The organism is uncultured Collinsella sp., from assembly GCF_959026545.1.
Classification (GTDB): domain Bacteria; phylum Actinomycetota; class Coriobacteriia; order Coriobacteriales; family Coriobacteriaceae; genus Collinsella.
This window is the reverse complement of sequence record NZ_CAUFLV010000001.1, coordinates 1-115,343: the sequence shown is the minus strand read 5'-3', so window position 1 is coordinate 115,343 and position 115,343 is coordinate 1. Positions and strand designations below refer to the sequence as shown.

Annotated in this window: 101 protein-coding genes (1 of these 101 running past the window's edge); 75 read left to right on the top strand and 26 right to left on the bottom strand. The window is 62.5% G+C overall.

Annotation, left to right across the window (positions count from 1 at the left end):
* Both hisD and hisG read right to left on the bottom strand, forming a co-directional pair.
* Positions 1-552, bottom strand: partial view of a histidinol dehydrogenase gene (hisD, locus tag Q5Q88_RS00500; protein WP_302741127.1) — the 5' end (the start) only. The gene continues 864 nt to the left of window position 1, outside the view; the window shows 552 of its 1,416 coding nt (coding positions 1-552); the start codon lies at positions 550-552; its stop codon lies off the left edge, out of view.
* Between the two features lie 108 nt (positions 553-660).
* Positions 661-2,430: an ATP phosphoribosyltransferase gene (gene hisG, locus Q5Q88_RS00495; RefSeq protein ID WP_302741125.1), complete on the bottom strand. Its 1,770-nt coding sequence runs from the start codon at positions 2,428-2,430 to the stop codon at positions 661-663.
* 320 nt (positions 2,431-2,750) lie between these two features.
* Here hisG and Q5Q88_RS00490 point away from each other — a divergent pair, with 320 nt between their 5' ends.
* A complete protein-coding gene (locus Q5Q88_RS00490) occupies positions 2,751-4,364 on the top strand; it encodes a peptide chain release factor 3 (protein ID WP_302741124.1) in 1,614 nt (537 codons plus the stop codon).
* 181 nt (positions 4,365-4,545) lie between these two features.
* Here the strand turns inward: Q5Q88_RS00490 and Q5Q88_RS00485 are convergent, their stop codons facing one another.
* Complete coding sequence (locus tag Q5Q88_RS00485; protein WP_302741123.1) at positions 4,546-5,040, bottom strand: low molecular weight protein-tyrosine-phosphatase; 495 nt, start codon at positions 5,038-5,040, stop codon at positions 4,546-4,548.
* A gap of 213 nt (positions 5,041-5,253) precedes the next feature.
* Between Q5Q88_RS00485 and Q5Q88_RS00480 the strand changes: the two genes are divergently transcribed.
* Positions 5,254-7,695: a Tex family protein gene (locus Q5Q88_RS00480; protein WP_302741121.1), complete on the top strand. Its 2,442-nt coding sequence runs from the start codon at positions 5,254-5,256 to the stop codon at positions 7,693-7,695.
* A 361-nt stretch (positions 7,696-8,056) separates the two neighbouring features.
* Here the strand turns inward: Q5Q88_RS00480 and Q5Q88_RS00475 are convergent, their stop codons facing one another.
* Positions 8,057-9,670 carry an alpha-amylase family glycosyl hydrolase gene (locus Q5Q88_RS00475; RefSeq protein ID WP_302741119.1) on the bottom strand — a complete coding sequence of 538 codons (1,614 nt, stop codon included), beginning with the start codon at positions 9,668-9,670 and terminating at the stop codon, positions 8,057-8,059.
* Between the two features lie 570 nt (positions 9,671-10,240).
* Positions 10,241-11,950: an OPT/YSL family transporter gene (locus tag Q5Q88_RS00470; RefSeq protein WP_118654235.1), complete on the bottom strand. Its 1,710-nt coding sequence runs from the start codon at positions 11,948-11,950 to the stop codon at positions 10,241-10,243.
* A 90-nt stretch (positions 11,951-12,040) separates the two neighbouring features.
* On the opposite strand from Q5Q88_RS00470, the gene Q5Q88_RS00465 reads away from it, so the two are divergent.
* Entirely contained in the window at positions 12,041-12,889 is an 849-nt protein-coding gene (locus tag Q5Q88_RS00465; protein WP_233546232.1) for a type III pantothenate kinase, read from the top strand.
* A gap of 6 nt (positions 12,890-12,895) precedes the next feature.
* Here Q5Q88_RS00465 and Q5Q88_RS00460 read toward each other — a convergent pair whose 3' ends face one another.
* A complete protein-coding gene (locus Q5Q88_RS00460) occupies positions 12,896-13,294 on the bottom strand; it encodes a hypothetical protein (protein ID WP_302741114.1) in 399 nt (132 codons plus the stop codon).
* A gap of 395 nt (positions 13,295-13,689) precedes the next feature.
* Here Q5Q88_RS00460 and Q5Q88_RS00455 point away from each other — a divergent pair, with 395 nt between their 5' ends.
* The 10 genes from Q5Q88_RS00455 to rlmH all read left to right on the top strand — a co-directional run bounded on the left by Q5Q88_RS00455 (position 13,690) and on the right by rlmH (position 23,491).
* The gene (locus Q5Q88_RS00455; protein WP_294123251.1) at positions 13,690-14,721 is read left to right on the top strand and encodes a 3-deoxy-7-phosphoheptulonate synthase; all 1,032 of its coding nucleotides are present in this window, start codon (positions 13,690-13,692) and stop codon (positions 14,719-14,721) included.
* A gap of 260 nt (positions 14,722-14,981) precedes the next feature.
* Positions 14,982-16,028 (top strand): hypothetical protein, encoded by a 1,047-nt coding sequence (locus Q5Q88_RS00450; RefSeq protein ID WP_302741112.1) that lies wholly within the window; start codon positions 14,982-14,984, stop codon positions 16,026-16,028.
* Entirely contained in the window at positions 16,025-16,900 is an 876-nt protein-coding gene (locus Q5Q88_RS00445; protein WP_302741110.1) for a class I SAM-dependent methyltransferase, read from the top strand. Before Q5Q88_RS00450 ends, Q5Q88_RS00445 begins: the two co-directional genes overlap by 4 nt.
* Positions 16,901-16,987: 87 nt before the next feature.
* On the top strand, positions 16,988-17,752 hold the full coding sequence (locus Q5Q88_RS00440) for a ChbG/HpnK family deacetylase (protein ID WP_294123247.1): 765 nt from the start codon (positions 16,988-16,990) through the stop codon (positions 17,750-17,752).
* A 129-nt stretch (positions 17,753-17,881) separates the two neighbouring features.
* Positions 17,882-18,727: a patatin family protein gene (locus Q5Q88_RS00435; protein ID WP_294123244.1), complete on the top strand. Its 846-nt coding sequence runs from the start codon at positions 17,882-17,884 to the stop codon at positions 18,725-18,727.
* Between the two features lie 471 nt (positions 18,728-19,198).
* Positions 19,199-20,140, top strand: coding sequence for a hypothetical protein (locus tag Q5Q88_RS00430; protein WP_118654242.1), 942 nt, complete (start codon positions 19,199-19,201; stop codon positions 20,138-20,140).
* Positions 20,141-20,188: 48 nt separating this feature from the next.
* Positions 20,189-20,686 carry an ABC transporter transmembrane domain-containing protein gene (locus Q5Q88_RS00425; protein WP_368076124.1) on the top strand — a complete coding sequence of 166 codons (498 nt, stop codon included), beginning with the start codon at positions 20,189-20,191 and terminating at the stop codon, positions 20,684-20,686.
* Between the two features lie 44 nt (positions 20,687-20,730).
* A complete protein-coding gene (locus Q5Q88_RS00420) occupies positions 20,731-21,105 on the top strand; it encodes a YbaN family protein (protein WP_294123242.1) in 375 nt (124 codons plus the stop codon).
* 201 nt (positions 21,106-21,306) lie between these two features.
* Positions 21,307-22,938 carry an aminotransferase class I/II-fold pyridoxal phosphate-dependent enzyme gene (locus Q5Q88_RS00415; RefSeq protein WP_302741105.1) on the top strand — a complete coding sequence of 544 codons (1,632 nt, stop codon included), beginning with the start codon at positions 21,307-21,309 and terminating at the stop codon, positions 22,936-22,938.
* A gap of 82 nt (positions 22,939-23,020) precedes the next feature.
* Positions 23,021-23,491: a 23S rRNA (pseudouridine(1915)-N(3))-methyltransferase RlmH gene (rlmH, locus tag Q5Q88_RS00410; RefSeq protein ID WP_118654245.1), complete on the top strand. Its 471-nt coding sequence runs from the start codon at positions 23,021-23,023 to the stop codon at positions 23,489-23,491.
* Between the two features lie 246 nt (positions 23,492-23,737).
* Here rlmH and Q5Q88_RS00405 read toward each other — a convergent pair whose 3' ends face one another.
* The gene (locus Q5Q88_RS00405; RefSeq protein WP_040360524.1) at positions 23,738-24,298 is read right to left on the bottom strand and encodes a ferritin family protein; all 561 of its coding nucleotides are present in this window, start codon (positions 24,296-24,298) and stop codon (positions 23,738-23,740) included.
* 628 nt (positions 24,299-24,926) lie between these two features.
* Here Q5Q88_RS00405 and Q5Q88_RS00400 point away from each other — a divergent pair.
* Complete coding sequence (locus Q5Q88_RS00400) at positions 24,927-25,904, top strand: hypothetical protein (RefSeq protein WP_302741099.1); 978 nt, start codon at positions 24,927-24,929, stop codon at positions 25,902-25,904.
* Between the two features lie 137 nt (positions 25,905-26,041).
* Here Q5Q88_RS00400 and Q5Q88_RS00395 read toward each other — a convergent pair whose 3' ends face one another.
* Complete coding sequence (locus tag Q5Q88_RS00395; protein ID WP_118654247.1) at positions 26,042-26,572, bottom strand: cysteine hydrolase family protein; 531 nt, start codon at positions 26,570-26,572, stop codon at positions 26,042-26,044.
* Positions 26,573-26,744: 172 nt separating this feature from the next.
* Between Q5Q88_RS00395 and Q5Q88_RS00390 the strand changes: the two genes are divergently transcribed.
* Both Q5Q88_RS00390 and Q5Q88_RS09245 read left to right on the top strand, forming a co-directional pair.
* The gene (locus Q5Q88_RS00390; protein WP_302741096.1) at positions 26,745-29,318 is read left to right on the top strand and encodes a Sau3AI family type II restriction endonuclease; all 2,574 of its coding nucleotides are present in this window, start codon (positions 26,745-26,747) and stop codon (positions 29,316-29,318) included.
* The gene (locus Q5Q88_RS09245; RefSeq protein WP_366921401.1) at positions 29,255-29,413 is read left to right on the top strand and encodes a hypothetical protein; all 159 of its coding nucleotides are present in this window, start codon (positions 29,255-29,257) and stop codon (positions 29,411-29,413) included. The genes Q5Q88_RS00390 and Q5Q88_RS09245 overlap by 64 nt, the downstream gene beginning before the upstream one ends.
* Before the next feature lie 27 nt (positions 29,414-29,440).
* On the opposite strand, the gene Q5Q88_RS00385 is transcribed toward Q5Q88_RS09245, so the two are convergent.
* Entirely contained in the window at positions 29,441-31,156 is a 1,716-nt protein-coding gene (locus Q5Q88_RS00385; RefSeq protein WP_158574852.1) for a DUF262 domain-containing protein, read from the bottom strand.
* A gap of 154 nt (positions 31,157-31,310) precedes the next feature.
* Between Q5Q88_RS00385 and Q5Q88_RS00380 the strand changes: the two genes are divergently transcribed.
* The 6 genes from Q5Q88_RS00380 (at position 31,311) to Q5Q88_RS00355 (ending at position 36,418) form a co-directional block, all read left to right on the top strand.
* Positions 31,311-31,637 (top strand): HIRAN domain-containing protein, encoded by a 327-nt coding sequence (locus tag Q5Q88_RS00380; protein ID WP_118654294.1) that lies wholly within the window; start codon positions 31,311-31,313, stop codon positions 31,635-31,637.
* Positions 31,638-31,997: 360 nt separating this feature from the next.
* Positions 31,998-32,603 carry an N-acetyltransferase gene (locus Q5Q88_RS00375; protein WP_233546240.1) on the top strand — a complete coding sequence of 202 codons (606 nt, stop codon included), beginning with the start codon at positions 31,998-32,000 and terminating at the stop codon, positions 32,601-32,603.
* Positions 32,604-32,853: 250 nt separating this feature from the next.
* A complete protein-coding gene (locus Q5Q88_RS00370; protein ID WP_302741090.1) occupies positions 32,854-33,960 on the top strand; it encodes a Fic family protein in 1,107 nt (368 codons plus the stop codon).
* 141 nt (positions 33,961-34,101) lie between these two features.
* Positions 34,102-35,805, top strand: coding sequence for a DUF2130 domain-containing protein (locus Q5Q88_RS00365; protein WP_118654292.1), 1,704 nt, complete (start codon positions 34,102-34,104; stop codon positions 35,803-35,805).
* A gap of 6 nt (positions 35,806-35,811) precedes the next feature.
* Positions 35,812-36,267 (top strand): nitrous oxide-stimulated promoter family protein, encoded by a 456-nt coding sequence (locus Q5Q88_RS00360; protein WP_118654291.1) that lies wholly within the window; start codon positions 35,812-35,814, stop codon positions 36,265-36,267.
* The gene (locus Q5Q88_RS00355; protein ID WP_199588935.1) at positions 36,224-36,418 is read left to right on the top strand and encodes a hypothetical protein; all 195 of its coding nucleotides are present in this window, start codon (positions 36,224-36,226) and stop codon (positions 36,416-36,418) included. The genes Q5Q88_RS00360 and Q5Q88_RS00355 overlap by 44 nt, the downstream gene beginning before the upstream one ends.
* Here the strand turns inward: Q5Q88_RS00355 and Q5Q88_RS00350 are convergent.
* Together Q5Q88_RS00350 and modD are read right to left on the bottom strand one after the other, a co-directional pair.
* Positions 36,415-37,911 (bottom strand): APC family permease, encoded by a 1,497-nt coding sequence (locus Q5Q88_RS00350; RefSeq protein ID WP_302741085.1) that lies wholly within the window; start codon positions 37,909-37,911, stop codon positions 36,415-36,417. The two genes, Q5Q88_RS00355 and Q5Q88_RS00350, sit on opposite strands and share 4 nt — an antisense overlap.
* A gap of 6 nt (positions 37,912-37,917) precedes the next feature.
* Positions 37,918-38,817, bottom strand: a complete 900-nt coding sequence (gene modD / locus Q5Q88_RS00345) for a ModD protein (RefSeq protein ID WP_302741083.1) — start codon at positions 38,815-38,817, stop codon at positions 37,918-37,920.
* Positions 38,818-38,977: 160 nt separating this feature from the next.
* On the opposite strand from modD, the gene guaA reads away from it, so the two are divergent.
* On the top strand, positions 38,978-39,961 hold the full coding sequence (guaA, locus tag Q5Q88_RS00340) for a glutamine-hydrolyzing GMP synthase (protein WP_302741081.1): 984 nt from the start codon (positions 38,978-38,980) through the stop codon (positions 39,959-39,961).
* Positions 39,962-40,168: 207 nt separating this feature from the next.
* On the opposite strand, the gene Q5Q88_RS00335 is transcribed toward guaA, so the two are convergent.
* The 3 genes from Q5Q88_RS00335 to Q5Q88_RS00325 form a co-directional block, all read right to left on the bottom strand.
* On the bottom strand, positions 40,169-41,692 hold the full coding sequence (locus tag Q5Q88_RS00335; protein ID WP_302741079.1) for an ATP-binding cassette domain-containing protein: 1,524 nt from the start codon (positions 41,690-41,692) through the stop codon (positions 40,169-40,171).
* Between the two features lie 177 nt (positions 41,693-41,869).
* Positions 41,870-42,178, bottom strand: coding sequence for a hypothetical protein (locus Q5Q88_RS00330; RefSeq protein ID WP_302741077.1), 309 nt, complete (start codon positions 42,176-42,178; stop codon positions 41,870-41,872).
* Between the two features lie 127 nt (positions 42,179-42,305).
* Positions 42,306-42,668 (bottom strand): NifB/NifX family molybdenum-iron cluster-binding protein, encoded by a 363-nt coding sequence (locus Q5Q88_RS00325; protein ID WP_302741075.1) that lies wholly within the window; start codon positions 42,666-42,668, stop codon positions 42,306-42,308.
* A gap of 192 nt (positions 42,669-42,860) precedes the next feature.
* Between Q5Q88_RS00325 and Q5Q88_RS00320 the strand changes: the two genes are divergently transcribed.
* The 3 genes from Q5Q88_RS00320 (at position 42,861) to Q5Q88_RS00310 (ending at position 45,522) form a co-directional block, all read left to right on the top strand.
* Positions 42,861-43,595 (top strand): DUF4190 domain-containing protein, encoded by a 735-nt coding sequence (locus tag Q5Q88_RS00320; protein WP_302741073.1) that lies wholly within the window; start codon positions 42,861-42,863, stop codon positions 43,593-43,595.
* A 196-nt stretch (positions 43,596-43,791) separates the two neighbouring features.
* On the top strand, positions 43,792-44,211 hold the full coding sequence (locus Q5Q88_RS00315; RefSeq protein ID WP_294123209.1) for an XRE family transcriptional regulator: 420 nt from the start codon (positions 43,792-43,794) through the stop codon (positions 44,209-44,211).
* Positions 44,212-45,522, top strand: a complete 1,311-nt coding sequence (locus tag Q5Q88_RS00310) for a protein kinase (RefSeq protein WP_294123207.1) — start codon at positions 44,212-44,214, stop codon at positions 45,520-45,522.
* 125 nt (positions 45,523-45,647) lie between these two features.
* Here Q5Q88_RS00310 and Q5Q88_RS00305 read toward each other — a convergent pair whose 3' ends face one another.
* The 4 genes from Q5Q88_RS00305 to Q5Q88_RS00290 form a co-directional block, all read right to left on the bottom strand.
* Positions 45,648-46,505, bottom strand: a complete 858-nt coding sequence (locus Q5Q88_RS00305) for a C39 family peptidase (protein WP_118654281.1) — start codon at positions 46,503-46,505, stop codon at positions 45,648-45,650.
* 241 nt (positions 46,506-46,746) lie between these two features.
* Positions 46,747-49,623 (bottom strand): RNA helicase, encoded by a 2,877-nt coding sequence (locus Q5Q88_RS00300; RefSeq protein WP_302741067.1) that lies wholly within the window; start codon positions 49,621-49,623, stop codon positions 46,747-46,749.
* Positions 49,624-49,934: 311 nt separating this feature from the next.
* On the bottom strand, positions 49,935-50,786 hold the full coding sequence (trmB, locus tag Q5Q88_RS00295) for a tRNA (guanosine(46)-N7)-methyltransferase TrmB (protein WP_302741065.1): 852 nt from the start codon (positions 50,784-50,786) through the stop codon (positions 49,935-49,937).
* Positions 50,787-50,943: 157 nt separating this feature from the next.
* Positions 50,944-51,720, bottom strand: coding sequence for a hypothetical protein (locus Q5Q88_RS00290; protein ID WP_302741063.1), 777 nt, complete (start codon positions 51,718-51,720; stop codon positions 50,944-50,946).
* Positions 51,721-51,861: 141 nt separating this feature from the next.
* Here Q5Q88_RS00290 and Q5Q88_RS00285 point away from each other — a divergent pair, with 141 nt between their 5' ends.
* Together Q5Q88_RS00285 and Q5Q88_RS00280 are read left to right on the top strand one after the other, a co-directional pair.
* On the top strand, positions 51,862-53,697 hold the full coding sequence (locus Q5Q88_RS00285) for an elongator complex protein 3 (RefSeq protein ID WP_302741061.1): 1,836 nt from the start codon (positions 51,862-51,864) through the stop codon (positions 53,695-53,697).
* Positions 53,697-54,578 (top strand): spermidine synthase, encoded by an 882-nt coding sequence (locus Q5Q88_RS00280; RefSeq protein ID WP_294123856.1) that lies wholly within the window; start codon positions 53,697-53,699, stop codon positions 54,576-54,578. The genes Q5Q88_RS00285 and Q5Q88_RS00280 overlap by 1 nt, the downstream gene beginning before the upstream one ends.
* On the opposite strand, the gene Q5Q88_RS00275 is transcribed toward Q5Q88_RS00280, so the two are convergent.
* Genes Q5Q88_RS00275 through Q5Q88_RS00265 form a run of 3 tightly spaced genes read right to left on the bottom strand, consistent with a single transcriptional unit; the run spans position 54,575 to position 60,012 of the window.
* On the bottom strand, positions 54,575-56,917 hold the full coding sequence (locus Q5Q88_RS00275; RefSeq protein WP_302741058.1) for a DEAD/DEAH box helicase: 2,343 nt from the start codon (positions 56,915-56,917) through the stop codon (positions 54,575-54,577). The two genes, Q5Q88_RS00280 and Q5Q88_RS00275, sit on opposite strands and share 4 nt — an antisense overlap.
* Before the next feature lie 13 nt (positions 56,918-56,930).
* On the bottom strand, positions 56,931-58,280 hold the full coding sequence (locus Q5Q88_RS00270; RefSeq protein ID WP_294158789.1) for an ATP-binding protein: 1,350 nt from the start codon (positions 58,278-58,280) through the stop codon (positions 56,931-56,933).
* Positions 58,273-60,012, bottom strand: a complete 1,740-nt coding sequence (locus Q5Q88_RS00265) for a TerB N-terminal domain-containing protein (protein WP_302741056.1) — start codon at positions 60,010-60,012, stop codon at positions 58,273-58,275. The genes Q5Q88_RS00270 and Q5Q88_RS00265 overlap by 8 nt, the downstream gene beginning before the upstream one ends.
* A gap of 306 nt (positions 60,013-60,318) precedes the next feature.
* On the opposite strand from Q5Q88_RS00265, the gene Q5Q88_RS00260 reads away from it, so the two are divergent.
* From Q5Q88_RS00260 to Q5Q88_RS00205, 12 genes are all read left to right on the top strand, one after another.
* Positions 60,319-60,492 (top strand): hypothetical protein, encoded by a 174-nt coding sequence (locus tag Q5Q88_RS00260; protein ID WP_158574850.1) that lies wholly within the window; start codon positions 60,319-60,321, stop codon positions 60,490-60,492.
* Positions 60,493-60,645: 153 nt separating this feature from the next.
* On the top strand, positions 60,646-61,890 hold the full coding sequence (locus tag Q5Q88_RS00255; protein WP_233546238.1) for an MFS transporter: 1,245 nt from the start codon (positions 60,646-60,648) through the stop codon (positions 61,888-61,890).
* Positions 61,891-62,188: 298 nt separating this feature from the next.
* Complete coding sequence (locus Q5Q88_RS00250; RefSeq protein WP_302741050.1) at positions 62,189-64,510, top strand: hydratase; 2,322 nt, start codon at positions 62,189-62,191, stop codon at positions 64,508-64,510.
* 422 nt (positions 64,511-64,932) lie between these two features.
* The gene (locus Q5Q88_RS00245; RefSeq protein ID WP_294158782.1) at positions 64,933-65,466 is read left to right on the top strand and encodes a DUF308 domain-containing protein; all 534 of its coding nucleotides are present in this window, start codon (positions 64,933-64,935) and stop codon (positions 65,464-65,466) included.
* A 190-nt stretch (positions 65,467-65,656) separates the two neighbouring features.
* On the top strand, positions 65,657-66,562 hold the full coding sequence (locus Q5Q88_RS00240) for a UTP--glucose-1-phosphate uridylyltransferase (RefSeq protein ID WP_118654270.1): 906 nt from the start codon (positions 65,657-65,659) through the stop codon (positions 66,560-66,562).
* Between the two features lie 333 nt (positions 66,563-66,895).
* Entirely contained in the window at positions 66,896-70,396 is a 3,501-nt protein-coding gene (locus Q5Q88_RS00235; RefSeq protein WP_118654269.1) for a DNA-directed RNA polymerase subunit beta, read from the top strand.
* Positions 70,397-70,402: 6 nt separating this feature from the next.
* Complete coding sequence (locus Q5Q88_RS00230; protein ID WP_294123794.1) at positions 70,403-74,869, top strand: DNA-directed RNA polymerase subunit beta'; 4,467 nt, start codon at positions 70,403-70,405, stop codon at positions 74,867-74,869.
* A gap of 345 nt (positions 74,870-75,214) precedes the next feature.
* Positions 75,215-75,586 (top strand): 30S ribosomal protein S12, encoded by a 372-nt coding sequence (gene rpsL, locus Q5Q88_RS00225; RefSeq protein WP_118654266.1) that lies wholly within the window; start codon positions 75,215-75,217, stop codon positions 75,584-75,586.
* A gap of 47 nt (positions 75,587-75,633) precedes the next feature.
* Positions 75,634-76,107, top strand: coding sequence for a 30S ribosomal protein S7 (gene rpsG / locus Q5Q88_RS00220; protein WP_118654265.1), 474 nt, complete (start codon positions 75,634-75,636; stop codon positions 76,105-76,107).
* A 21-nt stretch (positions 76,108-76,128) separates the two neighbouring features.
* Positions 76,129-78,234: an elongation factor G gene (gene fusA / locus Q5Q88_RS00215; protein WP_118654264.1), complete on the top strand. Its 2,106-nt coding sequence runs from the start codon at positions 76,129-76,131 to the stop codon at positions 78,232-78,234.
* Between the two features lie 64 nt (positions 78,235-78,298).
* A complete protein-coding gene (gene rpsJ / locus Q5Q88_RS00210) occupies positions 78,299-78,607 on the top strand; it encodes a 30S ribosomal protein S10 (protein ID WP_118654263.1) in 309 nt (102 codons plus the stop codon).
* Between the two features lie 190 nt (positions 78,608-78,797).
* The gene (locus Q5Q88_RS00205) at positions 78,798-79,934 is read left to right on the top strand and encodes a cation diffusion facilitator family transporter (protein ID WP_233546236.1); all 1,137 of its coding nucleotides are present in this window, start codon (positions 78,798-78,800) and stop codon (positions 79,932-79,934) included.
* A gap of 144 nt (positions 79,935-80,078) precedes the next feature.
* Here the strand turns inward: Q5Q88_RS00205 and Q5Q88_RS00200 are convergent, their stop codons facing one another.
* Positions 80,079-80,321 carry a glutaredoxin gene (locus tag Q5Q88_RS00200; protein WP_118654261.1) on the bottom strand — a complete coding sequence of 81 codons (243 nt, stop codon included), beginning with the start codon at positions 80,319-80,321 and terminating at the stop codon, positions 80,079-80,081.
* Here Q5Q88_RS00200 and Q5Q88_RS00195 point away from each other — a divergent pair.
* Positions 80,320-80,904 carry a DNA-deoxyinosine glycosylase gene (locus tag Q5Q88_RS00195; protein ID WP_368076125.1) on the top strand — a complete coding sequence of 195 codons (585 nt, stop codon included), beginning with the start codon at positions 80,320-80,322 and terminating at the stop codon, positions 80,902-80,904. The two genes, Q5Q88_RS00200 and Q5Q88_RS00195, sit on opposite strands and share 2 nt — an antisense overlap.
* 45 nt (positions 80,905-80,949) lie before the next feature.
* Here Q5Q88_RS00195 and Q5Q88_RS00190 read toward each other — a convergent pair whose 3' ends face one another.
* From Q5Q88_RS00190 to Q5Q88_RS00180, 3 genes are all read right to left on the bottom strand, one after another.
* The gene (locus Q5Q88_RS00190; RefSeq protein WP_118654259.1) at positions 80,950-81,504 is read right to left on the bottom strand and encodes a GNAT family N-acetyltransferase; all 555 of its coding nucleotides are present in this window, start codon (positions 81,502-81,504) and stop codon (positions 80,950-80,952) included.
* A gap of 142 nt (positions 81,505-81,646) precedes the next feature.
* Positions 81,647-82,186, bottom strand: coding sequence for a pyridoxamine 5'-phosphate oxidase family protein (locus Q5Q88_RS00185; protein WP_118654258.1), 540 nt, complete (start codon positions 82,184-82,186; stop codon positions 81,647-81,649).
* A 443-nt stretch (positions 82,187-82,629) separates the two neighbouring features.
* On the bottom strand, positions 82,630-86,475 hold the full coding sequence (locus Q5Q88_RS00180) for a phosphoribosylformylglycinamidine synthase (RefSeq protein WP_302741036.1): 3,846 nt from the start codon (positions 86,473-86,475) through the stop codon (positions 82,630-82,632).
* A gap of 402 nt (positions 86,476-86,877) precedes the next feature.
* Between Q5Q88_RS00180 and dltA the strand changes: the two genes are divergently transcribed.
* The 22 genes from dltA to Q5Q88_RS00070 all read left to right on the top strand — a co-directional run bounded on the left by dltA (position 86,878) and on the right by Q5Q88_RS00070 (position 105,547).
* Positions 86,878-88,434, top strand: a complete 1,557-nt coding sequence (gene dltA / locus Q5Q88_RS00175; RefSeq protein WP_302741034.1) for a D-alanine--poly(phosphoribitol) ligase subunit DltA — start codon at positions 86,878-86,880, stop codon at positions 88,432-88,434.
* Between the two features lie 8 nt (positions 88,435-88,442).
* Complete coding sequence (gene dltB / locus Q5Q88_RS00170) at positions 88,443-89,648, top strand: D-alanyl-lipoteichoic acid biosynthesis protein DltB (RefSeq protein ID WP_302741032.1); 1,206 nt, start codon at positions 88,443-88,445, stop codon at positions 89,646-89,648.
* 62 nt (positions 89,649-89,710) lie between these two features.
* On the top strand, positions 89,711-89,962 hold the full coding sequence (gene dltC / locus Q5Q88_RS00165; protein WP_118653623.1) for a D-alanine--poly(phosphoribitol) ligase subunit DltC: 252 nt from the start codon (positions 89,711-89,713) through the stop codon (positions 89,960-89,962).
* 47 nt (positions 89,963-90,009) lie between these two features.
* Complete coding sequence (locus Q5Q88_RS00160; protein ID WP_233546140.1) at positions 90,010-90,183, top strand: hypothetical protein; 174 nt, start codon at positions 90,010-90,012, stop codon at positions 90,181-90,183.
* Between the two features lie 33 nt (positions 90,184-90,216).
* Entirely contained in the window at positions 90,217-91,482 is a 1,266-nt protein-coding gene (locus Q5Q88_RS00155) for a D-alanyl-lipoteichoic acid biosynthesis protein DltD (protein WP_302741027.1), read from the top strand.
* 80 nt (positions 91,483-91,562) lie between these two features.
* A complete protein-coding gene (locus Q5Q88_RS00150) occupies positions 91,563-92,726 on the top strand; it encodes an AI-2E family transporter (RefSeq protein ID WP_302741025.1) in 1,164 nt (387 codons plus the stop codon).
* Positions 92,723-96,055 (top strand): ABC transporter ATP-binding protein/permease, encoded by a 3,333-nt coding sequence (locus Q5Q88_RS00145; protein ID WP_302741023.1) that lies wholly within the window; start codon positions 92,723-92,725, stop codon positions 96,053-96,055. Before Q5Q88_RS00150 ends, Q5Q88_RS00145 begins: the two co-directional genes overlap by 4 nt.
* Positions 96,056-96,233: 178 nt before the next feature.
* Positions 96,234-97,280, top strand: a complete 1,047-nt coding sequence (locus tag Q5Q88_RS00140) for a helix-turn-helix domain-containing protein (protein ID WP_302741021.1) — start codon at positions 96,234-96,236, stop codon at positions 97,278-97,280.
* Between the two features lie 425 nt (positions 97,281-97,705).
* Positions 97,706-98,326, top strand: coding sequence for a 50S ribosomal protein L3 (rplC, locus tag Q5Q88_RS00135; protein WP_118653618.1), 621 nt, complete (start codon positions 97,706-97,708; stop codon positions 98,324-98,326).
* A 15-nt stretch (positions 98,327-98,341) separates the two neighbouring features.
* Entirely contained in the window at positions 98,342-98,968 is a 627-nt protein-coding gene (rplD, locus tag Q5Q88_RS00130) for a 50S ribosomal protein L4 (protein ID WP_118653617.1), read from the top strand.
* The gene (gene rplW / locus Q5Q88_RS00125) at positions 98,969-99,256 is read left to right on the top strand and encodes a 50S ribosomal protein L23 (RefSeq protein WP_118653616.1); all 288 of its coding nucleotides are present in this window, start codon (positions 98,969-98,971) and stop codon (positions 99,254-99,256) included.
* Between the two features lie 165 nt (positions 99,257-99,421).
* Positions 99,422-100,252, top strand: coding sequence for a 50S ribosomal protein L2 (rplB, locus tag Q5Q88_RS00120; RefSeq protein WP_118653615.1), 831 nt, complete (start codon positions 99,422-99,424; stop codon positions 100,250-100,252).
* Between the two features lie 26 nt (positions 100,253-100,278).
* Positions 100,279-100,539 (top strand): 30S ribosomal protein S19, encoded by a 261-nt coding sequence (gene rpsS / locus Q5Q88_RS00115; protein WP_006720289.1) that lies wholly within the window; start codon positions 100,279-100,281, stop codon positions 100,537-100,539.
* Positions 100,540-100,552: 13 nt separating this feature from the next.
* Entirely contained in the window at positions 100,553-100,918 is a 366-nt protein-coding gene (gene rplV / locus Q5Q88_RS00110) for a 50S ribosomal protein L22 (protein ID WP_102338403.1), read from the top strand.
* Positions 100,919-100,924: 6 nt separating this feature from the next.
* Entirely contained in the window at positions 100,925-101,635 is a 711-nt protein-coding gene (gene rpsC, locus Q5Q88_RS00105; protein WP_006720291.1) for a 30S ribosomal protein S3, read from the top strand.
* Positions 101,635-102,060: a 50S ribosomal protein L16 gene (rplP, locus tag Q5Q88_RS00100; protein ID WP_006720292.1), complete on the top strand. Its 426-nt coding sequence runs from the start codon at positions 101,635-101,637 to the stop codon at positions 102,058-102,060. Before rpsC ends, rplP begins: the two co-directional genes overlap by 1 nt.
* A complete protein-coding gene (rpmC, locus tag Q5Q88_RS00095; protein ID WP_118653614.1) occupies positions 102,060-102,275 on the top strand; it encodes a 50S ribosomal protein L29 in 216 nt (71 codons plus the stop codon). Before rplP ends, rpmC begins: the two co-directional genes overlap by 1 nt.
* 14 nt (positions 102,276-102,289) lie before the next feature.
* Positions 102,290-102,556, top strand: a complete 267-nt coding sequence (gene rpsQ, locus Q5Q88_RS00090; protein ID WP_006723044.1) for a 30S ribosomal protein S17 — start codon at positions 102,290-102,292, stop codon at positions 102,554-102,556.
* 109 nt (positions 102,557-102,665) lie between these two features.
* A complete protein-coding gene (rplN, locus tag Q5Q88_RS00085) occupies positions 102,666-103,034 on the top strand; it encodes a 50S ribosomal protein L14 (RefSeq protein WP_006720295.1) in 369 nt (122 codons plus the stop codon).
* Positions 103,035-103,052: 18 nt separating this feature from the next.
* Entirely contained in the window at positions 103,053-103,376 is a 324-nt protein-coding gene (rplX, locus tag Q5Q88_RS00080; RefSeq protein WP_118653613.1) for a 50S ribosomal protein L24, read from the top strand.
* Between the two features lie 326 nt (positions 103,377-103,702).
* On the top strand, positions 103,703-104,794 hold the full coding sequence (locus Q5Q88_RS00075; protein WP_294122484.1) for a Gfo/Idh/MocA family protein: 1,092 nt from the start codon (positions 103,703-103,705) through the stop codon (positions 104,792-104,794).
* A gap of 6 nt (positions 104,795-104,800) precedes the next feature.
* Positions 104,801-105,547, top strand: a complete 747-nt coding sequence (locus Q5Q88_RS00070; RefSeq protein ID WP_302741004.1) for a DeoR/GlpR family DNA-binding transcription regulator — start codon at positions 104,801-104,803, stop codon at positions 105,545-105,547.
* Positions 105,548-105,567: 20 nt separating this feature from the next.
* Here the strand turns inward: Q5Q88_RS00070 and Q5Q88_RS00065 are convergent, their stop codons facing one another.
* The gene (locus Q5Q88_RS00065; RefSeq protein ID WP_302741002.1) at positions 105,568-108,126 is read right to left on the bottom strand and encodes a U32 family peptidase; all 2,559 of its coding nucleotides are present in this window, start codon (positions 108,124-108,126) and stop codon (positions 105,568-105,570) included.
* 243 nt (positions 108,127-108,369) lie between these two features.
* Here Q5Q88_RS00065 and rplE point away from each other — a divergent pair, with 243 nt between their 5' ends.
* The 12 genes from rplE (at position 108,370) to infA (ending at position 115,208) form a co-directional block, all read left to right on the top strand.
* The gene (rplE, locus tag Q5Q88_RS00060) at positions 108,370-108,927 is read left to right on the top strand and encodes a 50S ribosomal protein L5 (RefSeq protein ID WP_294122490.1); all 558 of its coding nucleotides are present in this window, start codon (positions 108,370-108,372) and stop codon (positions 108,925-108,927) included.
* Positions 108,928-109,017: 90 nt separating this feature from the next.
* Positions 109,018-109,203: a type Z 30S ribosomal protein S14 gene (locus Q5Q88_RS00055; RefSeq protein WP_039910329.1), complete on the top strand. Its 186-nt coding sequence runs from the start codon at positions 109,018-109,020 to the stop codon at positions 109,201-109,203.
* Positions 109,204-109,332: 129 nt separating this feature from the next.
* Positions 109,333-109,731 (top strand): 30S ribosomal protein S8, encoded by a 399-nt coding sequence (gene rpsH, locus Q5Q88_RS00050; RefSeq protein WP_276674202.1) that lies wholly within the window; start codon positions 109,333-109,335, stop codon positions 109,729-109,731.
* Positions 109,732-109,765: 34 nt separating this feature from the next.
* Positions 109,766-110,302, top strand: coding sequence for a 50S ribosomal protein L6 (rplF, locus tag Q5Q88_RS00045; protein WP_118653607.1), 537 nt, complete (start codon positions 109,766-109,768; stop codon positions 110,300-110,302).
* A gap of 68 nt (positions 110,303-110,370) precedes the next feature.
* Positions 110,371-110,733 carry a 50S ribosomal protein L18 gene (gene rplR / locus Q5Q88_RS00040; protein ID WP_118653606.1) on the top strand — a complete coding sequence of 121 codons (363 nt, stop codon included), beginning with the start codon at positions 110,371-110,373 and terminating at the stop codon, positions 110,731-110,733.
* Between the two features lie 11 nt (positions 110,734-110,744).
* Entirely contained in the window at positions 110,745-111,275 is a 531-nt protein-coding gene (rpsE, locus tag Q5Q88_RS00035) for a 30S ribosomal protein S5 (protein ID WP_006720328.1), read from the top strand.
* A gap of 2 nt (positions 111,276-111,277) precedes the next feature.
* Complete coding sequence (gene rpmD / locus Q5Q88_RS00030; RefSeq protein ID WP_006720329.1) at positions 111,278-111,457, top strand: 50S ribosomal protein L30; 180 nt, start codon at positions 111,278-111,280, stop codon at positions 111,455-111,457.
* Positions 111,458-111,459: 2 nt separating this feature from the next.
* Positions 111,460-111,909 (top strand): 50S ribosomal protein L15, encoded by a 450-nt coding sequence (gene rplO / locus Q5Q88_RS00025; RefSeq protein WP_118653605.1) that lies wholly within the window; start codon positions 111,460-111,462, stop codon positions 111,907-111,909.
* Positions 111,903-113,189: a preprotein translocase subunit SecY gene (secY, locus tag Q5Q88_RS00020; protein WP_302740987.1), complete on the top strand. Its 1,287-nt coding sequence runs from the start codon at positions 111,903-111,905 to the stop codon at positions 113,187-113,189. Before rplO ends, secY begins: the two co-directional genes overlap by 7 nt.
* Before the next feature lie 18 nt (positions 113,190-113,207).
* Entirely contained in the window at positions 113,208-113,834 is a 627-nt protein-coding gene (locus Q5Q88_RS00015) for an adenylate kinase (protein WP_294122494.1), read from the top strand.
* Complete coding sequence (gene map / locus Q5Q88_RS00010; protein WP_118653602.1) at positions 113,831-114,619, top strand: type I methionyl aminopeptidase; 789 nt, start codon at positions 113,831-113,833, stop codon at positions 114,617-114,619. Before Q5Q88_RS00015 ends, map begins: the two co-directional genes overlap by 4 nt.
* A gap of 370 nt (positions 114,620-114,989) precedes the next feature.
* The gene (gene infA, locus Q5Q88_RS00005) at positions 114,990-115,208 is read left to right on the top strand and encodes a translation initiation factor IF-1 (protein ID WP_009141477.1); all 219 of its coding nucleotides are present in this window, start codon (positions 114,990-114,992) and stop codon (positions 115,206-115,208) included.
* The last annotated feature ends 135 nt before the right edge of the window (positions 115,209-115,343 follow it).

Sequence of the window (115,343 nt, the reverse complement as noted above, 5' to 3'; positions counted from 1 at the left end):
GCCCACCAGGTAAATCTCGTCGACGCCGGCGACTTTGGCCGCGGCGAGCGTGGCGGGCGAGATCCCTCCGTCGCGCTGGGGAGGCGTGACCATCACGACGCGTTCCACGCCGGCGACCTTGGCGGGAATGGCATTCATCAGCACGGTCGAGGGGTACTGGGCGCGTCCGCCGGGGACGTAGATGCCGGCGGCGCGCACGGGCGTCACCTGCACGCCGAGCAGCGTGCCGTCCGCGCGCGTGGTGAACCATGACTGGCGGACCTGGCGCTGGTGGAAGTCGCGGATCTGCGCGGCGGCCTTCTCGAGGGCGGCGATGAGGGACGCATCCACCTGCTCGAGGGCGGCGTCGATGCGTTCCTGCGGCACGCGGAAGTCGGTGAGGTCGACACCATCGAACTCGGCGGCGTACCGACGCAGGGCGGCGTCGCCCTCCGCACGCACAGTGTCGATGATGTTCGCGGCAGCTTGGGTGATCTTTGCCGAGACGGCGCCCTCGCGCCCAAGGTTGGATACGGTGAGACGCTCGCCGGGGAGCAGGATGACGGTGTTCATATGCGGGCCTTTCTGGGGCTGGAGCGCGGAGGGGCCCGATGGGCCGATGCTCCGAGTCGATGGGGGAGGGGTGGGAACTCAGCGTGCGTATCGAGCGTGTTGACGGCCTTAATGCGCGTCGTCGCAGGCGCTCTCGTCGCGCCAGGCAGCGAGACGCCGGGCGAGCTCACGCACACGCGGGTCGAGTCGTGCGCGGCCGGGATTCGCGAAGAAGCGTGCGGTGCAGGTCATGAGTTCGCCGGTGATCACGAGGTCGTTCTCGCGCAGGGTCGTACCGGTGGCGGTGATGTCGACGATGCGATCGGCGAGCCCCACGATGGGACCGAGCTCGATATTACCGTGCAAGGCCACCACCTCGGCATTCACGCCGCGCTCCTCGTACCAGGCGCTCGCGATGCGCGGGTACTTGGTTGCCACGCGTAGGCATCCGCGCCGGGCATAGGAGCGCTTGGTCGCTTCGGCGCGTCCCGCTGGTTCGGCTTCGATGAATCGGCAGGCTCCATACGCCAAATCGACGAGTTGCAGCAGGTCGAGGTCCGCCTCGATGAGCGAGTCGCGTCCGCAGATGCCGCAGTCGGTCCCTCCGAGCGCGACGAAGGCGGGGGCGTCCGTGGCACGCACGATGACGAGCTCGACCGGGCCGATCGCGCCCTCGCCCTCGCGCGTATCGCGCGTGCGTATGATCAGGTGACGTCCGGGGTTGCGCAGCCCGCTCGCGTCGATGCCGACGGCTTCGAGTGCGGCGATGGTGTCGTCCTTCAACGAGCCCTTGGGCACGGCGATGCGCAGGGGCGCCTGCTCGTCGTCCGTCTCGGATGCGTTGGGACCCGTGGTGGCGGCAGAGTCGGGGCGCGCGGCGTCTGCCGATCCACCCACGCGGATATCGCTGCACGGCGCCTGCTCGGCTTGTGCCTCCAACACCTCGGTGAGGCGTTCGAGTGAGAACGCGAAACCCGCGGCTGCCGCACCCTGCTCAAGGGCGGCGTCGAGCACCGCGTCGTAACGGCCACCCGACCCCACGGGATCGGCGAGGTCGCCTGCGTAGGCTTTGAGCACCAGCCCGGTGTAGTAGCCAAACGAGCTCATGAGGGAGAAATCGAAGGAGAGGTGGCTCGCCAGCTCGGCGTTGCGCGAGGTCAGGCGCTGGACGAGCGATCGCAGCTCCGTCGTCGTGGAGGTGGTGGAGCCGGCGGCGCGCAATAGGGCGTCAACACGGTCGAGCGCCTCGGGGCCACCCGTGATGCGGGGCAGCTCGCGCATGGCGCACTGGAGCGCGACGGGTAGGTCGCTCGTGGCGGCGAGCTCGTCAAGGTCGATGTAGTTGTTGGCGTGGACGAGCGCGAGCGCCTCGTTGGCGAGTGCCTCATCGACGCCGAGCTCGAGGAGGGCCTGATAGGGAACGACGCTGCCGCAGACGAGCTGCCAAGAATTGAGCCCCAGGTCATCGAGTGCTTCGGCGGCGATGAGGGTCATCTCGGCGTCCGCGGCGTCCCCGCCCTCGCCTACGAGTTCATACCCGAGTTGGGTGAATTGGCGCGCCCGTGCGGTGCCGCGGGGCTGCTGACGCACGACGGGGGCCTCGTAGCGCAGGCGCAGCGGCAGGTCACGCTCGCTCATGCGCGCGGCGATGGCGCGGACCACCGAGGTCGTGTTGTCCGGTCGCACGGCGAGTAGGGCGCCGTTGTCGTCGAAGAGATTGAACGGTGCATCGGAACTCCAGGCGTTGGCTTCGCCGACGCTCGCCGATTCGATGAGGGGCGTTTCGATGGGGCGGTAGCCATGGTGCACGAGGCGGGCCTTCACCGTCGCGACGATATGCTCGCGCATCTCCGCCTCGTCGGGCAGGATATCTCTGAATCCGCGCGGTGTCGTTGCCATACCGTCCCTCTCTCATCATATGGGTGTCTGTTGTCTTCGTGCGGACACTTTAGCATGATGGAGTGCGCGAGAGAGCGCTGCACCCAACTCTTAACATGCAAATTGGTGCAATTGGGGACGGGTGCAAAATCCACCATAAAATGTACCATGGGGGCCTAGGCGAACGCCTCGCAGTGGAAATCCGCTGCATAATGCTCCATGACGCCCACGACGACCCGGATCGCCCTCGTATGCCGCTACAATACGAGCGGTTCAAATCACGTCATATCGAACGGCGCGTCTCAAACGCGTCGCCACGTCAGAAAAGGACGCACGCGCCCATGGCATCTTACGCCCCGCAGATTTCCTCCCGTCGCACGTTCGCGATCATCTCGCACCCCGACGCCGGCAAGACCACCCTCACCGAGAAGCTCCTGCTCTACACCGGCCAGGTTCAGAGTGCCGGCTCGGTCAAGGGCAAGCAGAATTCCCGTCATGCCGTCTCCGACTGGATGGACATCGAGAAGCAGCGCGGCATCTCCGTTACCTCCTCGGTGCTGCAGTTCACCTATGGCGGCTGCTGCGTGAACATCCTCGACACTCCCGGCCACCAGGACTTCTCCGAGGACACGTATCGTACGCTCATGGCCGCCGACGCCGCGGTCATGGTCATCGACGGCGCCAAGGGCGTCGAGGCCCAGACCAAGAAGCTCTTCCGCGTCTGCGCCATGCGCGGCATCCCGATCTTCACGTTCGTGAACAAGATGGACCGCGAGACGCGCGACCCGTTCGACCTCATGGAGGAGGTCGAGAACGTGCTCGGCATCCGCACGTACCCCATGAACTGGCCCATCGGCAACGGCCGCGATTTCCGCGGCGTGTTCGACCGCGCGAGCCGCCATGTCCTTGCCTTCGAGGGCGACGGTCGCGCCAACGGCACTAAGAAGGTGGACGAGGTCGAGGCCACGCTCGGCGACGCCGCGCTGACCGAGCTCATCGGCGAGCACAACCACAACAACCTGATGGACGATATCGAGCTACTCGACGGCGCCGACTCCGAGTTCGATCTCGATGCGGTGCTCACCGGCAAGCTCTCGCCCGTGTTCTTCGGCTCGGCACTCACCAACTTCGGCGTGGAGCCCTTCCTCAAGGACTTCCTGCGCCTGGCTCCCGGCCCCGGTGCGCACACCGACGCGCTCACCGGCGAGCCCGTGGAGCCCACGCGGGAGGACTTCTCCGGCTTCGTCTTCAAGATTCAGGCGAACATGGACAAGAACCATCGCGACCGCATTGCCTTCGTGCGCATCTGCTCCGGCAAGTTCGAGCGCGGCATGGACGCCACGCACGTGCAGGGCGGCCGCAAGATCAAGCTGGCCACGGGCACGACCATGATGGCCGACGACCGCGCCATCGTGGACGAGGCCTACGCCGGCGACATCGTGGGCCTGTTCGACCCGGGCATCTTCTCCATCGGCGACACCATCTGCACGGGCAAGAAGCCGGTGCAGTTCACGGGCATCCCCACGTTCGCGCCCGAGCTGTTCGCGCGCGTCACGCAGGTCGATACGCTCAAGCGCAAGCAGTTCGTGAAGGGCATGGAGCAGCTCGCCCAGGAGGGCGCCATCCAGATCTTCCGCGAGCTCGGTGCCGGTATGGAGTCGGTCATTGTGGGAGTGGTGGGCACCCTGCAGTTCGAGGTGCTCGAGCAGCGCCTCAAGAGCGAGTACCACGTCGAGGTGCGCCGCCAGCCGCTGCCCTACACCGACATCCGCTGGATCGTGAACGAGCCCGGCACCATCGACATCCCGGCGCTCTCCCTCACGCGTGACACGCTGCGCGTCGAGGACATGCGCGGCGGCAAGCTGCTACTGTTCACGAGCCCGTGGAACATCGATTGGGCCACGGATCACAACAAGGAGCTCAAGCTGTCCGAGTTCGGCAACGTGGAGTTCTAGGCAAGACGGGCTGCCGGGGGAGATCGGCGGCCCGTCGTTTTTTGGCAATGGGCACGTTGAGGGCGACGTGGCCCTATACGAAGAAGGCACCGGCCATGGCTGCAAGTACCGCCGGCAGCATGTTCGCCACGCGGAACGTCTTTCCCCAGATGAGGGTGCCGAGTCCGATCATGGGGCGCCCCTAGCGCGCGCCCGCGTCCGGCAGCTCCGGCGCGCGGATCCCGGTCAGGCGTTCGAAGAGGGCCGTGCAGCCCTCGATGACGTCGCGGTACGTGGCGTCGAAGTCGCCGGTGTACCAGGGATCGGCGACATCGCCGGGGCGACCGGTCCAATCGAGCAGGCGCGTGATCTTGCCGTCGGGGTCTTCGCCAAAGATGCGGCGCAGTCCGCGCGCATTCTCGGCGTCCATATAGATGATGTGGTCCCAGTCGGCATACTCCGCGCGACGCACCTGGCGGGCGCGATGGGCGACGACGGGAATCCCGACTTCGCGTAGCTTGGCAACCGTGCCATGATGCGGCGGATTGCCAATCTCCTCGGTCGAGGTGGCGGCGGAGTCGACGGTGAAGTCATCCTGGAGCCCCGCGCGCCGCACGAGCTCCTCGAACGCGAATTGTGCCATGGTGGAACGGCAGATGCTCCCGTGGCAGACAACAGGATGCGATGCATTCCGCACAGACCTTTCGAGCGAGTGATATCCCGGCACAGCATAGCAGAGTGGGGTTGGGGAGCATGGCACGCGTTGACATGCAATCTGCCATCCTGCGATGTGCGGGAGGGGAGAGCACCGACCTCGCCGTTGTCTGGGCGATGCGTAGTGATTGCATGTGGCGTCCGGCCGGTCGGGTAGGATGTAATGCCTAACCGATTTTGATGGGAGAGTGCCTGCATGGCTGAAACGAACAACGTCGACGTCGCCGCCATCATGAATATGGTCGCTGCGCTGAGCCCGGAGGGCAGCGGCGTGCGCAAGGACGTGCCCGCCGAGTCCGGGGTCTCGGCAGAGCTGGAAAGGGCCAAGGCCGAGTATGCGGCCGCGACCTCCTCGGCGGTGCGCCCCGTCCCCTCGACGCCGTTGGGCTCCGCGGGCTCGCTCACGGCGGACGACGTGGCGGACGCCCCCGCGGCCTCGCGTCGCGTCGAGCCCTCCGCCGAGGAGCTCGCCGCGCGCCACAAGCGCATCGTGGCTGCTCTCGCCGCCGAGTTGGGCCAGCCCGCCGCGCGCGTCGAGTCCGTCATCGCCCTCATCGACGAGGGCGCCACGATTCCGTTCATCGCCCGCTACCGCAAGGAGGCCACGGGCGGCATGGACGACGTCGCGCTCCGCGCGCTCGACGACCGCCTGTCCTACCTGCGCAACCTCGAGCAGCGCAAGTCCGACGTCATCGCGGTGATCGACGGCCAGGGCAAGCTCACCGAGGAGCTTCGCGAGAGCATCGAAGAGGCGCCCACCCTCCAGCGCGTTGAGGATCTCTACAAACCCTTCCGCAAGAAGCGTGCCACCCGCGCGTCCAAGGCGCGCGACGCAGGCCTCGAGCCGCTTGCGAACCTCATCCTCATGCAGCCCGCGCAAGGGGCCGAGCCGCTCGCGGCGGCCGCGGGCTACGTCAACGCCGAGGGAGGCTTCGCCACGGCGGAGGCCGCGCTCGCCGGTGCGCGCGACATCGTGGCGGAGCTCGTGGCGGAGGACCCCGAGAACACGGCGGACCTGCGCGAGTACACGCACAAGACGGCCGCCATCGAGTCGGAGGCCGTCGATGCGGACGAGAAGACTCCGTACGAGCCCTATTACGAGTTCTCCGAGGCGGCCCGGTCCATCCCCAACCACCGCATCCTCGCCATCAACCGCGGTGAACGCGAGGGCAAGCTGCGCGTACGCGTGCGCGTGGACGGCGAGGCGGCCGCCGAGCGCCTGCAGCGCCGGTATCCGCGTCGTCGCGGGCCGTTCGCGGGGGAGCTCAACGCCGCCATCGCCGACGGATACAAGCGTCTCATGGCCCCCTCACTCGATCGCGAGCTACGCGTTGACCTCACCATGCGCGCGCAGGAGGACGCCATCAAGGTCTTTGCCAAGAACACCGAGGGCTTGCTGCAGCAGCGTCCCGTCCGCGGTGCCCGCGTGATCGCGCTCGACCCCGGTTACCGGGCGGGCTGCAAGGTCGCCGTGCTGGACGAGTACGGCAAGCTCCTCGACCACACGATCTTGTACCCCACGCCGCCGCGACGCGATGTCGCGGGCACCAAGCGCGAGCTGCTGCGCCTCACGCGCAAGCACCGCGTCAACACCATCGTGGTGGGCAACGGCACGGCGAGCCGCGAGACCGAGGAGGTCGTGGCGGCGTTCATCGCCGAGTCCGCGCCCGAGCTGCGCTACACCATCGTGAACGAGGCGGGCGCGTCGGTGTACTCGGCCTCCAAGCTGGCGAGCGAGGAGTGCCCCGACCTCGACGTGACCACGCGCGGCGCGATGAGCCTGGGCCGCCGCCTGCAGGACCCGTTGGCGGAACTGGTCAAGATCCCGCCGCAGTCCATCGGCGTTGGCCAGTACCAGCACGACCTCGACCAGGGTGAGCTCGGACGCGCTTTGGGCAACGTGGTCGAGAATGTGGTCAACCGCGTGGGCGTCGACGTGAACACTGCGAGCGCGAGCCTACTGGGGTACGTCTCGGGCATCACGCCGGCGGTCGCCAAGAACATCGTCGCCTATCGCGAGGAGAACGGCGCGTTCACCGATCGTCGCCAGCTCAAGAAGGTCCCCAAGCTCGGACCCAAGGCGTATCTCAACGCGGCGGGCTTCATGCGCATCACCGGCGGTAAGAACCCGCTCGACGCCACGAGCGTGCATCCCGAGAGCTACGAGGTCGCGGGCGAGCTGCTGCGCCGTGCGGGGGTGGCGCCGAGTGCGCTCGCCGCTGGCGGCGTGCCCGGCATCGGGGTCAAGATCGGCAACCTGGGTGCGGTCGCGGCCGAGCTCGGCTGCGGCGTGCCCACCCTGCGCGACATCGTGGCTGAGCTCGAGAAGCCCGGCCGCGACCCGCGCGACGACGCCCCGGAGGTCGTGTTCTCCCAGGCGGCGCGCAGCATCGAGGATCTCGAGGTGGGCATGGAGCTCAAGGGCACCGTGCGCAACGTGGTGGACTTCGGCGCCTTCGTGGACATCGGTGTGCACCAGGACGGTCTGGTGCACATCTCCAAGTTGGCGAGCCGCTTCGTGAAGCACCCGAGCGAGGTCGTCGCCGTGGGCGACACCGTGACCGTGTGGGTCACCGGCGTGGACCGCGCTCGCAAGAAGATCTCCCTCACCATGGTCGAGGGGCGTATGGATCGGTAGGGTTTAGCGACATGTGGCATTTGGGGGGCACGCGCATTTTTGCACATTGGAAACGCGTGGCGCGTTGGGGGCGGGCGCATTTTGCGTGCCTGACGCGGGTGCGCCCTCCCTGGCTGCGCGTTGCGTGCGTTGCCGCACGCTAGATGCTCGCGTTCCGCCGCAATTCCGGGCCTCGCAGATGGGTTCTCGAGCTTTTTCGTATCGGAAATCGGAATTCGCGAGTACAAGGCATTTTCGATCGACTTTGACCTGCGCTTTTATGAGTCAAAGGGAACGGTATACTTCGCCTTCTCTTGAATCGATACGAAAAAGCTCAACTTCGTTTTTCCAAGGGTCGCTTCGTTGCTCGACGCGCCGCTCTTTACGCTTGACGGAGGTACAAAATGCCGAAGGGCGGGATTTCCAGCGTCCCGTGAAGGTCGAGCCTGGCGTTAGCGCTAGGCTCGGGGTGCGCATCGTCCTCGGCCGCGGCTGCGTGTTGCCCGGTATCGGGCTCGGGGCGCACGTCTGCCCCGGTTGCGGGTTGTTCGCCATCGTGCTCAGGACGTGTGTCGGGTGAGGTCGCGGACGGTGCGGCGCTCGCAGTTGGGGAGCTCGCCTCGCACGAGACGAGGACATCGAATGATCCTTGTAGGCAGCCATCGTTGAAAGTGAACGGCGCGTCATCCGCATTCACGGCCACGAGCACATGCTCGGCCGCCGCCCCGTCCGCCGCACCGACGCAACGCTCGAACAGCAGCTGCTTGTTGGTGATGATCACGTTGCGGTAGTCTCCGTGGCAGAGCGCCCGCGACTCGCGGCGCACGTGGTTGAGACGGTTGATGAACGCGGTGAGCTCGTTGGGGCCCGTGCCGCCGTCCCATCCGGCGACCGGGGCGTCGAGCGCCTCGGCCGCGGGCGCGCCGATGGCGGGCCTCAGCTCCACGTCTGCTAGGTACCCGATGCCCTTGGTTCCCAGCTGCCCCCACTCGCTACCGTAATACAGGCACGGGATACCCGGCATGCCGAACAAGACACCGTATGCCGGAGCGAGGTGGCGCTTCTCGGTGAGGATGCTCGCAAGGCGCGAGACGTCGTGGTTGTCGGCGAAATTCACCAGGTGCTTGCCGCGGTAGATGCACCACGGGTCGCCGCCGAACTGGCGGTGCAGAGAGTGGGCGATCTCGAACATGTTCATGGAGTTGAAGCTCGAATACAGCCCCTTGTAGCACTCGTAGTTCGTGCAGGAGTTGAGCATCTCATCGTTCACGATGAGGTTGTAGTCACCGTGCAGTACCTCGCCGATGAGCGGAAACCCGTCGCCCGGGGCGCCGTCAAAGCGCGGTTCGGCGCCCAGTTCGTCCGCGAGCCCGCGTAGTTGCTTCACGAAATCGTGGTCGAGGCTATAGGCCACGTCCAGTCGCAGTCCGTCCACGCCCAGCTCGCGCTTCCACATGCGCACCGCATCGAGGAGGTAGTCGACGACCTCGGGGTTGCGTAGGTTGAGCTTGACGAGGTCCTGGTTGCCCTCCCAGCCCTCATACCAAAATCCGTCACCGAAGTGCGTGTCGCCGTCGAAGCTGATGTTGAACCAGTCCTTGTACGGCGAGTCCCAGCGGCGCTCGCGCACATCCCGGAACGCCCAGAAGTTGCGCCCTACGTGGTTGAACACGGCGTCGAGTATCACGCGGACGCCGCATGCGTGTAGAGCGTCGACCACGCGGGCGAAGTCCTCGTTCGTGCCCAGCCGGTAGTCGATTTCGCGCAGGTCACGCGTGTTATAGCCGTGCGAGTCGCTGGCAAAGACGGGGTTGAGCAGAATGGCGCCCACGCCGAGCTTTCCCAGGTACGGGGCCCATTCGATGAGCGAGCGCACGCGGTGCAGGGAGCGTTCGCGCTCTTGGCCCTCGGCGTCGTCGACGGCGGGCGCGTCGAATGGGCAGTCAAGCATGCCCAGCGGATACATCTGGTAGAGCGTTGTGTCGAAAACCCACATGACAAGGCCCCTCGGAAAGCGTGGTCGAGTGTTGCGCCGACGGAGGTGCCAAGAGGGCGCAGGTCTCAGCATACCGCGTGGCGGGCATTTGCAGGCGAGTGGCTCGGTAGGCGGTTCAGCTGCTGCGGAAGTGGGCACCTCGCAGACGGGGGCTCGCAGCCGATTGCGACAGGATGCGTGTATCCGCTGTTGAATCCGAGCGGCTGGTTGAAAAATGTGAGAAACCATGGGATTGTAACTGGCTTAACGTTTCAAACCCATGATTTCTCACATAAATGGGGTTGGTAATGTGATTTATCATGGGTTTGAAATCCGGTGCGGTTTTTCAAACCTATGGTTTCTCACATTGCAGAAGAGACTCACATTGCAGAAGAGAGATGCCGCCGCGTTTTCTTTACCGCGTTCTCTTTGTCCAATACCTAGAGTCGTCCCATGATGGCATGACCTATGAAGAGAATGACGCCCAGTGCGAAGAGCGGAGCGACTGTGCGCTTGGGGACTTGGTACGGATGCGTGCACATAAAGCCCGCGCCCGCAATCCGCGCCGCCCCTGCATCTTCGTTCGCGGATTTACCCGAAGAGTCCCCCCGCGACGGACATGAGTGCAATGATCACGCCCACAATCGACTCGCCGCCAAGCACACCGGAGGCGACGATGATGCCAGATTCGTCGTGTGTGGTTTCCTTCGCGTTATCGACCGTACCAGTGCCTGTCTTACCGGCGCTCCGCGCGGAGAGGCGGTCGTATGCCCACTTGACGCATGCGCCGAGTGCGGCGGATATGGTCATATAGAACGGCAGGTACACACCGAGGCCGAGCATCATGGCGGGGATGCCCAGGCAGTGCAGGGCCACGCCGCCTACAAGTCCGATGACGAACGCGCCCACGCTGGGGATGCCCGAAACCATGGTGGCGACCACGCTTGCCTGAGCGGAAACGAACAGCTTGCCCGGCCCGAAGGACTCAGGGCCGTATGCGGACAGCAGCGCCACCATCACCGCTACGGCTATCACCGTGCCGAGCAGGGCCCCGATGGCCTGGCCGATCCACATGGCGCGCGGACTGGTGCCCAGGATGTGCCCGGTCTTGAAGTCGCTCATGACGTCGCCCGCAAGGCCGCACGCAACGGCTACCACGCCGGCGACGAAGAGCAGCTTGACCTGGTTGGTCTCGCCCAGGGCGGCGACGGCGAGTAGCACGATGAGGCCGAAGATCTCCATGGGGTCGATTCCGGTCTGTCCGACCGACTGGGCACTCATGATGGTGGTCACGAATGCGAGCGCCACGACCGCGATGCAGACGATTGGGGAGAGGCCGAGGCCAAAGCAGATAAGAAGCGCCGCCGCCGCGACGAACAGGGCGAGGACACCGCGGTCGCGCGGCGTGACGCCGCCTGCCCCGGACGTCGCACCGGCATCCGTCTCGGCCGCACCCCGATGCCCACGCGTTCCTCTCCAGGCACGCGCGGCCTTGGGCAGGATGTCGTGCACGACGACGCCGAGGCCCGAACCCATCATGAGACCCATGCCAAGGCTCGACACGATGCCCTGCGCGCTTGCCACGTCCCAGAGCCCCGCGGTGCTGCCGCCCACGATGATGCCGAAGTTCGCGATAAGTCCACCGGCGAACCAGAACGCCACGGCGGCACCTCCCACCAGAAAGCCCACGGAGAGCAGCATGGGGGAGTTGTAGATGCCGAACGACACGCCGGGAATGGGCAGGGCGAGCAGCATGGAGGGAATCACGCCCGCCAGGTCGCGCAGCGCGCACCACAGTCCCGCTGCCGCCATGGATCCGAACAGTTTCCTGCCCGTGGCACCGCCTGCACGGCTCGCCATGAGGGTCTCGGCGGCGGCGGTGCCGATGGGGTACTCGAGGTCGGATTCCTCGACGAACCTCTGCCTAATCAGTGCCGTGCACACCAGGCCGAGCAGTGTGCCCGCCAGAGCCACGGCGAGCATCTCGACCCAGCCGGCCTTATCGCCCATGCCGAGCATCCAGATGCCGGGGATGGTGAAGGCCAGGCCACCAGCGACCATGGAGCCTGCCGACATGATGATTTGGGTGACGTTCGCCTCGCTGAGGCTCGTGCGGCCGAGGGCTCGCAGGAGCACCAGGGCGGTAATGGAGGTGAAGATGGTGGGCCACGGCAGCGCTCCCATCTTCAGTGCGGTGTAGACCGACGAAGCCGTGATGATGACGCAGCCGATGCAGCCGATGATGACACCGGCAACGCTGATTTGCCCGCGCCGAGGCGCGCGCTCGTTCGTTCGATTCAATTTGATCTCCCTCGTATATCCGCTCTCCCTCATTGGAGAGTCGGGTTACGGCATTAGGACCGCTATAGTGTAAGCTCGAAAGAGGAAAAAATGCTCGAGAACTTGGAGGGCGTCATGGGTGCCAGCGAGGGTTTTATCGAGGAGTCGACGTCTGTTCGCCCCGCGTTTGCCGAGGGTTGTCTGCTCGCGGTCGACGTGGGCAACACCGTGACCAAGTTCGGCGTATTCGTCGAGGACCGGCTGATGGGCACGTGGGAGATCACCACGCCCGCATCGTGCACGGCGGACGAGGCGTGGGCCCATGCTGCCCGTGCGATCGACATGCTCGACGCGCCCGAGCCCGGCTTTGCGATTCTGTCGTGCGTGGTGCCCAGTTTGAGCGACGTGTGGGACATCGCGTTGGGCAAATTGTGCGGCACGCGTCCCTATGTCGTCGGTCCGGGTATTAAAACCGGTATCCGCATGCGTTATGACGATCCAGCTGAGGTGGGCTCCGATCGCGTGGCGGACGCCGTGGCGGCACGCGAGGCCTATGGGGCGCCCGTTGTGGTGGTCGATCTAGGCACGACGACCAACATCGAGGTCGTGGACGAGTCGGGCGCGTTCGCGGGCGGCATCATCGCGCCCGGCGTGGCCCTGGGCGCCCGGTCGCTCACGTCTGCCGCCGCGCGTCTGCCGATGATCGAGTTGCGTGCGCCCGAGCGGGTTATCGGCCGCAGCACGCGTGCGGCCATGCAGTCAGGTGTGGTGCTGGGCGAGGCGGCGCGCATCGACGGCCTCCTTGACGCCGTGATGGGCGAGCTCGGCTGTGATGCCCCCGTGGTGATTACGGGCGACGGCGCGGCGCGCGTCGCTGCCCTCATCGCCCACGAGGCCACCGTCGACGAGGCCCTCACCCTGCGCGGTCTGCACCTCATCTGGCGTGCGAATCGACGCTAGCTTCAATTAGGTGACAGACGCAGAATTGAGATCCGTGGCTATTTCCATGGCAACGCATTCAAGCGGTTCTTTGGGCGGGCTTGTGTAGAAAAAGGTCACATCGACGGGGTCTCCGACCTCAAAACCTTCTTGTCCAAGATGGCCTTCCGGCACCTCGAATAAAACGGGTTCATCGCGGAACGGAAACTCGGCAGGATCATGGTCGGTCAATTCTATTGAAGCGCGGGATCTTTCGATGTCGATAGAACGAATTATGCCCGTTGCGCTCGACAGATGAGATGAGCTGCTGTTTACGGGAATCCTGAGGAAAACAAGGGGGATTAAAACGACGCATGCTGCAAACAGGGCGGCTCCAATGCCAAGCGGTCCGATTGTGCGGCGCTGAGTGTCTTCTCGGTCTCCCATGCTCGGATCCCATCTCTAGCTTGGGTTGCGTGCTGTATCTCGGTATCATAGACGGTAATTCGATGTCGAACGCGCCGATGCTCGAGATCGAATGAAGATGTGGAAAACAATCCTCTACACCACATCATAGATGAACGCGCATGAGCTTCACGGGCATTTGTGCCTTGAGATGCGCGTATGGCGCATATGACGCGCAGGTTAAATCGTTTGACCAACGCCCTGGGCGCTGTGCGTCGTGAGCGATAATCTCCCCTACGAAAAAATGCGTCGCGTCCGTGGCCTGTCGGTCTTGTCGAGCTTGCGTTGCCCCGGATCGCCAAGCATCGCGCAGCATCCGACCTGCCATGCGCCCGCTCGACGCACCCCGACCGCCGCTCAACCCGTAAGGAGCTCTTATGGCCATGCACTTCAAGCGCCTACTGCCCATACCCAAGGACATCCGCGAGGAGATGCCCCTGCGCGCCGACCTCGTCGAGGCCAAGCGTGCATTCGACGCCGAAGTTGCCGCCATCTTTCGCGGCGAGGACAGCCGCCGCGTACTCATCATCGGCCCCTGTTCTGCCGATCGCGAGGACTCCGTGCTCGACTACATGACCCGCTTGGCCGAGTTGCAGGAGCGCGTCCGCGAGCGCTTGCTCATCATCCCGCGCGTCTACACCAACAAGCCGCGCACCAAGGGCACCGGCTACAAGGGCCTGTTGCACAATCCCGACCCGGAGGCCGGCGACGACCTGCTCGAGGGTGTCAAGGCCATCCGCCGCATGCACCTGCGCGTGATCGAGGAGACCGGCTTCTTCACCGCCGATGAGATGCTCTACCCCACGAACTATCAGTACTTGGTCGACCTGCTGTCCTATGTCGCCGTGGGTGCCCGATCGGTGGAGAACCAGGAACACCGTTTGGTGGCGTCCGGCATTTCGGTGCCGGTGGGCATGAAGAACCCCACCGCGGGCTCCACGAGCGTCATGCTCAACTCCATCTACGCCGCCCAGGCCGAGCAGGGCTTCATCTACCGCAACTGGGAGGTCGATACCCCCGGCAACCCGCTGGCCCACGCCGTGCTGCGCGGCTACATCGGCCTCGACGGGCGCACCTACCCCAATTACCATTACGAGCACCTCGAGCGTCTGGCCGAGCGCTATACCGAGGAGGCCGGCTACGCCAACCCCGGTGTGGTGGTGGACTGCAACCACGACAACTCCGGCAAGCGCCCGCTCGAGCAGCTGCGCATCGCCAAGGAGGTGCTCGACTCCTGCCGCCGCAACGAGGCCATCGACGGTATCGTCCGCGGCTTTATGGTGGAAAGCTACCTGGAGGACGGCAACCAGCCCGTCGACGGCGGCGTGTACGGCAAGTCGATTACCGACCCGTGCATCGGTTGGGAGAAGACCGAGCAGTTCGTGCTCGACATCGCCGAGCGCGCGTAATGCCGTCCATCTGCACGTAACGCTCCTGCCCGCGCGTAGCATCGCGGCTACGGTCGGCGTCCCGGTCTGCGCGTAACGCCGTCCGCGTCGCATCTTCGCCGCCTGAGTCGCCCCGCTTCCCGATGGAGGCGGGGCGACTGCTAAAATGGCAGCAGAGATTTGGCAGCGCGGCATGGTTTGGTTGCCGGGCTCTGTACCGGCCGAGCGTCCGCGCCCCCTCGGGCGCGAATCGGACTTGGCCGCACGATTGCGAGGCGCATATGAACGGACTCGATCGCCGCGGCACGGACCGCGACCGCACGCGTGAGCTGGACAAGTATGGGTATGTCGAGGTTGATCGGGGTTTTGACGAGGGGTACCCCGATGGTGAGTCTCGGGACGCCGCATTCATGGATGTCGGGGATCCATCGGGCGCCGCGGCACTTCCCGGTGCATCGATGCCCGACCGTACACGTTGGATTATCACGGCGGCCCTCATCGTCGCTGCGCTCGTGTGCTGGTTCATTCTCCTGCCGCATTTCTCGTCGCCATCGGCACACGCTGATGTGATTGACACGATCGACGAAAAGATTGACAACGTGCTCACGCTCACGGCGGGTTCGGCGGGCGCTTCGGCTCTCATCTCCGCCATCCCTGGCGATGCGGGATCGCCCATCGCCGACAAGCTCATGGACCTCAGCACGGGCTTTCTCATCGTGCTCGCGGCGCTCTTCCTCGAGAAGTACCTCATCGCCATCTTCAGCGCTGCGGCGCTGGGGCTCGCATTTCCCATCGCGGCGCTGTTCGGCATCGCCGTGGTGTGGCAGTGGGGGCGCAGCCCTTGGGTGAAGATCCCCCTGGGTATTGGTGCCAAGCTGGCGGTTCTCGGTGCCGTTCTGCTGTTGGCGATCCCCACGAGCTCATGGGTGACCAACCGGATCGACGCCACGTATCAGACCTCCATGCAGGAGTCCATCGAGTCGGCGGAAACGCTGGCCGAGGGCGCTGCCGAGGCGGAGAAGAGCGATGAGAAGCAAAACGAGGGCGGTATCCTCGGCTTCTTCCAAGACGCTATCGACACGGTGACGGGCGGGATCTCGAGTGCCGTCGAAGGTGCGCAGGAGTCGCTCAACCAGTTCATCGAGTCGCTGGCGGTTATGCTCGTGACCTCGTGCTTGATTCCAATTCTTGTGCTGCTGTTCTACTTCTGGGTCGCCAAGATTCTGTTGGGCGTGAACATCGACATTCCTGCGACAGCCTCCGCGCTCAGCCCGCGCAAGGTGCGTCGTCGCGTGTCCGGCGCGTTCAAGGGCGGCGACCGCGCATGACGGACCGGCTCTTCGTGGATGGAATTGAGGTTTCGGGCGAGCGGTCGACTGAGGGCGCATTCCGCATGGCAGCGCCGGCGAGCGGCCAGGCCGAGGACGCGCCCTGCATGGCGGCGCCGGCGATCATGGTTGCGTGCGGGAACGACGCCCGTCGCGCCGAGGCAGATGCCCTTGCGGCGCGTCTGGGCGCGCCGCTGGTCGACAGGGCTGAGTCGGGCACCTTGCACCTCAGGGTCACGGGGGAGGGTCTCGCCCTTGCCCGCGACGGCATGGAGCTCAGACCGGATTTCGCGGAGCTGCTGCCCCGTATCAAACAGGGCGTGATCCAGCGCGAGATGCTGGTGAAGGCGGCGCGCGTCAAGGGCGTCGACCGTCCGCGCGCCGTGGACGCGACCGCGGGCCTGGGGGAGGACGGGTTCCTGCTCGCCGCCTCCGGGTTCGATGTGACCTTGTGCGAGGCGGACCCGGTGATTGCCGCGCTACTGGCGGATGCGCTCGAGCGCGCCGCCCATAACCCGGCGCTGGCTCCGGTCGTTGCACGCATGCATCTGGTGGAGGGCGACAGCCGCGTCACGCTGATGGGGCTCGGGGAGACGCCCGACACGTGTCCCGACGTGGTCTATCTCGACCCCATGTTCCCCGGTCGCACCAAAAGCGCCGCGGTTAAGAAGAAATTCCAGCTCATCCACGGCCTCGAGCGCCCGACGGACCCGCTTGACGAAGACGATCTGCTGCGGGCTGCCCTGGCGGCCCGCCCGCGCAAGATCGTCATCAAGCGCCCAATCAAAGGCCCGCACCTCGCTGGCGTCAAGCCCAGCCATAGCATCGCTGGCAAGGCCGTCCGCTACGACTGCATCATTCCGCCCCGCTGACGGGCGGTGATGCCGAGCGACAGGGGCTCGAGGACGAGGGCCTTCAGGTGCAGCGTTTCGCCTATTGGCGGACGAGAGGAGACCATCATGAAATACCTGCTTATTCGCGCCGATGATGTGGGCTATTCCTACGCCGTCGACCTGGGCATCGAGCGGAGCGTCCGTGAGGGCCTCGTGCGCTCGGTGGGCGTGATGCCGAACATGCCTGAAGCCGAGCGCGGCTGGGGCCTCATCGCTGATTGCGACATCGCAGCTGGTCAGCATACCAATGTCTGCCTGGGAAAGCCCTGCGCCGATCCGGCCCTTATCCCGAGTCTCCTTCAGGCGAACGGGGAGTTCAAGAGCAGTCGTGAATACCGCGCCAAGTACAAGGAGGGCGTCGATTTCGTCGACTTCGACGAGGCGGTCATCGAGATTGAGGCGCAGCTCAAGCGTTTCATCGAGATCGTCGGGCGCGAGCCGGAATACTTCGAGGCGCATGCGGTGCTCTCCGAGAACCTTAACGCCGCGATCGCCCAGGTCGCGCAAAATCACGGTTATAAATGCCAGGTCCCCTCGTTCGACTTAACTGCTGTGGTTACCTGCGGCGATACTCCCGTGCGTATGGTCATGCGCTCCCAGACGCCGGGTTACGATCCCGCCGCCGCGATTCGTGAGACGGTCGAGGAGATGAAGGACGGCGAGACGGTCGTGTTCGTTTGCCATCCGGGCTACCTCGACCATTACATCCTCACGCATTCGTCGCTCACCGAGGACCGTACCAAGGAGGTCGATGCCCTGCTCGACCCCGACCTGCGCGCTTGGCTGGAGGGCCGGGGCGATCTCGAGCTCATCGATTATCGCGACCTGTAGGGTTTCCTGCTGGGAAAGCGGGCCCAGTCGGAGGGGCGGGCGCAGTTCAAACGCGCTCGCCCCCTTTTTCGCGATGGGCGTAGAATTGCCTGTCGAAAGAGGCGTGATACGAGGAGGGGCGAGGCGCAGATGACGGCGGGATTGGTACTTGAGGGCGGCGGCATGCGTGGCCTGTACACGGCGGGCGTCCTCGATGTGTTCATGGAGCATGGGATCGAGTTCGACCATGCGGTGGGCGTGTCAGCCGGTGCCGCGTTCGGCGTGAACATCAAGTCGCGTCAGGCCGGCCGCGCCATTCGCTACAACAAGCGCTTCTGTGCCGATCCGCGTTACGCCAGCATGCGCAACCTGCTGCGCACGGGTGACCTGTACAGCGTCGATTTCGCGTATCGCACGGTTCCTCTCGAGCTGGATCCGTTCGATGTCGAGGCACTGCAGGCGAACCCGATGCGCTTCACGGTGGTGTGCACCGATATCGTGACGGGGAAGGCCATCTACCATGACATCGAGCGCGGTGACGAGGAGGATCTTGATTGGATCCGCGCCTCCGCGTCCGTGCCCATGCTGGCAAATCCCGTCCGCCTCGACGGGCACATCCTGCTCGACGGTGGCATCGCGAACTCCATCCCCGCGATGTGGATGGTTCGCCACGGATACGACCGCAACGTGGCGATCCTCACGCAGCCGGCAGGTTTTCGCAAGGAGCCCAACGGCCTCATGCCCATCCTGCGCCTGACCTTGCGCAAGTACCCTAGGCTCATTGAGCTGCTGGCCAACCGGCACGAACGCTACAATGCACAACTCGATGACGTTGCTCGTCTTGAAGCGGAGGGGCGTCTGCTCGTCATCCGCCCGAGTGAGTCGGTAAAGGCGCCCATCTCGGTCAAAGACCCCGAGGTTCTTGAGCGCGTCTACCAGGTGGGTAGGCGCGACGGAGAGGCGCGGGTTGCGGATGTCGAGCGCTATCTGGCGTGAGGTGTGCGCGGGCGTGATGACGACCCCGAGTGCCGACGCTGGCATGAGGCGTGCACGGGCGAGATGGCGAGCCCGAACACCTGGCGTTGCCGCAGGGCATGCATGGCCTGCGACGGTGAACCCGAACGCTGAAGTTCCGCGCGTGTGATGTCGAAATTGAAGCGCTACTATCGTGATTTTCTCGACATTACACGCGCGGTGCCGTTTCGGAGCGTCGGCGCCATCGCGGAGGGGGGCAGTGCTTGTTCACAAACGGAGCGAATGCGGAACCTGTGTGTCACGAAATGTGCACGCGGGAATCAAGGCTGCGGCGCGTACACTGGTTTACGGCGGCATTCGAGGCTCAGATGGAGCGTGCCGCATGAGACGCCGGAAGGCGTGGAGATGGTGCCAGACATTTTTGAAAGACGTGAGTGGCGCCGGGGCGATCAGCCCCCGATAGCGCGCCTGCGGGCGCAGAAGGAGGACGACATGTCCGAGAACATCGAGAACGAGAACGAGATCATGGACGAAGCCACTGTGGCCGTCGAGGCCACCGAGGCTGCCGAGGTCGAGGAGGCCGCCGACGACGTGGCCGAGACCGCTGCCGAGTCCGAGGACGCCGACGCCGAGGAGGCCGCCGAGGAGCTCTCCCTCGACGACCAGCTGTTCGACAAGGTGCAGAAGGCTGCTCGCCTGCTGCGCAACCGTAAGTTCGCCATGGGCCGTGAGGCTGAGGCCGACGCCGCCCGCGCCAGCGAACTGATGCGCGCCCTCAAGCTCCTTGAGCTCAAGCCCCAGATGGAGCAGAAGGAGATGTCCGACCTGCTGGGCATGCGTCTGCGTGAGCTCGACGGCATCCTGCGCGAGGCCGAGGAGGCCGGTGCTGTGACCCGCGTCATGCCCGAGGAAGAGGACATGCGCGCCATCCTCGTCTCCGCTAACGAGAACGCCGAGGAAATCGCCGCTTCTCTGGGCGGCAAGCGCAAGAAGCTCATCCCCCAGCTTTCTCAGCTTGACGCTGAGGATATCGTGGCCCTCATGGACAAGCTCATTGACCCGCTCACCGAGATGGGCCTGGATAACGACGACCGCAACTCCCGTGGCGGTTTTGGTGCTCGCGGTGGCGACCGTGGTCCGCGCAAGGACTTCGGCGGCCGCGGCGGTGACCGTGGCGGTCGCGGTGGCTTCGGCGGCCGTGGCGGCGATCGCGGTCCTCGCAAGGACTTTGGCGATCGCGGTCCTCGTCGCGATTTCGGCGACCGCGGCGACCGTGGTGGTCGCGGCGGCTTCGGCGACCGTGACCGCAAGTTCAGCGATCGCAACACGCGCGGCGGGTATGGCGACCGCGGTGGCCGCGGCGGCTACGGCTCTCGTGACGACCGTGGTGGCCGTGGCAACTACGGCGACCGTCGCGGTGGTAGCCGCTACTAATCGTCCCGGCCCGTATTGCCGCACGTTTGACGGCAGAGTGGGCACAGCGTGAGATGCTTGCATGAAGACGCTCCGATCCGATTCTTCGGGTCGGAGCGTTTTTCATATCGACAGGGCCCCCGGGTGCCGTGCAGAGGTATAAGCGCGACGCATTGTTCGCTCGGAGCATCACTGCTCGCCGTGTGTTTCTCGCGCGCCGTCAAGCGCACGCTGCGCACCCAACTCTACGAGAAGCTCCTGCGCCTTGGGGCGACGTACCGGCAGACCGCGGCGACCTTCGAGGTCGTGCAAGTCGCCGCTGAAGGCGTGGAGCAGCTCGAGACTTATTTCGCGGCGTACCTACTCCAGCTGTTCTACGCGATGCTCGCTCCACCCACGCTTTTCGCGGTCCTTTCCACCGTGAGCCTGCGCGCGGCACTTGTCCTACTCGTGTGCGTGCCGCTTATCCCCGTGTCGATTGCCGCGGTGCAGACGTGGGCGAAAAAACTGTTGAGCAGGTATTGGGGCCAGTACACCGAGCTGGGCGACACGTTTCTGGAGAACTAGGCGGGCTGGCACCACCATCTGCCCAATGCCGGGGAGGATGCCCAATGAACTTGAGACGATGCGCGTATGCGACGTGTGGGTGCCCTGCTCTGGCTCTGGGCGCCGTCGGCGCTGTGATTCCCCTGTTGCCGGCGTTTCCATTTCTACTGTTGGCGGCGTTTTGCTTCGCTCGGGCTTCGGAATGCCTCAGCCAGTGGTTTTTGGGGACCAAGCTGTACATGGAGAATCTTGAGGGCTATGTGTCGGGTCAAGGCATGACGCGCGCGGCGAAGGTGCGCCTCATGGCGGTGGTGACGGTGCTGATGTCGATTGGCTTTGCCCTGATGTATCAGGTGCCCGTCGGGCGCATCATCCTCGTGTGCGTTTGGGTGTTCCACCTCGCCTATTTCACGCTCGGCGTGAAGGAGCGCCGCGCATAGGGCAGCGCTTCATCCGGAGTGGGGGCGCGCCCTGTTGGATTGCCGGGCTGCGCGGGCGCCGCGCCTCGCGCCCCGCGTGGCACCGATGCCGTGCGGGGCGTTGCTTTCGTTTAAATTGAACTAATTGAACTTAGAATTGAACTCATATGGTAAACTCCCAGAAATTGAACTATAAGTTCAATGGATATGTTGGGAGTGCCGATGGCTGAGAAAAAGCGCATATCTGTCGATTCGCCTGCCACGGCGGAATCGTTCGCGCAGCACTTGCGTGAGGGCATGGACCGTCGAGGGCTCAAGCAGGCCGACTTGATTCGGATGGCGAGCCAGCGAGGGGCCAGGCTCGGAAAGAGCCAAGTGAGCCAGTACGTGAGCGGCAAAACCTTGCCGCGCCGCGCGGTTGTGCAGCTGCTGTCCGATATTTTGGAAATTGAACCTAGCTTCTTGATGGGGGAGAGTGCGCCCTCCGCGTGCACGACCTCCGATCCCCCCGGGCGAGCCGAGGCGCGGCCTGCCGCCGCCCCCGAGCCCCGCATCCACATGAGCCGCCTCGACAAGAACACCAACTCCGTCAACTCGGCCAGCTCGCACCCCGAAGGGATTATCATGTCCGACGCCATCCGCACCTTCAGCAAGTCTTCCAAGCTCGATAACGTTCTCTATGATGTCCGCGGTCCTGTGGTCGACGAGGCCGCGCGTCTCGAATCTGAGGGCGCTCACATTCTCAAGCTCAACATTGGCAACCCTGCACCGTTTGGCTTTCGCACTCCTGTCGAGGTCATCCAGGATATGCGCGAACAGCTTCCCGACTGCGAGGGCTACTCCGACAGCCGCGGTTTGTTCTCCGCACGCAAAGCGATCATGCAGTACGCGCAGCTCAAGGGCCTGCCCAACGTGAGCATGGACGGCATTTACACGGGCAATGGCGTGTCCGAGCTCATCAACCTGTGCATGCAGGCCCTGCTCGACACCGGCGACGAGATCCTCATTCCCGCGCCCGACTATCCGCTGTGGACCGCATGCGCCACGCTCGCCGGTGGCACGCCCGTGCATTATCTTTGCGATGAGCAGGCAGATTGGAACCCCGACCTGGCCGACATGGAGGCCAAGATCACCCCGCGCACCAAGGCGCTCGTCATCATCAACCCCAACAACCCCACGGGTGCGGTCTATTCCAAGGACGTCCTCGAGGGGATCGTTGAGATTGCACGCAGACACCAGCTCATGATCTTTGCGGACGAGATCTACGACCGCCTGTGCATGGACGAGGCCGAGCACGTTTCCATTGCGAGCCTGGCGCCCGACCTGTTCTGCGTCACCTTCTCCGGTCTTTCCAAGAGCCATATGATCGCGGGCTACCGCATCGGCTGGATGATCGTGTCGGGCAACAAACGCCTGGGCAGCGACTTCATGCTCGGCGTGAACATGCTCTCTAACATGCGCCTGTGTTCCAATGTGCCGGCGCAGTCCATCGTGCAAACCGCGCTGGGCGGGCACCAGTCTGTCAAGGATTACGTGGCGCCCGGCGGTCGCGTGTACGAGCAGCGCAACTACGTGTACGAGGCGCTGAACGCGATCGACGGCATTACGGCGGTCAAGCCCAAGGCGGCGTTTTACATTTTCCCGAAGATGGACGTGAAGAAGTTCAACATCCACGACGACGAGCAGTTCGCCCTCGACCTGCTGCACCAGAAGGGCATTCTCATCACCCGCGGCGGCGGCTTCAACTGGCCCGAGCCTGACCACTTCCGTATCGTGTATCTGCCGCGCATGGGTGTGCTGCGCGAGGCGATGGAAGATCTGGCTGAGTTCTTTGAGACCTATCGTCAAGCGTAGGGGCGCCAGCCACAGGGTGCGCGCCGATTCGTGTGGCCCCAGTGGCGTGAGTCGCGCCATGGCGTTTATCGAGGAGGATTCAGTGAAGATCACCGTGGTCGCAGTGGGCAAGCTCAAGGAGCGTTTTTGGGCGGACGCCTGCGCGGAGTACGTAAAGCGCTTGAGCGCGTATGCGAGCATCAAGATGGTCGAGATCCCCGACCGTGATCCGGCAAAGACCGGTGGCGAGGAGGCGGGGCGCGCGCTTGAGGGCAAGGCCATTTTGGCGGCGATTCCCGAGCGGTCGCATGTGGTGCTGCTCGACATTGGGGGCAAGGAGCGTTCGAGTGAGGAGATCGCGTCGCATCTAAATGACCTGATGCTACGGGGGGAGAGCTCCATCACCTTTGTTATCGGTGGTTCGTGCGGTGTGTCGTCTGAGGTACGCGCTCGCGCCGACGAGCGCCTCTCGTTCGGGCGGATCACGTTGCCGCACAACTTGGCGCGCGTGGTGCTGCTTGAGCAGGTGTACCGTGCATTCAAGATCATGCGTGGAGAGCCCTATCACAAGTAGCTTGCTTCTGATGCGCGCCGCTCGCAAGCGGAGCGAGGCTACCTTCGCGGGCGTGGAGTAAAAAACCGGGCTGTGATAGATGGCGTCCATATTCGGGTACGCCCTATATGCTGCGCCGTGACAGCGCCAGCGTTCAAACGTTTCATATAGACGGCGACATGTGGTGTCATGTTGGTTGAAAAAACGCCGACCTCAGGAGGCCGGCGTTTTTTCGTTTGTGTAAGCTAGGGGACTTGCGACTAAGACTTAGCCGAAGTAGCGCTGCAGCAGGCCAGCGAAGGCCTTGCCATGACGGGCCTCGTCGCGAGCCATCTCGTGCACGGTGTCGTGGATGGCATCCAGGCCAGCGGCCTTGGCGCGCTTGGCGAGGTCGAACTTGCCGGCGGTAGCGCCGTTCTCGGCCTCAACGCGCATCTCGAGGTTCTTCTTGGTGGAGGTGGTCACGACCTCGCCCAGGAGCTCGGCGAACTTGGAAGCGTGCTCGGCCTCCTCGTAAGCGGCCTTCTCCCAGTACAGGCCGATCTCCGGGTAGCCCTCGCGGTGGGCAACGCGGGCCATGGCCAGGTACATACCAACTTCAGAGCACTCGCCCTCGAAGTTGGCGCGCAGGTCGGCGATGATGTCCTCGGAGACGCCCTCCTCGTGAGCAACGCCCACGATGTGCTCGGCGGCCCAGGTCATCTTGCCCTCCTCGACCTTGGTGAAGCGGTCGCCGGAGACGCCGCACTGGGGGCACTTGAAATCGGCGGGCAGCTCCTCGCCGTCGAACTCCTCAACGTAACCGCAAACGGGGCAAACGAACTTCATGTTTGTTCTCCTTTGAACACAGGCGATTGCGCGGGCGAACCGGTGGGTGGCTCGCGCTCGGACAACTGCATTATGGCACAGTTCCAGAATCATATGGGCCTAAAACGGAAACATATTAGGATTCATTCTTAAATAGTTCACAAATGAGCGAACGTGCAGTTCAAGGCCTTAGGGAGATGGTCATGTAATGGCGATCGGCGTGTTAACGGGGCAGATGGGGCGTTCAAGTGTCCGTCCGAACAGGCCAAGAGCTGATTGGACCCCTGCTTTTGTCTGGACGCTCAGGGAGGGGTGGCGGCGGGTGGTTCTGCGGCGGCAACGTGGCACGCGAAAAAGCGCTCAAGCCCTCAAAAGGGGGTCACAATATATCCGTTTTCGGAAAAGTGGTCAAAATACCCTGATTGTGCGCTGAAAGCGGGGCCAAAACGCTCGTGCATATTTTCTGGCGCGGGACAATCCTGGGGTTTTGTCGATGGCGGCTGGAGGCAATGGGTGCCAGGGCGCGTGGTCGGCGGAATCAGTTTGCCCAATCCTGGGCAAACGCAACTGCGTCACTGATTGCTCAGCGCACAATCAGGGTATTTTGACCACACTGAGCAAAACGTATCGGGCCGAGGGGGCGACGGTCATGAGCGTATGCATTTTTGGAGAGTCAGCGCTCGAATTTATGCGATCGAGCGGACGATTGGCGCCGGAGTTTTTGGATAGACCACGCACGCAAAAACTGGATGGCTGCGGCATATCGCCAAAAGCTATGTTTGCGGACGACATGGGGCGTTTGGGTGCGAAAACGCGTCCCGTGCACATCCTGGTGTCCAAAGAGTCGGGCGCCCGCAGCCGCGACGACATCGTGTGCCACCGCAGCGCGGCGGAGTTGCCACCTCGTTCGCTTATTTACGTGAATAGGGATGTTTTAGTGACGAGCCCGGCTCTGACATTTCTGCATCTTGCAACAGTGGACCTGCACAAGAAGCGGCAGCGCACCGTCGAGGAGCTGGCGATGATCGGCCTCGAGCTGTGCGGAACCTACCTCCTCGATGATTCATGGGATGGTCTTACCAACACGGCGAAGCCCCTGACTTCCGTCGAACAGATCGCCCGTGTGCTGGATGCGATGCCCGGAGCGCCGGGGATCGTCCGGGCCCGCGAGGCGCTTGAGCTGGTCGGTGACGGCTCCAACTCGCCCATGGAATCCGTTCTTTGCGCATTGCTTACCTGGCCGCGGCGACTCGGTGGTTATGCCCTCGGGCCTGTCTCGCTCAACCATCGCGTCTCAACCGCCGACGGGGACCGCTATGTGGACGTTGCATTCCCCGGTCATAAGGTCGGTCTCGAGTACAAGGGCCGCAAGTTCCACACGATCGAGCAGGTCGAGCGCGACGACCGCAGGCAGAACAAGCTGGTTGGCTCGGGCTGGACCATATTGAACGTCTGGTACGAGGACATTGTCGAAGAGCATCTGTACAACCAGCTCGTCGTGGACGTTGCACGTGCGATGGGCATTCGGCTGAGAATCCGCAGCAGCGGTTTCGATGCGCGTCGCAACGTGCTGCGCATGCAGCTCATCCCAGCATTCAAATGGTACGCTGCAGCGTTGGCACGGTAGCTGGCCAAAAAACAAGAACGCCGCCAATCGCAAGGTCGCGAGAGACGGCGCGGGGTGAGGCCCGTGCGTGGGTATGGGGTCTGTCTCAGGCGGGTCATCGGGGCGAAAGGCCGCCGCAAAACGAGGCCCGAGCCCGGTTACAGGATTTGCACCTGACAGCTCGCCATGGTGGTGATCGCGGCGTCGTGCGCGGCGGGGGTGACGCCGGCGCTCAGGGCGGGGTTCACGCTGAGCGGGACCTCGGGCAGGTGCGCCTTGATGGTGAGGGCGTTGCTGACCACGCAGATGTCGGTGCACAGGCCGCAGAGTTCGATGGAGTCGATGGGCTCGGCGTCGTTTTGCGCGACGAGCCAGCGGGCAAGGTCGAGCGATCCGAACGAGGGCTTTTCGAACACGGGAGCGCTGCGGTGGGTGCGAACCGTCTCGAGGGCGGGTGCGAGCTCCCAGCCGGTCGTGCCGGCGATGCAGTGGGGAATGGGCAGGTTGCGACCCTCTTGCGTGGTTGCGTAGTCGCTGCCGTGGGTGTCTTTGGTGAAAACGACCGTGCCGCTGAAGCTGCTGGCGCGTTGGGCGACCGCCTCGACGATGGCCTGCGCCTCGGGCGTGCCCAGGGCGCCGTCGATGAAGTCATTTTGCATGTCGATGACGACAAGGTAGGAGTTGGACATGGCGAGGGCTCCTTTGGTGTGGGAATTGCGTTGATCAATATTGTATAGGCGATGCGAAGGGAATACGGGCAAGCATTGGTTCCCGCCAATCCGACTGCACCTACTTTGAGGAACGTCTGTTCGATCGGTACAATACAGAGATCGAACAGGCGTTCCTAATAAGGTGGAAATCGTGGACGCAACCCTGGAATATGACAGCTCTTCAATTGAGTCAATCCTTGCGTATGCCAAGCGTCTTGAAGGCCATACGCTCAGGGAGGAATGCCCGGGACTGGAGCGAGTCGAGGACCCACATAAAAGAAGGGGGTCGTTCGGCAACGCGGTTGAAAAGTACTACTTCCATTATGAAATCAATAGCGACCCTGATGCGGATTTTGCCGAAGTTGGAACTGAGTTGAAAACGACTCCGCTCAAACAATTGAAAGACGGGCGACTTTCGGCTAAAGAGCGTCTGGTAATTAGCATGATCAATTATATGAGCGTTGTTGATGAGACTTGGGAGACGAGCTCGCTTCAGAAGAAGCTACACCAGATCTTGCTCATTGCGTACCAATATGACAAAGAGCTCAATCCCGTTGATTATCTCGTCAAGCTTGTGGAGCTCTGGGGAATTCCGGATGAAGATATCCCGACGTTCAAAAGGGATTGGGATATCGTCGTGCGGAAGATTCGCCGAGGCAGGGCTCATGAGCTGTCCGGTTCGGACACCTTGTATCTGGAGGCAGCGACCAAAGCGGCGAATGCCGCGAAGCGAACGGAGCAACCGTATTCGGATGTCCCCGCCAAGCCGAGGGCTTGGGCAATAAAGCCTTCGTATATGACAGTCGCGCTCAACGGCATGCTAGAAGCACAGGCAATTCGCAGGGACAGTGGAAGTTCGGGGCTCGATTTGCTTGCGTTGGTGAGGCGTAGATTCGAGCCATATATAGGCTTGTCGGAAAACGAATTGGCGAGCGTGTGTGGATATGGGTGGCAGGGAAATAGGAAGCCCAAGAACCTTTGCGCGCTTATAACGAAGCACATCCTGGGTGTCGACGAGGATTCTCGCATCGCGGAGTTTGAGAAAGCGGGCGTGAAGCCAAAGACGATGAGGATCAAGTGCAACGGAATGCCCAAGGAGTCGATTTCATTTCCGACGTTCGATTACTGCGACCTTGCGATATGTGAGTTCAATTCCAGTGACTTTAGGCGTTACTTGGCTCAGAAGTATCTCTTCGTTGTATATCGGGAGGACGCGGCCGATAAAGGTACGTTTAGATTGGCTGAGCTGCTCTTTTGGCAGATGCCCGACATGGACCTGCTGGAAGCGCGTCGCTGTTATGAGGAAATGCAGCGGCGGGTGAGATCCGGTCATGCGGACCAGTCGGTCAAATCAACGGAAAATCGGTGTTGCCATGTAAGGCCGCATGGCAGAAACAAAGCAGATGTGCTTCCGACGCCTTATGGATCGTTCGAGACGAAGAAGTGCTTTTGGCTGAACGCGCGTTATATCGCATCCGAGATCGATAGAGTAAGGCGGGATTTGCGCGCTCCGACTGATGAAGCGCTTGAAGAGAGGCTAGGACACAGCGGAATGACTGGAAACGTGATACGAGTTGCGGAATTGTTCGCGGGGGTTGGCGGTTTTCGCCTGGGTCTTGAGGGCTATAGCAATGAGGATCATCCGGAGTTTGAGATGCCCGCTGCCGGGCCGTTCGTGACGGTTTGGGCGAATCAGTGGGAGCCCCAGGGCTCTCCTGCCAGGCAGTTTGCTGCGCGTTGTTATGAAGAGCGATTCGGCTACGGTTCCGTGGTCAACGAAGACATACATGCGGTTTTGGGCGCTTATGAAGTGGGAGAGATCGATATTCCCGATGTGGATATGGTTGTCGGCGGATTCCCCTGTCAAGATTACTCCGTGGCAAAGCCCCTGTCACAGGCAAACGGTATTGAGGGCAAGAAGGGTGTTCTATGGTGGGACATCTATCGGTTCCTGCGTTTGAAGCAGCCCAAGTACTGTCTGTTCGAAAATGTTGATCGCCTGCTCAAGAGTCCCGCGTCGCAACGCGGTCGCGACTTCGCAATTATTCTGTCTTGCTTGGCTTCGCTTGGATATTCCGCGGAATGGCGTGTGGTGAATGGAGCGGATTACGGGTTCCCGCAGAAGCGCCGCAGAGTGTATATCTACGCAGAGCGGACGGAAGACGCTTGGGATCTGAAGGAACGACTCCGCGCGGGTGTTATGGCGGATGCGCTTCCGGCGCGATGCGTTGCGACGGAAGCGACGATTCCGATTTATGACGATCCTTTTGAGAACACGGAGCGCTTCGGCGTGGGGCTTAAGACATCCCCGTTTCAAAATGCGGGAGTCATGCAGGGCTGTACAGTTATGACCGCAAAAGTCGAGGCAGCGTATGAAGGGCCGAGCAAGACGCTGGGCGACGTTCTCGTTTCCGATTCTGAGGTGCCGGAAGAATTTTTCGTCGACGAGGCGAAGCTTGCCAAATGGCGCTATTTCAAGGGTGGGAAGAACGAGCCACGCGTCAACAAAAAGACGGGCTTTACGTATCGGTATTCTGAGGGCGCCATGGCTTTTCCCGACCCCGTTGACGCGCCTGCCCGAACCATCCTTACCAGTGAGGGGGGGGGTCGGCTTCTCGAAGCAAACATATTGTCGCGACGGCGGACGGCAGGTATCGCCGTTTGGTCCCAGATGAGCTCGATCAGCTTCAGGGCTTCCCGAGAGGCTGGACGGACACCGGCATGACTGATGTCAACCGTGCGTTCTGCATGGGAAACGCCCTCATCGTGGGCATACCGCATTTAATCGGCAAGGCGATTGTCAACAGGATGAATAATTGACGCCATGCCAGCGCGTTGTGCCCAGCTTTATATGAGCAGGATTCTGACTGTGTCATCTGCGATAAGCTTTGCGCGTCTTTTAATGATGCTGTTGGCGAGCTCGCGATTGCCAGATGCAATAGCCCCGATTGCATCCTCTAAGTCTTGCTCAGAGAAATAGAAAGACTCCGTGATGAGCTTTGTGTAGCGCTCATCGGTATTGACCTCATAAAGGGTTTTGGCTTTCTTTCGGTTGTTGAGCCCTTTGGGCAGGAACATGCAGTTACCTATGGAATTGCCAAATAGCGCCTGCCTAGTTTTCTCGTCCGCCGCTTCGAAGTATTTTTTCGCAATGATGTGCTCGAGCTCGAAGCTCTCTCCATTTGGAACTGTTTTCGCCAAGTAGGTTAAATTGGCATGAATAGTGATGATCGCCTTGGTCTCCCCATTGAACCGAATTCCCGCCGTGTTGGATGAAAGCCATTGGTCGAAAGCGGATTCGAGTTCGCGTTGGTCAACGGGGGTAAGGTAGTCGCGTTTTTTATAGCTTGGCTGATACTCGAGGAGGCGCTGGTCGCCGGCGGAGCTCCAGACTCCCGTAAGGGCGTCGAGCAGGTAATGGCCCTTAATGTTCCTAAGGGTGTGACGATACTCAGGTGAGTCAGGATCCAGGTACCAAAGCGCGGCAAAATAAGACAGGGTTTTGAAATTGGTCGAAAGTGCCCGGGCGTATTCGTCACTTTTGTTGGCCTTGACGACCTTCAACATTTTTGAAAACACGTCTTGCAGATTGCTGCAGATGCGCTCGGTCTTTTCCAGGATGATCTGGAGATTGGATTGGATAAAGTCGGAGTAGTCGAGTAGCTTTCCCAATTTTCGATTATCGAGATCGACGGCGACGCCCAGAAGGCCGAATCCGAGTTCAGCAATCTTATTGTCGGTTTGAGGGGCGAGTGAATTCAGGTGCTCCTGCATGTACATTCCAAGAGCGATGGCGAGGTCGGAGAGGGTGATTATTCTAGTCGCGGTCAATGCATCTTCAGAAAAGTCATCGAGTTCAAAAGCTGCTCCCTTTCCCATGGATGTGTAGTACTTCTTTACATTTTCCAAAATGTCGTTTTGAAGTTCGGATGTAGAGAGTTTGATTTGCGTGTGTATCCAAGCGGCACTGAATACCTGGTATTTCGATAATTTAACGCCACCTTGATTCAGACGAGAGAAGACCTCTGCGATAAGGCTCTTGTCACCGATGAACTTGATTGCGGGTATGAGGAGGCTGGAGAAATCGACATAATTGGATAGCTCCTGCTCGATTCTTCCAAATTCCGCACGCACGGTTTTCCGGCTCGCCTTGTCATCGATATCGTCAAGCCAGTCATCGAGAGAACGCCTGTCTTGATGAAGGAGGTTATCAAATTCTGACTCGCTGAGTTGGGCACCGTCCGGAAGGGAGCTGTTGATTGAGAGAAGTGCACTTCCATAAATCTCTGGGTTCAGTGGTTTCCAAAACTTAAGACGGTCGCGGTTGAATTCGATGATGGTTGATAGTCTCTGCTGGCCGTCTATGATGAGGAGGTTGGCATCCGGCTCTTGGCTTTCGGGATAGACCAACACCGACCCGAAGGGCAGTCCCTCATGAAGAGTATTGATAAACTGCTCTTTTTTGCTTCTTGGCCACACGAGCTTACGCTGGAATCTTGGCAACTTAATTCGTTCCAGATCGATGGCGGGAATGTTGATGATTTCGTATTGGACGGTGTGCATGGGATGCCTCCTTCGACTGGCTGCATGATCTATCAATGCGCTGCTCGGCGTCAAGTTGGGTAGATCGTCATTTTGTCTGCACGGGGTCGTACCTTTAAGCCGTAGAAAAAGCCGCGTAAACGGAGCGCGGTGCAGGGCTTGAAGGGAGTCCACCATGTACGAGCCGTCACGCAATCTGTTCACGTTCAATATCGCCGGATTCCAGCACCACGACGGTGCGCTTGTCCTCAACGAGCTCAAAGCGGGCGACACGCTCGACCTCGAGCCGGAGCGCGATAACCCGCACGACGCTGACGCCATCGCCGTCAAGTTCCACGGCACCATGCTCGGTTACATCCCAGCTGATTTGGTGGGGCCGCTCTCGACCATGTTCTTCTACGGTCACGAGGACGTCTTCGAGTGCCGCGTGCTCCAGGTCGCGCCCGAACGCAGTCCGTGGCATCAGGTCCGCGCCGCCGTGTTCGTGACCGACTCGCGGTAAGTTAACCCAGCGTACAGCCTGACGTTGCGGTTCCCGGTGCGCAGTCCGCCGCCGCTCCGGTCCCCGCTGGCAGACTTCCCAGAGGATGCCAGATGGCGTGAAGGTCGTTCTCGTTGTCGTGTCCAAAGCGGATTGCCGCAAATCGAGCGTTTTTGTAACGAAGAAATTGCATGGCCGGATAGAGGGAAAAAGTAAAGGAGTTTATCAGCGGTTATGCCGTCGGTTTTGCCCGTCTACTTGCCCCTTCCGATTATTCGTTACAAAATCACTCGATTTGTGGCTTTCGACCCAGAGACGAGGGTGAAAAGGCACGCTACAATGACGCCGCAATCACCCTTCGATGGCTTTGGGAGTTCACTCGTGACGTTGTCCCTTCACATCGCATCCGTCGATCGCGACCGTGAGCGATACCGCGACCTGCTCCTGCTTGCCGATGAGCAGTGGGATATGGTCGAGCGCTATTTGCGCCGAGGCGATATGTACGCGGCGTTCGGATGGGGAGATTTGGGATGCGCTTCAGCTGAGAGCTCCGGACTCACCCCTATGAGTGGAGCCGAATCTGAGCTTTCGGTCCGGCCCGCGCCCGTCCTCGGTTGCATGATCGTGACTGACGAGGGCGTTGACGCCTCCGGTGCGCGCATTGCCGAGGTGAAGAACCTGGCGGTCGCTCCCGAGTTCCAGCGCCGCGGCGTGGGTCGCGCCCTTCTGGACTTTGCGGCCACCCGGTACGCGCCCACGCACGGCGTGCTGCAGGTGGGCACGGGGGATAGCCCGCTTACCGTGCCGTTTTACGAGACGTGCGGCTTCGCGCGTTCACATGTGCTGCCCAATTTCTTCGTCGACAACTACGACCATCCGATTATCGAGGCGGGAGTTCAGCTCAGGGACATGGTGTATCTGCGTCGCGCCCTTCCCTCAAGGGAAGACGGCGCCGCGAGCAGCTCGCTTCCAAAAGAGGGCACCTAACGGAAGTGAATCGAGTTTCACTTCCGTTAGCCATATGCTATCGGAAGTGAAATATAGTTCACTTCTCTTAAGCTACAATAACGGAAGTGAAATCCAGTTCACTTCCGTTAGCAGCTATGTAAAGGAAGTAAAAATGGTGGCAGCGGGCAGACGGCTTAATCAATGGCAGCCAATCTCGTATGAACAGCGAGCGTGGCAGCGCGACCCAGACGAGCTCGAGTTTTTTCCCAAAAGCGCCCGTAGAAGAATATTGCCCGAGTACGATGCCGCGGTTCCGCACATGATTACGCACAAGGACGTCTTCCTTGATTCGGTTCTTTCGGCGCGCATGTCCGACCTGCTCATATCGATCGCCCGTTTTGATGGCGAACAGGCTGAGCGCGGGTATGACCTGCCCGCCCTCCTGTTGAGAAGCGAATCCTCCGCAAGCTCTCAGATTGAACGGCTCACCTCAAGTGTTCGAAACGTCGCGTTGGCGGAGCTGACCGATGAGACGCCTCAGAACGCCCGCCTCATCGCGGGAAACATCGCTGCGATGCGAGAGGCGCTGTCCGCTCGTGACGAACTGACCGTCGAATCAATCCTCGATATTCATCGGGCTCTGATCAATTGGAGCGGTGAGACATTTGGAGGAGAGTTACGGGAAGAGCAGGTTTGGGTGGGAGGGACCCCGTACAGTCCCCACGGCGCTCAGTATGTGCCGCCGGCATGGGAGCGCGTTCCCGAGTATCTTGACGACATGGTTCGCTTTGCCTCACGCGATGATGTCGACCCCGTCGTTCAGGCCGCGGTTTTGCATGCACAGTTCGAAACGGTTCACCCGTTCATTGATGGGAACGGGCGGACGGGCCGTGTGTTGCTGCACAAGATGCTGCGCAAATCCGGGGTGATGTCCCATGTCACACTGCCCGTGTCCGCGGGCCTGCTTCACAACGTAGATGCCTACATGGAGTCTCTCGATGCGTATCAGCAAGGTGATCCCATCGCCGTGGTCAGGCAGCTCGTGGAGGCGCTTGAGTTGTCTCTTGTGGTGGGCAGGCTCGTGGCGAGGAGCCTCGATGACGTGTTCGAGGGCTGGCGCGAGATAATGACCGAGCGCGAAAATTCCAGCATCTATAAGCTGCCGTCCATATTGGCGGAGCAGCCGGTGGTCAACGTTGCGTACGTCGCGAGCGAATTGGATATCACTCCACGCGCGGCACAAAACGTTGTGTCCAGGGCATGTGAATATGAGATCTTACGGCCGATTGGAAACAGGCGTCGTGGTGTGTTCTTCCAGGCTGACGAACTGATCGCCATACTGGAGGAAGCCTCGAGTTTGCCGAGTATCCGCAGGATGGTGGCGTCTGTCCGATGAGCGCGCCGAGTGGACGCGTCGGGCGATCTCGCTCCGCGCGGTGCCGCGTACGAGTTTTGTCCGGACGGGCGGGTATAGTTCGAAGCATATGGAATGGGCTCGGATGAGCCTTCGGGTGGCGGCCAGACGAGGAGCAGGCATATGAACCAGGTCACGTGTCCCAAGTGCGGTACGGTCATCAATCTCGATGAGAGCGATTACGAGGGCATTGTCCGTCAGGTGCGAGATGATCAGTTCGCCCATGAGGTGGAGGAGCGCGCCGCCTCGCTGCGTCGCGAGCACGAGCAGGCGCTCGAGCTCGCCCGCTCTCAGGCCAAGGCAGAGCTCGACCGCACGATGGCGGCCCAGAAGGCCGAGCTGCAGGAGGCGCTCGCACGCGGCGCGGCAGAGCTACAGGAGGCCAAGGCCCGCAGTGCCGCCGAGCTGCAGGAGGCGCGAGCGCAGGGCGCCGCGGCCCTGCAGGAGGCGAACGCGGCGAGCTCCGCAAAGCTGGCGAGCGAGCAGGCTGAGCGCGCCGCCGAGCTCATGCGCGTTCGCGCCGAGGCGGATGCCCGCATCGCCGAGCTCTCCGCCAAGCTCGAGTCCGCCGTTGAGGAGCGCGAGTCTGCGGTGAAGGTCGCCGCCCAGCGCGAGCGCATGGTCGTGCAGCAGGACGCCGCCGACAAAAAAGAGGAGCTGCGCCAGATGGTCGCCGCGCGCGATGCGCAGATCGCCTCGCTCAAGGCGCAGCTGGACGCCGGCGCCACCCAGCGAGATCTCGCGGTGACGCAAGCTGTGAATGAGGCGCGCACCGCCTTCGAGGAGGAGCGCGCCAAGCTCGCTCACGACCTGGATGCGGCTCGCTTTGACCTCGCGCGCGAAAAGGACGGCCGCGCCGCCGACCACGAGACGCGCGAGGCGGAGAAGCGGCAGATCGAGACCGCCCACGCGCTCGAGATCGAGCAGGCCCGCAAGAGCGCTCAGGACCTTATCCGCTACAAGGACGAGGAGATCGAGCGCCTGCGCGATATGAAGGCGCGCCTCTCCACCAAGATGGTGGGCGAGACCCTCGAGCAGCACTGCGAGACCCAGTTCAATCAGCTGCGCGCCACGGCGTTCCCTCGTGCCTACTTCGAGAAGGACAACGACGCCTCCGACGGCACCAAGGGTGACTTCATCTTCCGCGAGTGCGATGAGGCCGGTAACGAGATCGTGTCGATCATGTTCGAGATGAAGAACGAGAACGACACCACGGCCACCAAGCACAAGAACGAGGACTTCTTCAAGAAGCTCGATTCGGACCGCAAGAAGAAGGGCTGCGAGTACGCGGTGCTGGTCACCCTGCTCGAGCCGGAGAGCGAGCTGTACAACACGGGCATCGTGGACGTGAGCTATCGCTACGAGAAGATGTACGTGATCCGCCCGCAGTTCTTCATTCCCATGATCACGCTGCTGCGCAACGCTGCCATGAACGCGCTTGCCTACAAGCAGGAGCTCGAGCTCGTACGCCAACAGAACATCGACGTCACAGAGTTCGAGGAAAAGCTGCTGGGATTCCAGGAGGGCTTCAACCGCAACTACGACCTGGCGAGCCGCAAGTTCCAGACGGCCATCGATGAGATCGACGCCACCATCAAGCACCTGCAGAAGGTCAAGGACAATCTGATCTCGAGCGAGAACAACCTGCGTCTGGCGAACGACAAAGCCCAGGGGCTCAGCATCCGCAAGCTTACCTGGGGTAACAAAACCATGAAGGCGAAGTTCGACGAGGCCCGCGAGGAGGCGGAGCGCGCTGCCCGCGAGGGCGTCGCCGTCGAGGAGGCGCCGGGCGTCGATCCCGATTTTACGGATAGTTACGAGGTGTAGCGGACGATGGTGAAGAGCGAGGCGCGCCTGACGGCCGATGCGCTGAAGCGCAAGCGCGAACGCGAGCAGGAAATCGTAAGCCAGATGATCGCCTTGTATTGCAAGGGCAATCATTCCGCGCATCGTTCGGCGCCGCTGCGAGAGCGGGGCGGCGAGATGCAGCAGATGCGGGAGGGGGCGGCCCTTCGGGAGCAGGACTCCGGGGAGCGGCGGGACCTCTGTCCCGAATGCGCCGAGCTCGAGGCGTATGCCCACGCGCGCAGCGAGCACTGCCCGTTCATGGAAGAAAAGACGTTCTGCTCGAATTGCACGGTGCACTGCTACCGACCCGAGATGCTCGAGCGCATCCGCACGGTGATGCGGTACGCGGGTCCGCGCATGCTCTTCCATCATCCCGTGATGGCGATACGCCATATGATTGAGTCGCAGCGCGAGCGACGGCGCATCCGCTCATCGCGATAGAAGAAACAATCTGATTTCGAGCGAGAACAACCTGCGCCTGGCGAACGACAAGGCCCAGGGCCTCACCATCCGCAAGCTCACGCGGAATAACCCCACCATGAAGGCAGCCTTCGCCGAGGCTCGCGAGGAGCGCGCGCTTCCGGACGCCTAAGCGCCCCGCTTGGGTGTGAGCGCGAAGGTCATCACGAGGAGCAGCGCCGTGAAGGCCATGACGAACGGCCAGCGCGTTGGATCGGAGATGCTCGACAGGCCGATGGTGAGTGAGCTCGCGAGCGCGATGGCGGGTGCCACAGCGCGGCGTACGCGCATGAGCGCGGGGGCGTCCTCGCGCAGCGCCCCGCGGAGCGCTTCGGCGTAATACAGCGGCAGGATCAGCATGGTCATTGCCACCACGACCTCGGAGATATCGCCGTTGGGAAGCAGCGCCAGGGTGCTCACCACGGCATGCACGCCAACCCAGAACAACGTGGTGGCCAATGCGATCATGGCGCTCACCACCGGGAAGCGCAGCGTCGCGTTCATGCGGCTCACGGTGCGCTCGCAAGGCATCATGTGGTGGAGCGCCAGGGACTGGGGCATGCGCAGGGTGGCAAGCACCATGCCGTTGGCACCTCCGAGCACGGCGATGAGCGCGATGACGTTGGGCAGCGCACCGGCCTGCTCGCCAAAGAGCTTGACGAACATGAGCGAGAGGCTCGCATCGCCCGCCTCGATGACGGTCTGCGGCCCGAGGAAGCACGAGATACCCACGAAGTATCCCAGGTAAAGCGCGAGGATGATGACGGGGGCGGCGATGAGCGCGCGGGGCAGGTTGCGGCGTGCATCTTTAAGTTCCGGCGCGATGCTCACTGCGGAGCTCCAGCCGTCGAAGGCGAAGGCGACGGGCGCCGCCGCGGCGATCCATGCGGTGCCGGCTGCCGGTGCGGCGGCGATGTCGGAGCTCAGCTGGGCGACCGGGTCGTTCACCATAAGGCCGATCACGCCAACGAGCACCAGAGGCAGGGCCTTGGCCAGCGTGGTGAGATTTTGGAAGTAGCCGCTCAAGGTGGGCCACAGGATGTTCCACGCGGTGCAAGCCAGCAGGAATGCCAGGCCGATGCCCATCTGCCAGGCAAATGTCCCGGGCAGGTTGAAGGTCATGCACGCGTACACGCCCACAACCCAGCTGAGCACGGAGCAGACGACGGGCATGTACAGAAAGGTGAAGTTCCAGCCGATGAACGCGGCGCGGCGCGGGCCCAGGAATTCCTCCGCGTAGGCGATCAGGCCCCCGTGGCCGGTGGTGCGCGCGGCAAAGCGGGCCAGGGTGAGGCCGCCGAAGACGATGGTCGTGGCGGCGAGCAGCATCATGGCGACGCCGAGCGCGACGTTGCCGCCGGTGGCGATGAGGACGTTGTCGGACTTGAAGAAGATGCCGGAGCCGATACAGATGCCCACGATCAGGCAGATCGCGGTGAACAGCGAGTAGCGCTTCACCGGCGCCGCGTTGGCGTTGACGGCGGTGCTCGCGCTGGCGGAGGGGCCTTCGGCGTCGCTCGCGGCGCCCGCGCGCGCGACGGCACTTTCGGCGTTGGTTGCGCCCGTGTTGGCGCCGGCGGTGTTCTCGCAGGCGGCGGAAGGGGCGGGTTCAGAAGAAGGGGTCATGGTTTCCTATCCCAGGCGCTGTGTGCGGACGCTCATGTCGACGGGCTTGGCGGTGAAGGGCGCGGTGGTGGCGAGTCCGTCCACGCCGGTGGCGGCATATTCCCCCGCGTTTTCGGGGTTGACGCCCCCGGCGGCGATGATGGTGAGGCGCGGGTCGAGCGCGCGCAGGTTGCACACGAGCTCGGCCAGCTCGTCGACTGCGACCTTGTCGAGCTGGACGCCATCGACGCCGGCCCAGGCAACGGCCCCGCGCGAGGCGGCGCAGGCGCGCGTGCAGGCGGCGTTGTGCCATGCGAGGGTGAGCGCCTGTTCGGCGTTTACCTCGACGAACAGCTTCTTCTCGATGCAGCGCGAACGGATCTGGGGCAGTTGCTCAATGAACGCGTCGATCCCTCCCATGAACGAGAGGTGATGGTCGAACACGAGGACGGTCTCGGACAGGCCCAGGCGGTGGGGGAACGCGCCGCCGGCGATGGTAGCCTCCACGAGGAGGTCCTTCACGCCCGGCATGCTCTTGCGCGTGGTGAGGATCTCGCAGGACGGGTTGGCGGCGTGCGCGGCGTCGACCATCGCGCGGGTCTTGGTCGCAACGGCGGAGAGATGGTCGAACACGTTGAGGCAGACCTTCCAGGCCTGATGGAGCTGGGCGGCCGTCCCGCCGAGGGTCATGAAGGCCTGGCCCGCCTCGAGCTCCGTGCCGTCGGGCAGGATGCATACAACGGTGCACCCAAGCTTGGTTGCGATGCGGGAGGCCACCTCGCTTCCGGCGAGCACGCACGCCTCGCGGGTGAAGTACTCCATTTCCCCCGGTTGGGCGTCGACGCCCAGAATATGGCTGGTTAGGTCGATATAAGGCACGTCCTCGGCGATGAGCTCGTCGATGCGGGCGTCGGACAGGGTGACCATCGGTCCTCCTTAGACAGGTTTCTACGGTGGAAATCGTATCATCACCGCACGATTCTCCCGCATCTATCACGCGGAAAAGGCATAATGCTGTGTGATATATGACGTCCCGCCTACAAGACGTCCCGTCGCGCTCGCTGCGCGCGCCCTTGAAAGGAGACCCATGGATCTGAACAAGCGCCCCGACGACATGGTCCGCATCACCACCCCTGAGCTTGCTCAGGCTTTCATCGAGGAGCAGGTCGCCGCCTGCCGCGAGCAGATCGGCGATAAGAAGGCCCTCCTGGCCCTGTCCGGCGGCGTCGATTCCTCCGTGGTCGCCGCGCTGCTCATCAAGGCCATCGGCAAGCAGCTCATCTGCGTGCACGTGAACCACGGCCTCATGCGCAAGGGCGAGTCCGAGCAGGTCGTCGACGTGTTCCGCAACCAGCTCGACGCCAACCTCGTCTACGTCGACGCCACCGACCGCTTCCTGTCCCTGCTCGACGGCGTTGCCGAGCCCGAGGCCAAGCGCAAGATTATCGGCGCCGAGTTCATCCGCGTGTTTGAGGAGGAGGCCCGCAAGGTGGGCGACGAGGTATCCTTCCTCGCCCAGGGCACCATCTACCCCGACATCCTCGAGTCCGACGGCGTGAAGGCCCACCACAACGTGGGCGGTCTGCCCGACGACCTGCAGTTCGAGCTCTGCGAGCCCGTCCGCCTGCTGTACAAGGACGAGGTCCGCGTCGTGGGACGCGAGCTCGGCCTGCCCGAGAACATGGTCGAGCGCCAGCCTTTCCCGGGTCCCGGCCTGGGCGTGCGCTGCCTCGGCGCCATTACCCGCGATCGCCTGGAGGCCCTGCGTGAGGCCGACGCGATCCTGCGCGAGGAGTTCGCATCCGCCGGTCTCGAGGGCAAGGTTTGGCAGTACTTCGTGTCCGTGCCCGACTTCCGCGTCACCGGCGTGAAGGAGGGCAAGCGCCTCTACGAGTGGCCGGCGTTCATCCGCGCCGTCAACACCGTCGATGCCATGACCGCGGAGGTGCCCGAGCTCGACTGGGCGCTTCTCAAGAAGATCGGCGACCGCATTGCCTCTGAGGTCGACGGTATCTGCCGTGTCCTGTACGACCTCACTCCCAAGCCCTGCGGGACCATCGAGTTTGAGTAGTCTGAACTGACGCTTCGTCGGATTTCGCGCGCAACGCGCGTCGATGGGAGAAAGGCCGGCCCACTAGGGTCGGCCTTTCTTGTTTTGTTGCAGTGGACCAAGGGGCTGCCAAGTAGACGCGGGGATCCACGAAGTTGTTACCTGCGGTTTTCTTCTTGAGAATCTTTTTGGTACTCGATCTGTCGCCCGTTTACTGCAACAAAACGCTCAGTGCTGCGTCACCTTCAGCGCGCCCGCTTCGATTTCCCAGGTGATGTTTGTGCAGGCACGCAGGAACGCGCGGTCGTGGCTTACCAACAGCAGCGCGCCGCCGAACTGCGCGAGTGCCCGTTCGAGCGCCTCGACCGAGTGCAGGTCGAGGTGGTTGGTGGGCTCGTCCATGATGATGAGCGCGGGCGCGTCCAGCAGGCCGCGGGCAATCATCAGTTTTCGCAGCTCACCGGGGCTGGTTGCAGCGCCTTCCATGATGCGGTCGGGTTCTGAGTTCAGCTGCGCCACGCAGCTGAATACATGTCCGCGGTCGGTAGGGGAGAGGGAGCGGACCTCTTCGAGTATCTGCGACCGTTGCTCCCGACTCGGCTCTTGGGGTATGTCGAGGATTGTGAGGGCGTGCGTATCTCGGTGTTCTGCCTGCAGATGCAAGAGCGCGCGAAGATGATCGAGCAGGGTGGTCTTTCCGGCACCATTTGGCCCAATGATGCCGATGCGCTCCGTATTTCCCACAAAGAGCTCCGGCAGATCGAGTTCGCTCTCGCCGCACGGGATACGGCCCGCAGGAATGCGGAGCACGGTTTTGCGGGGGCTGGGTTTGGCGTTCAGAAACAGGCTGCCATCGTAGCGCTTGGGTACGAACGTCGCGGCAGCCCTGTCTTGCGCCGCGGCCATGCGCCCGTCCATCTGTCGCAGCAGCTTGCCTCGGGCCCCGTCCTGGCCCGAGACGATTGCGAGGTCGATCTTGGCGCGTGCGCTTTTGTCCTTGGGGTCGAGCCCTCGTTTCGAGCGCCTGGCATCCGCCCGCGCAGCCTCTTGGGAGCGCTGCTCGCGCTCAGCGGCGAGTCGCGCGAGATGATCCTTCGCCCTCTTTCGTTCGTCAATCGCGGTCATTCGCTCGCGTTTCGCCTGGCTGCTTGCTTGCGAGTATCCGCCGGGGCGGATGACGATGTGAGTCTCCCCGCGGGGCCCACTTGCCTCGAACGACGCGCAGCGCGATGCGAGCGCATCTAGCAGGTCGCGATCGTGGCTCACGAGGATGCCGACGCCGGTGAAGCTGGCCAGCAGTCCTGTCAGTTGGGCACGGGCCTCGCGATCGAGGTGATTGGTCGGTTCATCCACAACGAGCACATCGGGGCGTTGCCAGAGGGAGCAGGCGATCTGCAGTTTCTTGCGCTCGCCGAAGCTGAGCTCGTCCCAGCGCCATGGCATGTCGTCGGTGAGATTCAGCTGCGTGCGAAGGCCGCGTGCCTCACGGCCAAAGTCGAGTGCGAAGTCCGCGAGCGCATGAGGCGCCTCGTCGGCTTCTTGCGGACAATAGACGGCGAACAGCCCGTTCGATACCGTGCCGGCGTCGGGCGCGATCAAGCCGCAGGCGATTTTGGCGAGCGTGGACTTCCCACAGCCGTTGTCGCCCAAAAGGCCGGTCCAGCCCTGCGGAAAGGCAATGGTCACGTTATTCAAAATGGGGTCTTGCGCCGCTGGGTACGTGTAGGTCACGCGCGAGAGTGCGAGCTGCATGAAGACATCCCCTCCTTGTTCTGTCGGAGGTCAACGGGTCAGTTGATGGGGATGTCTAAAAGCGCATGGTCGCCTTGTCTCTTCGCGGAGGTGCCCTCGCATGGAGCCCGAATCCATCGGGCGGGCGATTTGGAGTGTAGCACGCCGTCTACCATGCAGGCAACGCGGGGTAATCCGTCAGTTCCGCGCGTGGCTTGTGAGGTGCCAGCCGTTGCAATATGGGCAGCGGTAGATCGAGAGCCCACGTCTCCCGTGTTCCTCGCAGGAAATCAGGGCCGCTTCTGCCTCGGGGCGGCTTGCGTAGCGGTTCTTCGACTCGCAAGCCTTGTGGCGGAGGGCCGCGGCATGTTCAGCGTCGATTCGTTCTTCGCGTGCATGTTCGCGAGCAAAGAGGTCGTCCATACCGCCAGCGCTCAAGCCGTCCCCAAGGCCGGCCTCGAATGCCGCTCGTTGCTTGGCGCGCGCTGAGCGCTTGTTGCTCGCCATGGTAACTCCCATCGATAAAGGAATCGGGGCGGGTATCGCGGATCGCTGCGCCCGTCCCCGATTGAATCGCTGTTTGTGCGATCGGCACGAGGCCTGAACGACTGTGGGCGGAATTACCCTCGGTCTTCTAGTGGTGACAGGCGTGCTCCGGGCCCATGGCGTCGAGCTGCCCAGTGGCGATGCGCTCGGCGGCGGCTCCCACGGTCGCGGACTCAGCATCGTGCAGGACGGTGATGCCCGCGGCGGCAAAGCCTTGCATGGGGCGCATGCCCATGCCTACGGCCACGATGGCGTCGATGCCGACTTCGGCGAGGATACGCACGGGCCGCATGCAGCCGCCCTCCTCGTGAGGGGGATTGGCGATGGTGCCCTCGACGGAGACCTTGCCGTCCTCGATGTTCAGGATGGTGAAGCAGTCGGCGTGGCCAAAATGCGCGGAACGCTGGGCGTCAAGGCCGCCTTTGCCAACGGAGGGAACTGCGAGCTTCATGTGCAAAACCACCTTTCCGGGCGCGTCCATTGACGCGCGGTGAAGATAAACCGACACCCATGGTAACGCGTTTCCGCTCGCTCCGCATGTCGAGGCCTTAGCTCGCAGCTAATGAAATCCCCGGCAGAGGTGCAAATAATGGGGGGTGTCGAGGCGACTTGAGGGATGGGTCGCTGTCATGGGAGGGAAAACGTGGAAAATAATCAGGTAAAACAGCCGCGTTCCGGGACCGCCATTGCCGGGTTGGTGCTCGGAATCATCGCGCTCCTCACGTCCTTGCTGCCGATCATCAACAACGTGTCGTTCTTCATGGCGCTCGTCGGCGCCGTGCTCGCCATTGCCGGGCTTGTGTCTTGCCTGCGTGGAAAGCGCGCGGGCAAGGGCCTCGCCATCGCCGCGATTGTGGTGAACATCGTTTCCGTTGCAGCTGTTTTGGGTAGCCAGAGCATGTATAGCGCTGCAATCGACGACGCCGTGAACGGCCCGAAGGCCGTGCAGTCTTCAAAGGACGATGCCTCTGAGGACGATGATTCCAGCGATGATGAGCCTACGTCGTCTGCTGATGAGAAGCTCGCCGTGGGAGCTTCGGTCGAGCTGTCCAACGGCATGACGGTTTCGGTGGACGAGGTCACGCCGGGCCTCACCAATTACGATGGCACCGCCATGACCGGTGTGCGCGTCACCTACACGAACAACAGCGATGAAAAGCTATCGTTCAACTCGTACGACTGGAAGGGGGAGAGCGCGAACGGCGTCCAGGGCGATAATACGTATTATTCCGAGGCGACCGAAGAGCTTTCCTTTGGTGACCTGTCGGCGGGAGGCACGGTGAGCGGCTATGTGTACTTCGAGGGCGATGTCTCGAGCATCCTGTATTATTCTTCGCCATTTGCCGACAAGCCCGCTGCGACTTGGGCGATAGCCTAAGCGGTTTGAACGGGGTGCCGCTGAGATTTCGCGCGGGCGTGGGGAATCTCGGCACATGTGAGGTGCTTGGCGAAAGTCCCGGCATAATCGCATCGATCGGAACGTGGCGGTGATTTGGGCCAAAGGGGCGCATCGGGCATGCGCCCCTTTGCGTAGAACGTGATTACAATGGGAATGGAGAAAGTGGAGGCCGGTCATGACGGAGCGGTTAACTGAAGAAGTGCTGCAGGAGCTGTTGGATGCTCCGAGCCTCGACGCGTTCGTCGACGGGCGCGAATTCCCTGCTGAGACGCTGGTGGGATTCTTGGGGCGCATGCTCGAGAAAAAGCACCTCAAGCGCTCGCGCGTGGTGCGCATGGCAGACCTCAACGAGACGTTCGGCTACCAGATCTTCACGGGCGCCCGCAATCCCTCGCGCGACAAGGTCCTGCAGATTGCCTTCGCCATGGCACTCACCCTGCGCGAGACGAACCGGGCGCTCAGAGCCGCCGGGACGAGCTCCCTCAACCCCAAATGCCGCCGCGATGCAATCATCATCTTTTGCATCGGCCAGGGGTGCAGCCTCCAGAAGGTGAACGAGGAACTGTATCGCCTGGGCGAGGAGACCGTCTGCTAAATGTCTCCGTGCGCTGGTATGATGCAGGTCATGGGGAATTCCGAAGACATATCCACATTCAATGCCTCGAACCGGGGGGACGGCGCGTTCCGCCACGAGCTCGAGGTGTTCCTGTCCCGCGCGTCCGAGGCCACGACGTGGCATGTCGAGCGGGTGATCAAGCAGTCCGACTTTGAGACGACCGAGTTGGTCCGCGGGTGCCCGGGTGCTGGCAGGGCCGGCAGGTACATCCGCAAGACCATCGACGCCTCTTCAGGCGTCGGCGGGGCGTATGAGGAGCTGTGGCGCGCCCAGGAGCAGGGAATGAGCCTTGCCTGCGTCCCAAGGCTGATTGAGTGCTCGCGCAACGGCGGCACGATGACCGTCGTGATGGAGCACGTCGACGGCTGTACGGTCGAAGAGCTGGAGCGGGCTCTCGGCGCGGGCGAGGTGCTCGCCACCTCGGTGCTGCCCGCTTTGTGCCGGTCGGTGACGGAACTGCACACGGCGTTCGACCGCCCGATCATCCATCGAGACCTCAAGCCGACGAATGTGATTATGCGTGGCGGCGAGGCGGTCATCATCGACTTCGGGAGTGCGCGCACGTGGAATCCCGATGCGTCGACCGACACCACGCATTTCCTCACGCGATGCTACGCCCCGCCCGAGCAGTTCGGGTTCGGGCAGACCGACGAACGCACCGATGTCTACGCGCTCGGCAAGATCCTCTATTTCTGTCTGACGGGTGAGCAGCCCCCGAATATCTGCGGGGCCGAGGAATGCACCCAAAGGGGCATCGGAGGCGCATGGGCGCAGGCCATAGGAACTGCGTGCGCGTTCGATCCCGCTGCCCGGTATGGCTCGGTTGCGGATTTCGGCGCAGCGGTCACCGCCGCGGCCGGGCGTGTGCCCGCCGGCGTGTCAAAGCGAGGGGCCGGCGCAGCTCCCGCCTTGCGAGAGTCCACGAGGGTCTTGCGAGAGTCTGCAAATAGCCGGAGGCAATCGGTCCGTGTTCCCACGTGGATGGGGCGGGCCTGGAACGTCTGGGTCCTGCTGATGCTCGTCGCGATGCTGTGGATGAGCGTCGACACGATCTTCAACCCTTTGCCGCAGGATGCGGGGAAGTCTGTGGGGCTCCTGTTCGTTCAGAACATCGTCTGCATCGATCCCATATTGATCATCGGGTCCTACCTGATGCTCGATCGCCGCAGGATCCGCGAGAGGTGTCCCGCCTTGGCGCGATGGGGCGTTTTGCGCGAAACCGTCTACGGCCTCATCGTGATCGTCGCCATCCTCTTTGGGGGTGCGCTCATCATGGTTCTGGTTGAGTGATCGTAAACTCACAACGACGTGGCTGTGGAGCTGAAATCGCACCGTGTCCAAAGTGTCGCGCGTTCGGCGGCGGGGCCGGTGCGTCCGCTCTGCGGCCGTGGGCAGATGCGTCCCGCCTCGTCTGTCTAGAGGCTGAAAGCCCACAGGTTGGCGCATTGCGCGAGAATGCGCTCGAGGTCCCAGGGGTGCGTGCTGTTCTGCTCGCTGTTGGGGTCTCGCACCGTAACCTGTCCGTTCTCGGCGAGGCCCGCGAGTACGATGAAATGCCCCGTGGTCGTGAAGTCGCCGGGCCGTACGCTGCAGATGACGGGGTGGCCCGCCTCTAACTCGGCGCGGACGGCATCGGCGGATGCTGAGATTTCCCGGGAGTTCAGGCCGATTGAAGCCGCTCCGTCGCTCATGAGGGTCCATGCGGTCATGCCGTCAACGGTGTGGCCCTGTTCCTCACTGAGGCGAGCCATCGCGGTGGGATCGAGATTCGTGTTTCCCGTTAGCGCGACGTATGCCATGGACAGGCACGTGGGCCCGCAGCCATTTTCGCGCATGTTTCCACCGGCGTAGGGCTCCTCGGACCATTGAGGATCGGTTTGGTACAGGTATGGAACTTCGCCCTGCCGCCATCCCCCCACGGGCGTGGAGCTCGCCGGTTCGCCCTTGCCGGCGACGGGACTCGTGAGCGTTTCTATGCGTCCTCTGATGAGCGACTGCGCGACGAATAGGGCGGCGAGCGCAAGGGCTGCCACGAGGATGAGCTTGCCCCGACCGCGCCCTCGTTGCCTCTTGCGTTCGCGTCGCCCGTCACCGGAATCAAATCCGCTATCGGGCCTGAAGCACCCGCCGCTCGCCTTGCGCCTTGCGCCTGCCGTCTGTTCCGCGCCCGCCGTCGGGCCCTGCCCGTTCCCGCGTCTGAAGCGCCCGCTGTCGATGGGTCCGTCGAAGACACGCGTGGGGCGGTATGCGGGCTGGCGTCTTTGGGTGTGCATGGCGGTCCTCCATGGTCGGTATGTGTACAACACCCATGGTGACCTGCACTTCTAACTCGATGATGACGCTACCGTGACGGAACGGTCACAGTGCTAAAGGAGGGGTTAAACCTTTCTTAACACAGTGTGAACCTCCCGGCGGGGACGGGAGGCAGCCGTGCCCCCCGCGCTCGGGTCCCGTCGCCGCCGGGCTGACGCGTGCCGTCCGGTGCACGGCCAATCGTATGCCGTCCTACTCGGGTCAGTCGGCGAGGTCTTCGAAGGACCCTGCGCGGTAATTCTTGAAAACGATGCCATCGCCGTCCTGCGTGGCGTCCAGATCGACGTCGGCCATGATGCCGAAGTCGTGGTCGCCGTCCGAGTCGTGGAAGATCTGGTGCACATGCCAGACGTGCTCGCTGAGTTCGTCAGAATCATCGATCTCGAGGAACGCGGCCGATCGCGCATCGGCATCGGTGAGCAGGTCCTCGTGGGCCCCGTAGAACGCATCGAGCACGCGGCCCCAGCGGAACTCGCCGAAGCCCCAGTCCTCGTCGAGGGCTCCGAGTTCGGCGGCCTTGTCGAGAGCGGCGAGGCGCACGCGCTGGAACAAAGCGTTGCGGACCATGAGCGTCATGCCGCGGCGGTCGGCCACCACCTCGTCGGTTCGCTTGAGCGGTACCGCTCCGGGCGCCGCTCCGGCGTTCTCCCATTCGTCCACCAGGCTGGAGTCGACCGAACGCACGACGAGGCCCAGCCACGAGACGATATCGTCGAGCTCTTCCGTCCCGCGCTCGACCGGCACGGTGCGGTCGAGCGAGCGGTAGGCCTCGGTGAGGTAGCGTAGAAGAATGCCCTCGCAGCGAGCGATCTTGTACTGGGCGATGTAGCTCTTGAAGTCGCAGCCCGTTTCGAGCATGTCGCGCAGCACGGACTTGGGGCTGAGCTCGTAGTCGTTCGCCCAGGGCACCTGCGCGCAGTACTTCGCGAACGCGACCTCGAGCATGTCCTCGAGCGGCTTGGGGTAGCTGACGTCCTCGAGGCGGTCCAGGCGCTCTTCGAAGTCCACGCCCTCGGCCTTCATGGCGCTCATGGCAGCGTCGCGGGCACGTCGCTCCTGCGCGCGCAAGATTTGCTTGGGGTCCTCGAGGGTCGCCTCGACCATCGAGATGAGGTCGAGCGTGTACGTGGGGCTCTCGGGATCGAGCAGTTCGAGCGCGGCGAGCAAAAACGGGGAGAGCGGCTGGTCGAGGGCGAAGTCCTCGGGCAGGTCGACCGTGAGGTAATAAGCTGCCGGCCCGTCGAGGGGGTGACCAGTTGCGGCGTTCGTATCGCCGAGCGGTCGACCGTCGTTGTCGTCCGCGCCGTCATCCTCATTGGCCGTGGCGTCGAGTGCCCTGAGTGCATCTATGTTCTTTGGGGCCTCGGTGAGCGAGACCGTCTTGTCGCTCCCGATGCCGTTATCGGCGTCTGCCTCGGTTCCGCAGGCTTCGCGCACCACAACGCCCGCATCGATGAGCGTGGCAAAGATCTCGGCAGCCCGGAGCTTGAGCTTCGCCTTCTCCTCCGGGGTCTGCAGGGATGCCTCGATCAGCTCGAGGACGCGGGCCCAGGCGTCACCGCCCTGCTCGACCTCGGCGAGCACCATGGAGTGCGTGATGCGCAGCCTCGGCTTGAGCATCTCCGGTTCACTTTCGATGAGGCGCGTGAAGGTCGCCTCGTTCCAGGTGACAAAGCCCTCCGGCGGCTTCTTCTTCTTGAGCCTCTTCATCTTCTTGGGGTCGCCCATGGCCTTGAGCTCGGCTTTGTGGTTCTCGATCTCGAACTCGGGTGCCTCGGCGATGACGACGCCCTCGGTGTCAAAGCCCGACCGCCCCGCGCGCCCGGCGATTTGGTGGAATTCGCGTGAGCGCAGGCGGCGCTGCTTGCGACCGTCGAATTTGGTGAGGCCGGTGAGCAGGACGGTGTGGATGGGCACGTTGATGCCCACACCCAGGGTGTCGGTGCCGCAGATGACGGGCAGAAGGCCCTGCTGCGCAAGCTTTTCGACGAGCAGGCGGTAGCGCGGCAGCATGCCGGCGTGATGGAGCCCGACGCCACTGGAGATGAGGTGCTTCAAGGTCTTGCCGAACGCCGTGGTGAAGCGCCCGCCCTTGATCGCCTCCTTGATGGCCTCGCGCTGCTCTTTACTGGCGACGCCGTAGCTGGCGAGCGAGCGGGCAGACTGCAGGGCGGCGTCTTGCGAGAAGTGCACGATGTAGAGCGGGGAGTCCCCTTGGCGAAGTGCCAGCTCCACAGTGCCCTCGAGCGCGGTTTTGACGTACTCGTAAGAAAGCGGGATGGGTCGCGGGGCGTCGGCGATGAGCTCGAGGTCGCGGCCTGTTGTGCGGTTAAGGGTCTGGCCGATGGCGGTCATGTCGCCCAGGGTCGCACTCATGAGCAGGAATTGCGCGTGGGGCAGCGTGAGCAGGGGAACCTGCCAGGCCCAGCCGCGGTCGGGGTCGGAGAAGAAATGGAACTCGTCCATGGCGACGCAACCGACGTCGGTGTCCTCTCCCTCGCGCAGCGCCTGGTTGGCAAGGATCTCGGCAGTGCAGCAGATGATGGGGGCACCGGTGTTGATATGCGAATCGCCGGTGATCATGCCGACGTTGTCGCGGCCCAGGATATCGACCAGGTAGAAGAACTTCTCGCTGACGAGGGCCTTGATGGGGGCGGTGTAGTATGCACGCTGACCGCTCGCCATTGCCATGAACATCATACCGAGCGCGACGAGCGATTTGCCGGAACCGGTAGGCGTGCCGAGGATGACGTTGCTACCTGCAGCCAGGGCGAACAGCGCGTCCTCCTGATGCGGCCAGAGGTCGATGCCACGTGCGGCAACCCAGTCGATGAAGCGTTCGTAGGCTTTTTCTGACGTGAGCCAAGGTTCGAGTTCGGATCCGGGAGAACAGGTCCGTGCGACAGGGGCGTCGTCGCTGTCGAAGGGACCTTGCCCGTCAGCGTACTCATCGGTTGTGTTGCCGCTGGTGTCCGCAGCCTCGGGCTCCCACCAGCTTGGGGCAAGCGAACCAAGCGACCCGTGGGCGAAGGGGTCGAAGGCGTTTTGAGATTCAAGCTGCTTGGATGCGTCTGGCATGGGCAGGTCCGTTCTATAAGGCATTTTTCCTTCATTATGACGTAAAGATCGGGTTGCGGGATGCGATGGGATTGCGGGAGGGGGCCGCGCACGCGCGGCCCCCTCCTCCTGTTGTGATCACAGGGTTTCAAGACGCTTGTGGCGCGCTGGCTCAATTGTCCCGATGCACGACGGGGATGAGAAAGGTGTTGGCACGATGTGAGTTAGACAAACGATGATCGGGCCTGCGCAACATTTGGGTATTTTGACCACTTTCGTAAATCCACATGGACACGTGGGGCGTGGTGAGAAAAGCCTATGCAAATAGCAACTTAAATGCGGTCAGAATATGCATCTTTACGCGCGGCGAGATGGTGACGTCGGTTGCGCAGGTTGTCAATCGCGTAGCTCATGCCGTAGGGGATATATTCTCCGGCGAATAGGTCTTCGGGCAGATAGTCGATGAGGCTCTGCGGAAGTTCGAGTGCAGCCTGGAGTTGTTCCTGTGTGGCGGGTTGCGCTGCGGGCCGTGCATATACAGCGTGGACGGTCGCACCCTGCTCGGTTAGCCGCTGCTCGTACTCGGTGATGGGCTGATCGGGATGGGCGGCGCGGTCGTCGTGCGTGGCGCACGTTACATTCCATCCAATGGTCTTGAACTGCGGAAGAGAGAACTCATACAACGGCAGGCTATCGGTGCGCAGCGCGAGAATGCCGTCGGCTTTAAGCAGCGGTCGGTATCCATCGAGGTGCTCGGCGGTCGTTACGCGCAGGCGGGCGTTGCGTCGTTTAGGGTGCGGCGTGGGAAAGTTGATCGAGATGCTCGAGAGTTCGCCCAGGGCGAAGATGCGGTCGAGCCTGGCGGCGTCTCCGGGAATCACGAGGGCATTTTTGAGCCCACGATCGAGAACGAGCTGCGCGGCATGCACCACGCACACGGGTTCGCTGTCCATGCCGATAAAGAGCGTGTCCGGATGACGGGCGGCCATGGCGGCGATATAGGCTCCTTTTCCGCATCCAAGATCGAGATGCACCCGCTCAAAGCGCTCGGTGCCATGCTCGGTGAGCGGATGGCACGCTTCGGCCCAGCGCCCCCGATACGCTGCGGCACCAGTCTCGATGGCGTTGGCTGCGCGCTCGATGCGCTGGTCGAGGACGAAGTTTTTGGGCATACGTGCATGCATGGCGGAAAGGTCTCCTGGATATCGCGGCGCGCTGCACGGTGGAATGTGGCGCGGCGGCGGATGGCGGTCGTTGGCGTCCGATATGGCGGCTGCATGTTCGCGGCTGCCACTGGAGTGGCGCGCGCCATGCGTCTGAATGGGCGTCGTGCTCGAGTTCTCAATCAAGGCGTTCGAGCACGAGATACCGATTGAGGGTACCAGACGCGCCGTCCGAGGAGTAGCGCGCGACCTCCCGTACCTTGGTGCCCACAGATGCTACAAGCTCGTCGATCTCGCATTCGTCAAAGTGGTGACAGTAGCGCAGCGGAGAGGGGTCGGATTGCCATCCAAGGAAGTGGTCATTTGGCTCAAGCTGCGATATGTCGATATCCATGGCAAGCGCCTCGTCTGCCTTCAGAGCCTTGGCAGCAAGGCGCGTGTCGTTCATGAACTGCCAAAACGACAGGACGATCAGGCCGCCCACGCGTGCGTGTTCGATGAGCGCCTCGAACACGCGATGTCTGAGGTATGCGCTGGGCACATGGTGCATGAAGCCAAAGGAGACCGACAGGTCGCAGAGGGGGCATTCCGGGATTTTCGCGTTGCTCGAGACGAGGGTATCCAGGATGTCGCATTGGCGGAAGCGGCATGCGATGCGGTCGTTCTGACCATGCTCTGCCAGGGCGGCGCAGTTGTCCACCGCGTGAAACTCAAAGTCGATGCTGGGAAACGCGGTGGAGAGGAAATGCTCAAACCGCAGGTTGCCGCTTGCCATATCGAACACGAGGCGCGTCTGAGGCGCCGCCGCACCCACCCAGCCATGCTCGCGCAATATGCTTCCGAGCCGCTTCCAACCTTCCCATGGTGCCGACCTCGTGGCGGAAAAGGATGCTGCGTTATCCCGGTAAAAGCGGTTGTTGAGCGCGATGAGCGCCTGCGCGGTCGTGGTGTCCATGGGCCTCCTGGATTCCGTGAGTCGGTGCCGCATCGAGTGGCTGCGTGTCTTTAGGGCGAGCGCATGCACCGTGAGGTTTCCCTATTGTAAGCTCCCACGTCCGCCGGAGGCGGTGCGCGGACGTCATATACAATGGACGCCATGGAACAGATTATCTTGGACATACTGGCGGAGCTTCGGTCCGGACGCGTGGTCGACGATCGCGTGCTACTCAAGCTGAGTCATGCCGCTGCACGTCGGGAGCATGCCGACAAGCGCATGTTTGCCAAGCGTCGGCTTTTGCCGTTCTACCAGAGTGTTAAGCGCAACGATCAAAAGCGCTGGGAGGCGTGGGGCGTTACGCCCGAACTCGAAGAGCGCTTGCTCGCCGTGCTGCGCATGAAGCCTCGTCGCAGCGCCTCGGGTGTCGCAACGATCACGGTCATCACCAAGCCATGGCCCTGTGGTGGCGACTGCCTCTTTTGCCCCAATGACCTGCGCATGCCCAAGAGCTACCTGCACAACGAGCCGGCATGCGAACGCGCCGAGCAAAACTGGTTCGACCCGTATCTGCAGGTTACCTCCCGTCTGACGGCGTTGACGCAGATGGGACATGCTACAGACAAGATTGAGCTGATCGTTCTCGGCGGGACCTGGAGCGATTATCCACGGGAATACCAGGTCTGGTTCATCTCGGAACTGTTCCGCGCGCTCAATGAGTTTGACGAGGAGTCAGCGGCTTCCGACATCGCCGAGCGTCGGAGCTGGTACCGCAGCGCGGGGTTTCCGCAGACTGCGGAGCAGTTCGCGTTATTTGCGCAGGGTGCGCAGGAGGAGATCGCCGAAGGGGCCCTCTCCTACAACCACGCTTTTCGGCTGCTGTACGGCAACAGCGAGCCGTGGCGTTTGGCCAGTCGCGCCCAGACGGCCACGTTCGATGAGCTCGAGCTGCGGCAACGCGAAAACGAGGGCGCACGTCATCGTGTGGTGGGCCTTGTAGTCGAGACGCGCCCCGATGCGATCACGCCCGCAGCCCTCATGCTGATTCGCCGCCTGGGTTGCACCAAGGTGCAAATGGGCATCCAGACGCTTGACCAGGAGATCCTTGACTTGAATGAGCGCGGCATCTCGATTGAGCGCATAGGGCGGGCATTTGAGTTGCTGCGCATCTTTGGCTTCAAGATCCACGCGCATGCCATGGCGAACCTGTTGGGGTCGACTCCCGAGCGCGATAAGGCCGACTACGACCGCCTGGTGCGGAGCGCACCGTTCCAGCCCGACGAAATCAAGCTCTACCCTTGTGCCCTCATCGACGGCTCCCGGCTCACCGAGCGCTATGAACTTGGCTTATGGCGCCCCTACACCGAGGGGGAACTGCTCGACGTGTTGGCGAGCGATGTCGCCGTCACGCCGCCGTTCTGCCGTATCTCCCGCATGATCAGGGATTTCTCGTCGCACGATATCGTGGCGGGCAACAAGAAGCCCAATTTGCGCCAACTCGTCGAGCGGAGCCTGCGCGACATGGGCAGTTCGGACGGCGTCCAGGAGATTCGATTTCGAGAGATCGGAACGAACGACATCGATCTGGGCGACCTGGTCCTCGATGTCGTCGGGTACGAGACGAGCAACACGCACGAACGCTTTTTGCAGTGGATCTTGCCCGACAACCGCATCGCCGGCTTCCTGCGCCTGTCTTTGCCGAGTGCCGCGTATGTGCAGCGTCTCGCGGATGAGGCGGGGAGCGAGGGCCTTCCCGTCCGCGCGGGCGAGGCCATGATTCGGGAAGTGCACGTGTATGGCATCGCTACGCAGCTTGGTGAGGATGGCACGTCAGCCCAGCATCTTGGGTTGGGGAGGCGGCTCATCGAGCGCGCCTGTGACATCGCGCGCGAGGCGGGATACGAAAGCATTAACGTGATCAGCGCCGTGGGCACGCGCACGTATTATCGTCGCCTTGGGTTTAAGGACCACGGGCTTTATCAGCAAAGGAAGCTTTGATGGAAAAGAGGGGAAACACGGCCGCCGGTATTGCCGCGGGCGTGGCGTTTGGCGCCGTGGCCGTTGGCGCGGCGGCGATAGCCGTTGGATCGAAATGCCTTCAGGTCGCCCGCACGCACGCTGGATTGGCGCGCGTGAAGATGGTGCGCGGCGCCCAGGGAGAGCTCGTGCGCGTGTTGCAGCAGGGTGGGGTGTATCAAAGTGCCACCTATCTCGGTCGCCGCAGGTTCGAGCCCGTGTTCGAGTATATCCGCGCCTTCGATGCGATGTTTGAGGCGGAGGATTCCATGCGCGGCATCGTTGGCCATGGCATCGAACGAGTGCTCATGCTCGGAGGTGGTGGATACTCTTATCCCAAGCATGCGCTCGCCACCCATCGTTTGCTTGCCATGGACGTCGTCGAGCTTGACGCGTCGGTGACCCTGCTTGCTCGTCGATGGTTTTACCTGGACGAACTTGAGCGCATGGCGGGAGACCGTCTGAGTCTCATCACCGCGGACGCTCGGTCGTATATGGGCGAGGCTCTTGCGGCGGGCATGCGGTACGACGTGGTCGTGAACGACTGCTTTGCCGGGTCGGAGCCAGTTCGGTCGCTCGCCACCGTGGAAGCCCTCTGCCAGGCAAAGGTGTGTCTCAACGAGGGCGGCCTGTACGTGGCCAACGTGGTATCGACCCACGGGGGCGAGAACATAGACTTCCTGCGCAACGTCGTTGCCACGGCTTCGGCGGTGTTCAAACGCGTCTGGGTCGTGCCCTGCGTGGATGAGGCCTTTGCGGGAGAAGATAACTACCTGGTGATCGCGAGCGACGTCGACGCTTACGATTTCGAGGGTGCGGTTCCCTTTGCTGCCGACTTCCTCGGTGAGGTGCTGCGCGACTAGCCGTACTGCGCGCTTCGCCATGCGTCGCGCCAGTCGAGCACGCGTTGCTTCATGCCCTCGATGTCGAGGACGCCCTCGGCGAAACCCTTGCGAACGAGCTCTTGCGGTAGGAATTCGTCGTACTTGTCGAAATACGGAACTTCGCCTGGGTACACGAGGTCAATGGGGTCGAATTCTGCTTCCGCCTCGGCGGCGACCGCTTCGAAAAACGTTTCGGGGTCCGCCTTCATCCTGAACTGCATGAAGTAAGGGCGCGAGGGATCGAGCCCCTTGAGCCCCAGCTCTCGCGCGCATTTGATCTTGAGCAGCCGCTCGAGCGCCAGGAAAGCGTAACTTCCGAGCCAGGGGAACAACGCCCAGGTGTCTCCACCCAGATTGATGAGGGGGCTTGAGGCGCGCCCGGTGATGCCCGCGTTGGATGCCACGTGTCGTGCCTGTGCCAGTCGAGCCCGCGCGTTCTCCATGATGTAGGGATAGACGTCACGCTCCGCGAGCACGTGCCTCATGCGTTCCAGGACATACGTGTCGATATCGCCCGCGCAATCGCCAAAGTACGCTGGAACGCGGCCTTTGATCTGCGTGCAGTACACGAGGTGACGCTTCCAGTCGACCTCCTCGACCAGCCAGCAGTGCCCGGCGATGGCGATGCGCTCGCCAGCGGGTGGCGGATTCACAATCGTGCCGAGTTCCGCCGACTCGCATCTCACCGTGAACTCCTCGTTTTCCTGGAACACCGCGTAGAACTTGAATGAGTTGGTGAGCCGTTCACCGGCGAGGCCCACAATCAAGCCGCCGTTTTCGGTCGCCTCGATATGGTCGGTTTCCAAAAGATGCCGCAAGAGGCAACGGAGGTCGTCGGCATCGACGCGATGGAAGTATGAGAGCGTCAACACGCGTGCGGCGAGCTCGGTGGGAGTGAGTTCCCCGCAGCTGGCGAGCGTGCTCATGACCTGATGGTAGAGCAGGCTGTACGGAAGGCGATCAAGCGCGGGTGGTTCGACCCAGTGCTCCTCGCGGTAGAGCTGCACGAGCGCGATGCCCTGCAAGAGCTTCCAAGGGATGGTTTCGGGCAGCATGGAGCGGGGTTCGGGTTGCTCTTCGCGCATCACGAAGTGCATCTCGGGTGGAAGGTCGCGGCGTCCGGTGCGCCCCATGCGCTGCAGGAAGCTCGAGACGGTAAAGGGGGCATCGATTTGGAACGCGCGCTCGAGGCGTCCGATGTCGATGCCCAGCTCGAGCGTCGCGGTGGTGACGGTGGTCTGCGCCTGCTCTTCGTCGCGCATGAGCTCCTCCGCCGATTCACGATACGCCGCCGAGAGATTACCGTGGTGGATGAGGAAGCGGTCGGGTTCGTGATTGGCCTCGCAATATGCACGCAGATTGGCGCAGACGGACTCCGCCTCCTCTCGCGAGTTTACGAACACCAGGCATTTGCTGCCGCGGGTCCGCTCGAAGATGTATCCAAGACCCGGGTCGGCATCTTGCGGCGCCAAATCGGTCCGCGCGGCGAGTTCGGTTGCGGTTGGTGCGTCGATGCGGACATCATCGGGCGCGGGAAGGCTGCGCCGCGCACCGTCGTCGATTACGTCCGCCTCCTGCGCCCGTGCGCCGTCTAGGGCACGCTCCGCCGCCTGCGGTCCGCCAATGTAGAAATGCTCCATGGATAGACGCCACGTCTTGCGCGTCTCCTCAAAGCGGGGGATGACACATCCACGACCCGTTCCGCTGGAGAGGAATGCCCCCGTGCGTTCGGGGTCACCGATGGTGGCGGAAAGTCCGATGCGGCGCGGATTCACGCCCGCCATGCGCGAGAGGCGTTCGATGAGGCAGAGGGCCTGCCCGCCGCGATCGCCGCGCAGCAGTGAATGCACCTCATCGATGACCACGTAGCGAAGGTCTCCAAAAAGCCGCCCAATCGCCGCGTGCTTGTGGAGCAAGAGGGCCTCGAGCGACTCGGGCGTGATTTGCAGGATGCCGCTCGGGTGTTTGAGCAGCTTTGCCTTGTGCGAAGCGGCAACATCGCCATGCCAGTGCCAGACGGGGATATCGGCCTCTTCGCAGAGGTCGTTCAGGCGGTAGAACTGGTCGTTGATAAGAGCTTTGAGCGGGCCGATGTAGAGCACCCCGACCGTTGCGGGCGGGTTCTCCCAAAACTCGGTGAGTATGGGGAAGAAGGCGGCTTCGGTCTTGCCCGAGGCGGTCGAGGCGGTGAGCAGCACGTTCTCATCTGTGTTGAAGATGGCATCTGCTGCGGCGACTTGGATCGACCGGAGGTTCTCCCAGCTATGCGAGTAGATGAAGTCCTGTACAAACGGCGCGTATCGATCGAATGTGTTCAAGCTGCCTCCCGGACTAGATGGTGAATTCCGCGAAGGGGGTCGTGTTGCTCGGCGCGCTGGCGTCCGCGACGCCGACGGTGCCAGATGCCATCAACTCATGAAGATCGGTATTAGGGTTTTGGCACATGATGTCTAGCAGCTCGATGAAATCGCGAATCACCTCGCGCGGGGTGAGGTGCGTCTCTGCGCCCACACGCCCGAACTCGATGGTGAGGAACTCCACTAAGTCCGCATCGCGAAGCGTGCACGTATATCCAAAATAGCCGGCGTGTATCTGCGCAATCTTCTCGATGAGCACGAGTAGCTCCTCGTAGGTGAGGGGCTGCAGGCGAATGATGGGCGCCAACATGTCGCGCATTCCCTCGCGTGCGAAGCGGCCTTGGGTAAGGCGGCTTCGCAATGCCTCGTAGGAGAAGACGCCCCGTCTGCGGTCTTCGATGGACGTGGGGGTGCCTCCCATGATGATGCCCAGGTGATGAGCTTTGCCCTGCAGGGTATCGTTGTACATCTGCAGGATCTTCTCGTAGTTGTACTGGCGCGTGACGGCATTTGGGATCTTATAGAGGTTGACCAGCTCGTCGATGAGGACGAGCAGACCTTTGTAGCCCGCCCCCGTGAGGAAGCGCGCCAGCAGCTTGACGTAGTCGTACCAGGTGTCGTCGTCGATGATCGCGGTGACCCCCAGCTCGGAGCGCGCCTCCGTCTTGGTGCGGTATTCGCCGCGCAACCATTTGACGGCGAGTGCCTTGGTCTCCTCGTCTCCCGTGGATACGGCGTTGCGGTAGATGCCCAGCACGCGGCTGAACTCATATCCGTGGACCATCTCCTCGATGGCGGCGAATTGGGCGCGTATCGAAGTGCCGGCAGGCGTGCTACCTGCGACATGTCCGTTTGACACATCCCCTTTTGACATGTCTTCCCTCGAAGCGTCTTCCGCCTCGAGATTCTGCACCCAGCGGTCGAGGATCAGGTTGAGTGCACCGCCCTCGGGACGGGTCTTGGTCGAGAGGTTGCGCACCAGTTCGCGGTAGGTCGCCAAACCCTGGCCCTGGCCGCCTTGCAGTCGGCGCTCTGGGGAGAGATCCGCATCTGCCACAACAAAGCCCTCGCCCATGGCGTGCGTGCGGATAGTCTGCAACAGGAAGCTCTTTCCCGCTCCATACCGGCCAACGAGGAAGCGGAAGCTTGCTCCGCCGTCGGAGATGAGCGAGAGGTCGGTGAGCAAGGCTTGAATTTCGAACTCGCGCCCCACGGTGATGTAGGGCAGGCCTATGCGCGGCACGACGCCGCCTTTGAGCGAGTTAAGGATGACGGCGGCCACGCGTTTGGGGACGCGGGGCGCGGTGGTGATCTGGTCAGTCATGGGCAAGGAATTCCTCCACGTCTTCGCGATAATCCTCGATGAGCTCGGGGCCGGATGCCCCGTATTCGATCGTGGTGTCGCCTATCAGGTCGAACAAGGCATCGTTGATGGCGTCCACGGCCATGTCCTCGGATGTCCCCAGCACCTGGAGTGCATCGCGCGCACCTGGGGCGTCACCCTCCGCAAGGGATCTGAGATACGACTCCTGCTCGGGGGTCAATGGCCGGGCGGCGTGAACTCTGGGCACCGGCGCGGGAGGGACGGGGGGCTCGATGGGGGTTCGCGCCCGCTCGATACCGTCTTCCTGGGGTGCGGTGACTGGGCTTTGTGGCTCGGCGAGCGCGTTCGATGGGCGGCCTTCGTCGGCCGATCCACAAGAGGAGACGATGGTGCCCGTCCCTTCACGCTCTTCATCGATGAGCAGAGACTCGCGCGTGGATACCGCCGCGCGTCGGATGTCGGCCAGCTGAGAGAGGTCAATGGTGATGTGCCGCGGCGCGTGTGCCGCATGCCAGCTCATCCACGCGGCCACTTCCTCATCGATGAACTTCTCCAGGTACTTGGGAAGCGGCTTGGTCTCTTTGAGCGGATGCTCGTATCCGAGCGCCGTCCGCAGACTACGGTCGACCGCGCGCATGCATATGCCGAGCTTGGGGCTGCGCGAGCGGCTTCCGTGGATTCGCTCGCACGTCCATATGCCGTTTTGACATCGGTACCGATGGACCTCGTCAAGTTGATACACGGTGTCTACGTGACGCCGGGGTGAAAAGAAGACGGCTGAGCCGAACATGGTGTAGGGCAGAGCGACCTCCTCTCCAAACCAGCTCTCGAGTAGCGTATTCTTTCGTTGCCTGCGATAGTAGTCGCTCGTGCGGACAAATACCGCGCACGCAACGTGGCGAAGTCCGTCGGGGTTATCCCGGTACAGGCGGCTTCCACTGAGCTTATAGGTAGATAAGGCATCGATGGCGTCGAACAGCTCGCTTTCGAGCGCCTTGTCGCAGGGGAGCGGCATGGCCGAGGCCCCCCGTTTCTTGCGTTTGTTTTTGATCAGGCGCGTTAACTCACGAGAGCGATCGTCTGCGCGGCGCAGTGCTATGATCGCGCGGTCGAATGCCAGGGTCTTGTATGGTTCGAGCAGCTCTACAGGCAGGTCGTGGTAAACGACGTAGTCCTGCAGCCAGACGCCGGCGAACCGATCGATTTCCGGGGCGAAGGCGCGATATGCCTGACAGAAAGATTCGAATTCATCGAACCCCTCGCGCGGGTTGGCGACACCGATCCCGTTGATGAGTTCGTAGAGATAGACGTAGGCGAACGAGAGGGAGGTCTCCTGTACCGTCCCGCGGCGAACGGCGGACCTCCAGGTGAAATATCCGCGGAGTTGGCGGTCACTCATGGCATTGTATGTGGGGAAATATGACTTGAAGTTCCCATGATAGGGGCAATCGTCCTCATAATCCGCCATAAAGATGCCCTGTCGGTAGAACAGTTCGGCCTCTGAGAGCCAGCGTCCCCGACCGGCTGGCCCCTCGGGCTCCCAACGGGAGATCTCCCGCATTTTGCGATAGCGTTCGGGCAGGTAGGATGCCATGCGATTGCCCGTGATGAGGATTGGCTCATCCGTGTACACGCGGTCGGAAAAATGGGAACTCGCCCGAAAGCGCTCGTCTGCCAGGATGCGGTCGATGAGCTCCTGGGCATCGGGCTTCGTGCCGTTCAAAGGTCTCATGGCACCTCCCTCATGCGTTCGCGGCCTTGCTCGTGTATCTACTCAGTCTAGCATAAGAGCAAACAGATGTTCGTATTTTTTGCGCACGCGGTCTCGATGTGCGACCCCAATGCCTTGGCTCCGCATGCGGGGACTCCTTGGGCACCGCACAATGATTTCTCAAGCATTCTTACAAAAGCGCAAGCCCACCGTAAGGCAAATCGATGGTAGCAAATGGGCAGATAGCAGATGATGTCCTCAGAAACGGATACGTGTCGGGCCCGGTACCCGTCACGTGCGTGGACGTAGTTGTTTTAAGGAGGCATCATGGGCACGCGTAATCCATATGAGGTCGATCGATATGCGGCATGCAGCGGGAAATCCACTCGCGGGATCCGCGGCGCCATTTCCAATGCTGCCGGCATGATTGGCTGTCTGTTCACCATGGGCGCGCTCTTCTTTGGCATGCTCTACGTGCTGTGGAGGGCATCCGGGCATTGAGATGCGCATCGATGAACGGATAATTGTTACGCGTTCCTTTCGCATGAACTGCTGCCGTGCTTAAGGGGCAGACCATTATAATTTCTTCGCCTACAGCGTGCCCCCACGTCGCGATCGATGTGGGGGCGATCATATGAAGAGACGAGGGGATGTATGGAAAAGCCGACGAGAAACGGTCTCGTGCCGAACGATGGCATGAACTCGAAGGACCGTGCTGGCGGAGCATTGACGATACGGGAGCTCATGCCGCTCGTGGGGCTCACGTTTTCCGCGTTCATCTTGAACACCTCGGAGTTCATGCCCATTGGGCTGCTCACCGATATTGCCGGTAGCTTTTCCATCAACGAGGCGACCTGCGGCCTCATGATCACCGCCTATGCCTGGGCGGTGATGCTGTTGTCGCTGCCGCTCATGATGGCCGCATCGCGTATCGAGTTCAAGCGCCTGCTGCTCGGCGTGCTCGTGGTGTTCGCCATCGGTCAGTTCCTCTCCGCTATAGCGCCCACGTTCGCCATCCTCACACTCGCCCGCATCGTGGTGGCGAGCGCCCATGCCATTTTCTGGTCGATCGCCTCGGTCATGGCGACGCGCCTGGTCGATGTGAGCCACGGTTCGCTCGCCATCGGCATGATCGCCACGGGGTCCTCCATTGCGCAGATCTTCGGTTTGCCCCTGGGGCGCGCAATCGGCCTCGCGTTGGGATGGCGTATGACGTTCGCCGTGGTGGGAGCCATCGCCGTCGCCATTATCGTGTACCTCGCCGCCGCCTTGCCCCTCATGCCCGCGGGGGAGCCCTTTACGCTTTCCCGCTTACCCCGCATGCTTAAGAATCGCCTGCTCGTGACCGTGTACGTGGTCACCATGCTGTTCGCGACCGGCTATTACACCTGCTACAGCTACATTGAGCCCTTCCTGCACCAGGTCGCGTCGTTCGATTCCGGTATGATCACCATGTCGCTGACGGTCTTCGGTTTCGCCGGCATCTTGGGCAGCATGCTCTTTTCCCGTTTCTACGATGGCAAGAGTCGTCCCTTCCTCGCGCTTTCTATTGCCGGAGTTGCTTTGGCCCTGGCGGGGCTCCGCCCTCTGGCAGGGAGCGTCGCTACGGTGCTCGTCATGTTCCTGCTGTGGGGCTGCTGCGGTACGGCGTTCAACGTGGCATTTCAGGCGGAGATCATCAAGGGTGTCGAGGAGGATGAGTCGTCCGTCGCCATGTCGATCTTCTCGGGCCTGTTCAACTTTGGTATCGGTGCCGGCTCGGCGCTCGGCGGCGTCGTTGTGACGAATCTGTCCGTCGGTGCGGTGGGTTTGGTGGGCGCTGCGATCGTCGCAGCGTGCTGGGTCATCACCGTTGCTGGGCTGTTTCGCCTCATGGGGCGTCGCGGCTGTGCTGTGTAGAAGGCGCCCGGGTGCCATTGGGCGCCCGTGCAATCTCCGATGTGAGAAAACATCGGTTTGAAATCCCCTTAGTCGTTTCAAACCCCTGATTTCTCACAAAAATCAGACTGGTAATGTGATTTATCAGAGGTTTGAAATATGGGGCTTGCTTCAAATTCCTGTTAACTCAGCTCGGCGGCACCGTGTTCGAGCTAGTGTATACTGTCGCAAGCTAAAGTGACGCGGTGCGCACCGGACGCTCCGTCAGCGACGGATGTGCCCAGGTGGTGCCCGTATATCCAGGACGGAGAGCGACCTCATGGCAGAACCTATCACCTTGCATACCGGCGGCGTGTACCTGGTGGACGGCGAGACGGTCATCCCCGAGGAATGTGCGCTCGAGGCCGTCGAATCGACGCTCGAGTTCCCCGACCCAGACGTGGCGCGCGAGGGCACGATCGCGTACGGCATCCTCGCCGAGCACAACACGAGCGGCGACATGGCCCATCTCAAGCTGCGGTTCGACGCCCTGGCGAGCCATGACATCACGTACGTTGGCGTCATACAGACGGCCAAGGCGTCGGGCATGACCGAGTTCCCCGTCCCCTACGTGCTCACCAACTGCCACAACACCCTGTGCGCCGTCGGCGGCACCATCAACGAGGACGACCACGTCTTCGGGCTTTCCGCCGCGAAGAAGTACGGCGGAATCTTCGTGCCCCCGCACATCGCCGTCATCCACCAGTACATGCGCGAGATGCAGGCGGGCTGCGGCAAGATGATCCTCGGCACCGACTCGCACACCCGATACGGAGCCCTGGGCACCATGGCCATCGGAGAGGGCGGCGGCGAGCTGGTCAAGCAGCTCCTGTGCGACACCTACGACGTGGCGTACCCGCGCGTGGTCGCCGTGTACCTGAAGGGCGCCCCGCAGCCCGGCGTCGGCCCCCAGGACATCGCGCTCGCCATCATCCGGTCGGTCTTCGCATGCGGCTACGTCAAGAACTCCGTCATGGAGTTCGTCGGCCCCGGCATCGCCAGCATGCCGACCGATTACCGCAACGGCGTGGACGTCATGACCACCGAGACCACGTGCCTCACCTCCATCTGGCGCACGGACGAAGACACGGCCGCCTATCTGCGCGAGCACGGCCGCGGCGGGGATTACCGCGAGCTCAACCCCGCGCGCATCGCCTACTACGACGGCTGCGTCGAGGTGGACCTCTCCGCGGTGCGCCCCATGATCGCGCTGCCGTTCCACCCCTCGAACGCCTTCACCATCGATGAACTCAACGCCAGCCTCCCCGATATCCTGCGCGAGGTCGAGGTCAACGCCGAGCAGGTCGGCGGCGGCCGCGCGTCGCTGTCCCTCGTCGACAAGATCCGCCCGGATGGGCGCCTGCAGGTCCAGCAGGGCGTCATCGCGGGATGCTCGGGCGGCAATTTCACCAACGTGATGCAGGCCGCCCGCGCGCTGAAGGGAAAGAGCTGCGGCAACGGAGAGTTCGCCCTCTCGGTGTATCCGAGCTCCCAGCCCGTGTTCCTCGAGCTGGCGGCAAACGGCGCCGCGTTCGACCTCATGCAGTCGGGCGCCATCGTGCGCACCGCCTTCTGCGGTCCGTGCTTCGGCGCGGGCGACACGCCGGCGAACAATGGCCTGTCCATCCGCCACACCACTCGCAATTTCCCCAACCGCGAGGGATCGAAGCCGGGCGCGGGTCAGCTTACGGGAGTCGCCCTCATGGACGCCCGCTCCATCGCCGCCACGGCGGCGGCAGGTGGCGTGCTCACCGCCGCGACCGACCTTCCCGCGGAGATCTGGGACGAGCATGTCGAGTACCGCTTCGACGCGAGCGCCTACGAGCATCGCGTGTACAACGGGTTCGGCAGGGGCGAGGCGGCGCGCGAGCTTGTGTACGGTCCCAACATCAAGGATTGGCCCGAGATGGAGCCGCTTGCCGAGAATATCCTCCTGCACGTCGCGTCCAAGATCATGGACGACGTGACGACGACCGACGAGCTCATCCCCTCGGGCGAGACGAGCTCGTACCGATCCAACCCGCTCGGCCTGGCCGAGTTCACGTTGAGCCGCCGCGATCCCGACTACGTCGGCCGCGCGAAGGAGACGGCGGGCATCGAGCGCGAGCGCCTGTCGGCCGGGGAGGGCGCTGCCGCCTCGGTTCCCGCCGCCGTCGCCCCCGTGTTCGACGCGTTGTCCGCCGCGGATGCCCTGGAGGGCGTCGAGCCCGGGGAGGTGGAGATCGGGTCGATGATCTACGCTGTGAAGCCCGGCGACGGGTCCGCCCGCGAGCAGGCGGCGAGCTGCCAGCGCGTCCTCGGCGGCCTTGCCAACATCACGCGCGAGTACGCCACCAAACGCTATCGCTCGAACGTGATGAACTGGGGCATGGTGCCGTTCCAGATGGAGGGCGAGCCGAACTTCGAGGTGGGGGACTACGTGTACGTGCCCGGCATCCGCTCGGCGCTCGACGGCGATCTGGGCGACATCCCCGCATGGGTCGTGCGCGCCGGGGGCGAGGTCGAGGAGATCTCCCTGTTCATCGCTGACATGACCCCCGAGGAGCGCGCCATCGTCAAGGCGGGCTGCCTCATCAACTACAACCGCGACCGCGCTAAGTAGGATGATTGGTGTCGTTCCCGCGCAGTAGCGCGCTGCTCCGTTTGCGACCTGATTCGACTGTCGTCGGTAGAAACGCGTCCGTGTGAAGGGTCTCGTCCGCTTATCGGGCGAGACCTTTTTGCTCATGGCATTGCTGCAGAAGGAATAAAAACGCAAATGCGGGGTTAATTACGGCAACGGCGTGTAGAGTAAAAAAGCGGCAACCCTTTTACCTGCGATTTTCATATACATTCATTGACTTATACTTTTCCGATCCGGATTTTATCCGCGCATTTGTGCTTTTCTCTCCCCTGGGTGTCCCTGCAGATTCCGTGGCGGCACCTTTTTCGGCTTTGTGACGGTGGTTGCCGGGAAAACTCCATAAAGATGATTCGCAGACGTCCCCATGACGTTGCTGCCACGAGAACATGGAGATTAGCGCTATGTCACGAGTTCAGATGGAGCGCCACCTTGCTGGGCAGAAGCTGTCCGGCAAAGTGGCGTTTGTCGCAACGCTGCTGTTTCCAATCCTCGGCGTCGCCTGCCTGCTGCTCTCGGAGCAGGTTGCCGCGCACCTGCCGCACATCCTTGGAGCCGTCATGCTGTTCGTCGGCGCCGCGGATATCTTCACGGACCTGCTCGATAAGGGCAGCGTCCCCGACAAGATCACGGTCGGCACGGATGTCGTCATGATCGTCCTCGGCGTCGTCACCCTGCTCAACACGACGGAGTCGCTCAACGTCATCGCCGTCATGTGGGGCCTACTCGGCCTCGAGAAGGCGGCGCACGAGATCGACGAGTCGCTCGAGGCGCGCGCATCGAGCGGGGAATGGCTCGTGCCGCTGGCGACGGGCGCCTTCGAGCTCGTACTCGGCACGATGCTGCTCATCGCCCCCATCGCGAACCTCGGCCATCACGTGCTCCTGCTCGGCCTGGAGCTCATCGTGTTCCCGTTTCACGTGCACGCCGCGAGCTGAGTCGAATCGGTCCAGCTGGACTTTCCGTTTGCATACCACAATCAGCTTCGGACGAGGCGATTTGTCGGGTATCGGTGATGTTTTCGCATAATGTGCACGTTGCAGGTACCATAGGCGGGTATCGAATAATCCCGATCGCTGGGCATGCATGCGCCGCACGCGCGCTCCCGCTCGGAAAGGAACCTCGAAGATGAAGGCTATCATCCCCGCCGCCGGCCTCGGCACCCGCTTCCTGCCCGCCACCAAGTGCACCCCCAAGGAGATGCTGCCGGTCCTCGACAAGCCGGTCATCCAGTACGTGGTGGAGGAGGCCCTCGACCCCGAGGAGGTCGACGGCGCCATCATCGTGACGAGCCCCGGCAAGCCCGAGCTGCTCAACTACTTCCAGCCCGACCGCTCGCTCGAGTCCCTGCTGCGCGAGCGCGGCAAGGCCGGCTACGCCGACGCCATCGCCCATGCCGGCAACATGCCCGTGGACTTCCGCTACCAGTACGAGCCGCGCGGCCTCGGCCACGCCATCCGCTCCGCCGCCGACGCCTGCGCGGGCGAGCCTTTCCTCGTCCTGCTGGGCGACTACGTGGTCCCGAACAAGGACATCTGCGGCAAGATGCTTGAGGTCTCCAAGGCCCATGGCGGCGCGAGCGTCATCGCCGTCGCCCCGTGCGCGCCCGAGCAGGTGGACCGCTACGGCGTCATCGCCGGCGACTGCGTCGGCACCCTCGAGGGCTGCGAGGGAGCGGGGGAGACCGAGCCCGGCGCCGTGTGGCGCATCGGCGGCCTGGTGGAGAAGCCGAGCCCCGAGGCCGCCCCGTCCAACCTCTACATCGTCGGCCGCTACCTGCTGAGCCCGCTCGTGATGGAGCTCCTCGCCAACCAGCAGCCCGGCAAGGGCGGCGAGATCCAGCTCACCGACGCCATGGCGCGCAGCCTCGACCGCGAGGCCATGTACGCCGTCGTGATCGACCCGCTCTCCGGCTACGACACCGGCACCCCCTCCGGCTGGATCGCCACCAACGCCCTCATGGCCGCCGGCGACCCGCGCTTCGCCGACGAGTTCTGGGCCGCCATCGACGAGCGCGGCGGTCTGGAGCGCTAGGCTTCGTCTAGATTCACCCAAAATACATGAACACCTGTTCGATGCATATGCGTTGAGCAGGTGTTTCTCTATAGAAAAAGTTAGCTAGTCCAAAACACCCCATGAGTCAAGTATTTTCTTGCCGAACGGAATCGACCTGCTAAACTAATAGGTTGCCTTACCTGGCGGAGCTATGCGTATAGCCCGTGAGAGCACTGGGAAAGGGTGATGTGCGCCAAGCACCGCCCCGAGGACGACGTGCGGCACGCACCCGTCCGCCCGATATGTGCCAAACGGACGAACGGCCGCGCCCCGTCGGATCAACCGCCTTTCCCAAGAAGGAGGAAACACCTGGTGCCGAAAGCAAACGCTACCAAGACCGTGACCGCCACCGAGCGCACACGCGTCAACTTCGGGAAGATCCCGGAGACCATGGAGCTGCCGAACCTCATCTCCGTACAGAAGGAGAGCTTCGAGCGCTTCAAGGACGAGGGCCTTCGCGACGCCTTTAGGGAGTCCAGCCCCATCCAGAGCCAGAACCACCAGCTCGAGGTGACCTTCGGTCACCACCAGTTCGGCGACCCGTCCCACAGCGTGGACGAGTGCCGCGAGAAGGACATGACCTACCAGGCCCCGCTGTTGACCGAGGTCCGTCTCACCAACAAGGAGACGGGTGAGATCAAGGAGCAGCTCGTCTTCATGGGCGACTTCCCCATGATGACCGACCAGGGCACCTTCATCATCAACGGCACGGAGCGCATCGTCGTCTCCCAGCTCGTCCGCTCCCCGGGTGTGTACTACAGCTCCGAGATGGACGGCGGCAAGCAGGTCTACAAGGCCCAGATCATCCCGGCCCGCGGTGCCTGGCTCGAGTTCGAGGTCGACAAGCGCGACCAGCTCGTCGTCTCCATCGACCGCAAGCGCAAGCAGAGCGCAACGATGTTCCTGCGTGCCCTGGGCATCGCTGTCACCAACGACGACATCTTCGAGCTGCTGGGCGACTCCGACGTCATCAAGCGCACCATCGAGCGCGACACCGCCCTTACCCGCGAGGACGCCCTCATCGAGATCTATCGTCGCCTGCGCCCCGGCGAGCCGCCGACCGTCGACGCCTCCCGTAGCCTCCTCGAGGGCCTGCTGTTCAACCCGCAGCGCTACGATCTCGCTCGCGTCGGTCGCTACAAAGTCAACAAGAAGCTCGGCCTCGCCACCGAGGAAGAGGTCTCCGTCCTTACCGACGAGGACATCATCGCGACTCTGCGCTACCTGCTGAGTCTCGCCGCCGGCGAGCCCGGCTTCAAGGTCGACGACATCGACCACTTCGGTAACCGCCGCATCCGCACCGTTGGTGAGCTCGTCGCCAACCAGTTCCGCATCGGCATGAGCCGTATGGAGCGCGTCGTGCGCGAGCGCATGAGCTCTCAGGACATCGATGAGATCACTCCCCAGAGCCTCATCAATATCCGCCCGATCGTGGCCTCCATCAAGGAGTTCTTCGGCTCCTCGCAGCTCTCTCAGTTCATGGACCAGGCCAACCCGCTGACCGGCCTTACCCATAAGCGCCGTCTGTCCGCGCTCGGCCCCGGCGGCCTTGCCGGCCACAAGTCCGGCTCCAGCCGCCGCACCAACGTGCCTACGGCCGTCCGCGACGTTCACAACTCGCACTACTCTCGTATGTGCCCCATCGAGACGCCCGAAGGCCCCAACATCGGCCTGATCGGCTCCCTGGCGCTGTACGCTCGCGTGAACGAGTACGGCTTCATTGAGGCCCCGTACCGTAAGATCGAGAACGGCGTCGCCACCGACCAGATCGACTGGATGACCGCCGATGAGGAAGAGAACCACATCATCGCTCCGGCGAACACCCCGATCGATCCCAAGACCGGCGAGCTGGTAACCGTCGACGCCGAGGGTAACCTCGTTCGTCCGCACACCGTCGTCGCCCGTACCCGCGACTTCGATGGCTCCTTCGGTGCCCCTGCAGACGTTCCGGTCGAGGACGTCGACTATATGGACGTCTCGCCGCGTCAGATGCTCTCCGTCGCGGCAACGCTCATTCCGTTCCTCGAGCACGACGACGCCAAGCGTACCCTCATGGGCGCGAACATGCAGCGTCAGGCCGTGCCGCTGGTTCACCCGGTCGCTCCCTACATCGGCACCGGCATGGAGGCTCGCGCCGCCATCGACTCCGGCGAGGTTACCTTGGCCAAGCACGCCGGCGAGGTCATCTTCGCCGATGCGGCCAAGATCACGGTGAAGACCTCTGAGGGCATGGACACCTATAAGCTGCCCAAGTACCAGCGCTCCAACCAGTCCACCTGCATCAACCACCGCCCGCTCGTACGTGTGGGCGATCAGGTCGTGCAGGGTCAGCCGCTGGCCGACGGCCCCTCCACCGACCACGGTGAGCTCGCACTCGGCCAGAACCTGACCGTGGCTTACATGCCGTGGGAGGGCTTCAACTACGAGGACGGCATCATCGTCTCCGAGCGTCTGGTCTCCGAGGACCTGCTCACCACCATCAACATCTCCCGCTATGAGCTCGATGCCCGCGACACCAAGCTGGGCCCCGAGGAGATCACGCGCGAGATCCCGAACCTGTCCGAGGACATGCTGTCCGACCTCGACGAGGACGGCATCATTCGCATTGGTGCCGAGGTCAAGGCCGGCGACATCCTGGTCGGCAAGGTCTCTCCCAAGGGCGAGAGCGCGCTGACCGCCGAGGAGCGCCTGCTCCGCGCCATCTTTGGCACCAAGGCGCACGACGTTCGCGACACCTCCCTCAAGATGCCCCATGGCGCTGAGGGTCGCGTCATCGACGTCGTCCGCTTCAGCCGCGAGAACGGCGACGACCTCGCCCCCGGCGTCAACGAGCAGGTCCGCGTCTACGTCGCGCAGCGCCGTAAGATCCAGCAGGGCGACAAGATCGCCGGTCGTCATGGCAACAAGGGCGTCATCTGCGAGGTTCTGCCCGTGGAGGACATGCCTTACATGGCCGACGGCACCCCGGTCGACGTCATCCTGAACCCGCTGGGCGTCCCGTCCCGTATGAACGTGGGCCAGCTCCTCGAGTGCCACCTCGGCTGGGCCGCGGCCTGCGGTTGGGACACCGAGTCCGCCGACTCCGACACGTACATCCCCGGCCCGTTTTTTGTCTCCACGCCCGTCTTCGACGGCGCCCGTGAGGACGAGATCGCCGAGGTTATCCGTCGTGCCAACAAGAACATGCTGAATCTCGCCTCCGAGCGCTTCGGCGAGCACATGAACCCCTCGTTCGTGACCCAGCTCGACGAGCGCGGCAAGACCGTCCTGTACGACGGCCGTTCCGGCGAGCAGTTCCGCGAGCCCATCACCGTGGGTACGTCCTATATCCTCAAGCTCGGCCACATGGTCGATGACAAGATCCACGCTCGCTCGACGGGCCCCTACAGCCTCGTTACCCAGCAGCCGCTGGGTGGTAAGGCCCAGTTCGGCGGCCAGCGCTTCGGCGAGATGGAGGTCTGGGCGCTTTACGCGTACGGTGCCTCCAACGTGCTCCAGGAGATCCTCACGGTAAAGTCGGACGACACGGTCGGCCGCGTCAAGACCTACGAGGCGATCACCAAGGGCGAGAACGTCCCCATGGCCGGTATCCCCGAGTCCTTCAAGGTTCTTGTCAAGGAGATCCGCTCCCTGGCGCTCGATATCGAGCCCATTCGCGATGTCGAGCCCGAGCTGCCCGTCGCCGTCGAGGCCGAGGGCGCTTCCGAGCTCGATGACAATGACCTGCCCTCGATCGACGAGGCCGACACCTCCGCCGATGCGGCCGATGCCATCCTCGATGAGCTCGCCGCCACCACCACCGATAAGGAGTAGTTGACTGTGGCAGATTTCGAAGCTACTGATTTTGATTCGGTAAAGATCTCGCTCGCTTCCGCCGACAAGATCCGCTCGTGGTCGCGCGGCGAGGTCAAGAAGCCCGAGACCATCAATTACCGTACCCTCAAGCCCGAGAAGGACGGCCTGTTCTGCGAGAAGATCTTCGGTCCCGCCAAGGACTGGGAGTGCTCCTGCGGCAAGTACAAGGGCATCCGTTTCAAGGGCATCGTCTGCGAGCGCTGCGGCGTCGAGGTAACCACGGCCAAGGTGCGCCGCGAGCGCATGGGCCACATCGAGCTGGCGGCTCCCGTCAGCCATATCTGGTACTTCAAGAGCCCCGTCTCGTTCCCGATGAGCCGCATGCTCGACATAAAGTCCAAGGACCTCGAGAAGGTGCTGTACTTCGCGAGCTATATCATCACGCACGTCGACTATGAGGCCCGTGAGGCCGACGCCGACGACCTGCGTGAGGAGCTCGCCGCCGACCTGGAGGAGATCGACGCCGAGTGCGCCCGCCAGATCGAGAGCCTCAAGGCGCAGGGCAACCCCGAGAACTTCGACGAGTTCTCCGACGAGGAGCCCCTCACGCCCGAGGAAATCGCTGCGGGTATTGTCGATATCCAGGAGGAGTGCCGCGATGAGAAGGACCTCCGCTCCGAGGCCTTCCAGGCGTTCATGCAGCTCAACGAGCGCGACCTCGTCTCCGACGAGCCGCTGTTCCGCGAGATGAAGCGCTACTACTCCATGTACTTCAAGGGCGACATGGGCGCCGAGGCCATCCGCGACCTCCTCGCCTCCATCGACCTCGAGCAGGAGGCCGCGACCCTCAAGGCCATCATCGCCGACGAGGATTCCCAGAAGCAGAAGCGTGAAAAGGCCGTCAAGCGCCTCGAGGTCGTTGATGCCTTCCTCAAGGGCGGCAACGACCCCGCGAACATGATCCTCGACGTCATCCCGGTCATTCCGCCGGATCTGCGCCCGATGGTCCAGCTCGACGGCGGCCGCTTCGCCGCGTCCGACCTCAACGACCTGTACCGTCGCGTGATCAATCGTAACAACCGACTCAAGCGCCTGCTCGACCTGGACGCTCCCGCGATCATCGTGAACAACGAGAAGCGCATGCTCCAGGAGTCCGTGGACGCCCTGTTCGACAACGGCCGTCGTGGTCGCCCGGTCTCTGGCCGTGGCGGTCGTCCGCTCAAGTCGCTCGCCGAGGCCCTCAAGGGCAAGCAGGGCCGCTTCCGCCAGAACCTGCTGGGTAAGCGCGTTGACTACTCCGGCCGTTCGGTTATTGTTACCGACCCCAAGCTCAAGCTGCATCAGTGCGGTCTGCCCAAGACGATGGCCCTGGAGCTGTTCCAGCCCTTCGTTATGAAGCGCCTGACTGAGCTAGGCAAGGTGGAGAACATCAAGGGCGCCAAGCGCGCCATCGAGCGTCGCGCCTCCTTTGTGTGGGACATCCTCGAGGAGGTCATCGATGGCCGCCTCGTCCTGCTCAACCGCGCACCGACGCTGCACCGCCTCTCCATCCAGGCTTTCGAGCCCGTGCTGGTCGAGGGTAAGGCCATCCACCTGCACCCGCTCGTCTGCGCTCCGTTCAACGCCGACTTCGACGGCGACCAGATGTCCGTGCACGTACCGCTGTCCGTCCAGGCTCAGGCCGAGGCGCGCATCCTCATGATGAGCTCCAACAACCTGCGCTCGCCGGCTTCGGGCAAGCCCGTGAACATTCCTTCCCAGGACATGATCATTGGCGTGTACTACCTCACGCAGGCCCGCGACGGCATGCCGGGCGAGGGCCACGTGTTCGCGAGCTTCGACGACGCCCTGCGCGCCTATGACTGCCGCGCCGAGGCCGGCGTCGACCTGCAGGCCAAGGTCCAGGTCCGCGTCTCCGAGGCCGAGGCCAACGTCGAGCTCGAGGACGGCACCAAGCTGTTCCGCGTCAAGATTGGCAAGAACGAGGTCGTGGACTACGACGTGACCGGCACCAAGACCGCTCGCTTCGAGACCACCATCGGCCGCATCATCTTCAACCGTCAGTGCCTGCCCACGGACTACGAGTTCATTAACTACAAGATGGTTAAGGGCGACATCGCCAAGCTCGTCTCCGACTGCTGCGATCGTTACCCCGAGGCCGAGGTCGCCCCGATCCTCGACGCCATCAAGTACTCCGGTTTCCACTACGCCACCACCTCCGGCCTCACCATCTCGGTGTGGGATGCTCTGATCCCTGACGACAAGTGGCAGGTTCTCGACCGTGCCCAGAGCAACGTCGACCAGATCAACGCGTACTTCGAGGAGGGCTTCCTCAACGAGACCGAGCGCCACATCGAGGTCGTCAACGAGTGGACCGCCGCTACCGACGAGGTCGCTTCCAAGATGCTCGCGATGTTCGATGAGGAGAACCCCATCTACATGATGGCCGACTCCGGCGCCCGTGGTTCCAAGGCCCAGCTGCGTCAGCTCGGCGGCATGCGCGGCCTCATGGCGGACATGTCCGGCGAGACGATCGACCTTCCCATTAAGGCGAACTTCCGCGAGGGCCTGCTCCCGCTCGAGTACTTCATCTCCACCTACGGCGCTCGTAAGGGCCTCGTCGATACCGCTTCGCACACCTCCGACTCCGGTTACCTCACCCGTCGACTCGTCGACGTGGCACAGGACGTCATCGTGCGCGAAGAGGACTGTGGCACCACTGAGGGCTGCACGTACAACCTGATCATCCCGGGCACCGAGGACATCAACGCCGACCTCGTCGGTCGTTGCTTCCTCGAGGATGTCGTGGCTGCCGATGGCACCGTCCTGTTCAAGAAGGACGAGTACATCACCTGCGTCGACGACCTCAAGAAGATGGTCGATGCCGGCCTCAAGAAGGTCGCGCTGCGTGCACTGCTCACCTGCCGCTCCAAGTACGGCGTGTGCCAGAAGTGCTACGGCTGGGACCTCTCCACCCGCCGTCCTGTCGCCATCGGTACCGCGGTCGGCATCATCGCCGCCCAGTCCATCGGCGAGCCCGGTACGCAGCTTACGATGCGTACGATTCACTCCGGCGGCGTCGCGGGCGTTGCGGACATTACGCAGGGTCTCCCGACCGTTTCGCGTATGTTCGACATCGTCGGCAACGTTAACGAGAAGATTCTCGGTCGCGAGGCCGACCTCGCCCCGTTCTCCGGTCACCTGGCCATCAAGCCCGAGAAGTCCGAGTATGTGCTCACGCTCACCGACTCGGACGACCCGAGCCGCATTCTGGACGAGAAGCGCGTTCCCGCCGCCGTGCAGTTCATGCCCGGTATCGAGGACGGCTGCGAGGTCCGCGCCGGCGATCAGATCACCAAGGGCTTCGTGAACTTCCGCAACCTGCGCCAGCTCACCGACATCGAGTCCACCATGCACACGTTCGTCGAGAACGTGAAGGAGGTCTACAACTCCCAGGGCGTCGACCTCAACGACAAGCACATCGAGGTTATGGCTCGCCAGATGCTGCGTCGCGTTCAGATCACCAACCCCGGTGACTCCCGCTACCTGCTCGGCCAGTACGTGGACCGCTACGAGTTCGCCGACGAGGTCGATCGCGTGGCGCGTCTGGGCCTCACGCCGCCTGCCGCCGAGCCTGCGATTCTGGGTACGCTCAAGGTCGCTTCCTCCATCGACTCCTGGCTGTCCTCCGCGTCGTTCATCCGCACCGCGGGCGTCCTCACCGAGGCCGCCATCGAGGGCAAGGTCGACCATCTGCTCGACCTCAAGTCCAATGTCATCGTGGGTAAGAAGATCCCGGCGGGCACCGGTCTCAAGCCGTACGCCAAGGCCGGTTTGACTTATCGTACCGAGGATGGCTACCAGGCCATTGAGAACCCCACCTCTCCGCATGCCAAGGTGCTCCCCGATTGGGCGCCCGAGGAGCTCAAGGAGCTCGATGAGGAGCTGCCGCAGCAGCTCGACTTCGGCGCGGGCGAGTACGGCGGCGAGGGTGGCCAGTTCACCCGCAATGGCCGTACCATCTCCGCCGAGGACGCGCGCCTCTATCTCTTCGATGACCTGGGTGTTTCCCAGCGTTGGACCAACAAGTTCAGCGAGGTCGGCATTGAGGTCGTCGGTGACCTCGTGGGCAAGTCCGAGGAGGACCTGCTCCGCATCGACGGCATTGGTGCCAAGGCCATCGAGGAGCTCCGCGACGGTCTTGAGGAGCACAACCTGCTCTACATCCTTGACAACTCCGAGGATGTTGCCGACGAGGAGGACCTCTCCCAGCTGCTGCAGATGGTGTTCTCCCCGGATGGTCCGGACGACATCCTGCTCGGCACGAGCGCCCCGCGCCATCACCTCGATTCCGACGAGGAGATGCTCGGCGCCCCTGCGCAGTCCAAGGACGGCAACGGCGTCATCAACGAGGACATGGCCTCCCTCGACGAGCTTCTGAACAAGCTCGTCGACACTGACGAGGTCTACCCCGAGGAGCAGGAGGACTAAGCTGCGCGTGCCTCAGGCACCCCACTTCGCCCTTCAATCGTCGGGCGCCGCACGCTAGGCGTGCGCCCTCCTCTTTCAGGGCGATCTGGGGCGCCTGAGCCCCGCTCGCGGTTCACCTATTGCTAAAGCCCGTCTTCCCAAAAGGGGAGGGCGGGCTTTTCGCTGTTTGTGGAGACTCTGCGGAATATGCCCCAAATAGGGAAACGCGCGGACGCGTGGTCTGTTGACCGCCCAGATACGCGCGCGTATCATAGCGAAATGCGTGTTTTGTGGGCGGGTGCTGACGCCCCTTAATATGCCGTTGCACATGGAATGGAAGCTGGATATTTCGAGAAGGAGTACGCTTTGCCTACTATCAACCAGCTGGTTCGCCAGGGCCGTCGCTCGGTCCCCAAGAAGTCCAAGAACGCCGCTCTCAAGAGCAACGCCCAGAAGCGCGGTGTGTGCACCCGCGTGTTCACCACCTCCCCTAAGAAGCCGAACTCGGCTCTTCGCAAGGTCGCCCGTGTGCGCCTCGTGAACGGCATCGAGGTCACCGCTTACATCCCCGGCGAGGGTCACAACCTGCAGGAGCACTCCATCGTGCTCGTCCGCGGCGGTCGTGTTCGCGACCTGCCTGGTGTGCGTTACCACATCCTTCGCGGCTGCTATGACTGCGCTCCCGTCGCCAACCGTAAGCAGGGTCGTTCCAAGTACGGCGCGAAGCGCCCGAAGTAGTCGATCGACGATTGACCCAGATCCCATTCAGATAGAGGAGATTCAATATGCCGCGTCGTGCAGCTAAAACTCACCGCCGCGAGGTCCAGCCTGATGCTGTTTACAACAACCGCCTCGTGACGCAGCTCATCAACAAGGTCCTTCTTGACGGCAAGAAGGCCACCGCTGAGCGTATCGTCTACACCGCCTTCGATATGGTCGCCGAGAAGACCGGTGAGGACGCCCTCGCCGTCTTCAAGAAGGCCATGGACAACATCAAGCCCACGCTTGAGGTCAAGCCCAAGCGCGTTGGTGGCGCTACCTACCAGGTCCCCATGGAGGTCAACGCCCGTCGTTCCACTCAGCTGGGCATCCGCTGGATGGTCAACTTCTCCCGCGCCCGCAAGGAGAAGACCATGGCCGAGCGTCTGGCCGCCGAGATCATGGACGCCTCCAACGGCGTTGGTGCTTCCGTGAAGAAGCGCGAGGACGTCTTCAAGATGGCCGAGGCCAACCGCGCGTTCTCTCACTACCGCTGGTAATTCAGGGAAGGGACTTAAGACATGGCTAAGCCCAAGTACAAGCTTTCCGATACCCGTAACATCGGCATCATGGCTCACATCGATGCCGGTAAGACCACCACGACCGAGCGTATTCTTTACTACACCGGTAAGACCCACAAGATCGGTGAGGTCCATGAGGGCGCTGCCACCATGGACTGGATGGTTCAGGAGCAGGAGCGCGGCGTAACCATTACCTCCGCTGCTACCACGTGCTTCTGGAACAAGGACGGTAAGGACTACCGCATCCAGATCATCGACACCCCGGGCCACGTTGACTTCACCGCCGAGGTCGAGCGCTGCCTGCGCGTCCTCGATGGCGCCGTCGCCGTGTTCGACGCCGTTGCCGGCGTTCAGCCCCAGTCTGAGACCGTTTGGCGTCAGGCTTCTACCTTCAACGTCCCCCGCATCGCCTTCATCAACAAGTATGACCGCGTGGGGGCTGACTTCTTCAACGCTATCGAGACCATGAAGGATCGCCTCGACGCTAACGCCGTGGCTGCTCAGGTCCCGATGGGCGCCGAGGACAACTTCTGGGGCGTCATCGACCTGGTCACCATGACTGCATGGGACTTCAAGGCCGACGCGAAGGGCATGACCTACCCCGAGCCGATGGACGAGATCCCGGCTGAGTTCGCTGACATCGCTGCCACCAAGCGCGAGGAGCTCCTCGACGCTGCTGCCAACTTTGACGACGAGCTCATGGAGAAGATCCTCATGGAGGAGGACTTCACCGTCGAGGAGCTCAAGGCTGCTCTGCGCAAGGGCGTTCTGGCCAACGAGCTCAACCTCGTCTTCGTGGGCTCCGCCTACAAGAACAAGGGCGTCCAGGAGCTGCTCGACGCTGTCGTCGACTACCTGCCCAGCCCGATCGACGTCGAGGCCGTCACCGGTACCGATCCGGACACCGGCGAGGAGATTGAGCGCCATCCTTCCTTCGACGAGCCCTTCTCCGGCTTGGTCTTCAAGATCATGACCGACCCGTTCGTCGGTAAGCTCACCTATGTTCGCGTTTACTCCGGCCGCGCCGAGTCCGGCTCCTACGTGGTCAACGCTTCCAACGGTCAGCGCGAGCGTCTCGGCCGTATCCTCGAGATGAACGCCGCCGAGCGTATCGATCGTGACGACGCCTGTGCCGGCGACATCGTCGCTTGCGTCGGCTTCAAGAACTCCACTACCGGTGACACCCTGTGCACCGAGGGCAAGGAGATCGTCCTCGAGAAGATCGAGTTCGCTAAGCCCGTTATCGACGTTGCCATCGAGCCCAAGACCAAGGCCGAGCAGGACAAGATGTCCCTGGCTCTGACCAAGCTCGCCGAGGAGGACCCGACCTTCACGGTGTCCACCAACCACGAGACCGGCCAGACCATCATCGCCGGCATGGGCGAGCTGCACCTCGAGATCATCGTCGACCGTCTGCTCCGCGAGTTCAAGGTTGACGCTAACGTTGGTAAGCCCCAGGTTGCCTACCGCGAGACCGCTGGTCACGACGTCGAGAAGGCTGAGGGCAAGTTCGTCCGTCAGTCCGGCGGTCGCGGTCAGTACGGCCACGCCGTCATCAAGCTCGAGAAGATGGAGGAGGGCTTCGGCTACGAGTTCGTCAACGCTATCGTCGGCGGCGTCGTGCCCAAGGAGTACATCCCGTCCATCGATAAGGGCATCCAGGAGGCCCTGAACACCGGTGTTATCGCCGGCTTCCCGGTCCTCGATGTTAAGGTCACCCTGTTCGACGGTTCTTACCACGAGGTCGACTCCTCCGAGGCCGCCTTCAAGATCGCCGGTTCCATGGCTATCAAGGACGCCCTCAAGAAGTCCGATCCGCAGCTGCTCGAGCCGATCATGGCTGTCGAGGTCGAGACCCCCGAGCAGTATATGGGCGACGTTATGGGCAACCTCTCCGGTCGCCGCGGCAAGATCGAGGGTATGGAGGATCGCAGGAACAGCAAGCTTATCCGTGCCAAGGTGCCGCTGGGCGAGATGTTCGGTTACGCTACCGACCTTCGCTCCCAGACCCAGGGCCGTGCTACCTACACCATGCAGTTCGACTCCTACGAGCCGGCTCCCAAGTCCATCGTGGACGAGGTCATGGCGAAGAACGGTACCAACTAAGGTCCCTCGCCCGTACGTGTAACACCGCGAGGGTGCCCTCGCTCATCCATTGTTGGAGGTTAAGTTGTCCAGCCAGAAGATCAGGATCCGCCTGAAGGGCTATGATCACGAGGTCGTCGATCAGTCCGCCAAGCTCATCGTTGAGACCGCTCAGAAGACCGGTGCTCGCGTTTCCGGCCCCATCCCTCTGCCGACCGAGCGCAACCTGTACACGGTCATCCGTTCGCCCCACGTGAACAAGGACTCCCGTGAGCAGTTCGAGATGCGCACTCACAAGCGTCTCATTGACATCCTCGATCCCACGCCCGGTACCGTCGACTCGCTCATGCGCCTCGACCTGCCTGCCGGTGTCGACATCGAGATCAAGCTCTAAGTCGATTGCTTGATAGCGCAATCTTCAAGGCCGTCACCTAGGGGTGACGGCCTTTTTGTGTCTCTAGAGTTGATTGTCGTTGCTTACGTAGCGTGCCGCCCGTCCTGTTCGGTGCTACCATTGTCAAATTGCAATTGCGCTATGGGGCTGTACGGTAAAGAGATTCGGGGTACGTATGGTTGATTGGATTATGCGACGCGCAGAAGGTGACCGCGGCAAGGTCGGCGAGCTTGCCGGTTTTGTCTGCATTGCGCTCAATGTCGTGCTTTGCCTTGGCAAGGGGCTGGTGGGCGTTCTCTCTGGCTCTGTGTCCATCGTTGCCGATGCACTCAACAATCTGAGTGACGCGAGCTCGAATATCGTGAGCGTCCTGGGTTTCAAGCTCGCCAGTAAGCCCGCCGACCCGGAGCATCCGTATGGTCATGGTCGCTTCGAGTATCTCTCGGGGCTTGTCGTCGCTGTTCTCGTGCTTATGATCGGCGTCGAGCTCGTCAAATCCTCGATTGATAAGATCATCAATCCCTCTGACGTCGAATTCTCGCTTGCGTTGGTGGGTGTCCTTGTGGGATCTATGGGGCTCAAACAATGGATGGCTCATCTGAATCACGTGCTCGGGGAGAAAATCAAATCCGAAACACTGCTTGCAACCGCCCAGGATTCCAAAAATGACGTCCTTGCCACGGGGGCGGTGCTCATTTGTGCAATATTCGCCCGTATCACGGGGATTAATTTGGACGCCTGGGCGGGCCTCGCAGTGGGCGCCTATATCGGTTGGAGCGGCATCGAGCTCATCCGCGACACGGTCAATCCGCTACTTGGACAAGCACCCGACCCTGAGCTTGTTCAGCATATCCGATCAAAAATCATGAGCTACCCTGGGGTCCTCGGCACGCATGACCTCATGGTGCACGACTACGGCCCGGGCAGGCAATTCGCCAGCGCGCACGTTGAGATGGCAGCTGAGACCGATCCGCTCGAGAGCCACGACACACTTGATAATATCGAGCAGGCGTTCAAGGACGAGGACGGGCTCATTGTCACCCTTCATTACGACCCCATCGTCACGAATGATCCCCATGTCGCCGATATGCGTAACAAGATTAATGCTTTAGCGCAGAGCATCAGCCCTCACGCGAGCATTCATGATCTTCGGTGTGTACCGGGGCCTACGCATACCAATGTTATTTTCGATTCGCTGCATCCTGCTGATTGTGAGCTGAGTCCCCAGGAGTTCAAATCTCGCTTGTCGGCCCTTGTTGTCGAAGAGTACCCCGATGCCGTGCCCAAAATCACGGTCGATGAGGATTACGTATCGGCAGAGCAGTAGGGTTCGCGTTCTCTGCCTTTGGCCTGTTGCAGAGGGAGGAGGGCTCACCGCGGTTATGGCGATGAGCCCGTCTGGATGAGACACGTTCCCCTGTATGCCTTTGTTCGGCGACAGTGCACGTATGTTTTGCGGTGGGGGATGAGCTTAGAAGTTGGCATCGAGCCAAGCGATGATATCGCTTGATTCGTAGAGCGGCTTGCCGTCGATGAACAGGCACGGAACCTGCTGCTTGCCACCCACCGAAACGAGTGTACGCGCCGCCTCGGAGTCGATGCTGATATTGCGCAGGGGAATTTCGATGCCGCGGCTCCTCATGAAGTCCGTGACGCGGATACAAAACGGGCACGTGGGGCGATAATACAGGACAAGGTCGTGGTTGGCTGACATGATGATCCCTTCTAAAGATGATGGTATTCTAGTCGCTTATACCCACTCGCGCGGAGGCTCTCGTGGAGATAGGAGGAAGATCATGCCTGAGTATCAACGCATATCGCACGGGTTTGAACCGGTATACGACGAGCGCTCACGCATTTTAGTGCTCGGCTCCTTTCCCTCGGTACTTTCGCGCGCGAACGACTTCTATTACGGAAATCCCCAGAACCGATTTTGGCGCGTTTTAGCGTCTTGCCTGCGAGCGAAAGTCCCCCAATCGATCCCTGAGAAGTGCGCGCTCTTGCTTGCGCATGGTATTGCGCTGTGGGACGTGGTGGCGCAATGCGACATTAAGGGTTCGAGCGATGCGAGCATCGCAAACGTGGAGCCTGTAGACATCGAGCGTGTGCTTGAGGTGGCGCCCATTCGGCATGTCGTGTGCAATGGCGGAACGGCGGGGCGTCTATACGCCAAGCACCTGCAGGATCGGGTTGGATTGCCCGCGGTCGTGCTGCCCTCAACGAGTCCCGCAAACGCCGCATGGACATTCGATCGGCTTCAAAAACGCTGGAAGGAAGCCTTGGATTCGATGAATTAGGCCTTTTGGCGGCGTGGGGACGACCGTGCAAAACCGATTGCCGTGTCATAACCCTGATGAGCCGTTCGCCTCGCCGTCCGGCCTGAGTTCGCGCTGCATGATGAGGACCTCGCGCGAGCCTTCGGGGTACAGCGCGCTAACCTCGGCTGTCCGCAGGGGCTTGAGACCGCACTTCTCCATCACACGATGCGATTGGGCGTTATCGAGGAAGTGGTCGGCGTACATCGCTCGAGCTCCCAGGTCGCGTTGCGCATGCTCGATGAGCGCGGAGAACGCCTCCGGGGCGTATCCCTTACCCCAATGCGGCGCGCCGATCCAGTAGCCTGCGGAGTACTCATCGGGTCCCTCTAGATAATCGCAATCATCGATCGTTTTAAGTCCTATTGCACCTATGAGCGTGCCGTCGCATCTGAGGGTGACGGCATATTGCTCGGGTCCCCGCAAGACATTGCGGAGGATGTCGAGACTCTGCTCTTCGCTTTCATGTGGAGGCCAGCCTGCGGCGGTACCTATACGTGGATCTCGGGCGAGCGCGTAGAGCTCGGTTGCGTCGCTGTCGAGCCAGGGGCGCAGGACAAGGCGGGCGGTGATGAGTTCCATAGTGGTCCTTTCGGGGTCAATGGAATGGACGGTGATACGGATGCGAAGCGGTGGGGCAGTTGACGTGCGCCATGCCGACGGCGTGTGCGGCGCATGGAGCGTGTGCCCTCCCGTACGATTTGTGGGAAGGGGGGTAGGTGGTCTATCCGTCCAGATTGCCGGTGACGGTTCCCTTGCCGTTGGGGATGCGGCGTCCCGCCTTACCGGAGATATGATTGAGGTCGATTGCCCAAATTGCGGTCGCGGGGAGCTCCCAGTCGATCGCTGCGCCAATCTTGTCCTTGTGCTCGGGGCAGTATTTAAGGCAGATTTGTGTCAAGGCGCGTCGCATAAGCGCGGCATCCTCAACGGGACGAACGGTGCCCGTGGCAATCACACTTGCGAAGCGCGTAGTGAAGAGGCCGGGAGCACCGTCCTCCTCGACGTAAACTGGGTCCATATCCACGGCGACGGTGACGCACACGCGCGGGTCGCGCTTCCAGTCCTCGGTCTTCTGGCCTCCCGCGATGCCCGTGTGGATCAACAGGGCGTCACCGTCCAGGACGTAGGAAAGCGGCGTGGCGTAGGGGTGTCCGTCAGCATCGATCGTGGCGACGACGCAGTGCTCGCCGATGCGGAGGATTTTGCGGGCCTCCTCTTCGCTGATGGCTCGTTCCGGGAGTTGCTTCATGGGCTGGTGCATGGATCGACCTTTCTTGTGTGGGTTTGAACAGAGAATACGATATTTTGAGTCGTGGTGGCGCGTGGCTTGAAGCCCGCTAACTCGGGTGTTTGAAAGGGGGGCGCCAGCGCGCCATGGCCCAAACGTGGATCGGTGCAGACTGACTACGGAGGCACATAGTGCCAACGGGGAATTAGGAAGTTGAGGTTTTTCGTACTCGATTTGGGATTTCGAAAGTAGAGCGGCGGGTAATTTAGCAAAAGGTCAGGATTATTTTGCTGAATGGCGTCCTCTACTTTGACTTTTGGGAAACGAATACGAAAAACCTCAATTACGAGCGATTGCGCGAGCGGGCGCAAATGAGGAGGCGGGCGCAAATGGAAGAGCGCCGTCGGCAGAACAGCCGGCGGCGCTCGAAGGCGTTATATGCGGACCCCACGAGGAGGACCATTTGGGGGATCTGCCTACCCGAAGTAGGCCACGCCGCTCTCGAACAGGGGCATGAACTTCTCACCGGGGACGTTCTTGTACAGGCCGTTGCCGCGGCGCTCCACATGGCCCATCTTGCCGAACACGCGGCCGTCGGGGGAGGTGATGCCCTCGATGCAGGCGACGGAGCCGTTGGGGTTCACGTCGAGGTCCATGGACGGCATGCCGGCCACGTCGACGTACTGCGTGGCGATCTGGCCGCCGGCGCGGAGCTGCCCGAGCACCTCGTCGTTCGCGACGAAGCGGCCCTCGCCGTGGGAGATGGCCACGGTGTAGAGCTCGTCCGCGTTGCACTGGGATAGCCAGGGCGAGAGATCGCTGCAGATGCGGGTGCGAACCAGGCGGCTCTGGTGGCGGCCGATCTGGTTGAAGGTCAGCGTCGGCGCGTCCGCGGTGGCGTCCACGATGTCGCCGTAGGGCACCAGGCCGAGCTTGACGAGCGCCTGGAAGCCATTGCAGATGCCGAGCATCAGGCCGTCACGGGCCTGCAGGAGGTCGCGAACGGCCTCGGTGACCTCGGGCGCGCGGAAGAACGCGGTGATGAACTTGGCGGAGCCGTCGGGCTCGTCGCCACCGGAGAAGCCGCCGGGGATCATCACGATCTGGGACTCGCGAATGCGCCGTGCGAGCTCGCGCGTGGACTCGGCGACGTTCTCGGGCGTGAGGTTGTTGATTACGAAGACGTCGGCCTCGGCACCGGCGGCGGTAAAGGCACGGGCGGAGTCGAACTCACAGTTGTTGCCGGGGAAGACCGGGATGATCACGCGGGGCTTGGCGATCTTGAGGCCGCCGTAGGTCGCGCGGATGCGGCCCTCCTCCTCGCAGCGGTAGCGCTCCTCGGGGATCAGCTCCTCGGGCGCGTCGACGTCGTCGGCGGTGCTGCGGTAGGGGAACACGCCCTCGAGCGCGCTCGCCCAGGCCTCCTGCAGCTCGTTCAGATCGAGCGTCTCGCCGTAGGCGGTGAGCTCGTAGGGCTCGCAGGTCACGCCGAGCTCGACCACGCACACGCCGTCGACCTTGGGCAGCGCGGCGCCCTCGTCGAGCTCGACGATGAAGCAGCCGTAGGAGTGGTCGAACAGGTCGCGGGCGTCGGCCTCGTAGTAGGCCTCGGAAACCTCGAAGCCGATGCGGTTGCCCAGGCAGGCCTTGAACAGGACCTCTGCCAGGCCGCCGAAGCCGGCGGTGGAGACGGAGAGCGCCTTGCCCTCGCGCACGAGGCTCTCGACGGCACCGAAGGCGGCGAGCAGCGAGGTGGACTCGGGCAGCAGGTCATCGACCTGATAGGAAGGCTGGATCAGGGCGACGCGATGGCCGGCGCCCTTGAACTCGGGCGAGACGACGTTGGCGAGCTTGTCGACGGCCACGGCGAAGGACACGAGCGTGGGCGGGACGTCGAGGTCCTCGAAGGAGCCGGACATGGAGTCCTTGCCGCCGATGGCGCCGGCGCCGAGCTCGACTTGGGCCATGAGCGCGCCCAGTACGGCGGCCATGGGCTTGCCCCAGCGCTCGGGCACATCGCGCAGGCGCTCGAAGTACTCCTGGAAGGACAGGTAGACCTTCTCATGGTCGAAGCCGGTGGCCACGAGGCGGGAGATGCTCTCGACGACGGAGAGATAGGCGCCGCGGTACTGGTCGGCGTCCATGATGTAGGGGTTGAAGCCCCAGGCCATGCCAGAGACCGTGGTGGTCTCGCCGTCGACCGGGAACTTGGCGACCATGGCCTGGCTCGGGGTGAGCTGCCGGGTGCCGCCGAAGGGCATGAGGACGGTCGCGGCGCCGATGGTGGAGTCGAAGCGCTCGGACAGGCCCTTGTTGGAGCACACGTTGAGGTCGCTCACGAGCTCGGTCATGGCGTCGTGGAAAGACTCGCAGGTCTCGGCGCCCGGCACCATGGGGACGGTGCTCTCGTAGATGCCCTCGAGGGTGCCGAACTCCTCGAGCGCGGCCTCGGCGAGTTCGCTCTCGGGGTCGATGGGGGCGATGCCCTGGGCCACGACGTGGACGTCCTGGTACTTGGGCGCGCCGTTGGAGTTGAGGAAGTCGCGGGAGAGGTCGACGATGGCGTCGCCCTGCCAGGCCATGCGGACGCGTGCCTCATGCGTGACCTCGGCGATCACGGTTGCCTCGAGGTTCTCCTCGGCGGCGTAGCCCATGAACTCCTCGACGTCCTCCTCTGCTACCGCCACGGCCATGCGCTCCTGGGACTCGGAGATCGCGAGTTCGGTGCCGTCCAGGCCGTCGTACTTCTTGGTGACCATGTCGAGGTCGATGTAGAGGCCGTCGGCGAGCTCGCCCACGGCGACGGACACGCCGCCCGCGCCGAAGTCGTTGCAGCGCTTGATGAGGCGGCAGGCGTCGCCGCGGCGGAAGAGGCGCTGCAGCTTGCGCTCCATGGGGGCGTTGCCCTTCTGGACCTCGGCGCCGTCCTTCTCGATGGACTCGACGTTGTGTGCCTTGGAGGAGCCGGTGGCGCCGCCGATGCCGTCACGGCCGGTGCGGCCGCCGAGCAGGATGATCTTGTCGCCGGGGGCGGGGCACTCTCGGCGGACGTGGCTTGCCGGGGTGGCGCCCACCACGGCGCCCACCTCCATGCGCTTGGCCATGTAGCCGGGGTGGTACAGCTCGGAGACCTGGCCCGTGGCCAGTCCGATCTGGTTGCCGTAGGAGGAGTAGCCGGCCGCCGCGGTGGTCACGATCTTGCGCTGGGGCAGCTTACCGGCGATGGTCTCGCTCACGGGGACGGTCGGGTCGGCCGCACCGGTGACGCGCATGGCCTGGTAGACGTAAGAGCGGCCGGAGAGCGGGTCGCGGATCGCGCCGCCCACGCAGGTGGCGGCGCCGCCGAAGGGCTCGATCTCGGTGGGGTGGTTGTGGGTCTCGTTCTTGAAGAGGAACAGCCAGTCCTGGTCCTCGCCGTCGACGTCGACGGTCACCTTGACGGTGCAGGCGTTGATCTCCTCGGACTCGTCGAGGTTGGTGAGGATGCCCTGCGCTTTAAGCCACTTGGCGCCGATGGTGCCCATGTCCATGAGGCAGACGGGCTTCTCGTCGCGGCCAAGCTCATGGCGCATCTCCATGTAGCGGTCGAACGCGGCCTCGACGGCGGCGTCGTCGATCTCGATGTTCTGGAGGTTGGTGCCAAAGGTGGTATGGCGGCAGTGGTCACTCCAGTACGTATCGATGACGCGGATCTCGGTGATGGTGGGGTCGCGGTCCTCGTCCTTGAAGTACTGCTGGCAGAAGGCGATGTCCGCCTCGTCCATGGCCAGACCGCGCTCGGCGATGAAGGAGGCGAGGGCGGCCTCGTCCATCTCTCGGAAGCCGTCGATGATCTCGACCGGCTCGGGGTCGGGGATCTCCTGGGTGAGGGTCTCGGGCAATTCGAGCTCGGCGATGCGCGACTCGACCGGGTTCACCACATAGCCCTTGACGGCATTAAGATCCTCGGCAGAGAGTTCGCCGAAAAGCACATACACCTTGGCGCAGCGCACGGTGGGGCGCTCGCCCTGGGAGATGAGCTGGACGCACTCGGCGGCGGAGGCGGCGCGCTGGTCGAACTGGCCGGGCAGCGCCTCGACGGCGAAGAGGTGAGCAGCATCGACGGGCAGCTCCTTGTACACGGCGTCGACTTGCGGCTCGGAGAATACGGTGGGCACGCAGCGTGCGAACAACTCCTCGTCGATACCCTCGACGTCATAACGGTTAATGACGCGCAAGGCCGTGAGCGCCTCGATGCCCAAGGTGTCGCGGAGCTCGGTGAGCAGCTGCTTCGCCTCGACGTCAAACCCGGGTTTCTTCTCTACGTACACGCGAGAGACCATTGAGTCCTGCCCTTCTGTGGACGGGTTGGGCCGCTGGCGGCGGTCGGTTCGGGCGCGTCCGAAAGGTGCGTCCGTACCGCCTTGAACCAGACGGATTGCTAACCCTTCAATAATACGCCACGCCCCCCATTTGGCGCTGCGGACCATCAGGCAATTTGCCCATGGGGCCAAAACGACACAACGGCCTCTCCCGCCCGCCCCCGTCTGCGACTTCAGCCATTCATAACCAGTCTTACGGCAATGTCACCCGGTCGTAAGCCTTTCTTAACCATTGCGCGGGCACAATGGGCGATGCCGCATAAGGGAAACCCAAACCACTCTTGCCAAAAGGGCGACGGGGGGGGGTAGGCTCTAGCGGTCTGTCGAAAACGCGAACGAACGCGGACGGGGAAGTGATATGGCATGAAGTATTTGGAGATGATCGAGGCGGTTGCCCGTGAGCGGCACCATGCTCCGGCGGTGCGCGTGTCGACGGGCGCTGAGTTCGATTACGGCGAGGTGTGGACGGCGTCCGACGCGCTCGCGGCATATATATCGGCTCATGTCGAACGGGGCGTCCCGGTCATGGTGTACGGGAATAAGGGCCCCTTCATGGTGGTGGGATTCCTCGCCTGCATGAAGGCCGGGTGTCCGTATGTCCCCGTCGACTGCACCTCGGTTCCCGCCAAACGCGTCGCGTCCATCGCAAGGCAAATCACGCGCGAAGGGTCGTGTCCGCTGGTTTTGGCTACCGAGGATATTCCGCGTGTCGAGGAGATGCCGCCGCTCACGGTGTTGTCCCAAGACGAGCTCTGTCACATCGCCGCGACGGGTGGCGAAAGCGATCGCGGGCGTTGGATTGCAGGCGAGGACATCGCCTACATTCTGTTCACCTCGGGGTCGACGGGTGCCCCCAAGGGCGTTGAGATAACCGCAGCGTGCTTTGACAACTTCTGCGCTTGGGACGTGGAGCTCGCCCGTATGGCGGACGAAGGCCGTTCCCTGGGCGCCGTTTGGCTCGATCAGGCGCCTTTCTCCTTCGACCTGTCGGTCTTTGAGATGGCCGGTGCCCTCGCGAGCGGGGGATCCCTCTACTCCCTTGCCTCCGCAACGCAAAGCTCCGCTTCATCCCAGATGAAGGCCCTTGCGGACAGCGGCGTCCAGGTGTGGGTTTCGACCCCATCGTTTGCCGAGCTGTGTCTGGCGAACGTGGAGTTTCGCGATAAGCTTCTGCCCGATCTTCGCCTGTTCATCTTTTGCGGTGAGACGCTCCCCAACATGGTAGCCGCCCATCTTCTCGAGCGCTTTCCAGCTGCCCGCATCCTCAACACGTACGGACCGACGGAGTCGACGGTGGCAGTGACCTCGGTTGAAGTCACGGCAGACATGGCGTCTTCCGACGAGCCCCTGCCCGTAGGCGTCCCGCGTCCTGGCACGCGCTTGCGCATCGTGGATGCGGATGGATCCGATTGCGAGCCGGGCGTTTTCGGCGAGGTCGTAATCGAGGGGAACACCGTTGCCCGTGGCTACTTTGGCCGCGACGACCTCACCGCGCGGGCATTTGGGCAGGCCGAGCTCGATGGCGAGCAGGTGCGGGCATACCGCACGGGCGATGAGGGCATGCTCGACGAGGACGGCATGCTTCACTTCCGCGGTCGCCTGGATCTTCAGGTGAAGCTCAACGGCTTCCGCATTGAACTGGGGGAAATAGAGGAGCAGCTGCGCCGGCTCCCCGAAGTCGCCGCTGCCGCGGTGACGGCCACATATCGCGACGGGAAGGTATCGCACCTGGTGGCGCACGTGGTACCCGCGCGCCCGCTTGAGCAGACGCCGTTTAGGGAGGGGCTCGCGCTGAAGGAGCGTCTAAAGGCGACGCTTCCGCACTACATGATTCCCAAGAAGGTTGCATTTCGAGATTCACTGCCCATGACGGGCAATGGCAAGCTCGATCGCCGGAGCCTGCAGAGCGCGGGCTGCTAGGAGGACGCATGGGTTTTTATACCTCGCCGTCGTTCTTCATGGCATCTGCCTTCCTGGTGGTGCCCGCGGTCGTTCTGGGGCTTGCGGGCAGGTCCATCAGGGTGTATGGCATGGCGGCGTCGTGTCTGATGATGGCACTGCTGTTTACCGGGAATCCACAGGGTCTGGCAGCGCTTGGCGTCTTTCTCACTATCGCTTCGCTGGGTGCCTATGCGGTGCATCGCAGCTGGTGTACCGAAGGCGGTGCCAAAAGCCTTGCGGTCTATCGCGCGGCCCTGCTATCCACCATCGTCCCGCTGGTGATCTATAAGGTTGGGGCGGTGTTTGACCGGGACCTGCTGGGGTTCATCGGCATCTCCTATATCACCTTTAAGGCGGTGCAGGTTCTCATCGAGATGCGCGACGGCCTCATCGAGCGCATGGATCCGCTCGACTATCTGTATTTCCTGACCTTCTTCGCCACGTTCACCTCGGGACCGATCGATCGATCCGGGCGCTTCGTCGAGGACATCCACGCCCCTAGACCGCGCTCCGATTACGCCGACCTGCTCACGCGCGGCGTCATGATGATGTTCGCGGGCGCCGCAATGCAACTCGTCCTCGCGACGATTGCGCGGGGGTTCTACGACGCGAGTTGCGCTCCCGCCGGCACGCTCACGCTCGATGCGCTCACTATGCCCGTCGCCTGCCGTGAAGTGCTTCGGGCATATGGGTACGCGGCGTACCTCTTCTTTGATTTCGCCGGGTACTCGCTTATGGCGATGGGCTTGGGACGGTGCTTTGGCATCGCCGTTCCGGCGAATTTTCGCGCCCCGTACATCGCCGTCGATATCAAGGATTTTTGGAACCGCTGGCACATAACGCTGTCGACGTGGCTGCGCGACTTCGTGTTCATGCGGTTCGTTCGCATGGCGACCAAGCGCAAGCTCTTTTCGAGCAGGCTGCAGACGGCGTGCGCCGCCTACATGGTCGACATGGCGCTTATGGGGGCTTGGCACGGATTGACGGTGGACTACCTTGCGTACGGTATCTATCACGGTGTCCTGCTCGCGGTGACGGAGGTCTACCAAAAGCGCAGCTCATTCCACAAGCGCCATCGCAAGGAGGGTTGGTACAAGGTGGCGTCGTGGTTTGTCACCTTGCAGCTCGTGGTCTTGGGGTTCGCCCTGTTCTCAGGGCAGGTCTCGGGCCTGATTGCGGCGGCGTTAGGCTGACGATGAGCTCGTCGGCATATAGACAAGGCGCCTGCGTGGCGCATGAGAGAAAGGAATTTCCCATGGCAATGGACAAGAACGAGATCGAATCCCGGGTACTCGAGATGCTCGAAGAGATCTGCGATGACGAGGCGGTGCGCGAGGAACGCGATGTCGACCTGTTCGAGGCGGGTCTGCTCGACTCGCTCGCGGCCATCGAGGTGCTCGTTGGCATTGAGGAGAACTTCGGGGTCGAAATCGCGCCCACGGCGGTTGAGCGCAAGGAGATGAACACGGTGAATAAGATCATCGAGCAGATCGCGGTGCGCTTGTGAGCGCCTCCGGAGGGCGTTTTGGGCGAACCGGGAGTGCGGTGTCACCCGTGGCGTCCGTGTCGCATGTGGTGGAGCGCGTGCGAGCATGGTGGTATGGGGGCTCGGTTTCTGCGGCGATCGCCTGGACGTGCGCGCTTGTGGCACTCGCCGCCCTGCTTGTGTGGTTTTTCATCTGCTCTCCGTACGGCGCGCCGGCTTCTCCGGTTTACGCCGAGTTTTAGCATGCGACCGATAGCGAGAGGAGGGAGCATGATATGAAGCGTCTCATTGCGGTATGCGCCGCGCTTGCGCTGATTTCGAGTGCCGGTGTTGCCTTTGTGTGCGCGGGTGGCGTGCGCGCCCTGCCGCCTTCGGACTTGAGGACGGCGTATCCCAGTTACGCGGAGGTTGCGAGCTGGGATTTCATGGCGGGCGAGTACGATGCGCTCCGAAGGGGTGGAGACGACCCGCGGCTTATTCTCGGCTCTTCCGAGCTCAATTCGGCCCCTGCGGGCCCCGCTCATCCGGGCCGTCTGTTCGCCGATGGGCGATATGGCGTCACCTCGGTTGTGGCGGGGCGGGCTGGCGTCAATGACCTGTGGCAGGCGATTGAGGTTGGCGCGTTCGCTCCCCATATGCCAAAGGGGAGCCGTCGCGTCGTCATCTTTGCGAGCATGCAGTGGTTCATGTGCTATCGGGATCCGGCGAGTACCTTTCCCGGCGTGTTTTCGCAAGGCGCCTACGATGCGTTCATGGCGAACCCCTCCATTTCGCGCGAGGCGAAGGCGCATGTTGCCGAGCGCGTGCGCGCGTACGGCGTGCAGGACGCCGACGTCGACGCTTCCACTCCCGCGGGGTTCGTGCACGCTGCAGATCGCACCGCAAGTTCGCTTGCCGCCGACCTGCGTCTGGCGTGGTCGCTGCGAGCGGGCAACGCGGATGGTCAGCAGGGTATGAGGGGAGCCACAAGGGGGGATGTCTTTGTTGCTGCCGAGCCTGCCGCCAGCGGACAGGACCGCGGCGGATCTTCTTCCGTGTCCCGTCGCGATTCGGAACGCCAGGTGAGACCAAAGGTCTCTGTGCCCGATTGGGATGCGCTGATTGAGGACGGTAGGCAGCGCGCGACCAAGGCCGCGGCAAATAATGAGTACGGGTTCTACGACAGCTGGTACGAGAAGAAGTTCGAGACTTGGCTCGACGGGGCCCGACGTAGCTGGCGTGCGGATGACGGCGTGTACTTCAGTCAGCAGGAATACGAGGATTTCGAGCTCATGCTCGACGTTTGCCGGCAAGTGGGCGTAGAGCCGCTCATCGTCATCCAGCCCGTCAAGGGCAAGGCGTACGACCAGACCATCTACACGCGGGAAGTGCGCGAAGCGTACTACACGACGATCCGCGCGATATGCAATCGCACGGACGTGGAGATCGCCGATTTTTCGGGATACGAGTACGACCCGCTGTTCCTGCGCGACTATTCGCATCCGTCTGCTTACGGAAGCGCCCTATACTCCCAGGCTATCTATGACTTTTGGACGCGCTAACCACGGCGATTTGGGTATAAACAGTTGATATGCACGAGGCGTCCGTCAGGACGGACGCGAGACCAGACCGAAAGGGCCTCATGTTCGATCAGCAGACCCGCCGCATCGCTTTGCTCATTGCCTTTGGCGTGTGCCTGCACGTCGCCGTTTCCCATCTCGACGTGGTACTGGGTGCCCTGTCCGCGATCGTCGACATCTTGTTCCCCGTTCTACTTGGCCTGGGTTTCGCCTTCGTTCTGAACGTGCCCGTTTCGGGCATGGAGCGCTTGCTTGCTCGTCTTACCTCCCGGCTGCCTGAGAAGCACCGGCCTCGCCCGGGCGCCGTCACCATGGCGAGCATCGTCATCGTGCTCATCCTCATCGCAGGCGTCGCCGTACTTGCGGTGACCATGCTCGTCCCTCAACTCGTCGCCTCTGCCAAGACGATCGCGCCGTTGCTTGCCGAGCGCCTTCCCGAGATCGAGCGGGCGCTCGCCGAGAGCGGCTTCGACGTCGACAGGCTCGCCAAGGTGTTCCAACACTCCAGCTCCTCCGCGGCTGATGGTTCCGCGTCGGGGCTCGAAGGATTACTGAGTTTCGGCCTCGGGTCGGTCGCGACCTCGGTGTTCGCGGCGGCGCGCTCGACGGTCTCGGTTATCTCCAGCACCGTGTTCGCCTTCGTGATCGCCGTGTACGTCTTGGCGAGCAAACGCACGCTCGGCCGTCAGGTGAATCGCGTCATGGACGCCCATCTCGATGCGGGTCACGCCGCGCGGATCCGCCATGTCGCGCATCTCGCCTCCGACACGTATTCCAAGTTCCTTTCCGGCCAATGTGTCGAGGCATGCATTCTGGGAACGCTGATATTCCTCGCGTTCTCCGTGGTTCGCTTGCCCTATGCCGGGCTCATCGGCTTCTTGACGGCCCTGTTCGCCTTCGTGCCATACGTGGGCGCGTTCGCCTCGTGCGCGATCGGCGCGTTCCTCACGCTGCTCGCCTCGCCCGAGCACGCGCTGCTCTGCGTCGTCGTCTACCTGGCGGTTCAGTTCGTCGAGAACCAATTCATCTACCCGCACGTGGTGGGCTCCTCCGTGGGGCTTTCCGCCCTGTGGACGCTCATTGCCGCGCTCGTGGGCGGCAACCTGTTTGGCATCGTGGGCATTGTGTTCTTCATTCCCATTGTGGCGGTGCTCTACGAATTGTTCAGGGAGTGGACGAACGCGCGTCTTGCGGAGCGCGGCGCGGCGGGGGAGGCCGATGCATGATTGAGATTCGCGATATCGCCAAGACGTATACCACGGGCGATCTGGTTCAGCGTGCGCTCGACGGCGTTTCGGTGACCTTTCGTGACAACGAGTTCGTGGCGGTGCTCGGGCCATCCGGCTCAGGCAAGACCACCTTTCTGAACATCTTGGGCGGATTTGACCACGCCGACTCCGGTGACATCGTGGTCAACGGCATCTCCACGCGTGACTACGGTGACGCCGAGTGGGACACCTATCGTAACCACCGCGTGGGCTTCATCTTCCAGAGTTATAACCTCATCCCGCACCAGACGGTGCTCGCCAACGTCGAGCTTGCTCTCACCCTGGCGGGCATCGCGCCGGCCGAGCGCACGCGCCGGGCGACGGCAGCGCTCGAGCGCGTGGGTCTGGGCGGCCATATCAACAAGAAGCCTGCCCAGCTCTCGGGCGGTCAGATGCAGCGCGTCGCGATTGCCCGCGCGCTGGTGAACGACCCTGAGATCGTGCTGGCCGACGAACCCACGGGTGCCCTCGACACTGAGACGGGCATCCAGGTCATGGACCTGCTTGCCGAGGTCGCGCGCGAGCGGCTCGTGATTATGGTTACGCACAATCCGCAGCTCGCTGAAGACTACGCCACGCGCGTCGTGCGCATCCAAGACGGTCATATCGTGGACGACACGCGTCCGGTGGGCGAGAAGGAGCTTGCCGAGGGACTGGCGGAAGGGGCGGGCCGCGAGACGTCCACTGACCCCAAGAAGCGCTCGTCCATGAGCCTGCTCACGGCGCTGTCGCTCTCCTTCAACAACCTGATGACCAAGAAGGGCCGCACCATCATGACGGCCTTCGCGGGTTCGATCGGCATCATCGGCATCGCGGCGATCCTGGCGCTCTCCAACGGTGTGAACGGCTATATCGCCAAAGTCGAGCAAGACACGTTGTCGAGCTATCCGCTCACCATTGCCCGCCAGAGCTACGACCTCACGAGCATGATGACGGGCGACGCGGGCACTTCTTCGGGCGAAGATACCGCCGGCGCGGCGGGGGAGGGCACGGCCGGTGACGACACGGCTTCCGCCTCGCACGATGACGCCCAACCCGAGCCTGGTGATAAGATTCCCGTGTTCACCATGCTCTCCGACATGTTCGCCAGCGTGAAGTCGAACGACATGGCGAGCTTCAAGGCCTTCCTCGATAAGGACGCCGATGAGCTCGAAGGAGAGGTGTCCGCCATCCAATACGATTACGGCATCACGCCGCTCGTGTACCGCGCGGACGAGGGTACCGATCCGGTCCAGGTCTCGCCCAACGCCTTGTCCACGGCTATGACCGGCGGGGCGAGCTCTGCCGCCATGGCGGGCACGATGATGACGGGCACCACCGCCTTCAACGAGATGATTGACAATCCCGAGTTGCTCGACGAGCAGTACAACGTGGTGGCCGGTCGTTGGGCGCGCGAGGCCGATGAATGCGTGCTCGTGCTCTCTGCCCGCGGCAAGATTTCCGACTACACGCTTTACAGCCTCGGCGTGCTCGACCCCTCCGAGCTCGATCGCATGGTGGACGGCGCCATGAGCGGCTCGGGCGAGATCGATGTGCCCGAGGTCGACGTGGACTTCACCTACGAGGATGCCCTGGGGACGAGCTTCAAGGTGCTGACCGCCTCCGATTTCTACCGCAAGAACGCCGAGACGGGCGGTTGGACGGACATGTCCGATGACGCCTCGTTCGTAGGGCAACAGGTCGCGAACGGCCTCGACCTCAAGGTCGTGGGTGTGGTGCAGCCGAGCCCTACGGCCAAGTCCGCGGCGCTCTCGCAGGGCATCGCCTACACGCATGAGCTCACCGACGAGCTCATGGAGCGCGCTGCGAATTCCGAGATCGTCAAACAGCAGCTTGCGCACCCCGAGGTCGACGTGTTCACCGGCAAGCCCTTCGCCACCCTGCAGGAGGAGGCGAAGCAGGGCGTGGACCTGGCGAGTTTGTTCATCGTGGACGAGGCGGGCCTCAAGTCGGCGTTCAAGATCGACGAGAAGGCGTTGGGCGCCGGGCTCGACCTGTCTGGATTCGACTTTGCAGGGCTGAACTTGGGCGGCGTCGATATCGACCTTTCCGGGGCGCTCGGCTCGCTCGATCTCGACGCGATCTTGGCCAACCCGCCGCAGCCCGATCTATCCGAGATTTGGGGTGACTTGAGTGACGGCGACCTGCTCACACGCGAGCAGCTTGAGGCGTCAATGCAAGCGGCGTATGCGTACTCGAGTGGTTTCGTGGCGTGGCTCGCCAACAGCGGCGAGGACCTCAAACCCGATGACCCTGACTTCGCCGTCAAGCTGCTCGAGGCGTTTGCCTCGTACAACAACACGGATGAGGCCCAAGCGCAGCTCGCGATCATCGCGAAAAACGCGGGTGAGCCGGTGGCGGAGCGCCTGCAGGAGGCGATGCGGTCCTATGTCGAAAACCAGCTTGCCCCGTATATGACCGAGGCGTTCTCCCAGGTGCTTGATCGGACAGGGGAGAAAATCGGCTCTGCGATCGCCTCCCAGCTCCAGACGAGGCTCGGCCAGGCGATGGCATCGGCGGCCCCGCAGCTCGCGCAGCGCCTTGCGGCAAGCATGCAGAGCGCGTTCTCAGTCGACGGCACCGCGTTCGCGAATGCGATCCATCTCAACATGGATGCCGAGGACCTCTCGTCGCTCATGACCAGCTACGCGAACGCCGGCAAGCTCACGTATAGCAACAATCTCTCCACGCTGGGATACGCCGATCCGTCCGACCCGCAGTCGGTGAGTATCTACCCCGTCGACTTTGAGGCCAAGGAGGTTGTGCTTTCCGCGATTGATCGCTACAACGAGGATATGCGCGCGGCGGGCGACGACGACAAGGTGATCGTCTACACCGACTACATGGGTGTGCTCATGGGCAGCGTCACGAGCATCGTCAACATGATCTCGCTTGTGCTCATCGCCTTCGTGAGCATTTCGCTCGTGGTGAGCTCCATCATGATCGGCATCATCACGTATATCAGCGTGCTGGAGCGCAAGAAGGAAATCGGCATTCTGCGCGCGATGGGCGCGTCCAAGCGCAACATCGCCAATGTCTTCAACGCCGAAACCTTTATCGAAGGTCTCATTGCCGGTGTGCTGGCGATTGCCGTAGTGGTTTTGGTGTCGTTCCCCGTGAACGCGTGGGCGCTTGCCGAACACCAGATCGAAAACGTCATGCAGTTGCCGGTGGCGTCCGCGCTCGGGCTCATCCTCATTAACGTGTTGCTCACCGTGGTTGCGGGCCTCATCCCGAGCCGCAACGCCGCCCGCCGCGACCCGGTGGAGGCGCTGAGAAGTGAGTAAAACCTCAATTTGGGGACAGGCACTTTTTGAGGTCGAGAAAGCGCGGGGGACTGAGTTAACTAACAGTTAGGTTTCCTGGCTCAAACATGAAGACGTCTCAATTGTGCGAACGATCGCCAGCTGGTGAAATAGTCAGTGAGCAGCTGCGACGCATACACTTTGCACGAAGGGACGAACCATGCATATTTCCGAGGTCATCCGTAACCGCCGACGCGGGCTGGGCTTGACGCAGGAGCAGGTGGCTCAGCGCCTGGGGGTTTCTGCGCCGGCAGTCAACAAGTGGGAGCGCGGCATGAGCTACCCGGATATAACGCTGATCCCCGCTCTCGCACGCCTGCTCGAGACAGACGCCAATACCCTCCTGTCGTTCGAACCCGAGTTGAGCCAAGAGGCGAACCTCGAAATTCAACGCGAGGTTGACCGGCTGGTCCGAGAGGATGGGTACGAGGCGGGTTTCGCATACGCGCAGGAGCGGATGCGCCTGTATCCGGCAAGCGATGAGCTCGCCATCGTGCTCACGCAGTACCTGGACGGCGCGCTCACACTCTTTCAGGTTGAGGAGCCAGATAGGTATCGTCCCACGCTAGACAAAGCTTACGAACGGCTGTCCCAAAGCACGCTGCCCGAAGCCCGAGAGCAGGCGTGCGGCATGCTTATCGCCCGCGCTATGCAGGAAGAGCGCTATGAGGATGCGCAACGCCTGCTCGACACCATTCATCAGCCGCAGATTGACAAGGAGGAGCGCCAGGCGATTCTTCTTATGCGCCAAGGCCATGATGAGGAGGCGGCGCGTGCGTGGGAGGCGCGCCTGATTAGAATGTCGGCCGACCTTATGGGGACGGTCAATAGCATTATCGAGATTGCCTTGCGCGAGGACCGCGTGGACGATGCACTCGCATGCGCCCACCGCGCGCAAACGCTATTTGAGGTACTCAACCAGCCTGGATGGATGGGACTCGTGCCCAGCTTGACCGTTGCGGTTGCAACAAAGGATACGAATGAGACGTTTGATTTGCTTGAGCAGATTATGTCGTCTCTGCATGGTGCCGACGCCGGCGCTCTTAAGAGTCCTTTGTATCGTTTCACCAACTTTAATGACTTGACGCAGCTAACCTCGCAAATGGGCACCGTGATGCTGGCCGGTGTTCAAGCGGATGAGGAGTACGCGTTTTTACGCGAGGCTCCCGGCTATGAGGCCTTTCTTAACAAGTGGAATTCACGGTAAGTTTCGAGTACGTCGCTGCCCGGACGGGGGCGGCCGAGGTTTTCGTAGAATCCGCACGCAAAGGAGAGCCCAGTGGGCTCTCCGTCTTGCGCAGGACCTGACCGAGCGAAAACCTCGGCCGCCCCCGTCCGGGGCGTCGCGGGGCGATATGGGGCGACGGCAACAGCCGGCCGCACTCTCGCCAACCGCCCTCACCTGCAAAAACATTGCGAAGACAATATGGAGACGCCCGTGGGCGTGTATACTAATCAAGCTGTGTCCACTAGGAGGATTCTGCCTAGGCCATCTACCTGCGCATTTGGGTTGCCGCGCACGAAAGGCCGAGACGAATGCAAGGAGTGGCGCGCAAATCCGTATGTGGTCCTCTAGGGGCACGCGCAAGGGGCGCGTGCAATGTCCCAAGACCACCGAGAGTTGGAGATCGAATGATCAACATGATTCTCGGCCGCAAGATCGGCATGACCCAGGTTTGGGACGAGGACGATAACGTCGTCCCCGTCACGGTCATCCAGGCTGGCCCCTGCACCGTCTCGCAGGTTAAAACTGAGGCGACCGACGGCTACAACGCCGTCCAGATCGGCTTCGGCGACATCAAGTCCAAGCACGTGAACAAGCCCATGGCTGGTCACTTTGCTAAGGCTGGCGTCGAGCCCGTCCGTTACCTTCGTGAGGTCCGCGTCGAGAATGGCGAGGAGCACAAGGTCGGCGACGTCGTCACCGTCGCCGATTTCGAGAACGTCGCCAAGGTCGACGTCATCGGCACCTCCAAGGGTAAGGGCTTCCAGGGTCGCATCAAGCGCTGGAATCAGCACCGCGGCCCCATGACCCACGGTTCCCACATTCAGCGTCACCCCGGCTCCATCGGCCAGTGCGCCTACCCGGCCCGCGTCCTCAAGGGCGTCAAGATGGCCGGTCACATGGGCAACGCCCGCGTGACTGTGAAGAACCTCTCCGTTGTCCGCATTGATGCTGAGCAGAACCTCATGCTTGTCAAGGGCGCTGTGCCCGGTGGCAAGAACGGTCTGGTCGCCATCCGCATGGCGTAAAGGAGGACCGTCGCTATGTCTAAGTTTGAAGTGAAGAACGTCGAGGGCAAGCAGGTCGCCGAGGCCGAGCTCGCCGACGCCGTGTACGGCATCGAGCCGAACGTGCACGTCATGCACCACATCGTCACGTGCCAGCAGGCCTGCTGGCGTCAGGGCACCCAGTCCACCAAGGGCCGTTCCGAGGTCTCCGGTGGCGGCAAGAAGCCGTGGCGTCAGAAGGGCACCGGCCGTGCCCGTCAGGGTTCCATCCGCGCCGCCCAGTGGCGTGGTGGCGGTGTGATCTTTGGGCCCAAGCCCCGCACCTATGTGAAGCGCATGAACAACAAAGAGGTCAAGCTCGCCATGCGTTCCGCCCTGTCCGCCAAGCTCCGCGACAACGAGCTCGTGCTCGTGGACGACTACGGTTTCGAGAAGCCGTCCACCAAGGCCGCTGTCGCCATGCTCAAGGCTCTGGGTCTCGAGGGCAAGCGTCTGACCATCATCGTTCGCGAGGATGACATCAACGCCTATCTCTCCTTCCGCAACATCCCCAAGACGTGGATCATCACGCCCGCCGAGGCCAACACCTATGACCTCATCAACAACGGTGCGCTGATCATGCCCGCCGACGTCGCCGCTCACTTCGGGGAGGTGCTCGCCTAAATGACCGCTCACGAGATCATCATCCGCCCGATCGTGTCCGAGCGTTCCTACTCCGCCATGGAGGAGAACAAGTACACGTTCGAGGTCGCCAAGAACGCCAACAAGTTCCAGATCAAGGACGCTATCGAGGAGCTCTTCGGCGTGAAGGTTGTTCGCGTCAACACCCTGAACGTCAAGCCCAAGACCAAGCGCGTTCGCTACGTCGCTGGCAAGACCCGTTCTTGGAAGAAGGCCGTCGTCACGGTGGCCGAGGGTCAGACCATCGAGGTCTTTGGCGCCCAGGCGTAATTCACGCCTACGTTAGTTCTTGACGCTTGCCTCTCGTGTAGGGGAGGCAAGCTCAAGTGCTCCGTGCGTAAAAATAGGAAACGCCCGGAGCCGTGGTAATCCGGTGTCACTGCATCCGCATCCCAGCTTGCAGTGGCCAACGGACCGATATGAAAGGGATAAGGAATGGCTGTAAAGCACCTTAAGCCGACCAGCGCCGGCCGTCGCTGGCAGACGATCGCGGACTTCTCCGAGATCACCTGCACCACGCCCGAGAAGTCTCTTCTCGAGCCGTTGCCGGTCAAGGCTGGTCGTAACAACGCCGGTCGCATCACCATGCGTCACCAGGGCGGCCGCGTTAAGCGTCAGTACCGCGTTATCGATTTCAAGCGCAATAAGGATGGCGTGCCGGCCAAGGTCGCTACCATCGAGTACGACCCGAACCGTTCCGCTCGCATCGCCCTGCTTCACTACGTGGACGGCGAGAAGCGCTACATCCTGGCCCCCAAGGGCCTCAAGGTCGGCGACACCGTCGTTTCCGGTGCCGGCGCCGACATTAAGCCGGGCAATGCCATGCCGCTGTCCGAGATTCCCGTGGGTACCCTCATCCACGCAATCGAGTTCCAGCCTGGCAAGGGTGCCGCTATCGCCCGTTCCGCTGGTACCGCTTGCCAGCTCATGGGCAAGGAGGGCAAGTACGCGATCATCCGCATGCCTTCCTCCGAGATGCGCCGTGTCCTCGTGACCTGCCGTGCCTCCATCGGTGAGGTCGGCAATGCCGAGCACTCCAACATCGTGATCGGCAAGGCCGGTCGCCATCGTAAGATGGGCGTCCGTCCGACCGTCCGTGGTACCGTCATGAACCCGGTCGATCACCCGCACGGCGGTGGCGAGGGTCGTTCGCACACCTCCGGTCGTCCGTCCGTCTCTCCGTGGGGCACTCCCTCCAAGGGCTACCGCACCCGCAACAAGAAGAAGACGTCCAACGACCTCATCATCCGTCGTCGCAAGAAGTAATCGATACTCGTTAGGAGAAAGCACTTATGAGCAGAAGTCTCAAAAAGGGCCCGTTCGTAGAGGCGCGCCTCCTCTCGCGTATCATCGCGATGAACGAGGCTGGCAAGAAGGACGTCGTGAAGACCTGGTCCCGCGCGTCCACCATCTTCCCCGAGATGGTCGGCCACACCATCGCCGTCCACGACGGTCGCAAGCATGTTCCCGTGTACGTCACCGAGTCCATGGTCGGTCACAAGCTGGGCGAGTTCGCGCCCACTCGTACGTTCCGTGGCCACAAGGCCAAATAGGGGGTTTAGGTAAATGGCTACTACTTCCACCGAGACCCGCGAGGTCCGCGCTACGGCCAAGTACGTGCGCGTTTCCCCCGGCAAGGCTCGTCTCGTGATCGACCTGATCCGCGGCAAGAACGTCGCTCAGGCCTTCGATATCCTTCACTTCTGCACGCGCTCCGTCGCTGTTGACGTGGAGAAGGTCCTGCGCTCCGCCGTTGCCAACGCCGAGCACAACAACCAGATGCGCGCTGACGACCTGTTCGTCAAGGCCGCGTATGTCGACGAGGGCCCCACGCTTAAGCGCATCCGTCCTCGCGCCAAGGGCTCCGCTTCCCGCATCCTCAAGCGCACGAGCCACATCACTGTCGTCGTCGCTCCTCGAAAGGAGGCTTAAAGCGTCATGGGTCAGAAAGTCTATCCTACCGGCTTCCGTCTTGGCATCACCGAGAACTGGCGCTCCCGCTGGTTCGCTGAGAAGGATTACGCCAAGACTCTCGGCAACGATATCGAGATCCGTCGTTTCCTCGAGAAGCGCCTCGCCCGTGCCGCCGTCTCCCGCGTTGAGATCGAGCGTGCCGGCGACAAGGTGAAGGTCATCATCCTCACCGCCCGTCCTGGTGTCGTCATCGGCAAGAAGGGCTCCGAGATCGACGGTCTCCGCACCGAGCTCGAGCGTGTCGCCGGCGTTACCAAGGGCAACCTCTCCGTCGACGTCATCGAGGTCAAGCGTCCCGAGCTCGACGCCGTTCTGGTTGCTCAGTCCATCGCCGAGCAGCTCGAGGGCCGTGTGGCCTTCCGCCGCGCCATGCGCAAGGCCGTCCAGTCCGCTCGCAAGGCCGGCGCCAAGGGTATTCGTATCCAGTGCTCCGGTCGTCTCGGCGGCGCCGAGATGGGCCGTCGCGAGTGGTACCGCGAGGGTCGCGTGCCGCTGCACACCCTCCGCGCTAAGATCGACTACGGCACCGCCACCGCTCACACCACCATGGGCTCCTGCGGCGTCAAGGTCTGGATCTACCAGGGCGAGAAGCTCCCGGGCCAGCCTGTTCCGAACATGGCTCTCGAGGGTACCTCCCGTCCGCGTCGTCGCAACAACGATAGGAGGAATCAGTAATGCTCGCTCCTAAGCGTATTCTTCACCGCAAGGTGCAGCGTGGCTCCATGAAGGGCCAGGCCAAGGGCAACACCGAGCTCCATTTCGGTGAGTACGGCATCGTCGCCCTCGATCGCCACTGGATCACCAACCGTCAGATCGAGGCCGCTCGTATCGCCATGACCCGCTACATGAAGCGTGGCGGCAAGGTTTACATCACCATCTTCCCGGATAAGCCCATCACGAAGAAGCCTGCGGAGACTCGCATGGGTTCTGGTAAGGGTAACCCCGAGGAGTGGGTGGCCGTTGTCAAGCCGGGCCGCGTTATGTTCGAGATCGCCGGCGTGTCCGAGGAGATCGCTCGCGAGGCCCTGCGTCTTGCCCAGCACAAGCTGCCGATCAAGACCAAGATCATTACCCGCGCTAAGAACGGGGAGGACAAGTAATGAAGCCCGCAGAGATTCGTGAGCTTTCCGACGAGGCCCTGGCTGAGAAGCTGAAGGATTGCCGCGCCGAGCTCTTCAACCTTCGTTTCCAGATGGCCACCAGCCAGCTGGACAACACCGCTCGCGTGAACACCGTGAAGAAGGACATCGCTCGTGTCCTCACGGAGCAGCGTGCCCGTCAGATTGCAGCGGAGAAGTCCGCTGCCACCAAGTAGCGCAAGGAGAGATAATGGCTGAAGCAACTGAGCGCAACGCGCGCAAGGTCCGCCAGGGTATCGTTTCCTCCATCATGGGCAACAAGAGCATTGTTGTGACCACCACGGAGCGCAAGCGTCATCCCAAGTACGGCAAGATGATGACCAGCACCAAGAAATTCCACGTCCACGACGAGGAGAACACGGCCGGCGTTGGCGACACCGTTCGCATCATGGAGACCCGTCCGCTGTCCGCCACCAAGCGTTGGCGTCTTGTCGAGATCATCGAGCGCGCCAAGTAAGCTTGTTGAAGTAAACCCTCCGGTGACGTGCGCCCGTCCGAGTGCCATTTAGGTACTCGATCAGGGCGGTCGCACCTCTCGCCGGCTTAGGTTCGGAAAGGTTCCAACCATGATTCAGATGCAAACCATGCTGAACGTTGCCGACAACTCTGGTGCGCGCAAGGTTCGTTGCATTAAGGTGCTGGGCGGCTCTAAGCGCCGTTACGCCGGCATCGGTGACGTCGTCATGGCCGCCGTGCAGGAGGCCACGCCCGGCGCGAACGTCAAGAAGAAGGATGTCGTGCGCTGCGTTATCGTGCGCACCGTCAAGGAGGTCCGTCGCAAGGACGGTTCCTACATCCGCTTCGATGACAACGCTGCCGTCGTCATCAACAAGGATGGTTCGCCTGTCGGCACCCGTATCTTCGGGCCCGTCGCTCGCGAGCTTCGTGACAAGAAGTACATGAAGATCGTCTCGCTCGCACCCGAGACCCTCTAACGTAAGGGAGAGACCACTATGTCTATGTCCATCAAGAAGGGCGACAAGGTCGAGGTGCTCTCCGGTAAGGATCGCGGCAAGCAGGGCGTCGTCCTGCGCGCGCTGCCTTCCGAGGGCAAGGTTATCGTCGAGGGCGTCGCTGTCGCCAAGAAGGCCGTCAAGCCCAACGGTGCTGGCCAGCAGGGCGGCATCGTCGACAAGGAGATGCCGATCGACGTTTCCAACGTCCAGCTCATCTGCCCCGAGTGTGGCAAGCGCACCCGTGTTGGCCACGAGGCCGGCGAGCTCGACGGTCACAAGACCAAGCTCCGCATTTGCAAGAAGTGCGGTCACAAGTTCTAAGGATTAACTCCTAGAACTCCCACCGGAAGACCCCTCCGAGACCCTCCCGGCGGTTTCACGCAAACGTCCTCGGAGTCGCGCTTCGCGCGGCTCCTACGGAATGTTTGCTTAGAAACCGCCGTCCGGGCCTCGGAGGGGTCTTCCTGCGTTTACGGGGTTACGCGTCCCTGGCGCGAATGGGGCAATCGGAGCCAGGTGCCATTTGCTGCAATAGTAATTGGCTCGGCCAAAAACGCGCAGAAGTACGCAGAAATACGCAATACTGTGCTATGCTGCTTCTCAAAAGATGCGCAATGGGTGCATCTGCACGTGGCGAGAGGATTGCTATGGCTATCGAGCGCGACATGACATCGGCGGCACCAAAGGACGCGGCGGCGGCTGCAAAAGCCGCCTTTGAGGCGGTGGCGGGCAAGCCGTTCCCGAACGACATCTTCACCGCACCTCACCTGAACTGGGCGATCATCGGCTGCGGTGTGATCGCCAACCAGTTCGCCCAGTCCTTGGCGCTCGCCGGGCGCACCGTGTACGGTGTCGCCAATCGCACGCACTCCAAAGCCGAGGCGTTTGCCCGTGAGTATGGCGTCGAGCGCGTCTACGATAGCTTCGAAGATCTGTATGAGGACCCGGACGTCGATTGCGTGTATATCACCACGCCGCACAACACGCATATCACCTATCTTCGTGCCGCGTTGGCTGCCGGGAAGCATGTTCTATGCGAGAAGGCCATCACACTGAACTCGGTCGAGCTCGAAGAGGCGCGTACCATTGCAGATGAGCATGGCGTCGTCCTCATGGACGCGACGACGGTTCTCCATATGCCGCTGTACGTCGAGCTTATGCGCCGCGCGGAGTCGGGTGAATTCGGCCGCTTGCGCCTGGCACAGGTGAATTTCGGAAGCTTCCACGATTACGAGGATGTGTCAAACCGCTTCTGGAACCGCAATCTCGCGGGTGGTGCCATGCTCGACATCGGCGTGTACGCACTCTCCGTCGCCCGTTTGTTCATGGAGAGCCAACCGAACGAGGTCGTATCACTCGCCAATCTGTTCGAGACGGGAGTGGACGAGGAGAGCGGATTCGTGACGCGCAATGCACAGGGCCAGCTCGGTGTGTTCTCCTTAAGTATGCACGCCAAGCAGCCTAAGCGCGCGACCCTGTGTTTCGACGACTGCTATATCGAGGTCATGGCGTATCCACGCGCCGATCGCGCCGTGATCACCTGGACGGCGGACGGGCATCGCGAGGAAGTCAAGGCGGGCGTTGAGGCCTACGCGCTTTGCTACGAGGCGGCCGACCTTGAGAGCGCCGTCGCTGGAGACGCCTCCAAGCTCAAGCTCATCGATGTCGCCTCCGATGTCATGAAGACCATGACGCGGCTGAGGGCGGATTGGGGCGTCGTGTACCCCGAGGAGGAGTAGGCGCATATGCTTGCCGACGATCGACTCAACGCCATTGTGCGGATGGTAACCGAAGCGGGGTCCATGAGCGTTGCGGACCTCGCCGAGGCCCTGGATGTGACGGCATCGACCATTCGTCGAGATTTGCAGACCCTCGATCGGGTGCATCGTTTGGCGAAGGTTCACGGCGGAGCGACGAGTCTCGAGCGGGCGCATATCGCGCGTGACCTCACCATACCCGAGCGAAGCGGACTGCATGTCGATGACAAACGGGCCATCGTGCGAGCGGCTGCGTGCCTGATCGAGCCGGGTTCGTTCGTCTACATCGATTCGGGGTCGACGACGCTGCAACTCGTATCATGCGTCCCCGCCGATGCCGACGTCGCTTACGTCACGAATTCGGTAGGACATGCCCGCCGCTTGATGGAGCGGGGATGCCGCGTGATGGTGACGGGCGGCGAGCTCAAGCCGGAGACCGAGGCGCTCGTGGGGCCCGATGCGACCGCGATGCTGGCGCGTTATCGGTTCGCATGCGGCTTTTGGGGTGCCAACGGCATAAGCAAAAAGCACGGCATGACCTCGCCCGATCCATTGGAGGCCGAGGTCAAGCGTGTGGCGATGGGACAGGCCTCGAGACGCTACGTGCTTGCCGATGCGAGTAAGTTCGGCATGGAGGCAGCGGTGAGCTTCGCCACGCTCGACGATGCGGAGATCATCACCGCCGGCGACGTACCCGACGAGTATGCTCACCTGTCAAATCTCGTGCGCGTGTAGGGGATTCGAGGAGATAGGCTCTACTCGACGCCCTGGAAGAGGCATCCTGAGCTTGATCCGGGCATGCGCTTGTCGGGCGTGCGGCCTGCGAGCGCGGCGTCGAGCGCCCGCTTGGCGCGCGCGACGCCGCAGGCGAGCTCGTCTGCGTCCATGAGGGTGCCGTCGACCAGGAATCTCGTGACACCCGCGTGCAAAAGCGCCGGGATCTGGGGAGTGGCGTCCAAGGCGACGCCGTCGTACAGGTGGCTGCGACCGTTGAGGCCCGTGCGTACGGGGAGCAGGCGTCCGTCGATATTCTTAAGCTTGAAGTCGCGCGTGCGCAGGCGGCAGTTCGCGCAATCGTGGATGCAGGCGCCCGTAACCTGTAGGATGCAGTGCTCGCTCGTCATGACGCGCGGCGCGCCGAGGACCATGAGGCCGAGCTCCATGCTGCCGCGATGGGGTGCGATGCGCTCGATTTCGGCAAGCGTAAGTTCGGGGGAGAGCCATGCACCCGCGGCACCGCGCTCGGCCAGCGCCCGCATGCACGCCACGTTGTGGACGGGGATGCAGCTGCGGAGTTCGACGGATGTGCCGCGCTCGGCGCCGAGAGCGAATTCTGAGATGGTGGCCACGGCGACAGGGCTCCCCGGCAAAATCCAAGGGTCGAGGCGCTCGTGGTCCATCTGACGGGAGACCTCGTCGAGCACGGGGATGATGCCGCGCTCGCATCCATCGACGGGGGAGAGTCCCGCGGCGAGCAGGTCGTCGACGGACATGTACATGCGGGTCGCACCGGCAGCGCGCGCGGCGGCCGCATGGTCGGTCGAGGTGACGAGCGCGCAGATCTCCGGGCTTGTGTTCGGGGCCGGTGCGCATTTGGCGTCATCGCGGGACGGGGCTGACGCAGAATTCGAGAGGCTTGGGTCGACGCGCTCAGGAGCGACAGCCAAGCAAGAATCAGCGGTAATCGCAATTGCCGCGAAATCGAGCGGAGCGCCGCTGCGCCGACGATCGAACGGGGTGAGGATGGCGCGCTCGAGCGCTTCGCACGCTGCCGCGCGCACTTTGTGCACGGCGGAGAAGCCCATACCGCAACCCTCATCGAGCTGAATATCGAAGGACACAGCCTCGAAGGGGGAGGAGCCCATACGGCCCACGTGCTCGATAAGGTCCTCTGCGGTGACTGCCTTGGTTCGCGCGGGCTCGACGATGAAACCCTCGGCGCGACCGATGATCGAGGGGTCGTCGGCGCAGCTCAACTCGACGGCGAAGGGCTCGCCGATGCGGGAGATGACACGGCCGTCGACCGCGCGTTTGCGAGCGACGGGCCGTTTGAGTGCCGCCTCGGCGGCATCGAGGGCGGCTTGACTACGGATGAGGCGCACGCGGGCGCCCGCGGGCATGGGGCGCGCCGTGCGGCACTCGATGACGTCGTCTGCGCACGCGTCGTCGGGGGCGAGGGCGGTGAGGAACTGGTCGAACTCGTCATCGTGGCGGAGCTCGAGCAAATCACCCTTGCCGACCGGCTCGGAAAGGCGCAGGCGGGTCCATGCGGCGCGCCGGCGCTTGTCGTCGGGCTTGAGGCCCTTTGTGTTGCCGAGCGGTTTGCTGCCGAGGACCTCGCCTACGATCTGGCCGCGGTTATTCGAGCGCTCATAGCTCATCATCTCGTCGCCCGAGCGCCCCTCTTGATACTCGGTGGTGAAGTCGCGATTGAAGCAGCGCTTGAGCTGGCGATAGCGCGCCTGCGCGGTCTCTTCCAAGATCTCGCGGCCCGTGAGGATGTCGTCGAGCTGCGCGCGGTAGGCGCTCACGATGGAGTGCACGTAGTCGGGGGCCTTCATGCGCCCCTCGAGCTTCAGCGCATGCGCCCCGGCGTCGAGCAGACGGGGCAGCATGTCGGCCGTGCAGGTGTCACGCGGGCAGAGCGCTCGCTCGCGCCCGGGCTTGGACCAGGAGCGACCCGTTTCATCAATGAGCTCGTAGGGCAGCCGACAGGGCTGCGCGCACATGCCGCGGTTAGCCGAGCGCCCTCGGGAGGTGAAGCTGGAAAGGAGGCAAACGCCCGAGTAGCAAAAGCAGATGGCGCCGTGGGAGAACACCTCGAGCTCGATGTCCACCGCGTCGTGGATCGCGGCGATCTCGTCAACAGAAAGCTCGCGGGAGAGCGTGACGCGGTCCGCACCTGCGGCCTTGCACCAGGCGGTTCCGCGGGCGTCGTGAATGTTCGCCTGCGTGGAGATGTGCGTCTCCACCTCGGGCATGAGGCGGCGGATCTCGAAGAACAGCCCCCAGTCCTGGATGATGAAGGCATCGGCGCCGAGCCTCCAACAGCGCTCGACGAGCGCCAGAGCTTGCGACATCTCCTCGTCCTTGATGACGATGTTAACCGTCACGTACACGCGCGCGCCCGCCAAGTGCGCCGCCCGACAGGCGGCCTCGAACGTCTCGTCAGTGAAGTTATCGGCCTTGCGACGCGCATTGAACGACCCCATGCCGCAGTAGATGGCGTCGGCCCCGGCCGCCAGTGCCGCGTAAAACGGCTCCGGTCCGCCCGCAGGTGCCAGCAATTCAGGTTTGGAAGAATAGGAACGCATAGGGACTCCTGGAATAAAATGAATGCTCGATAAGTATACCTATACGGATTTGTGGATTTAGCTGCATACATCAAGTTGCGGTCGCATTCCGTCTCATATAGGCGTATAGTAACGACTGTTTTGTCGGCTCCTGCCGCGATTCGTCATGCCGCGAACAGCCAGATGCGGTGTTGATGGCAGCAGGAGGCACGAGGCTAACCCACGAGGCCAACCCCGTGCTTAAAACCCCAGTGAGGAGTGAAAATGGCTGAGGAGAAGTACATTCCCCGTCTCAAGACCAAGTACAACAACGAGGTCAAGCAGCTCATGCAGGACAAATTCCAGTATGAGAACGTCATGATGATCCCCAAGTTCGAGAAGATCGTCGTGAACATGGGTGTCGGCGAGGCCGCCACCGATTCCAAGGCCATCGACGGCGCCGTCCGTGACCTTCGCGTCATCACCGGTCAGCAGCCCATGGTCACCCGTGCCCGCAAGTCCATCGCTTCCTTCAAGCTTCGTGCCGGCATGCCCATTGGCGCCAAGGTCACCCTGCGCGGCGACCGCATGTGGGAGTTCTTCGATCGCCTGACCTCCATCGCGATCCCCCGTATCCGCGACTTCCGCGGCATTTCCGCCAAGTCCTTCGACGGCCGCGGTAACTTCTCCATGGGCGTTACCGAGCAGCTCATCTTCCCCGAGGTCGACTTCGACTCCGTCGACCACACCCGTGGTATGGACATCACCATCGTCACCACCGCCAAGACCGACGAAGAGGCGAAGGCCCTTCTCGACGCCTTCGGCTTCCCGTTCAAGAAATAGGTTCTTAAAGCCCCGGGGTCCACAGGCGGTGCGCGAGGAGCACGTGCCGCCTGTCCGAGGCGCATATAAACGTATGTGAGGAGGAAATAAGTGGCTAAGACATCGATGATCGTCAAGTGCAATCGCAAGCAGAAGTTCTCGACCCGCGAGTACACGCGCTGCCAGCGCTGCGGCCGTCCGCATTCTGTGTACCGTAAGTTCGGCCTGTGCCGTGTCTGCTTCCGCGAGCTGGCGCTCAAGGGCGAGCTTCCCGGCATCAAGAAGGCCAGCTGGTAAGTCACTGCCAGCGCGCGCATCGACCATTGAGGTTGATTGCGTGCAAGGAAGACGTGTCCTATAGGCTTTCCCGCTACGGGTGGGGGAGTACCGAGGACATGGACTCATCAAGAACGAAGGAGAATCCACATGAATCTCACCGACCCGATCGCAGATATGCTCACGCGCATTCGCAACGGCAATGCTGCGAACAAGGCCGAGGTCTCGATGCCGAGCTCCAAGAAGCTCGTCGAGATCGCTCGAGTCATCTACGAGGAGGGCTACATCGAGGGCTACACCGTTGAGGACACCGCCCCCGCCAAGACCCTTCACATCACCCTTAAGTACGGTCCCAAGAAGGCCAAGGTCATCAACGGCATCAAGCGCTACTCCAAGCCTGGTCTGCGCAAGTACGCCGGCGTGAAGGACCTTCCCCGCGTCCGCGGCGGCCTCGGTACCGCCATTGTTTCCACCAGCCAGGGTGTCATGGCCGACCGCGATGCTCGCAAGAAGGGCATCGGCGGCGAGGTCGTCGCCCTCATCTGGTAATTCGCTTAGGCGAGTAGAAGGAAAGGAGAACACCGTGTCTCGTATCGGTAAGAAGCCTGTCCAGATTCCCGCCGGAGTCGAAGTGGCAGTTGACGGCACGCACGTGTCCGTGAAGGGCCCCAAGGGTACTCTTGAGGCTGATTTCTATGAGAAGCTCACCATCGAGGTGGCCGACGGCGTGCTGACCGTCTCCCGTCCCGACGACGAGCGTGAGACCCGCGCCCGCCACGGCCTCACCCGCGCCCTGATCCAGAACATGGTCACCGGCGTTTCCGAGGGCTACACCAAGGTCCTCGAGCTCGCTGGCGTTGGCTACCGTGTCCAGCTCAAGGGTAAGGATCTGGATCTGTCCCTGGGTTACTCCCACCCGGTGATTTACACCGCCCCCGAGGGCATCACCTTCGAGTGCCCGGACAACACCCACATTCACGTCAAGGGCATCAACAAGCAGCAGGTCGGCCAGGTTGCCGCCGAGATCCGTGGCAAGCGTCCGCCGGAGCCTTACAAGGGCAAGGGCATCCACTACCTGGGCGAGCACATCCGTCGCAAGCTCGGCAAGGCCGCTAAGTAGTAGAGCGCTTCCACGTCGTAAGACCAGCACCCCGTCAGGTGCTGGCAGGACTTCATAAGGAGTTTCACATGAACAAGCAACAGGCAAAGCGCGCCGGCCTCAAGCGTCGTCAGCGCCGTGTCCGCGGCAAGATCTTTGGCACGCCCGCCCGTCCGCGTCTTCGCGTCGTGCGCTCCAACGCCAATATCTACGCCATGATCGTTGACGATACCAAGGGTCACACCCTCGTCTCCGCCTCCACCCTCGAGGCCGAGTTCAAGGGCACCACGACCAGCAACAAGGAGGCTGCCGAGAAGGTCGGTAAGCTCGTGGGCGAGCGCGCCCTCGCTGCCGGCATCAAAGCCGTTTCCTTCGACCGCGGTGGCCGCATCTACCACGGTCGCGTCAAGGCCCTCGCCGACGGTGCCCGCGCCGCCGGTCTCGAATTCTAGGAGGTAAGAGCATGGCTCGTAACCAGCAGAAGCAGCAGCGCGAGGCCTCCGAGTTCGAGGAGCGCGTCGTTTTCATCAACCGCGTCGCCAAGACCGTCAAGGGCGGTCGTCGCATGAGCCTCGTGGCCCTCGTGGTCGTGGGCGACGGCAAGGGCAACGTTGGTCTTGGCATGGGTAAGTCCGCCGAGGTGCCGCTGGCAATCTCCAAGGCTTCCATCGACGCCAAGAAGAACATGTTCCACGTGCCCGTCACCGCTGAGGGCACCATTCCTCACGACGTCCAGGGCGAGTTCGGTGCTGCGAGCATCATCATGCGCCCCGCTGTCGAGGGTACCGGTGTTATCGCCGGTGGCGCCGTGCGTCCTCTGTTCGAGCTCGCCGGCATCAAGAACATCCTGTCCAAGTCTCTCGGTTCCGACAACGGCCTCAACATCATCAAGGCTGCTGCCGAGGGCCTCAAGCAGCTCTCCAGCCCCGAGGATGTCGCCGCCCGCCGCGGTCTCACCGTCTCCGAGATGTTCATCGGCAAGAAGGAGAACTAGGCATGGCTACCATCAAGATCAAGCAGGTTCGCAGCATTAACGGCTGCAAGGAGGATCAGCGTCGCACTGTTCGCGCCCTCGGCCTGCACCGCATCAACGACACGCGCGAGATCGCTGACAACGAGAGCGTCCGCGGCATGATCTTCAAGGTCAAGCACCTCGTTGAGATTGTAGAGGAGTAACAATGCAGCTTCATGATCTTACGCCGGCTGCCGGGTCCACCCACAGCCGTAAGCGCGTCGGTCGCGGCAATTCCGGCAAGGGCGGTACCTATGCCGGCCGTGGCCTGAACGGCCAGGGCTCCCGTTCCGGCGGCACCAAGGGCGCCGGCTTCGAGGGCGGCCAGACCCCGCTCGCGATGCGCCTCCCGAAGCTCCCCGGCTTCAAGAATCCCCGTCGCATCGAGTACACCGCGGTGAACGTCTCCACGCTCGAGGTCAAGTTCGAGGACGGTGCCGTCGTCGATGGTGCATCCCTCAAGGCCGCTGGTATCACCAAGTCCGAGTTCGAGCCCGTCAAGGTGCTCGGCAACGGCGAGGTTTCCAAGAAGCTCACGGTCAAGGTCGACAAGATCTCCGCTTCCGCGAAGGCTAAGATCGAGGCCGCTGGAGGAAAGGTCGAGCTTCCGTGCTAACTGGTTTGAAGAACACCTTCCGCATCAAGGAACTCCGCGGGAAGATTCTTTTTACCATCGCTATGCTCGTCGTGTACCGTATCGGTGCACACGTTCCGGTGCCCGGCATCCCCTTCCAGGGGATGTCGGCCCTTTTTACATCCGCCGGTGACACCTTCGCCAGCGGTGCGATGGCCCTGCTGAATCTTTTCTCGGGCGGCGCGCTTTCCTACGTGTCCGTCTTTTCGCTGGGTATCATGCCCTACATCACCAGCTCGATTGTCTTGCAGATGCTTCAGGCCGTTGTGCCCAGCCTGCACGAGTTGGCTCGTGAGGGCGAGGTCGGTCAGACCAAGATCACCCAGTACTCTCGTTACCTCACCCTGGCCCTCGCGCTCTTGAACGCCATTGGATACCTGTTCCTCTTCAAGAGCTTTGGTATCCAGTTCGCCGGCGCCGATGCTCCCGAGATCATCTTCGACATCATGATCGTGGGCACGCTCGTCGCGGGCGCCATGCTCATCATGTGGATTGGTGAGCTCATCACCCAGCGCGGGATCGGCAACGGCATGAGTCTCATCATCTTCGCCAACATCATGGCGGGGCTTCCCCAGGCGATCATCCAGTCCATGGATGGCGGCAACGTTGCCATTATCACCACGCTCGTCATCGTCGTGGTGATCCTGTGCGTCATCCCCTTCATCGTGTACCTCGAGCGCGGCCAGCGTCGTATCCCGGTGCAGTATGCCAAGCGCGTCGTGGGTCGTCGTATCATGGGCGGTCAGTCCACGTACCTGCCCATCAAGGTGAACACCGCGGGTGTCATCCCGATCATCTTCGCGAGCGCCCTGCTCTACTTCCCGGCTCAGCTCGCCGTGTTCTTCCCCAACGTGGGTTGGATGCAGACCTTTGCCGGCGCGCTCTCGAGCGGCTGGATCAACTGGATCCTCAATGTCGTCCTCATCGTGTTCTTCGCGTACTTCTACACGTCCATGGTGTTCAACCCGGACGAGACCGCCGAGAACCTCAAGAAGCAGGGCGGCTTCATTCCTGGTGTTCGCCCCGGCAAGCAGACGGCGCATTACATCAAGAACGCCCTCAACAAGATCACGCTTCCCAGTGCGGTCTTCCTGGCCCTCATCGCCATCGTTCCCTCGATTGTGTTCTCGTTCACCAACAACGCGCTCATCCAGGCCTTCGGCGGCACTTCGGTGCTCATCATGGTCGGCGTTGTGCTCGATACCATCGACAAGGTCGAGAGCCAGCTCAAGATGTACGACTACGACGGTTTCTTCAAATAGGCCTCTAAGGAGTCTTTTATGAACATCGTGTTGTTGGGCGCCCCTGGCGCCGGTAAGGGTACGCAAGCCCAGCGTCTTGTTGCCGATTATGGTGTGGCGCATATCTCCACGGGCGACCTGCTTCGCGCTGCCGTCAAGGCTCAGACTGAGCTTGGCGTTGCTGCCAAGAAGTACATGGACGCCGGAGAGCTCGTTCCCGATCAGCTCGTGATCGACCTGGTCAAGGAGCGCCTTGCTGCCGACGATGCGCAGAAGGGCTTCATCCTCGACGGATTCCCGCGCAACACGACGCAGGCCGTGACGCTCGATACCGAGCTTTCGGCTATGGGTCGCGAGCTCGATGGCGCGCTTTTAGTCGATGTTCCCGCCGAGGTCATCGTCGATCGCCTCTCTTCTCGTCGCACCTGCCGCGATTGCGGTTACACCGCAGGTCCCGATACCGCCGTGTGCCCCAAGTGCGCAGGCGAGATGTATCAGCGCGATGACGACAAGCCCGAGACCATCAAGAACCGTCTTGATGTCTACCAGAAGAACACCAGCCCGCTCGTGGAGTACTACCGCGGCCAGGGCATCCTCAAGGTCGTCGATGGCGATCGTGATATCGACGTGGTGTATGCGGATGTGAAGGCTGAGCTCGGTCTATGATCAAGATCAAATCTGCCGCCGATATCGAGCAGATGAAGAAGGCCGGAGCTCTGTCCAAGATGGCGCTCCGGCAGGTCGGCTCGATGATTCGACCTGGCGTTTCGACGTTTGAACTCGATCAGCTTGCCGAGCAGATCATCCGCATGCACGGCGGCACGCCCGCCTTCAAGGGCTACGGCGGTTTCCCCGGGTCCATTTGCGCTTCGCTGAACGACGCGGTTGTTCACGGCATTCCCAATCCCGACGTCATCCTGCGCGAGGGAGACATCATCTCGATTGACACCGGCGCGATCGTTGACGGTTGGGTGGGGGATAACGCTTGGACGTTTTACGTTGGCAATCCCAGCACCGAGGCAAAGGGCCTGTGCGAATGCACGCTCGACTGCCTTAAGGCGGCAATCGAGCAGGCCGTTCCCGGAAACCATATCGGAGACGTGGGGCATGCTGTTCAGTCGCTCGCCGAGAGCAATGGCTATGGAGTCCTTCGTGACTACGTGGGCCATGGTGTTGGTCGCGCTATGCACGAGGATCCCAACGTGCCGAATTATGGCAAGAAGGGTCGTGGTGTGAAGCTCCAGGCTGGCATGGTCATCGCCATTGAACCTATGATCACACTTGGCTCCAACCGCGTGCACACCGGTTCCGATGGCTGGCTCGTGTCGACCGACGACGGCCTGCCCGCGGCGCACTACGAGAACACGGTCGCCATCACCAACGACGGCCCTGTGATCCTCACGCAGGATGCACAAGGCCCATGGTGTCCCATGACCGGCGGTTCAATGTAACCGCCCGTCCCTGGGCTTTCCTATATCATCCGCTGCTCGGGCAGTCCTCTTCGCACGAAGGCCCCACTGGGGCCTTCGGCTCATGCGGAACTCGCATCGGACGATATGGGAAAGCCCAGGGACTACGGTACCTTGGCAGCCCGACGGGGCGGGCCCGTATGGTCCGCCGCGAGTTCCGCATGAACAGAAGGCCACTAAATGTGGCCTTCGTCGTGAGCAGGACTGCCTGAGCGCCGGACCATACGGGCCCGCCCCGTCGGGCTGCCGGTGGGACAAAATATTTGTGGAGCGATTGGGAATTTCCCTTTCGCCTGTTTAGCATGTAGTAACATGCACTGTTGCTGTCGTTTTCGAGAGAAAGATGATGCACGTGAAGAAGGAAGACGCCATCGAGCTTGAGGGCACGGTCACCGAGCCGCTGCCGAACGCCATGTTCCGCGTTGAGCTTGAGAACGGTCATTCGGTTCTCTGTTCCATTTCGGGCAAGATCCGTATGAACTACATCCGTATTCTGCCGGGTGACAAGGTCGTTGTGGAGCTCTCTCCCTATGATCTGACCCGCGGTCGCATCACCTATCGTTATAAGTAACGACCATTCGCACGTATTCGAACCGGAAGGGAGTGCTCTGCCCCGTAAGGTTCGATACATGCTTCCAGCCATTCGTTATTAACGCCTGCGGCTGGGCGAGTAGATAACATTCCACCTTGTAGCTTGAGCACTACC

What these genes read in the sequence shown, in the direction of transcription:
- Q5Q88_RS00450 (WP_302741112.1), top strand. Translation starts at nt 14,982, where the DNA reads ATGAACGGACTCGATCGCCGCGGCACGGACCGCGACCGCACGCGTGAG.
- Q5Q88_RS00365 (WP_118654292.1), top strand. Translation starts at nt 34,102, where the DNA reads ATGAACCAGGTCACGTGTCCCAAGTGCGGTACGGTCATCAATCTCGAT.
- Q5Q88_RS00305 (WP_118654281.1), bottom strand. Translation starts at nt 46,505, where the DNA reads ATGCACACCCAAAGACGCCAGCCCGCATACCGCCCCACGCGTGTCTTC.
- Q5Q88_RS00075 (WP_294122484.1), top strand. Translation starts at nt 103,703, where the DNA reads ATGGCTATCGAGCGCGACATGACATCGGCGGCACCAAAGGACGCGGCG.
- Q5Q88_RS00325 (WP_302741075.1), bottom strand. Translation starts at nt 42,668, where the DNA reads ATGAAGCTCGCAGTTCCCTCCGTTGGCAAAGGCGGCCTTGACGCCCAG.
- Q5Q88_RS00190 (WP_118654259.1), bottom strand. Translation starts at nt 81,504, where the DNA reads ATGGAACTCATCACCGCCCGCCTTGTCCTGCGCCCCTGGCTCGACAGC.
- rplE (WP_294122490.1), top strand. Translation starts at nt 108,370, where the DNA reads ATGGCTGAGGAGAAGTACATTCCCCGTCTCAAGACCAAGTACAACAAC.
- Q5Q88_RS00460 (WP_302741114.1), bottom strand. Translation starts at nt 13,294, where the DNA reads ATGGGAGACCGAGAAGACACTCAGCGCCGCACAATCGGACCGCTTGGC.
- Q5Q88_RS00205 (WP_233546236.1), top strand. Translation starts at nt 78,798, where the DNA reads ATGCGACGCGCAGAAGGTGACCGCGGCAAGGTCGGCGAGCTTGCCGGT.
- rpsC (WP_006720291.1), top strand. Translation starts at nt 100,925, where the DNA reads ATGGGTCAGAAAGTCTATCCTACCGGCTTCCGTCTTGGCATCACCGAG.
- Q5Q88_RS00440 (WP_294123247.1), top strand. Translation starts at nt 16,988, where the DNA reads ATGAAATACCTGCTTATTCGCGCCGATGATGTGGGCTATTCCTACGCC.
- Q5Q88_RS00070 (WP_302741004.1), top strand. Translation starts at nt 104,801, where the DNA reads ATGCTTGCCGACGATCGACTCAACGCCATTGTGCGGATGGTAACCGAA.
- Q5Q88_RS00260 (WP_158574850.1), top strand. Translation starts at nt 60,319, where the DNA reads ATGGGCACGCGTAATCCATATGAGGTCGATCGATATGCGGCATGCAGC.
- rplB (WP_118653615.1), top strand. Translation starts at nt 99,422, where the DNA reads ATGGCTGTAAAGCACCTTAAGCCGACCAGCGCCGGCCGTCGCTGGCAG.
- Q5Q88_RS00335 (WP_302741079.1), bottom strand. Translation starts at nt 41,692, where the DNA reads ATGCAGCTCGCACTCTCGCGCGTGACCTACACGTACCCAGCGGCGCAA.
- Q5Q88_RS00245 (WP_294158782.1), top strand. Translation starts at nt 64,933, where the DNA reads ATGTCACGAGTTCAGATGGAGCGCCACCTTGCTGGGCAGAAGCTGTCC.
- rplO (WP_118653605.1), top strand. Translation starts at nt 111,460, where the DNA reads ATGCAGCTTCATGATCTTACGCCGGCTGCCGGGTCCACCCACAGCCGT.
- hisG (WP_302741125.1), bottom strand. Translation starts at nt 2,430, where the DNA reads ATGGCAACGACACCGCGCGGATTCAGAGATATCCTGCCCGACGAGGCG.
- Q5Q88_RS00380 (WP_118654294.1), top strand. Translation starts at nt 31,311, where the DNA reads ATGTACGAGCCGTCACGCAATCTGTTCACGTTCAATATCGCCGGATTC.
- Q5Q88_RS00385 (WP_158574852.1), bottom strand. Translation starts at nt 31,156, where the DNA reads ATGCACACCGTCCAATACGAAATCATCAACATTCCCGCCATCGATCTG.
- rpmC (WP_118653614.1), top strand. Translation starts at nt 102,060, where the DNA reads ATGAAGCCCGCAGAGATTCGTGAGCTTTCCGACGAGGCCCTGGCTGAG.
- Q5Q88_RS00270 (WP_294158789.1), bottom strand. Translation starts at nt 58,280, where the DNA reads ATGACTGACCAGATCACCACCGCGCCCCGCGTCCCCAAACGCGTGGCC.
- Q5Q88_RS00180 (WP_302741036.1), bottom strand. Translation starts at nt 86,475, where the DNA reads ATGGTCTCTCGCGTGTACGTAGAGAAGAAACCCGGGTTTGACGTCGAG.
- modD (WP_302741083.1), bottom strand. Translation starts at nt 38,817, where the DNA reads ATGGTCACCCTGTCCGACGCCCGCATCGACGAGCTCATCGCCGAGGAC.
- dltB (WP_302741032.1), top strand. Translation starts at nt 88,443, where the DNA reads ATGGGTTTTTATACCTCGCCGTCGTTCTTCATGGCATCTGCCTTCCTG.
- rpsS (WP_006720289.1), top strand. Translation starts at nt 100,279, where the DNA reads ATGAGCAGAAGTCTCAAAAAGGGCCCGTTCGTAGAGGCGCGCCTCCTC.
- guaA (WP_302741081.1), top strand. Translation starts at nt 38,978, where the DNA reads ATGGATCTGAACAAGCGCCCCGACGACATGGTCCGCATCACCACCCCT.
- Q5Q88_RS00255 (WP_233546238.1), top strand. Translation starts at nt 60,646, where the DNA reads ATGGAAAAGCCGACGAGAAACGGTCTCGTGCCGAACGATGGCATGAAC.
- Q5Q88_RS00395 (WP_118654247.1), bottom strand. Translation starts at nt 26,572, where the DNA reads ATGTCCAACTCCTACCTTGTCGTCATCGACATGCAAAATGACTTCATC.
- rplP (WP_006720292.1), top strand. Translation starts at nt 101,635, where the DNA reads ATGCTCGCTCCTAAGCGTATTCTTCACCGCAAGGTGCAGCGTGGCTCC.
- Q5Q88_RS00015 (WP_294122494.1), top strand. Translation starts at nt 113,208, where the DNA reads ATGAACATCGTGTTGTTGGGCGCCCCTGGCGCCGGTAAGGGTACGCAA.
- Q5Q88_RS00490 (WP_302741124.1), top strand. Translation starts at nt 2,751, where the DNA reads ATGGCATCTTACGCCCCGCAGATTTCCTCCCGTCGCACGTTCGCGATC.
- Q5Q88_RS00280 (WP_294123856.1), top strand. Translation starts at nt 53,697, where the DNA reads ATGGAAAAGAGGGGAAACACGGCCGCCGGTATTGCCGCGGGCGTGGCG.
- Q5Q88_RS00400 (WP_302741099.1), top strand. Translation starts at nt 24,927, where the DNA reads ATGAGCGTATGCATTTTTGGAGAGTCAGCGCTCGAATTTATGCGATCG.
- trmB (WP_302741065.1), bottom strand. Translation starts at nt 50,786, where the DNA reads ATGCATGCACGTATGCCCAAAAACTTCGTCCTCGACCAGCGCATCGAG.
- fusA (WP_118654264.1), top strand. Translation starts at nt 76,129, where the DNA reads ATGGCTAAGCCCAAGTACAAGCTTTCCGATACCCGTAACATCGGCATC.
- Q5Q88_RS00195 (WP_368076125.1), top strand. Translation starts at nt 80,320, where the DNA reads ATGATGATCCCTTCTAAAGATGATGGTATTCTAGTCGCTTATACCCAC.
- Q5Q88_RS00330 (WP_302741077.1), bottom strand. Translation starts at nt 42,178, where the DNA reads ATGGCGAGCAACAAGCGCTCAGCGCGCGCCAAGCAACGAGCGGCATTC.
- Q5Q88_RS00315 (WP_294123209.1), top strand. Translation starts at nt 43,792, where the DNA reads ATGACGGAGCGGTTAACTGAAGAAGTGCTGCAGGAGCTGTTGGATGCT.
- Q5Q88_RS00415 (WP_302741105.1), top strand. Translation starts at nt 21,307, where the DNA reads ATGGCTGAGAAAAAGCGCATATCTGTCGATTCGCCTGCCACGGCGGAA.
- Q5Q88_RS00435 (WP_294123244.1), top strand. Translation starts at nt 17,882, where the DNA reads ATGACGGCGGGATTGGTACTTGAGGGCGGCGGCATGCGTGGCCTGTAC.
- rplD (WP_118653617.1), top strand. Translation starts at nt 98,342, where the DNA reads ATGTCTAAGTTTGAAGTGAAGAACGTCGAGGGCAAGCAGGTCGCCGAG.
- Q5Q88_RS00350 (WP_302741085.1), bottom strand. Translation starts at nt 37,911, where the DNA reads ATGACCCCTTCTTCTGAACCCGCCCCTTCCGCCGCCTGCGAGAACACC.
- Q5Q88_RS00430 (WP_118654242.1), top strand. Translation starts at nt 19,199, where the DNA reads ATGTCCGAGAACATCGAGAACGAGAACGAGATCATGGACGAAGCCACT.
- Q5Q88_RS00185 (WP_118654258.1), bottom strand. Translation starts at nt 82,186, where the DNA reads ATGCACCAGCCCATGAAGCAACTCCCGGAACGAGCCATCAGCGAAGAG.
- Q5Q88_RS00240 (WP_118654270.1), top strand. Translation starts at nt 65,657, where the DNA reads ATGAAGGCTATCATCCCCGCCGCCGGCCTCGGCACCCGCTTCCTGCCC.
- dltA (WP_302741034.1), top strand. Translation starts at nt 86,878, where the DNA reads ATGAAGTATTTGGAGATGATCGAGGCGGTTGCCCGTGAGCGGCACCAT.
- Q5Q88_RS00250 (WP_302741050.1), top strand. Translation starts at nt 62,189, where the DNA reads ATGGCAGAACCTATCACCTTGCATACCGGCGGCGTGTACCTGGTGGAC.
- rplR (WP_118653606.1), top strand. Translation starts at nt 110,371, where the DNA reads ATGAACAAGCAACAGGCAAAGCGCGCCGGCCTCAAGCGTCGTCAGCGC.
- Q5Q88_RS00465 (WP_233546232.1), top strand. Translation starts at nt 12,041, where the DNA reads ATGCTCGAGAACTTGGAGGGCGTCATGGGTGCCAGCGAGGGTTTTATC.
- Q5Q88_RS00300 (WP_302741067.1), bottom strand. Translation starts at nt 49,623, where the DNA reads ATGCCAGACGCATCCAAGCAGCTTGAATCTCAAAACGCCTTCGACCCC.
- map (WP_118653602.1), top strand. Translation starts at nt 113,831, where the DNA reads ATGATCAAGATCAAATCTGCCGCCGATATCGAGCAGATGAAGAAGGCC.
- rpsQ (WP_006723044.1), top strand. Translation starts at nt 102,290, where the DNA reads ATGGCTGAAGCAACTGAGCGCAACGCGCGCAAGGTCCGCCAGGGTATC.
- rpsH (WP_276674202.1), top strand. Translation starts at nt 109,333, where the DNA reads ATGAATCTCACCGACCCGATCGCAGATATGCTCACGCGCATTCGCAAC.
- Q5Q88_RS00360 (WP_118654291.1), top strand. Translation starts at nt 35,812, where the DNA reads ATGGTGAAGAGCGAGGCGCGCCTGACGGCCGATGCGCTGAAGCGCAAG.
- Q5Q88_RS00200 (WP_118654261.1), bottom strand. Translation starts at nt 80,321, where the DNA reads ATGTCAGCCAACCACGACCTTGTCCTGTATTATCGCCCCACGTGCCCG.
- Q5Q88_RS00405 (WP_040360524.1), bottom strand. Translation starts at nt 24,298, where the DNA reads ATGAAGTTCGTTTGCCCCGTTTGCGGTTACGTTGAGGAGTTCGACGGC.
- Q5Q88_RS00475 (WP_302741119.1), bottom strand. Translation starts at nt 9,670, where the DNA reads ATGTGGGTTTTCGACACAACGCTCTACCAGATGTATCCGCTGGGCATG.
- Q5Q88_RS00420 (WP_294123242.1), top strand. Translation starts at nt 20,731, where the DNA reads ATGAACTTGAGACGATGCGCGTATGCGACGTGTGGGTGCCCTGCTCTG.
- Q5Q88_RS00285 (WP_302741061.1), top strand. Translation starts at nt 51,862, where the DNA reads ATGGAACAGATTATCTTGGACATACTGGCGGAGCTTCGGTCCGGACGC.
- rpmD (WP_006720329.1), top strand. Translation starts at nt 111,278, where the DNA reads ATGGCTACCATCAAGATCAAGCAGGTTCGCAGCATTAACGGCTGCAAG.
- Q5Q88_RS00140 (WP_302741021.1), top strand. Translation starts at nt 96,234, where the DNA reads ATGCATATTTCCGAGGTCATCCGTAACCGCCGACGCGGGCTGGGCTTG.
- Q5Q88_RS00480 (WP_302741121.1), top strand. Translation starts at nt 5,254, where the DNA reads ATGGCTGAAACGAACAACGTCGACGTCGCCGCCATCATGAATATGGTC.
- dltC (WP_118653623.1), top strand. Translation starts at nt 89,711, where the DNA reads ATGGCAATGGACAAGAACGAGATCGAATCCCGGGTACTCGAGATGCTC.
- Q5Q88_RS00065 (WP_302741002.1), bottom strand. Translation starts at nt 108,126, where the DNA reads ATGCGTTCCTATTCTTCCAAACCTGAATTGCTGGCACCTGCGGGCGGA.
- rpsE (WP_006720328.1), top strand. Translation starts at nt 110,745, where the DNA reads ATGGCTCGTAACCAGCAGAAGCAGCAGCGCGAGGCCTCCGAGTTCGAG.
- Q5Q88_RS00290 (WP_302741063.1), bottom strand. Translation starts at nt 51,720, where the DNA reads ATGGACACCACGACCGCGCAGGCGCTCATCGCGCTCAACAACCGCTTT.
- Q5Q88_RS00310 (WP_294123207.1), top strand. Translation starts at nt 44,212, where the DNA reads ATGTCTCCGTGCGCTGGTATGATGCAGGTCATGGGGAATTCCGAAGAC.
- Q5Q88_RS00145 (WP_302741023.1), top strand. Translation starts at nt 92,723, where the DNA reads ATGATTGAGATTCGCGATATCGCCAAGACGTATACCACGGGCGATCTG.
- rplX (WP_118653613.1), top strand. Translation starts at nt 103,053, where the DNA reads ATGTCTATGTCCATCAAGAAGGGCGACAAGGTCGAGGTGCTCTCCGGT.
- Q5Q88_RS00455 (WP_294123251.1), top strand. Translation starts at nt 13,690, where the DNA reads ATGGCCATGCACTTCAAGCGCCTACTGCCCATACCCAAGGACATCCGC.
- Q5Q88_RS00150 (WP_302741025.1), top strand. Translation starts at nt 91,563, where the DNA reads ATGTTCGATCAGCAGACCCGCCGCATCGCTTTGCTCATTGCCTTTGGC.
- Q5Q88_RS00265 (WP_302741056.1), bottom strand. Translation starts at nt 60,012, where the DNA reads ATGAGACCTTTGAACGGCACGAAGCCCGATGCCCAGGAGCTCATCGAC.
- rplC (WP_118653618.1), top strand. Translation starts at nt 97,706, where the DNA reads ATGATCAACATGATTCTCGGCCGCAAGATCGGCATGACCCAGGTTTGG.
- rplW (WP_118653616.1), top strand. Translation starts at nt 98,969, where the DNA reads ATGACCGCTCACGAGATCATCATCCGCCCGATCGTGTCCGAGCGTTCC.
- Q5Q88_RS00445 (WP_302741110.1), top strand. Translation starts at nt 16,025, where the DNA reads ATGACGGACCGGCTCTTCGTGGATGGAATTGAGGTTTCGGGCGAGCGG.
- rplV (WP_102338403.1), top strand. Translation starts at nt 100,553, where the DNA reads ATGGCTACTACTTCCACCGAGACCCGCGAGGTCCGCGCTACGGCCAAG.
- rplN (WP_006720295.1), top strand. Translation starts at nt 102,666, where the DNA reads ATGATTCAGATGCAAACCATGCTGAACGTTGCCGACAACTCTGGTGCG.
- Q5Q88_RS00155 (WP_302741027.1), top strand. Translation starts at nt 90,217, where the DNA reads ATGAAGCGTCTCATTGCGGTATGCGCCGCGCTTGCGCTGATTTCGAGT.
- rpsG (WP_118654265.1), top strand. Translation starts at nt 75,634, where the DNA reads ATGCCGCGTCGTGCAGCTAAAACTCACCGCCGCGAGGTCCAGCCTGAT.